The sequence below is a fragment of the Pseudoxanthomonas fibrivorans genome, from assembly GCF_041464125.1.
Taxonomy (GTDB): Bacteria; Pseudomonadota; Gammaproteobacteria; order Xanthomonadales; family Xanthomonadaceae; genus Pseudoxanthomonas.
The window spans coordinates 2,286,522-2,399,337 of record NZ_JBGNUG010000001.1; the positions used below are offsets into that span (position 1 = coordinate 2,286,522).

Here is a 112,816-nt window from a genome sequence, read left to right on the forward strand (position 1 = left end):
GCGAATCGCGCCGCGCACGCGTGGCCGCGCAGCCGATGCGCGGGCGGCCGCCCGCGGCGGCACGCGAGCGCCGGATCGCCTCGCTGCAGTGGCTGTCGCCGGGCGTGGCCTACCTGGACGTGCCCTCGTTCTCCAACCGCGTCTACCGCGAGGCGGGCACCACCTTCGCCGACGTGATGCGGGACCTGTTCGGGCAGGTCGAACAGGGCGGCGCGGACCGGCTGGTGCTGGACCTGCGCGAGAACGGCGGCGGCTCCGAGCCCAACGAGGCGATCCTGTTCTCGTACCTGGTGCCCGAGCCGCTGCGGCGCTACCGCTCGGTGGAAGCGCGCGCACGCACGCTGTCGGTGGCCTCGCCATCGGGCCAGGTGCTGGTGCACGAGGTCTACGACGCGGAGGAAATGCGCGGCCAGCAGGTGCTCGACGGCGGTCGCCTGTCGCGCCTGGACCGCCCGCCCGAAGGCCTGACCACCCACTGGACGCGCGCCGCGCCGGTGTACGGCGGCCGGCTGGTGGTGCTGGCCGGCGGGCGCACCTTCTCCGGTGGCGCCGAGCTGGCCGCGATGCTGCGCCACGTGCGCCGCGCGCGCTTCGTCGGCGAGGAGACCGGCGGCACCTACGAAGGCAACACCAGCGGCTACGCCTGGGACGTGGTGCTGCCGCACAGCGGGGTCAACCTCGGCATGCCGCTGCTGCGCTTCCGCTTCGACTGGGACGCGGACACCCCCGGCCGCGGCGTGCTGCCGGACTGCGACGTGCCGCCGCAGGTGTCGGAGATCGGCGTGCAACGCGACCGTGCCTGGCGGGTCGCGCGCGCACTGGTGGAGACCGACCCGGCCCAGCCGGCCGCCTGTCCGGACGCAGGCGTCCTCAGCGCCGCGGCGGATCCGGCAGAGCCCTGATCATCCGCGCACGCCGCATTGCCGCCGCGTTCCGCGCGCATCCAGGCGTGCCCGCCTGCCAGTGACACCCTGATCCCGCACGGCGGCACTGCGGCCGCGCGCCGGGACGGATCGCATCACTCCACCCGGGCCACATGGAAGCGGAAGCGGTAGTCCTCGCCGTTCCAGTGCGCGGAGACGTCGATGTCGTAGGGCGGCCGCTGCCGGGGCCGGGCGACCACGATGTAACCGCCCCAGGCCTGCTGCGGATCGATGGTCGTGGTCTGCAGGATGGTGTCGCCCAGGCGGGCGCGGGCCGCGTCCAGCTGCTGCCCGACCAGGTCCATGCCTTCCAGGGTGGCCGCGGTGGCCATCGCGGTGCCCATGGCCGCCAGCGCCGGATCGTAGGTGGTGCTGCTCACCGTGTAGGCGCCGTCGGGCGTGTACACGGTGGTGTCGGTGGTCTGCCAGGCCTGGTCGTTGGCGACGTAGACCGCCGCCGCACCGGACAGGGCGACAGCGAACGCGGCCCAGGCCGCGGCGCGCTCCGCCTCCTGCGCCAGCGCGTCGTAGGTGTAGACCTGCAGCCGCGCGCCGGCGGCATCGGCGGCGAAGTGCTCCGGGCCGAAGTCGGATGGCACGGCGAGCTTGTTGTAGCCGGCCACCGCGAAGGTCAGGCGGCCATTGCCGGCCACGCCCAGCGGCGTGACCTGGATGCCGCCGTTGGCCAGCTCGAGGTCGACCGTGGTCGCGCCTGCATCGTGGACCACCCGGCCGAGGCCGGTGTCCACCGGCGTGACCGAGTAGGTCGTCGCACACGCCGACAGCATGAGCGCCATCAGCGCGCCCGCCAGCCTGCTCCCGTACATGCGCACCCCGCGTTCCGCCCCCTGACGGATCGCGGTGACTCTAAACCAGCGGCCCTGCCGGAGGAATCGACCGGACCGGACCCGGGGCGCGTCCTTTCAGCTGGCATTCCGCCAGCAGGACGCGCGCCCTGGTCCGCGTGCCCGCGTCAGTCGAAATCCGCGTCCAGCACGATCCGGTAGCGGGCCTTGCCGGCGCGCAGGTGGTCCAGCGCCTCGTTGACCCGGCGCATCGGGAAGTGTTCGGTCTTCGGCGCCACGCCGTGGCGGGCGGCGAAGCCGAGCATGCTGTCCAGCGCGCCGCGCGAGCCGGTCGGCGAACCGGACACCGACTTCTGGCCCATGATCAGCGAGAACGCCGGCACCGGGATCGGCTCGAGCACCGCCCCGACCACGTGCAGCCGGCCCTTGGGCGCCAGCGCGCCGAGCAGGCCGTTCCAGTCCAGCGACACGTTGACCGTGTCGATGATCAGGTCGAAGGTGCCCGCCAGCTTCTGCAGCGCGCCGGCGTCGTTGGTGGCGACCACGTGGTGGGCGCCGAACGCGCGCGCTTCCTCTTCCTTGGACGCGCTGGTGGTGAAGGCGGTGACCTCGCAGCCCCAGGCCCGGCAGAACTTCAGCGCCATGTGGCCCAGGCCGCCGATGCCGACCACCGCGACCTTCGCCGTCGGCGAAATGCCCAGCTCGCGCAGCGGCGAGAACACGGTGATGCCGCCGCACAGCAGCGGGCCGCACTCGGCCGCGTCCAGGCCTTCGGGCAGCGGCACCACCCAGACCCAGTGCGCCCGCACCTTCTCGGCGAACGCGCCGTGGCGGCCGCCGAGCGTCGGCTGCACCTCCTTGCACAGGTGCTGGTCGCCGGCCAGGCAGGGATCGCAGTGCAGGCAGCTGCGCGCGTTCCAGCCCAGGCCGACGCGCTGGCCGATCGCCACGCCCTTCGCCTGCGCGCCCAGCGCAGTGACCCGCCCGACGGCCTCGTGCCCGGGCACGAACGGGTAGCGGGTGAAGCCCCATTCGTTGTCCAGCATCGACAGGTCCGAATGGCAGATGCCGCAGTGCTCGACCGTGATCTCGACTTCGTCCTCGCCCAGCGGGCCGGGGTCGTACTCGAAGGCTTCCAGGGCGGCACCGGCACTCGGGGCGGCCCATGCGCGGTAGCGGGTCATGGCGGGGTTCCTTGGCAGCGGGGGATGAGGCGGGACGATACGCCGGGCGCGCGGTGCATGCCCAGCGGTGCGCCGGCCACGGGGGCGCCGTGCCGTCCCCGCGACCGCCCGGGTAAGCGATAGACCATGCGCACGCGGGAGCGCGACGGAACGCCCGGCCCGGTCGCGGCGCGCGTCAGCGGGGCGCGCCCGGGTCATGCGCGCGCGGAGCGATCGCGCGGCGCCACGCGCCCGGGGTGCAGCCCACCACCCGCGCGAACACGCGGGACAGATGGCTCTGGTCGCTGAAGCCGCAGGCCGTGGCCACCCCGGCCAGCGGCGAGGCGGTGGATCGCAGCAGGTGCATGGCCTGCTCCACGCGCCGGCGTTGCAGCCAGGCCTGGGGCGCCATGCCGGTGGACACGCGGAACGCGCGGCTGAAGTGGTCCGGCGACAGCCCGAACGCGCGCGCCACGTCGGCGATCAGGACCGGCTGGTCCAGCCGCGCCGACAGACGCTCCTTGGCCTGCCGCTCCTGCCAGGGCGCCAGGCCGCCGCGGAACACGGCGCGGCGCTGGCGCAGCCCGCCATAGGCCTGCACCAGGTGGATGCCGAGCGTGCGCATCAGCTGGTCGTGCAGCAGGTCGTGGGCCGGCGCGGTCGATGCAAGCGTGTCCAGCAGCAACGGTTCCAGCCCCGAGACCACGGGATCGCGGGTATTCCAGGCCACGGGTGCGCGCAGCACGCCATCCCAGGTGGCGCCGGCTTCGCGGGCGAGGGCGTCGACCGCCGGGCGCGGCAGGTGGACCATCAAGGTGTCGGCCGGATGCTCCAGCCAGGCGCACGGATCGCCCGCCTGGTCGATGACGTGCAGGGATCCGTGCGTGGACGGCTGGCTGCGCACGACGCGTCCGTCGATCCGGATGTCATGCACCGGATGGCTGCAGAGCTGGTACAGCACCACGTAGGCATCGGCCGCTTCCATGCGCACCACGTGCGGCCCGGTTCGTGGGCGCCCGATCCGGAAGCGGGTGGCGCTGAACGCCGAATCCTGCAGCGGCGTCACGCGCACCGGCGCCGGGCCGGGCAACCGTGAGCAGTCCATTCGCGTATCGCGCTCGGCCATGGCGCACCGTCATTCGTGGAAGGGGCGCAGTCTCCGCAGGCACCGCGCGTGCGATCAAGCCGGAACAGCGTGAATACGCCATTTCGGCACGGATGCGTTCACTTTCACGCGGATGCGTGCAATCGCCGACCGGGCCGCGTGCGCACCATGGCCTCGTCCCCCGAACGAGGCATCCCATGGCTGCGAATCCCTCCCGCGCACCGCGTGCGCTGTTCCACCACGCCCACCAGACCCGCTGGCTGGACCCCTTCCCGGGCGAAAGCATGGGCGTGCGCATCACGACCCAGGACGCCGGCGGCGGCCTGGCGCTGATCGAAACGGTGGTCGCGCCCATGGGCGGGCCACCGCTGCATATCCACCACGACGCCGACGAGACGTTCTACGTGCTCACCGGCACCCTGCATTTCGCATGCGGCGACCGTCGCGAACAGGTGGTGGCCGGCAGCGTCGTGCACGTCCCGCGCGGCGTGCCCCACGCCTTCCGCAACTTCGGTGCCCACCCGGCGCGGATGCTGGCGCTGTTCACCCCGGGCGGATTCGACCGCCTGGTGCAGCTGATGGACCGGATCGACATCGCAGACCTGCCGCGCGTCGCCTCCCTGTTCGACGCCGAGATCGTCGGCGGACCCATCGACGACCCGGTGTCCGGGGAGGCCTGAACATGCGCCGGCCCACACGTTGGCGTTCGACCCGGTGGAGGTCGGCACCCTGCCGGTCGACGCGGCATGCGCGTGCGCGGATGGGCGCACGCCACGGCCTGCTCGTCGCGCTCATCGCGGCGTTGCTGCCTCCTGCGAACGCGGCGACGGCGGATGTCCGTGCCCACCAGGCGGTCGAGGTGGTCGATGGAGCAGGCCGCACCTGGCGGTGCGTCACCCGGCCCGACGGACGGGCCCACTGCAGGCATCCGCGCAGCGGCACGCCGGCAGGCACCGGCCCGGCACGCGGCACGCACGCGCCATGCCGGCCCGATGCCGGGTCACGTCGGCGTCCCGGCACGCATGGCGCAGGCGCCTGACGGTGGCCACGGAACCCGCGCCTAGCGGCCGCGATACGGCTCGCAGCCGATGCCGTCGTTGTCCCGGTCCAGGTGCGGGCCGTAGCCAGGTTCCCCGCGCCGCACCGGGGCGGCGCCCGCGGCCCGCGCCTCGTCGCAGTTGCGGTAGGCGCGGCCGCGAGGCTGCGCGTCGCTCCGGTCCTCGCGCGGCGCGAGCCCATGCTGCGGCACCGGCGTGGCCGCGGCGGGCGCGCGGTGGCAGTGGTAGCCGCCGTTCCTGCGATCGTGGTGGCAGCCTTCGCGGTCCAGGCCCCCCGGATGCGCCGCGCTCTCGCCGGCCGACGACAGCGCCGCGCCCAGCAGTAGCAGGACCAGTGCGACCCGCGCGATATCGATGGATCCCACCTGCACCCCCAGACACGAATGCCAAGGCGTCCTGTCGACCGCCCACCCGCGCACCTGACCCTGTTTCGAGCTCGGGGAAGGCACCCGGGCCCCGGTTCGGGATGGCGACCGTGTGCGACATGGTCGCAGAAACGAAAAGGCCCCGCGGTTGCGGGGCCCCCTCCGGCATCAGGCCGGACTCACGGCTCTTCCGGATAGCCCGGACCATTGATCGGGGGCTTCGGCCGCCAGGTGAAGCCGCAATTGGTGCCCGCGCCGGTGATGGTGGTGCACACGCGCCACAGGCAGGAATTCTCGGTGCAGTAGGACAGCTCCCAGTCCTGGGTGACGCTGCAGGGCCCGGGGCTCGGGCAGACCACGTCGCCATCCGGCTGGGGGAAGTTGTTTTCCTGCGCGTTCGACGTGGAGATGCCAGCGAAAGCCAAGACAGCGGCGAGGCCAATGACCTTGAAGTTCATGCGGACCGTCCTTTCGAGTGCCGGGAATTCCGGCCTCTCCACGCTGTCATGATCCGGGTCCGCGGTTCTGTGCGCCGGGACACACGCGGGTGTAGGACAATTCCTACGCCGCCAGCCCAAGGCCGGCATGCGCTTCCCATGCAACGCTTCACAGACGCAAGACGCGCGACCGCCTAGGTTCTCCACCACGTCGCCCGGACGGGCGACGCGACCTCATCGCTTTCATGTTCCCGCCCGGCGGGAACCCACAGGAAAACCTCATGATCAAGTGGGCCATCATTTTCGCGGTCATCGGCGTGGTTGCCGGCGTGCTGGGCTTCGGCGGCATCGCCGGCGGCGCGATGGGCATCGCCAAGTTCCTGTTCATCGCCGCGCTCGTCATCGCCGCGGTGCTGTTCCTGCTGGGCGTGACCGTCTTCAAGAAGGTGACGTAACGCGGATCGCAGGACGCGGTGGGGCCGTCGCCGCAGCGGCTGGCGCAGCGGAGGCTGCGGGCCTGGGGTACTGCGAACCGCTCCTGCGTGGCGGCGTGGCGACGTGGCGATGTGGCGGTCTGGCCCGTCGCGTTCCACGCCCTTCCGAATGGAAAAGGCGGCCGACCGGCCGCCTTTTTCCTGCCCGCCGTGAAGCGGGCCTGGGCGCTACTTCATCGGCGCCTGCCCATCGCTCCGCGTCCGCGCTCAGGACCCGCCCGGCTCGCGCACATGGCGCGACACGTTGCCGTCGGCCAGCAGCACTTCCAGCGCGACCACCTCGCCGGCCGGGGCACGCTCGAAGCGCACGCGCCGGGTCGGATGGTCTTCCATGAAGTACAGGTCGGCCTCAAGCGGACGCAGGCGCTGCGGCGGGCGGCGTCCCTGGCGCAGCTGCAGCCCATCGCCGGCCACGTCGATCGCGACCATCCCGTACGACCCGGCCTGCGCGGCGAGTGCTTCGGCCGGCACCGCCGGCGGCCTGGCGGTCAGCGCCTCCAGCGGCCAGCGCACGCTCGCGTCGCCGCCGCGCTCGACCAGCGTGGCCAGGGCGAGCTGCCGCGCGCGGGCGAGCGCCTCCGACGCCGGCACCTCCACATCCGGCTGCACGCCGCTGCCCTCCCAGTTGCGGCCGGTGACCGGGCTGACCGGCGAGCCGGTGGACACGAACACGCTGTAGCCGCCGTCCAGGCGGAACGGCTGCCCGGGGTTGGCCGCGCCGGCGGTGGCCTCGCCGACCACGGTCGCGCGCCGCGCGTTCTTCAGGGTGTAGGCGAAGGCCTCGGCCGCCGAACCGGTGCGGCCACTGCCCAGCACGTACAGCGGCAGCTGCGTGCGCGGCGTCGCGTACGGCGTCGCCGGCGCTTCGGTTTCGGTGCCCTGGCGCGAGTGGAAGGTGTTGTAGATGTCGGCGCCGGGTGCGACGAACGCGCTGGCCAGGTAGCCGACCATCGCCGGCGAGCCGCCGCCGTTGTCGCGCAGGTCGATGATCAGCGCATCGACGTGGCCGAGCAGCGCCAGCGCCGCGTCGATCGCCTGCCGCGCCGGCGCCTGCGGCTGCGCGAAATCGAAGTCGGCGAAGTAGCGCAGGTCCAGGTAGCCGACGTTGCCCGGCAGCACCTCGATGCCGCGGATGCCGAAGTTGCTGCGCGCCGGATCCTCGACCGGCCCCCGCGCCGGGCGCCCGGCCTGCGCGGCGTCGCTCCAGCGCACGTTGAAGTGCCGGTCCTCGTCCTTGAGCCGGCCGGTCAGCGCGGTGGCCAGGTCGAGCGGCTGGACATGGCGGTCGTAGCGGCCGGCGGCGGCATCGGCGCGCAGCGCCTCGGCGATGGCGCGGCCGCGCTGCGGGTCGAAGTATTCGCGCTCGATGGTGTCGGCGACCTGCGCCACCGTCGCGCGCGGGGTGGCGGCGGAGGCATGCAGGGAGGCCAGCAGCAGGCAGGCGGCGACGAGCAGGCGGAAGCGGGGCACGGGGAACTCCTGGGACGCCATGGGCGCGGACCCGTGCGACGATCGGCCCGGCCTCGGGGCCTGCACAAGTGACCATAGTCCCGGGGACTTCCGCCGGCGGTGGGCGCCTGGATCGCGAACCGCAGTGGAGCGTGCGCCCCGCGCCCCGGCTCACACCACCGTGTAGCCGCCGTCGATCAGGTAGTAGCCGCCGGTGATGAACGAGGCTTCGGCCGAGAGCAGGAACAGCACCAGCGCGGCGACCTCGTCGGCCGTGCCCAGCCGCCCCAGCGGGTGTTTGGCCACCAGCGCCGCCTTCTGTTCGGGCGGCAGGCCGTCGAGCAGCGGCGTGTCGATGTAGCCCGGGCCGACGCAGTTGATGCGCAGGCCCCGTGGCCCGTATTCGGCTGCCGCGTTGCGGGTCACCCCGACCACGCCGTGCTTCGCCGCGGTGTAGGCGCCATTGCCGATCGCCGCGACCATGCCGTGGATCGAGGCCATGTTGACGATCGCGCATTCGCCCGCGCCGGCCTCCAGCATCTTCGGGATCTGGTAGCGCATCCCGTACAGCACGCCGTTGAGGTTGATGTCGATCACCCGCTGCCACTCGGCGACATCCAGCTCGCCCGCCGGCGCCTGCGCGCCGCCGATGCCGGCGTTGTTGACCGCGTAGTGCAGCGCTCCGTACTCGGCCACCGCACGTTCGACCACCGCGGCGTTGTCCTCCGGCCGCGCCGTGTCCTGGCGGACCGCCATCGCGGTGCCGGACGCGGCGACGATCTCGCCGACGACCCGGTCCACCGCCTCCTGGTGGATGTCGGTCGCCACCACCTTCGCCCCGCGCGCTGCCAGTGCCTTGGCGATCGCCTCGCCCAGCCCGGACCCGGCGCCGGTGACCAGCGCGACCTTGCCTTCGAACCCTGCCATGCGTGTGCTCCGATGGGGGCGCCTGTGGCGCCGGTGCGGTGGGTGCGCGCCGCGCCTCGCCATGGGTCGCGCGCGTCCCGATGCGATGGAGCGTAGAGGCGGGACGATTACCGTTCCGTGTACGTGCCCATCCCGCGGGGGAGACCTCCGGCCGTTGCGGCCGTTGCGGCCGTTGCGGCCATTGCGGCCATTGCGGGCATTGCGGGCATTGCGGCGGTTGCGGCGGTTGCGGCGGTTGCGGGCATTGCAGCCGTTGCGCCCGCTGCACCCCGCGGCGCCGCGGATTTGCCGTGGCTCCTGTTTTCCGTCTGCGACCGGCGCGTCGGCGCCGGACCGGACCAGGCTCACGCCCCCGTTCGCAACGCCTCGTTGAAGCGCGTGCCGTCGCGATCGCGCTGGACGTCGGCATCGGCCAGGCACTGATCCCGGCTGCACCTGCAGGGCCATGGAACGCAACCGGAACTGCGCCGCGATGCAGGCGTGCCATGCGCAGGACGTGACTCCGACCCCGCGCCGGTGCGGCGTTGCTGCGTATCCTTCCGGATCGCCACTTCACCGGAGAGCCACCGCATGCCCATGCCGCACCGTGCCATCGTCCCGTTCGCCCTTGCCGCGCTGGCCACCACCTGGCCCGTGCTCGCCAGCGAGCCGGCGCCGAAGCGACCCTCGGTCCAGGCCCTCGAACGCATCATCGAAACGCGCACGCCCGAAACCCGGGTGGCCACGCCCGGCCACGAGCGCATCACCGCGCGCCGGATCGACATCGTCGACGAGCAGGGCGTGATCCGCATGACCCTGTCCGGGCGGACCCCGGCGCCGATCATCGACGGCATCCAGTACAAGCGCGCGTTCGACGTGGCCGGCATGGTGCTGTACGACGACACCGGCAGCGAGCGCGGCGGCTTCGGCACCGCCGATGTCGACGGCGGAATGGCGGTGCTGGCGCTGGACCACCCGGCGATGGACGCGGTGGGCTGGCGCGTTTCGCCGGACGGCTCGGTGGCGTTCTCGATCAACCAGGCGCCGCCGCTGCTGCGCGAACCGGCGCTGGACAACCGCCTGGTCCCGGGCGTGGCCACCGCCACCCGCATCCGCATGAACGTCGCCGCCGACGGCACGCCCAGCGTCGACCTGCGCGACAAGGCCGACCGCACCCGCCTGCGCCTGACAGTCACCGAGGCCGGCTATGGCGCGATCGAGTTCCTCGACGCCAACGGCCAGGTGGTGCACACCATCGCCCCGGAAGCCGGCGGCTGAGCGCACCGCGGAGCCGGGCCGAATACCGGGGTCGGCGTGCACGTTCCCACCCCGGGCAGCGGCCTCGGACGGCAGGTTCCATTAGTGCACTCTGACCCCTGTTCCGCCCCTGACCGTCACCGAGGCCGGCTACGGCGCGATCGAGTTCCTCGACGCCAACGGCCAGGTGGTGCACACCATCGCCCCGGAAGCCGGCGGCTGAGCGCACCGTGGAGCCGGGCCGAATACCGGGGTCGGCGCGCACGTTCCCACCCCGGGCAGCGGCCTCGGACGGCAGGTTCCATTAGTGCACTCTGACCCCTGTTCCGCCCCTGACCGTCACCGAGGCCGGCTACGGCGCGATCGAGTTCCTCGACGCCAACGGCCAGGTGGTGCACACCATCGCCCCGGAAGCCGGCGGCTGAGCGCACCGTGGAGCCGGGCCGAATACCGGGGTCGGCGCGCACGTTCCCACCCCGGGCAGCGGCCTCGGACGGCAGTTCCATTAGTGCACTCTGACCCCTGTTTCCTATTAGTGCACTCTGACCCCTGTTTCCTTCCGCTGAGCGCACCGCGGAGTCGGGTCAAGAAGCGGGGTCGGAATGTCCGTTCCCGATTCGGGGCCAGGAACCAAGGCCGGAGTGCACGTCCCCGATCCCGGGACAGGAACCGGAGCCGGGGTGCACGTTCCCGACCCCGCGCAGCGGCGTCGGACGGCAGGTCCGGCTGGTGCACGCTGACCCTGTGCCTGCGGACCTCGTCCTGCGCGCCGTCGCCGCCTCACGGCCGCGCCGCAAGCACCTCGCCCACGGCCGCGGCCACCGCGTGCGGCGCGTCCAGCTGGATGTCGTGGGAGGTATCGGCCACGTCGATGCGGCGGCCGTTGCGGGAGGTGGCGACCAGGCGCGCGCGGGTCTGCTCGTGCGCCTCGCGCATGGCCGTGGCCACGTCCTCCGGCACGCCATCGAGCCTGGCCGGCGCGGCCAGGACCACGACCGGCGTGTCGCCGTGCGATTCGTCGGCCGGCACCGGCGCGGCGAAGATCGCGGTGTTGGCATCGAGCTCGGAGCGCAGGGTGCGCCAGTACGCCGGGGTGAGCTTGTACGCGCGCGTGGCGGCGGCCACGGCGGCGCTCTGCCACGGCGGCGGCGCGCGCAGGCAGGACGACAGCGGGGCCGCGGCCTTGTCCAGGGTGCCGGCTTCGGCCGCCGCCAGGCAGGCGTCGAGGAACGCGTCGCGCCGCTTGCGGCCGGCTTCGTCCTGGTCCTTCCAGGCCTGCGGCAGCCGCGTGTCGGCGCCCTGTTCCGGCGGATCGACCAGCACCAGCGCGCGCACGTCCTCCGGGTGCTGCAGCGCGTAGGCGCGCACGATGTTGCTGCCCAGCGAGTGCCCGACCAGCACCAGCGGCGTCTGCAGCTTCGCGGCCGCGACCAGCGCGGCGAGGTCGGCGACGTCGGCTTCGAGGTCGCGCGGCATCGGGCCTTCGTCGCTGAAGCCGTAGCCGGCCCGGTCATAGGCGCACACGCGCGCCCGCGGGGCCAGCAGCGACTGCACCCGGAACCAGGTGCTGGCATCGGCGTTGCCGCCGGCTTCCAGCAGCACCGTCTGCGGGCCTTCGCCCACGCAGCGCAGGTTCAACGCGCGGCCGGGGGCGATGGCGACGCGCTCGCCGGCGACGGCGTAGCTGTCCGGGGTCTGCTGCGGTGCCTGCGGTGCCGCATGCGCCAGCGATGCATACAGCGAGGTGGCCGCGAACAACGCGAAGCGTGTGGTCGACTTCATCCTGCCCTCCGGGCGTCAGGGGATACGGACGCCGGTGCATGGGCGCCACGGCGAGCGGCGAGCGTAACGCAGGGCACACGTGGAACGACGGTGCGGCGGCGGTGCGGAAACGCCGCCAGTTCATCCGCCGTTCGGCGCACCGGCGCCCGCGTCCGCGCCCCCGACAGGTGGAGGGACCGGGACGGCGCGCCTGCCGGCTAGACTCGACCGCATGGACCTCATCCTGCGTTGCCTCGCCTGCCTCGTCCTGCTCGCCGCTGCACCGGCCTTCGCCGACGACCACGCCACGCCCGTCGCCAGCGTGCGCGTGGCCTTCGACCGCCACGGCGTCACCGGCGTGCGCGCCATGGGCCTGGCCGATCCGGCCAGCGGCCGCGCGGTCACCGCCGACGATCCGGTGCGGATCGCGTCGATCTCCAAGCTGGTGCTGTCGATCGGCGTGATGCGGCTGGTCGAACAGGGCGTGCTGGACCTGGATGCCGACGTGTCGGAAACGCTCGGCTACACGGTGCGCAACCCGGCCTTCCCGGACACGCCGGTCACCCTGCGCCTGCTGCTCTCGCACACCTCCGGCCTGACCGATGGCGCCGGCTACTGGCAGGTGCCGTTCGATGGCCACTTCAAGGACGTGCTCGCCGACCCGAAGGCGTGGGACCCCGCGCACGCGCCGGGCACGTACTGGCGCTACGCCAATGCCGGCTTCCCGCTCATCGCCGGGGTAATGGAGCGCGCCACCGGCGAGCGCCTCGACCTGCTGATGCAGCGCCTGGTGCTGGCGCCGCTGGGCCTGCATGCCTGCTACGGCTGGCCCAGCTGCGACGCGGCCACCGCCGCGCGCGCGGTGGTGTTGTACGTGGAGGGCAAGCCACGCGTCGACGACCACCAGGGCAAGGCGCCGGCCTGCGGCATCACCCCGGCCCGCGACGGCAGCTGCGACCTGTCGCAGTGGCGCGCCGGCACCAGCTCCAACGTGTTCGGCCCGCAGGGCGGCCTGCGCATCTCCGCGAACGACCTGGCGACCATCGGCCGCCTGCTGCTGGGCGATGGCGAAGTGGACGGCGTGCGCCTGCTCACGCCGGCATCGGTGGCGACGATGATCGGTCCGGAATGGAGTTTCGATGGCCGCAACGGCCTGACCCTGGAAGAGGACGACCCGATCCGCACCCGCGGCGGTTTCACCTGCCGCTACGGCCTGGCCGTGCACACGCTGGCCACCCGCCTGCCCGGCTGCGGCGACGACCCGTTCGGCGATGGCGTGCCGCGCATCGGCCACAGCGGCAATGCCTATGGGCTGCTGGCCGGGTTGTGGGTGGACCGCACGGCCGGCACCGGCGTGGTGTATTTCGCGACCGGCAACGACCGGCCGGCGCCGGGCGTGCGCTCGTCGTTCAGTGCGGTGGAGGAGCGGCTGGCGCGGGGCGAGTGAGCGGGTGCGCCGGTAGTGCCGCCTGTTGTTGCACCGGGAGGTGGATCATCAGGCTCGGCTGCGGCAACAGCGCTCGTCCCGAGGTTCCGGCCACGAGCCCGGCCGCCTAGCTCCGTGGAACCGGATCCGCAGCCCCGCACGGTTCCACAGGCGCCTGAACGGGCCGGGTTATCCCCAGATCCGAGCTTTTTTCTTCACGCGCCGAGCTAAAAGCTCGGGCGATGGAGTTCCGGACTCGGCGGGTCGAGTCCGGAACTCGGGTGACGGAGTCCAGAACTCGGCCGATGGAGTCCGGAACTCGGCGCGCCGAGTCCTGGACTCGGGGGATGGAGTCCGGAACTCGACACGCCGAGTTCGCAACTCGATCGATGGAGCCCGGAACTCGGTGTGTCGAGTCTGGAACCCTGACGACGGAGGCTGGAGCTCGACGCGCCGAGTCCGGAACCCGGGCGATGGAGCCCGGAGCTAGGCGCGCGCCGAGCTCAACGCCGGATTCAACATGGGTCTTGCCGCCCAAGCACCGGCATGGGGCGCTCCGGCTATCTGCGGGGATTGGCGAACCTGGCCACTTACCCGGAAAGCGCACCCTGACGCCGGTTGTCACCCCGGTTAGGCCACCTGCGAGATCCACGCCTGGATCAGGCCGGCCTGGAAGAACCGCACCGGCAGGGCGAAGCCGCCGGCACGCAGGATCGCTTCCACCCGCTCCGGCGGGAGCACGCCGACGTCGTGCGCGTAGGCGTGGCGCATGCGCTCCAGCGCCTCGGCCGGCACCTCGGCGCCGGACATCATCGCCATCCATCCCTGGAGCAGCACCGCGTATTCGGGCGAGGCCGTGTCGGCGGACAGGTCCGAGCTGGCCAGGCGCCCGCCCGGCCGCAGGCGCGAGGCGATGCCGCGGAAGAAGGCCGCGCGCGCGTCCACGTCGACGATGAACTGCGACACCAGGAAACAGGTGGCGGCATCGAACGCCGCTTCGGTCGGCAGGTCCTCGACATAGCCCTCGTGGAAGCGGCAGCGCGCGGCGAACCCCTCGGCGTGCGCACGCTGGCGGCTCACCTCCAGCATCGCCCCGGAGGGATCGAGCGCGGTGAAGCGCCAGCCGGGAAAGCGCCGCGCCAGGTGCGCCATCTCCACGCCGGTGCCCACGCCCACGCACAGCACGTGCGCCTGCTCCGGCAGGCCGGCCAGCAGCGGCTCCAGCAGCAGCTGCAGGCACTGCCGGATCGGCGCGGTCTTCTCCCACTGCCGGTCGTAGCCGGCGGCCTGCTGGTCGAACAGCGACTTCAGATCATCGCGGTGCATGGGCATCCATCAGGGCGAGTGCAGTGGCCACTGTAGCGGTCATCACACGCTACCGCGAAGGGAAGCGCCCGGCGAGAAAAAGTGCACTCCGTTCCCGGTTTTCGCCCACTCCGACCCTGCTGCCCCTGTTTCCGTTCGTGCTAGCCTCCACGGCGCGAGCTCACCGCACGGTGATCGCTAGGGAAGCGCCGTCACTGGCGCGCAGGCACTACTCCAGCTCAGGGAACCACTTGATGAATTTCCGCACCATGACCGCCGCCATGGCGGTCGCCATCGCTTCTGTCGCCTCGATCAACACCGCCGCTGCTTCGTGCGAGGAGAACTTCGTCGTCGAAGGCTCTTTCCTCAAGGGCAAGCAGTTCAAGACCTGGGTCGAGCACACTGGCAGCAACTACGACACGGCCTTCCGCAAGGTGGCCCAGGAAGTGGCCGCCGGCGGCTTCGGCGCGGTCAACAGCAGCAAGGACACCGGCATCATCAGCGCCGGCCAGGCCGTGACCATGGGTGAGGGTTCGGTGGCGCCGGTCACCGCGATCGTGAGCGAGAAGGCAGGCGGCGTGATCCGCGTGGATGCCAATTTCAGCATCGCCGGCATGCAGGCCACCTCCGCCGAGACGGTCAAGACGGGGCTGTGCAAGATCGCCAACGCGCCGGGCGCCTGAGTTCCAGGCGGCTGCAGCTCCGGCTGCGGCCGCTTTCCCCGGAAGCGAGCCACCCATGCGGGTAAAGCGGGAGTAAAACCGGGGTCAGAGTGCACTTTCCCGACCGCGAGCAGCGGCATTGCCCGACAGATGCAGAAGCCCGCCGGCGCGCATGCTTGATGCGCCGCCAGCCACCTGTCCTGCCATGCCGCGCCCGCCTCGCCTCGATCCTCCCGGTATCGCCCGCCACGTGGTCCAGCGTGGCAACGATCGCCAGCCGTGCTTCTTTGCCGACATCGACCGGCAACGCTACCTGCAGGACCTGCGCAAGCTGGCCCTGGCGCATGCCTGCCAGGTGCACGCCTACGTGCTGATGACCAATCACGTGCACCTGCTGGTGACACCCGCGCACGCCGGCGCCCTGGCCGTGCTGATGCAGGCGCTCGGCCGGCGCTACGTCCGCTACGTCAACGACCACTACCGGCGCACTGGCACCCTGTGGGAAGGCCGCTACAAGGCCTGCCTGGTCGATGGCGACGACCACCTGCTGCGCTGCTACCGCTACATCGAACTCAATCCGGTCCGCGCCGGCATGGTCGCCGATCCCGTGGACTAGGCCTGGTCGAGTCATCGCGCCAACGCCTTCGGCGTGCCCGATCCACTGGTCCGCCCGCACGAGCGCTACTGTGCCCTCGGCGACAACGAAGACGCGCGCCGCAATGCCTACCGTGCGCTGGTGGTTGCCGGCCTCGCCGACGCCGAGGTCGAACACATCCGCGCAACCCTGCAACGCCAGCACGCCCTGGGCAACGACCGCTTCCGCGACGCTATAGAGCGCCAACTGGGGCGGCGAGCTGGGCCGGCGAGGATCGGCCGGCCGCCCAAGCCGAGAGATTCAGAGGAAAGTGCACTCTGACCCCTGTTTTTCCGCTATGCGCCCACCACCACGCGCAACCGCGGCCGACGCAAGGTGGGCGGCACGCCCGAGGCCGACGCGCGCGCCCAGGCGCAGGCCTGGACCGGGACGCTGCAGTTTCTGAGGGCAAGCTTGGGCGGCGGCGGCGGATAGCGCAGGTGGTCGATCGCCGGCCGACGGCCTCAGGAGGAAAGTGCACTCTGACTCCTGTTTCCGCGAACAAAGTTCGCTATTTGCGAAATTTATTCGCTTATGCCAAGCTGCGCTCACGGTGCTGAAAAGGGGTCGCGTAGACACCCTCGCAAACAGTTGGATCGAAAGATCTGTGGAGGTTTCGGCCTCTATCCGTTCCCGGCCATTCGGCGATTCGGTCCCCCGTCTCGCCATCGATCGGGGGGCGATGAGCGACGCGCGACGTGACCGAGTTAGGTGACGACGAGCGAGGGGCTCGTCGTCACGTTGGAAGGAAGGTGAGGTGCGCTGTCTGACCCCGGCTCTCGGTTAGCGAGGGCGCCTTGGGAATCCCCCCAAGACGTAACTGAGGCAGACACGTAATGAAAGTTAGCACCCGACAGCGTATCTGGCGTTGCTTCATCCGCATGCTGAAAGAGGTTCTGCGCAGCGAGTACGTATATCGCTGGTCATGCTTCCTCCTCAACTTGCTCGTCGTGGTCGAGAAGTTTATCGACCGGATGAAGTGATGCACACCTTCTCTTTCTAATTTGATTTTGGAGAAAAAGTTATGATTGATCGAGCCTTGCGACTCACGCGGGAGTTCCACCGCATGAAGCAGGAGGATCTTGCAAAGAAGCTTGGAATATCAAATTCATATTTGAGCGAAATAGAGAACGGTAAAAAGGTCGCCTCTTTAGAATTGCTTGAAGAATATTCCAAGATCTTCAACGTACCTGCTTCAACGTTTCTTCTATTCAAGGAGCGGATGCATGGCGAGCAGAACAGTAGAGCACGTGATCACGCTCAGCGACTCCTCCAATTCTTCGATTGGGTGATAAGTGATGACGAAGATGGCAACGGAGGGCCTAGCAAGAAAAAGAAAGGGACGTCGACAGCGGCTGGAAAAGCCTAAGAAGCAATACGCGCTTCATGATTGCGCGCTCTATGGATTGAAGGGCGTCGGCCAACTAGCGGACCGACTTCTTCTGAAACCAGAGGGGCTTGACGCTCTTGTAAGGCTGGAGGGTGGTTACAAGGTATGGATCAAAGAGGATCGTCCTGTTCAAGAGGCCCTTCCGCCACTACGGAGAATCCATAGAAGGATCGCCACCCTCCTTAGACGGATCCAGCCCCCCGATTACCGGCACTCCGGCGTGAGGAGTAAGTCCTTCATCTCGAATGCTAACCAGCACCTTGCGCCGCATGCATCACTGAAGCTAGACATTTCGAAGTTCTATCCGTCGACGACCATACATCACGTCTGGAAATTTTTCGCCCGGCGAATGCGTTGCGCACCTGATGTTGCCGCGATTCTGGCGAATCTCTGCTGCTACCAGAAAAAACACCTCCCAACGGGCGGCGTTCATAGCGAAGTCCTCGCATTCTTCTGCCACAAGGGCATGCTAGATGCGCTGAATGAGCGCGTACAAGAGCGCGGAGGCACGATGACTGTCTATGTAGACGACATCGTCGTTACCATGCCAGGTGCATGCGAATCTGACTTGAAGTGGGCACAGCAAATTATCGAGCAGGCACGACTCACCATGAACGTCAGGAAGTCGCGAGTTATCCGCGCTAACGCGCAGAAGCTAATTACTGGCGTGCGCGTTCACAAGGGCAAGCTGTCTGCGCCTGCTGGTCAGCACCACCGGGTCAAGATGCTTCATCAGGCTATTGCTGAGAATCCAGATCCCTCCGACCTCACGCAGAAGCTTCGCAGCTTGCAGGGACACCTCGACCATATCGCGCAGATTGAGCCGAGATATTTGCCCCGCGCTCAGGGCCATCGATCTAAGAATAGGGCTGTACTTCTACCGCCAAGATAGTTCTCGCCAAGAAAGAGCGGGCAGAGTCGACCTCTCAAGCGTCGTCGCTACACTCCAGTAAAACGGGCAAGTGCACTCTGACCTCTGTTTCAAGCTCGGAACCCGGGTAACGGGGCCTGGAACTCGGCGGCCCACCTTCGAAGCTCTAAATGAACCCCGCTTTTGGAGCAATAGCCGAGGGACTTGCAGGCGCAGCTCCAGTGGCGAGCCGCTTAAGTGGGCTAGTTCCGAGCAAAGTGCGCTCTGACCGCTGTTTCTCTTGAGCGATGCGCCCAGAATGGAATACCTAATTTACTACGACCCCTTCCCGTCTCTACTTGGTAGGAGAGGCATCGACAATGATCTGAAACCAGGCCCTGTATGCGTCTGGGTCATAAAATGAAGCGGATTCAATCTCTCGAACTGGTATGACTTTTATCCAGTCATTGACCTCGGCGATATCGTAATCCCCAAACTTATCAATTACGGCCTGAGCTTCGTTGATTTCCCTTTGAAGACGCTCTCTTTCGAGTGTGATTGCATTAGCAGCCACGTCACCAAAAGACTCCACCATGTGATCGAATATCCGCAACACCCCTTGCCTGGAATACAAATATTGCTTTGCCTCCCACAAAGCAATGACTGGATATTCTGTTTTCTCACCCCCCATTCTCAGACTGTCCTTGTCCCGCCAAGTCGAGAAGGAGGGAAGAATCTCCACATATGCATCATCATCGTTAATGTTATTAGGGACTTCTAGAATTCTTCCGCAGTATATTTTTCGCGACTTTAGCGTCAGAAGAACCAATTTCTGCCGAGCCGCCGCTTTTCTAAACAACTGCGACATCGAATTGCCGAACCTGCCTACTACTTTGTCGTAGATCCGCTTTTCTGTACCCCGCCCCCCTCTTCCATAGAAAACCCAAAGAATAGCGTTGAGTGCATTAGCCGCCGCGATCGACGCGAAGATTGTGAGTATGAGGCGACACGCGTATGGAATAGGAACATATCTATCTATAGTGGCCGCAAATTCAATGACCTGAGGCAAAGCGTTAAGTAAGGGAGCCCTAAGAAGACCGCTAATAAAAAAAACGAAGGCGCCGAGAATGATCCCGGCGCCCGCTGCCATAAAAAATAATCTCTGCCCTTCAGCTCTGGAGCTGAAGTAGCGAAGAGGATAGAAAATTACATTAAATAAGTACCCACTTATAAGAAGGCTAAATAGTATGAGCGCCGAACTACCAGCCCCAGCCATTGCTTATTAGCCAGCCTTCGCAAAACGCTCAGGCTTTAAGCTTCGAAGAAGCTCAAGCGCACGTCGACCATCCTTTTGATCGACGTAAACGCGATCCAAATCGACCTTGAGCGTTCCGCCGAAAGTTTGGACAGATTGAGCCTCTTTAAGCAGCTTCTCAGCCTCAGCCTCGTATGCGCGCAAGATGTATTCCAACTTTTTCTTGTTGCTCATCTTTAGCACCTGACTTTTGGGCCACGCGACCAAGTTAGCTGCATCCTATCTCAAAGGCTGAGACAGGATGCAAGCCCCTCAAACCCCAACCGGGTTCGCCTTCTCCGGGTCGATCTTGTACTGCTTGATCGCCCTGGCCACGTCCTTGCCGGTCATCTTCCCGTCCTTCGCCAGCGCGGCGATGGCGGCGTGGGCGATGTAGTACCGGTCCACCTCGAAGAAGCGGCGCAGGTTGGCGCGGGTGTCGGAGCGGCCGAAGCCGTCGGTGCCCAGGACGGTGTAGGTCATCGGCACGAAGGCGCGGATCTGGTCGGCGAAGCCACGGACGTAGTCGGTCGCGGCGATGGCCGGGCCCTGGCGGCCTTCCAGCTGCTCGGTCACGTAGGCCTTGCGCGGGGCCTTGGCTTCCGGGTTCATGCGGTTCCAGCGCTCGGCGTCGAAACCATCACGACGCAGCTCGTTGAAGCTGGGGCAGGACCAGATGTCGGCGGTGACGCCGAAGTCCTTGTCCAGCAGTTCGGCCGCGGCGATCGCCTCGCGCAGGATGGTGCCGCTGCCCAGCAGCTGCACGCGCAGCTCGCCCTTCTTCGGCTTGCCGGCGTCCTTGAGCAGGTACATGCCCTTGATGATTCCCTGTTCCGCGCCCGCCGGCATTTCCGGGTGGGCGTAGTTCTCGTTCATCAGGGTCAGGTACCAGTACTCGTCGACCTGGTCCTCCATCATCGACTTCATGCCCTGCTGCAGCAGCACGGTCACTTCATAGCCGAAGGTCGGGTCGTAGCTGCGCACGTTGGGGATGAAGCCGGCCTGGATCTGGCTGTGGCCGTCCTCGTGCTGCAGGCCCTCACCATTGAGCGTGGTGCGGCCGGCGGTGCCGCCGAGCAGGAAGCCGCGGGTACGCATGTCGGCGGCCTGCCAGGCGATGTCGCCCACGCGCTGGAAGCCGAACATCGAGTAGTAGATGTAGAACGGCAGCATCGGCACGTTGGACACCGAGTAGCTGGTGCCGGCGGCCATCCAGCTGGCGATGGCGCCCGGCTCGCTGATGCCCTGCTGCAGCACTTGGCCGGCCTGGTCCTCGCGGTAGTACATCAGCTGGTCCGAGTCGACCGGCTTGTACTTCTGGCCGAACGGGGCGTAGATGCCGATCTGGCGGAACAGGCCTTCCATGCCGAAGGTGCGCGCCTCGTCGGCGACGATCGGGACCAGGTGCGGGCCCAGGTCCTTGTCGCGCAGGGCGATGTTGAGCGTCTGCACGAAGGCCATGGTGGTGGAGTAGGTGCGCTCGCCGCTGTCCTTGAGCAGGCGCTCGAACTTGTCCAGGCCCGGCACGGCGAACGACTTGCTGGCCTTGCGGCGGCGCTGCGGCAGGTAGCCGCCGAGCGCGGCGCGGCGCTCCTTGAGGTACTGCACTTCCGGCGAGTCCTCGCCGGGGTGGTAGAACGGCACCTGCTCGGCGTCTTCCAGCTGCTTGTCGGTCAGCGGGATGTTGAAGCGGTCGCGGAACGCGCGCACCGCGTCGTCGTCCAGCTTCTTGGTCTGGTGGGTCGGGTTGAGCGACTCGCCCGAGCTGCCCATGCCGTAGCCCTTGACCGTCTTGGCCAGGATCACGGTCGGCATGCCCTTGGTGTTCACGGCCTGGTGGTAGGCCGCGTAGACCTTGTGCGGGTCGTGGCCGCCGCGGTTCAGGCGCCAGATGTCGTCGTCGGACAGGCCCGAGACCATGGCGCGGGTCTCGTCGTACTTGCCGAAGAAGTTTTCGCGCGTGTAGGCGCCGCCGAAGGCCTTGCAGTTCTGGTACTCGCCGTCGACGGTTTCCATCATCAGCTTCTTGAGGACGCCGTTGGTGTCCTTGGCCAGCAGGGCGTCCCAGTAACCGCCCCACAGCAGCTTGATGACGTTCCAGCCGCCGCCGCGGAACACGCCTTCCAGTTCCTGGATGATCTTGCCGTTGCCGCGGACCGGGCCGTCCAGGCGCTGCAGGTTGCAGTTGACGACGAAGATCAGGTTGTCCAGGCCTTCGCGGCCGGCCAGCGCGATCGCGCCCAGGGTCTCCGGTTCGTCCGACTCGCCGTCGCCGATGAAGCACCAGACCTTGCGGTCGGACTTCTCGATCAGGCCGCGGTGCTCCAGGTACTTCATGAACTGCGCCTGGTAGATCGCGCCCAGCGGGCCCAGGCCCATCGACACGGTCGGGGTCTGCCAGTAGTCCGGCATCAGCCACGGGTGCGGGTAGGACGAGATGCCGCGGCCGTCCACTTCCATGCGGAAGTTGTCCAGCTGGCTCTCGCTGATCCGGCCTTCCAGGAACGAGCGGGCGTAGATGCCCGGCGCGCTGTGGCCCTGGATGTAGAGCAGGTCCCCGGGGTGGCTGTCGGACGGGGCGCGCCAGAAGTGGTTGAAGCCGACGTCGTAGAGGGTCGCCGCCGAGGCGAAGGAGGCGATGTGGCCGCCCAGGTCGCCCGGCTTGCGGTTGGCGCGCACGACCGTGGCCATGGCGTTCCAGCGGATGATCGAGCGGATCCGCCACTCCAGGTCCGCGTTGCCCGGGCTCTTGGCCTCCAGGTGCGGGGCGATGGTGTTGACGTACTCGGTGGTCGGGGAGAACGGCAGGAACGCGCCGGACCGGCGGGTCAGCTCGACCATGTCCTCCAGCAGCAGGTGCGCGCGCTCGGGGCCGTCACGGTCGATGACCGCCTTGAGCGACTCGATCCATTCCCGGGTCTCGACCGGATCCGGATCGTTCTGCAGCACCTCGTTCAGCCAGTTCATATCGCTCCCTATGCCGCGCGCGGGGGTCGCGGCCTTCATGTTCGTGTGGACCACCGAGTTTAACGCAGGGGCGGGGGTTCCGGCCTCGCTACGCCCCCGTATGCAGGCCGTGAACCGGTCAGGCAGGAACGCTTTCCGATGCAATCAATGCCATGTCCGGGACAGTCCCGGGACACGCGCGGACCGGTCGCGGCGGCGCAGGCGCGGTTCTGCTTATGATCGGTCCATTCCCCGACCGGACACCGCATGTCCGCGATCCCCACCGGCGGCAGCACCGCGCCCGCAGTGCCGGACCCGTCCCTGCCCGCGCCCGCGGCACGCGCGGTGCGCTGGCGCGACAGCCTGCGCACGCGGATGGTGCTGTGGTCGAGCGCGCTGAACGCCGGGTTGCTGCTGCTGGTGGCGCTGGCGTTCTACCTCGGCGCGCGGGCGATCGTGGTCGAGAACGCGCGCACCGAGGCCACCGGCCTGGCCCGGCAGACCGTGCGCAGCCTGGAGGCGACCCTGGAATCGGTGCAGGTCAGCGGCCGCACCCTGGCCGCCAGCGCCACCGGGGTCGGCGCGCAGCCGTCCAACCTGCGCTCGCTGCTGGTCGCCAGCCTGGCCGGTGACCCGGACATCGCCGGGGCGATGATCATCATCGAGCCGGGCACGCTTCCCGGGGACGCGGACGGCTTCACCTGGTACATCCGCCGCGAGGGCCGCGAGCTGGTGGAGCAGTCGGTGGCCGACCTGGGCTACGACTACCGGCGCATGCCCTGGTTCGAGCGGACCCTGCACGCCGACCGGCCGTGGTGGTCCGAGCCGTACGCCAACGAGGCCACCGGCGGCGCCCATTTCGCCACCTACAACCTGCCGCTGCGGCGGCCGGGCGACGCGGCCGGCGCGCCGGCGGTGGGCATGGTCAGCCTGGACATCCCGATGGCGCGGCTGGCGCCGCTGGTGTCCGGGCTGGGCGGCGCCGGGCTGGAGCCGATGCTGTTCTCGCCCGAGGGCCTGGCCGTGGTCCATCCGGACCCGCAGGTGCAGATGCGCCAGCACGCGGCCGAACTGGCCGCCCAACCCGGCCATGCCGGGCTGGCGCCGCTGGCCGAGGCGGTCGCCGCGCACCGGCCGGCGACCTTCGACCACCGCGACGCCGGCGGCGATCCGCTGGGCATGGTCGTGCTGCCGGTGGGCGACAGCGGCTGGACCTTCGCCCTGGGCGTGTCCGAGCGCTGGTTCCTGCACCGGCTCAACCGGATCGCGCTGTGGGTGGCGCTGGCCGCGGCGCTGGCGCTGCTGTTCGCGCTGTGGCTGGCACGGCGCTACAGCGGCGCGATCGCCGAGCCGATCGAACGTCTGACCGACAGCGCCCGCCACTTCAGCCAGGGCGACTTCGACTACCCGCTGGCCGACGTGCAGCGCGGCGACGAGGTCGGGGTGATGGCGCGCGCGTTCGACGCCGCGCGCGGCTCGATCAAGCGCCAGCTCGACGAGATCGGGCAGATGGCCAGCGCGCGGCAGAAGCTGGAGAGCGAGCTGTCGATCGCGCGCGACATCCAGCAGTCGATGCTGCCGGCCGGGCGCGGCTTCGACACCGCGCACATGCACGTGGAGGCGCACGCGCTGCTGGAGCCGGCCAGCGAGGTCGGCGGTGACTTCTACCAGTTCTCCGAGCTGGAGCCGGGCGTGCTGTGGTTCGCGATCGGCGACGTGTCGGACAAGGGCATCCCGGCGGCGCTGTTCATGGCGCGCACGCTGACCGTGCTGGAGCAGCAGGCGCGCCGGCATGGCTCCCCGGACAGGATCCTGGCGGCCGCCTCGGTGCGGCTGGCCGAGGGCAACGAGACCTGCATGTTCGCCACCGTGCTGTGCGGGCGGCTGGAGGTGGGCAGCGGCCGCTTCGCCCTGGCCAGCGCCGGCCACGAACCGCCGCTGCTGCTGCACCCGGACGGCCGTGCCGAACTGCTGTCGCTGGCCGGCGGCGGGCCGCTGGGCTTCGAGCCGTCCGCGGACTTCCCGCTGTACGAAGGCGTGCTCGGCGCGGGCAGCACCCTGGTCGGCTACACCGACGGGGTGACCGAGGCGTTCGACGCCGGCAACCGCGCCTACGGCGGCGAGCGCCTGCTGCGCGCGCTGGCCGCGGGCGACAGCGCGGCGGCGGCCTGCCACCGGCTGCTGGAGGACGTGCGCGCGTTCGCCGGCGAGGCGCCGCAGTCGGACGACATCACCATCCTGGCCATCAGCCGCCAGCGCGAAGACTGAGCCACGCGCCCCGTTCCGGCCGCCGGCGCCGGGCTTATGATGCGGCCGTCCGCCCCGGGGAACGGGCCATGCCCAACACGGAACTGCCGCCCGCCGCGATCGCCGGCCACGTGCGCTGGTACCACAGCCTGCGCACCCGGATCGCGCTGTGGTCGGGCCTGACCACGCTGCTGTTCCTGCTCGGCGTGACCGTGGCCACGATCTGGTACGTGCGCCACGAGATCCTCGACCGCGCCCGCCGCGACACCCGCGCCACCACCATCGCCGCGGCCGGGCGGCTGGACGACAACCTGCGCACCCTGACCCTGGCCGCCGGCAACCTGTCCCGGCTGGTCTCCAGCAGCACGCTGACGCCCGAGGCGCTGCAGCAGGCGCAGGCGGCGCTGGTGGAGAGCATCCCCAACGCCGCCGGGGTGTTGCTGGCGGTCGAACCGCGCCAGCCCGGCGACGCCGCGTACGCGCGCTACGTCGGCGAGCACGGCCGCAGCCGCGACTTCGTCCGCGACGGCTACGCGCTGGACCGCCAGTCCTGGTACGCGCGCACCGTGCAGGGCACGCGCGGCTGGTGGTCCGAGCCCTACCTCAACCACACCGCCGGCAAGGTGTGGATGGCGACCTACAACGTGCCGCTGTCGCCGCCGGCGCGCGGCATGGCCAGCGTCGACGTGCGCATCGACGACCTGGTGGCGCCGGTGGAAAGCCTGGCCCACCTGCCCGGCGTGCGGGTCACGCTGGTGGCGCCGGAAGGGACCCTGGCGATGAGCACCCTGCCCGGCGCGCTGCCGCACGAACGCCTGCCCGAGCTGGTCGGGCGCCTCGGCCGCGACGACCTGGCGCCGGCGGTGGAGGCGGTGCGCGAACAGCGGCCGGTCCACTTCTACCACCGCGACCGCAACATCGACCGGATGCGCTTCACCGTGGTCGAACCGGTGGGCGACAGCGGCTGGACGCTGTTGGTGGGCGAGTCCTACGACCTGATCATCGCCCGCTTCGACCGCGCCCTGCAGGTGCTGGTCGGGGTCAGCCTGGTGCTGGCGCTGCTCGGCGCCTGGCTGGTGCGCAAGGTCGGCAGCCAGGTCAGCCGGCCGGTGGAGGAACTGGCGCGCTCGGCGCTGGACTTCATCGCCGGCGAGAACGACGCGCCGCTGGCCCACCGCGACCGCCAGGACGAGGTCGGCGTGCTGGCGCGCACGCTGGACCACGCGCGCGCCTCGATCCGCCGGCAGATGGGCGAGATCGCCGAGATGAGCGCGGCGCGGCAGAAGCTGGAGAGCGAACTGTCGATCGCGCGCGACATCCAGCGGGCGATGCTCCCGCAGGGCCGCACCATCGACCGCGGCCACGAGCACCTGGAGGCGCAGGCGCTGCTGGAACCGGCCAAGGCGGTGGGCGGCGACTTCTACAACTTCATCGAGCGCGGCGCCGGCGAGCTGTGGTTCGTGATCGGCGACGTCTCCGACAAGGGCGTGCCGGCGGCGCTGTTCATGGCCCGCGCGGTGACCATGCTCGAGGTGGCGATCCAGACCGCGGCCACGCCGGCCGACGCCCTCGCCGAGGGTTCGCGGCGCCTGGTGCAGGGCAACGACACCTGCATGTTCGCCACCGTGCTGTGCGGGCGCATCGACGTGCACAGCGGCGCGCTGGAGCTGGCCAGCGCCGGCCACGAGCCGCCGCTGCTGCTGCACCACGACGGCCGGGTCGAGCCGGTGCTGCTGGCCAACGGCCCGCCGCTGGGGTTCGAGGTCAGCGACGCGTTCCCGCTGTGGCGCGGCACGCTGGTCCCGGGCGACTGCCTGCTGGCCTATACCGACGGGGTGACCGAAGCGTTCGACCTCGCCGGGGCCGCCTACGGCTTCGAGCGCATGTGCCGGGCGCTCGGCAGCGGCCTCGGCGCGGCCGAAGCCTGCGCGCGGCTGCTGGCCGACGTGCAGCGGTTCGTGGGCGCCGCGCCGCCCTCCGACGACACCACCATCCTGGCCATCAGCCGCAGCCACGACCTCGACAACCCCGGGGCCGAGGCGCATGCTGTCGGCGCGAAAGGGGAGACTTCGGTGCACATCAGCGTGGCGCACTCGTCGGCCGACGTGATGCGGATGACCGATGCGATCGACGCCCTGCTGGAACACCACGGCGCCAGCACCGAAGCCATGCACGACGCGCGGCTGATCGTGGAGGAGGTGGCGTGCAACGCGGTCGAGCACGCGGTCGCCCCCGACGCGCCGCTGGAGATGCATGCGCGTGTGGACGATGGCCGGTTGTGGCTGGAGTTCCGCGACCGCGGCGTGCCGTTCGACCCGACCGCGCAGGCGGCGCCGGACCTGGACGCGGATGTGGAAGAACGCGGCATCGGCGGACTGGGCGTGTTCCTGGTCCGCGAGCTGGCCGACGAGATCGACTACCAGCGCATCGAGGACGTCAACGTGCTGCGCATCACCCTGCGGCTGGACGCCGCGCACGACATGGAGAGCCCCGCATGAGCCTGTTGAGGATCGAGACGACCCCGCCCGCCAACGGCGTCCAGCGCGTGGCCGTCGGCGGCCGGCTGGACACGCACACCTACGCGCAGCTGGACGAGGCGCTGGCCCCGGTGCTGGCCAACGCCGCGGTGACCTCGCTGGTGCTGGACCTGGCCGGGCTGGACTACATCAGCAGCGCCGGCATCCGCTCGGTGTTCAAGGCGCGCAAGGCGCTGTCGGCGCGCGCGGGCAAGGTGCTGGTCGCCAACCCGCAGCCGCAGATCCAGAAGGTGTTCGACATGGTCAAGGCGGTGCCGCTCAACGAGATCTTCACCTCGGTGGCCGAAGCCGACGCCTACCTCGACGCGATGCAGCGCAAGGTCGTCGAAGGCGACGACGACGACGATTGACGCGTGCGGGCGCGCCGCGCCCGCCCGCGCCGCGCTCAGAACGCCAGCTGCACCCGCGCCTCGAGGATCTCCGGCTCCAGCGTGACGCCGGCGCGTTCGCTGCGCAGCCACACGTAGTTGGCCTGCAGCTTCAGGTGCCGGCCCCAGTACCAGTTCGCGCCCAGGGTCCAGTCGCGCTGGCGGCCGCCCTGCACGCTGCCGTCGTCCAGGTCCAGGTCGGCATAGCGCAGCTGCACGTCCACCGCGCCGGCGGCGTGCTTCGGCTTGAGGTTGCCGAACGCCGCGTTGGCGTAGGGACGCACCTCGCCGGTGAGCGACCAGGAGGCGAACGCATACCAGCCGCGGCCGTCGAAGTGGCCGCCGTCGGGCGCTTCGTTGCTGCCCTTCAGCCACTCGGCCTGCAGCAGCAGCGGGCCTTCGCGCCACGCGGCCTCGAGGCCGACGCGGTCGATGTGGTCGCTGGCCAGGCGGCCGCTGTCGACCAGGCGCACGTCGGTCAGCGCGGCGTTGGGACGGGCGCGGAAGCGGGCGATGCCGTCGTCGCGGCGCTCGCGCGAGGCGCTGGCGCCGAGGTGGACCACGCGGCGCTCGCCGGACACCGGGGTGTTGACCAGGCGGCCGGCGAAGGTGGTGCCGGCGTTGTCGCCGTTGAGGTCCTCGCCGTCGTAGCCGGCCAGGGCGAAGCGCCAGCCCGGCAGGCCGGTCCAGGTCCACTCCACGCCGGTGCGGCGGCCGGCATAGAACGCGTTCTCCGCGGCCGAGCGCTCGAGGAAGATGGTGGAGCTGGTGCCGTAGCCGTAGTCCTCCCAGCCGACCAGGGTCTTCTGGTGGCCGAGGCGGACGTCGCCGGCGACCTTGGAGGTCAGCTTGACGAAGGCGTCGCCCCAGCTGCGCGCGGTGAAGTCGTAACCGGCGGTGGCCTCGAACACGCCCTTGCGCCGCGCGAACAGATAGAACTCCTGCCGGCGCCAGGCGTCGTCGTCCTCGAACACCGCGCTGCCGTCGGCGCGTTCGTCGTCGGAGAAGCGGTTGCTGTCGTACTGGAACGTGCCCTTGGCGCCGTACTCGGTGCCCCCGGCGGTGAACGAGGTGGGCAGGTCGCGCCAGTCGGCGGCGAAGGCGGCGGGCGCGGACAGCAGCGCGGCCAGGGCGAGGGCGAGGCGGCCGGCGGCGTGGCCGGTGGCGTGGCTGGGCAGGGAGGGCATGACGGGCTCTGCGAAGACGGAAGGTGGCACGAGCAGGCACGCATCGCACCGGCTTCGCCCGGGATAGCGGCCGCCCGCGGCGGCCCTGAAGCGGCCCGGGGCGGCGGACGCGGCGCTAGACTGCCCGAACGCCCGAGGAGATCCGCATGTCCTGGTCCCTGCGTCCGTGCCTGCCTGCGCTGCTGACAAGCGTGCTGCTGGCCTGCAGCGTACCGCTGCCGGCCGGCGCGGCGGTGCCGTCCTGGGGCGCGAAGGCGTCCAGTCCGGTGGGCACGCCGCCGCAGGCACTGCGCCCGGGCGAATGGATCTGGGACGGCGACGCCTCCCCGTCCGGACCGATCGCCGCGGTGGTGAGCCTGACCGAGCAGCGGGTGTACGTGTACCGCAACGGCCTGCCGATCGGCATCAGCACGGTCAGCAGCGGCAAGCCGGGCCACGAGACCCCGACCGGCGTGTTCACGATCCTGCAGAAGGACAAGGACCACCGTTCCAGCACCTACAACAACGCGCCCATGCCCTACCAGCAGCGGTTGACCTGGGACGGGGTGGCGCTGCACGCCGGCGGCCTGCCCGGCTATCCCGAGTCGCATGGCTGCGTGCACCTGCCCAGCGAGTTCGCGCGGCAGCTGTTCGACGCCACCCACCTGGGCATGACCGTGGTGGTGGCGCAGGAGGGCACCTCGGCCGATGCCCTCGCCCACCCGCCCGGGTTCATGCCGATCGACGCGGCCAGCGGCGCGGAGGACGAGCGGCCACGGCTGGCCGAGGGCGAGTCCTACCGCTGGGATCCGCCGGCGGCGGGCGGCGGGCCGCTGTCGATCCTGGTCAGTGGCGGCGATCGCCGCGTGCTGGTGTTCCAGGATGGGGTGGAGATCGGCCGCGCGCGCTTCGAGCTGCAGGAGCCGCAGCGGCCGCTGGGCACCCACGTGTTCCAGCTGCGCGAGGGCCGTGCGCCCGGTGCCAACCCGCAGCAGCCGGACACGCCGGTGCCGCTGTGGGTCGGCCTGGACGTGCCCGGGGTCGAGTCCGAGGCCGGCCAGGTGCTGACCGCCGCGCGGATGGCGCGGGTGGTGCTGCCGGCCGGCTTCGCCGGACGCGTGTATCCGCTGCTGCGGCCCGGCACCACGCTGATGGTCACCGATGCGCCGGTGCTGGAACGGCAGACCGGCCCGGTGCAGCGCGTGTTCGACGCGCTGCCGCCGGACGCCTGAGCCGGCCCGCATGGCCGCCGCGCCCGACCTCGCCCACCATGCCGCGCTCGACGAGCGCATGGTCCGGGCCGCGCGCGGGATCCGGCTGCTGGCGCTGGCCAGCTGGCCGGCGAGCGTCCAGATGGAGTTCCTCGAACGCTGGCACCGGGGCCAGGCCGCGTTGCCGGCGGTCAGCTACCTGCGCCTGGACTTCGGCGATGCCCGGCGCGAGCTGGCCGCGGTCGCGGCGGCGGCCGACCCGGACCATCCGCTCGGGCTGTACCTGATCGAATCGGCCGAGAGCTGGAACCGCGCCGCGGCGCTGCTGGAATCGCTCGGCACCGCGCAGGCCTGCGCCGAATCGGTCGCGCTGTTCGGGCGGCCGGACCAGCCGCTGCCCGGCGATGGCCCGTCCACGCGCGAGGCCGCGCGCCACTTCATCCAGATCGCCAGCGACCTGGACCACGAGCTGATCGCACCGGAAGAACAGGTGCCGGTCTCGGCCACTGCGCTGGCGCTGCAACTGCAGTCGGACCTGGACGACTTCTTCGATGGCCGGGTGATCACGGTCGAACTGGACCCGCAGCTGATCGCCAAGGCCGCCGCCGGCGCGACCCGCATCCGCCTGCGCGCCGGCGCGGCGTTCAGCGACTACGACCGCCGCCAGCTGTTCCACCACGAAGCGCTGGTGCACTCGCTGACCGCGCTCAACGGCCGCGGGCAGCCGTTGCTGCGCAGCCTGGCGCTGGCCTCGCCACGGGTCACCGCCACCCAGGAAGGCCTGGCCACGTTCGCCGAGCAGATCACCGGCAGCATCGACATCGAGCGGATGAAGCGGATCAGCATGCGCATCGAGGCGGTGGCCATGGCCCTGGAAGGCGCCGACTTCCTGCAGGTGTTCCGCTACTTCCTCGACGGCGGCCAGAACGAGGCGGAGAGCTTCGTCTCCGCCCAGCGCGTGTTCCGCGGCGTGCCGCTCACCGGCGGCAGCGCCTTCACCAAGGACGCGGTCTACCTGCGCGGGCTGATCGGCGTGCACACCTTCTTCCGCTACGCGCTGCAGCAGGACCGGCTGCGCCTGTGCCGCTGGCTGTTCGCCGGCAAGATGACCCTGCGCGACGCGGTCCGCTTCGAGCCGCTGTTCCTCGACGGCACGCTGGTGCCGCCGCGCTGGCTGCCGCCGTGGGTGCAGCGCGCCAACGGCCTGGCCGGGATGCTGGCGTTCTCGCTGTTCGCCAACCGGATCCGCATGGACCGGATCGACTACCAGCCGATGCGCGCGCCGGCGAAGCCCGCCGCGCCGTAGGCACGGCCGGCGTGTGCGCGGCTGTCGGCCGGCGTCAGCGCTCCGGACGCCTGTAGGCCACGCAGTCGACCTCGACCTTGCAGTCCACCACCATCCGCGACTCCACGCAGGCGCGTGCCGGCGGATGTTCGCCGAAGTAATGCCGGAAGACCTCGTTGAACGCGTAGAAGTCGCGCGCGTCGTCCAGCCACACCCCGCAGCGCACGACATGCTCCGGGCCGTAGCCGGCCTCGGCCAGGATCGCCATCAGGTTGCCGATCACCACGTGCGCCTGCTCGGCGACGTTGCCGGTCACCAGCACGCCGTCGCGCATCGGCACCTGCCCGGACACGTACAGCCAGCCGTCGGCCTGGACCGCGCGCGCGAACGGCATGTGCTGCCGGCCCTGGCCGACCCCGCCTTCGACGCCGTACCGCTTGATGTCGCCCATGTGTGTCTCCGTTGCCAAAGGGTCAGCCCGGCGCGAGGAAGCGGCCGTGGCGCGCGCGCGCCACCTTCGCCCCGTCCCAGGCGCGCTGGCCGTTCACCCACACCGCGTGGATGCCGGCGGCCGGGCGCGCCGGGTCGTGGTAGTCGGCCACGTCGCGCACCGTGGCCGGGTCGAACAGCACCAGGTCGGCGGCGGCGCCGACCCGGATCGCGCCGCGGTCGTGCAGGCCGAAGCGCGCCGCCGGCAGGCCGGTCATCTTGTGCACGGCGGTGTGCAGCGGGAACAGCCGCGCCTCGCGCACGTAGTGGCCGAGCACCCGCGGGAACGTGCCCCACAGGCGCGGATGCGGGCGCGGGTCGCGCGGCAGGCCGTCGGACCCGATCATGGTCAGCGGGTGCGCGAGGATCCGGCGCACGTCCATCTCGTCCATGCAGTGGTAGACCGCGCCGGCCGGCTGCAGCCGCCGCGCCGCGCCCATCAGCGTGGTATGCCAGTCCGCGGCGATGTCGGCCAGCAGGCGCCCGCCCTGGTCCGGATGCGGCCCGGACCAGGTGACCAGGATGTCGTAGGCGTCGGTGACCTGCTTGAGGTCCAGGGTCGAACTGCTGGCCGCGTACGGGTAGCAGTCGCAGGCCACGTCGTGGCCGTGCGCGCCGCGCTCCAGCGTCGCCAGGACCTCGGTGCTGCGGCCCCAGTTGTCGATGCCGGCGCACTTGAGGTGGGACACGCGCACCGGCGCGCCGCTGTGGCGGCCGACCGCGATCGCCTCGTCCAGTGCCGGCACGATCCCGGCGAACTCGTCGCGCAGGTGGCTGGCGTAGGCGTGCCGGGCGCCGTCCAGTTCCACCGACAGCGCCAGCACCTCGCTGTCCGGCGCCTGGAACGCGGAGGCGTAGGCCAGGCCGCTGCTCAGGCCGAGCGCGCCGGCGTCCAGGCTCTCGCGCAGCTGCGCGCGCATCGCCGCGATCTCGTCCGCGCCCGCGGCGCGGTCGAGGCGGTCCATGTGGTTCTGGCGCAGCGCGGTGTGCCCGACCAGCGCGGCGACGTTGACCGCGGGGCGCGCCTTCTCGACCGCGGCGCGGTAGTCGGCGAAGCGCGGGTAGGCGAACTCCCCGTCGGCGCCGAGCAGGTTCATCGGATCGGGCACCGCGCCGCTGCCGTCGCCGTGCCCGGGCCGCACCGGGCTGGCGCTGATCCCGCAGTTGCCCACCACCACCGTCGTGACGCCCTGGCTCAGCTTGGCCGGCATCGCCGGGGCGCGGATCACCTCCAGGTCGTCGTGGGTGTGCACGTCGATGAAGCCCGGCGCCAGCGCCAGCCCGGTGCCGTCGACCACGCGCGCGGCCCCGCCACCGTCGAGCGCCCCGATCGCGACGATGCGTCCGTCGCGCACCGCCACGTCGCCGGGCACGCCGGGCGTGTCGCGGCCGTCGAGCACCAGCGCGCCGCGCACCAGCAGGTCGAACGTCGCGCCGGCGGCGGAAGGGCGCACGGGCACCTCAGTCCCCCAGCGGCAGGCGTTCTTCGTCGCCCCCGCGCCAGGCATCCAGCGCCAGCTTGATCCGGCGCAGGCGTTCGCGGTTGCCGGCCGGATCGAGCAGGGCCACGGTGGTGGACAGCACGTCGATCGCCAGCAGCACCGCGTAGCGCGAAGCCGAGGGCTTGAACACGAAGTCGGTCTCCTCCAGCGACAGGGGCAGCAGCCATTGCACCTGCGCGGCGATCGGCGTGCCCGCCCGGGTGATCGCGGCCAGCCGCGCGCCATAGCCGCGGGCGATGTCCAGCACCTGGCGCAGCTCGGGGTTGAGGCCGCTGATCGACAGCGCCAGCACCATGTCCTCCGGTTCCAGCGTGGCGGCGAGCATGCGCATGGCCACCGCGTCGCTGCACGCGGCCACCGGCAGGCCCAGCCGGGTCAGGCGCTGCTGCAGTTCCTGCGAGAACACCGCCGAACCGCCGCCCATGCCGAACACGTGCACGCGCCGGGCGGTGGACAGCGCGGTGGCGACCTCGCGCACCACCTGCTCGGAGAACCCGGCCAGGTTGCGGCGCAGGACGCCTTCGATGTCGTCGCCGATCTGCGCGTGCAGCGCCGGCAGCGGCGGCGCGTCGGCCTCGTCGAGGAAGCGCCGCCCGACCGCGCCGGCCTCGGCCAGCCACGCGCGCAGTTCGCGCACGTGCGCGCAGCCGAGCGCCTTGGCGAAGCGGGACACCGCCGCCACGCTCACCCCGGCGCGGTCGGCCAGCTCGCCGACCCCGGACTGCGCCGCGGCGGGGATGTCGGCCAGGATCGCGTCCGCGATCCGCCGCTCCACCGGGCTGAAGCGGTCGCGGCGCTGGCGCAGCTGGTAGACGATGTCGTGCATGGGAGCCTCGGGAATGCGGTTCAGAGCAGGGCCGCCAGCGCGGCGGTCAGCGCCAGCGCGACGAGCGAGATCAGCGTCTCCAGCACCGTCCAGGTGCGGAACGTCTGCGCCACCGACAGGTTGAAGTACTCCTTCACCAGCCAGAAGCCGCCGTCGTTGACGTGGGAAAGGATCAGCGAGCCGGCGCCGGTGGCCAGCACCAGCAGTTCCGGGTGCGGGTAACCGGCGGCCAGCGCGATCGGCGCCACGATGCCGGCGGCGGTGCTCATCGCCACCGTCGCCGAGCCGGTCGCGATCCGCATCAGCGCGGCCACGGTCCAGCCCATCAGCAGCGGCGACAGCTCGAAGCGCTGCGACATCGCGGTGATCTCGGCGGCCACGCCGGTCTTGACCAGGATCCCGTTGAGGCCGCCGCCGGCGCCGACCAGCAGGGTGATGGCCGCGGTCGGCGCCAGGCATTCCTGCGAGAAGCGCAGGATCTGCTCGCGGTTGAAGCCGCGCATCAAGCCCAGGGTGACGAAGCTCAGCAGCGTGGCCAGCAGCAGCGCCACCACCGAGTTGCCGATGAAGCGCAGGAACCCGTTGGCCTGGGTGCCCGGCGTGGCCAGCACGTCCGCCCAGCCGCCGAGCAGCATCAGCCCGACCGGAAGCAGCAGCGTGGCCACGGTGATCCCGAAGCCCGGCAGCTGCGCGTCCGGCACCTGGCCATGGCCCTCGTCCAGCAACGCCGCTTCCATCGGGTTGTGCGCCGGCAGCGGCACGCGCGGGGCGATGAACTTCGCGAACACCGGGCCGGCCAGCGCCGCGGTCGGCAGGCCGACCAGCAGCGCGTAGAACACGGTCCGGCCGACGTCGGCCTGGTATTCCTTCACCGCCAGCATCGCGGCCGGGTGCGGCGGCACCAGGCCGTGCACCACCGACAGGCCGGCGACCATCGGCAGCCCGACCAGCAGCAGCGGCACGCCGGTGCGGCGGGCGACGTTGAACACGATCGGCACCAGCAGCACGAAGCCGACCTCGAAGAAGATCGGCAGGCCGATGCCGAACGCGACCAGCATCATCGCCCAGTGCACGTTCTTCGAGCCGAAGCGGGCGATCAGCGTGCGCGCGATCCGTTCGGCGCCGCCGGACTCGGCCATCATCTTGCCCAGCATGGTGCCGAGCGCGACGATCAGCGCGATGTGGCCCAGGGTGCGGCCAACGCCCTGCTCGTAGGCGCCGACGATCTCGCCCGCGGGCATGCCGGCCACCAGCGCCAGGCCGAGCGACACCACCGTGAGGGTGATGAACGGGTTGAGCCGGTAGCGGGCGATCAGCACGACCAGCGCGCAGATGGCCGCCGCCGCGTAGAGCAGCAGCAGGGTGCCGGGACTCATGCGGTCGCGCCCGGCTGGCGCGTGTCGGAGATGGGCATCGGCTGCGGGCTCAGAAGAAGGTGCGCACGGCGCCGGTCACCCGCCAGGCGTCGTCCACCCGCAGCAGGTGGCGCCACTTGTCGAAGGTCAGGCACGGATGGGAGATGTCGAAGCACAGCAGGTCGCCGACCTGGACGTCGTCGCCGGCCTGCAGCTCGAGGAACGCGTGCTGGTCCATCATCGCGCCCAGCCGCCAGTGCGCCGGCACCGCGCGCGGCGCGTCCTCGCCCTGGCGGTAGCGCAGCACCGGCAGCGGCAGGCCGGCGTCGAAGGCCGCGTCGCGCTTGCCCAGGCCGACGATCGCCCGCCCCGGCTCGGGCCGCGACTGCACGCAGGCCCACAGCTGCAGCGCCGGGCGCAGGCCTTCGGCCATCGAGCGCGCGACCGGGTTGGCGGCGTGGATGCGCGCGTCGGCCTCGCGATAGGCGCCGACGTCATGGGTGAGGTAGCAGCCCGGCCGCAGCAGCACGCGCACGCCCGGGTCGCTGGCGGCTTCGGCGAACTCCTCGGCGACCACGTCGTACCAGGCCGAGCCGGCGCCGGACAGCAGCACGCGCTCCTCTGCGAAGGCAGCCTCGGCGCGCAGCCCGTGCAGCGTGTCCAGCGTGCGCCGCAGCAGCGCGCGGATCGCGGCCTCCTCCTTGAGCACGCCCTCGTAGGTTTCCACGCCGACCAGCGCCAGCGACTGCGGCCAGCGCGCGACCGCCGCGGCCACCTCGTGCACCTGCGCCTCGTCGCGCACGCCGGTGCGGCCGCCGGCCACGCCGACCTCCAGCAGCAGCCGCAGCCGCTGGCCGCGGCCTGCGAAGTAGGCGCCCAGGGCCTCGGCATTGGCCGCCGAATCGACCAGGCAGCAGAACTCGAAGCCGGGATCGGCCAGCAGCCCGGCGATGATCGCCATGTTGGCGCGGTCGACCAGCTGGTTGGCCATCAGCACCCGGCGCACGCCATGCCGGTGCGCGTCGCGCACCTGCGGGGCGGTCGCCAGGGTGATGCCCCAGGCGCCGGCCTGCAGCTGCATCGCGAACAGCTCCGGGCTCATGGTGGTCTTGCCGTGCGGGGCCAGCTCGACCCCGTAGGCGTCCATGAAGCCGCGCATCCATGCCAGGTTGTGGGCCAGCGCCGAGTCGCGCAGCACCGCCACCGGCAGGCTCACCTCGCCGGCGAGGATCCGCCAGCCCAGGCCGGCCACGGCCGCGGCTTCCAGCGACTCCGGGCCCGCGCCCAGGCCCTTGCCGGCCAGCGGCGCGGGCCCTGCCTGAAAGGAATTCACGGGACCGGGCGAGTTCATGGCCGCATCGACAGGCACGGGAGAGGTGCGTCATTGGTACCACATTGCCGCGCATTAAGAAAATAATTTTCAGCGCATGAGGCGCGGATCACGGCGACGGGGGGCAGCGCGCCCGGCGGGTAGCCGCGGGCCGCCGCGGACCCCGCCCCTGACCGCCCGCGTAGAATCCCGGGCCTGCCCATCGCCGTGACGGACATGTCCGAACAAGAAGACTTCAAGCAGGCCGCCCTCGACTACCACCGCCACCCGCGCCCCGGAAAGATCAAGGTCGCCCCGACCAAGGCGATGCTCACCCAGCGCGACCTGGCGCTGGCCTATTCGCCGGGCGTGGCCTACGCCTGCGAGGCGATCGTCGAGGACCCCAGGCAGGCCAGCGAGCTGACCGCGCGCGGCAACCTGGTGGCGGTGGTCAGCAACGGCACCGCGGTGCTGGGCCTGGGCAACATCGGCCCGCTTGCTGGTAAACCAGTAATGGAAGGCAAGGGCGTGCTGTTCAAGAAGTTCGCCGGCATCGACGTGTTCGACATCGAGATCGACGAGAACGACCCGGACAAGCTGGTCGACATCATCGCCTCGCTGGAGCCGACCTTCGGCGGCATCAACCTGGAGGACATCAAGGCGCCGGAGTGCTTCATCGTCGAGCGCAAGCTGCGCGAGCGGATGAACATCCCGGTGTTCCACGATGACCAGCACGGCACCGCCATCATCGTGGGCGCCGCCGTGGTCAACGCGCTGCACGTGGTCGGCAAGAAGATCGAGGACGTGAAGCTGGCCACCACCGGCATGGGCGCGGCCGGCGTCTCCTGCGTGGACATGCTGGTGTCGCTGGGCCTGAAGAAGGAGAACATCCTGGCCTTCGACCGCGGCGGCGTGATCCACAGCGGCCGCACCGACCTGGACCCGGACAAGCAGCGCTACGCGCGCGACACCGACGCCCGTTCGCTGGAGGAGATCGTCCGCGGCGCCGACATCTTCCTCGGCCTGTCGGCCGGCGGCGTGCTCAAGGCCGAGATGGTCGCGACCATGGCCGAGCGGCCGATCATCCTGGCCCTGGCCAACCCGTACCCGGAGATCCTGCCGGAGGACGCCAAGGCCGCGCGGCCGGACGCGATCATCGCCACCGGCCGTTCGGACTACCCGAACCAGGTCAACAACGCGCTCTGCTTCCCGTACCTGTTCCGCGGCGCGCTGGATGTCGGCGCCACCGGCATCAACGAGGCGATGAAGGTCGCCTGCGTGCACGCCATCGCCGCCCTCGCCCGCCGCGAGGCCTCCGACCTGGGCAGCGCCTACGGCGACGACATCCCCTGCTTCGGCGCCGAGTACCTGATCCCGCGGCCGTTCGACCCGCGCCTGCTGGTGGAGCTGTCCTCGGCGGTGGCGCAGGCGGCGATGGACTCGGGCATTGCCGAGCGCCCGATCGCCGACATGGCCGCCTACCGCGAGAAGCTGGGCCAGTTCGTCTACCGCACCAGCCTGATGATGAAGCCGGTGTACGACCGTGCGCGCAGCGACAAGAAGCGCGTGGCCTATGCCGAGGGCGAGGAGGAGGTGATCCTGCGCGCGGTGCAGACCGTGATCGACGAAGGCGTGGCCTTCCCGATCCTGATCGGCCGCCCGGACGTGATCGAGGCGCGCATCCAGCGCCTGGGCCTGCGGATGAAGGCCGGCGTCGACTTCGAGATCACCAACCAGGACGACGACCCGCGCTTCAACGACTACTGGCAGCACTACCACGCCATCACCGAGCGCCGCGGCGTGACCGTGGCCGCGGCCAAGAACCTGATGCGCTCCCGCCCGACCCTGATCGGCTCGGTGATGGTCGCCCGCGGCGAAGCCGACGCCCTGCTCACCGGCGTGGTCGGCCGCTTCCACAAGAAGCTCGGCTACGTGCGCAGCGTGATCGGGCTGGACCCGGGCGTGCAGTCCACCGCGGCCATGACCGGCGTGATCAACAACCAGGGCGTGTGGTTCTTCCTCGACACCCACGTCCAGGACGATCCGACCGCCGAGCAGATCGCCGAAGCCACCCTGCAGGCGGCCTACCGCCTGAAGCTGTTCGGCATCGAGCCGCGCATCGCCCTGCTCTCGCACTCCAACTTCGGCAGCCACGAGACCCCCGGCGCGCTGAAGATGCGCAAGGTCCGCGAACTGCTGCTCAAGCGCCAGCCACGCCTGAACGTGGACGGCGAGATGCAGGCCGACGCGGCGCTGGACGAGCTGCTGCGGCAGAAGAACATGCCCAACGGCACCCTCAAGGGCCGCGCCAACCTGTTCGTGATGCCCAACCTGGACGCGGCCAACATCGCCTACAACCTGGTCCGGGTGATGACCGAGGGCGTGGCCATCGGCCCGATCCTGATGGGCATCAGCAAGCCGGTCCACATCCTCACCTCCAGCGCCACCCCGCGCCGGGTGCTGAACATGACCGCGATCGCGGCGGTCGATGCGCAGATCCGGGCGCAGATGGAGGGGGAGCGGAAGGGTTAAGGGAGATCGGATTTTTCTGACTCCGCAGCCCGGAGCCAACCTATTCCTGGGGCAAGTGAGTCGTGCGATAGGTGGACGGCCGGACCATTCCGGCCGTGCGGGTCAGGGTGACCCGTCACGCCAACAACCAAAGGAGTGGATGTCATGCGTCCTCTGAGTCTGAGTGATATCGAAACAGTGTCGGGTGCAGAGCTGGTCTGCACTGCAACAGTGTCGAAGGATCCGTCGCTGTCGTGCACCGGGACCGCGTCTGACTGGGTGGCTGCTGGGAAGGCAGTTTGGGATTTCTTGGCCGCAAGTCCGATTACGGTGCCAGGCATCCTTGAGCGGATCTCCTGACCAATCCGGGGAGGAGCGTCCGCGCTCCTCCTCGCCGGCGCCCTCGCCGGCTCCCCTTGCCAGCGGAAGGGGCTGGTCAACTCGTCTCGTGCTTGTCGGCGTGATGGCCACGATTGCTGCCGGCGCCATCGCCAAGGCTGGGGAGCTTCTCGGACTGGCTGGCTCCAAGCCGATCGCTGAAGTAGCCATCGCCTTGGTCCTGTTCAAGTTCTATCCGGAGCGGAACTGCGCGCCATGGTCTTTCGGGCGCATCGTCACGCTGTTGTCGCTCGGAGTGGCGCTGTCCGTCTTCTGGGTCATCGCTTTCGCATGGGGGAGAACGATCTTCCCGGACCTCGCGGCGATTAGTCCGGCTGCAATCTTTATCGGCGTCCTGAGCTCGGTTGTCACCGCCCCGATCTTCGAAGAGAAGGTGGTCAGACACCTCCTTCTGGCTGGCGTGTCCGGTTTCTTGAACCGATGGGTCTCCGCAGCTCTAGTTTCCGTCATCTTTGCCTTAGCCCATCAGGGCTCGATGGCGTGGTCATTCCTGGTCTCCATAGTGCTGTGCTGGCTGGCCCTCGCGAAAGCGGCAAGCTCATTGCAACGAGCCATCACTCACAGCACCGTCAACGCAATGATATTGCTTTGGTATTTCTCTAACGGATTTGGACTGGCTGGTTGAACGGCGAAGTTTGAACTCAGCTCACTGGCGAGGGGCATGGCGGGCGGAAACGGTCCAATCGATACCGATTAAGGCGAGATTGATCGCCCGATAACGCGTGCTTCGTGCGCGGCAATTTGCCTGATGACCCTTTCTCAATCTGAAATGCGACGGCTACCGATGACGAGGCGATATGTCCAAATCAAAAATCCTTCTGTTGAGTACGGCCTTGATGTTTGGCGCCCTGCTCGTTTTGTGGAGCTACCGGACGGATCTTCTAGAAATGGGTATGTCAGCCGCGAATAAGGATCGAGCACTCGACCGGACTTGCGCGCCCTGACCTGAGCCAGTCCGCACGTCGTACTGGGTAAGCGGGACTGTGATGGAAGAGCCCTACCGCCTCGGGTACTTCTCATCCAACCGCTTGCGCAGCGCCTTGTTCTGCACGCGCGCATCGGACTTCTGCGCCAGGCGGGTGGCGAGCCGGTCGGCGGCGCCGGCGACCTCGTCGCGCAGCTTGAGGTAGTTGGCGACCCGCGCGCCGTCCAGTTCGCCCGCCTCGATCGCCGCACGGACCGCGCAACCAGGTTCGTTCTGGTGCGCGCAGTCGTTGAAGCGGCACTGCGTGGCCAGCGCCTCGATGTCGGCGAATCCCCCATCGGCCAGCTCTTCCTCGCCGGTGGGCTTGAGCTCGCGCATGCCCGGCGTGTCGACCAGGCACGCCCCGGAGGGCAGCGCGATCAGCGCGCGGTGGGTGGTGGTGTGGCGGCCACGCGAATCGTGGCCGCGGACCTCGGCGGTCTTCATCCGCTGCTCGCCGAGCAGGCTGTTGGTCAGGGTCGACTTGCCCGCGCCGGAAGAGCCGACCAGCACCGCGGTGCGGCCCGGGCCCAGCCACGGCATCAGCGCGGACACCGCGTCGGGATCCTTGGCGTTGAGCGCGAGCACGGCCACGCCCTGGGCGCGCAGGTCGGCCAGCGCGGCGAGCGCGGCCCCGGCATCGGCGCCGTCGCGGTCGGCCTTGGTCAGCACCACCACCGGCTCCACCCCGCCGCCGCCGACCAGCAGCAGGTATCGCTCGATCCGGCGCGGGTTGAAATCGGCGTCCAGGCCGCAGACCACGAAGGCAGTATCGACGTTGGCGGCGATCACCTGCTGCTGGTAGTGCTCGCCGGCGGCGGCGCGCTTGATCGCGCTGCGCCGCGGCAGCAGCGCCAGGATCCGGCGGCCGTCGTGCAACACCCAGTCGCCGACCGCGGCGCGTTCGTGCAGCGGCACGCCGTCGGCCTTGAACACCGGGCGGCGCTGCCACTCCGGCGGTGATTCGGCGCGGAAGCCGGTGTCCGGCGCGTCGGCCAGGACGTAGCCGGTGCGGTGCTGCTCGCTTACCCGGGCCGGGCGCGCACCGGGATGGGCGGCGGCGGCGGCCTGCCAGGCCGGATCCCCGGCCGGACCCGCCCACGGCCAGCCGATGCGGCGCAGGGGGGCGTAATCGGGGTCGACGTGTTCCATGCCGCGGATTGTAGGGCGAGGCTCCGCCTCCCGCCCCCTCCTCCCGGGACCGACCCGGGCGAACACCGTGGCGGCGCCGGCGCGTAGCCGCCCGCGCCGGCCCGGCTGCGCGAGCGTGCTGCCATCCAGCCGCCGATGGACGGCAGGGTTGCCGACGGCGCTAGATACACGCCGCGAGGCGTTCGCCGCCGATGGGTGGAGGTCGACGTGCCCGACGAGCGCGCGGCGTCGCCGGCCGGCGCCCCGGCGCCTGCACGTCCGATGCGCGCCGCCGGCCTCGACCGCCTTGCCTTCGACCGCCTTGCCCCGACCGCCCTTGCCGTGACCGTCTTCGCCGTGACTGCACACATGCATGCCAGCACCCGGACGCGGCGCCCCCATGCCGGGACCTGGTCATGGGGGGCCCGGACGACGATTTCGACTGAAATCGAAACCCCGGTCACGCCCCCGGCCAGCCTTTTGCGGACAGGCACTTGCGCGGTTTATTTCCGCTAACATGCCAGCCACCCCACCCGACCGCTTGCCGCCATGTCGTCCACCGAGAAACCGCTCAGCGTCCGCGAGCGCCTGTCAGAAGTCCGCTACGAGATCCGCGGAGAACTGAACCGGCGAGCCCACGCGCTCGAGGCGGAAGGGCGCACGCTGATCAAGCTCAACATCGGCAATCCCGGCGCGTTCGGCTTCCGCGCCCCGGCGCACCTGCAGCGCGCCATCATCGACGACATCGACCACACCGATCCGTACACCCACCAGCTCGGCCTGCCGGCCGCGCGCGAGGCGCTGGCCGCGGCCTACCGCGCCCGCAACGCGCCGCACGTATCGGCCGACCGGGTGTTCGTCGGCAACGGCGTGTCCGAGCTGATCGACATGACCCTGCGCGCCCTGCTCAACCCGGGCGACGAGGTGCTGGTGCCGTCGCCGGACTACCCGCTGTGGTCGGCGGCGACCATCCTCAACGACGGCCGCCCGGTGTACTACCGCTGCGCGCCGGAGAACGGCTTCATGCCCGATCCGGTCGAGGTCGAGGGCCTGGTCTCCTCGCGCACCCGCGCGATCGTGCTGATCAACCCGAACAACCCGACCGGCGCGGTCTATCCGAAGGATCTGCTCGAGCGCCTGGTCGCGATCGCCCAGCGCCACAACCTGCTGCTGCTGGTCGACGAGATCTACGACCAGGTGCTGTACGACGGCGCCGCGTTCGAACCGCTGGCGCCGATCGCCGGCGACCACCCCTGCATCACCTTCAGCGGCCTGAGCAAGGTCCACCGCGCCTGCGGCTGGCGCGTGGGCTGGGCGGTACTGACCGGCGCGCACGCGCGCACCGTCGACTACCGCAACGCCATCGACCTGCTGTCCGGCCTGCGCCTGTGCGCGAACGTGGCCGGCCAGTACGCGATCGCCGCGGCGGTCAACGGTCCGGACACGATCAGCGAGCTGTGCGCGCCGGGCGGCCGGCTGTACGAGACCCGCCGCGCGGTGATCGACGCCTGCGCCGCCAGCGAGCACCTGCAGCTGGTCGAGCCCAAGGGCGCGCTGTACGCCTTCCCCTCGGTGGTCGGCCCGGCCGCGCGCGGCTTCGACGACCACACCTTCGCGCTGGAACTGCTCGAGACCGAGGACGTGCTGATCGTCCCCGGCTCCAGTTTCAACGTGCCCTACCGCGACCACTTCCGCGTGACCCTGCTGCCGCAGGCCGAGGTGATGCGCGAGGTGTTCGCGCGCATCGACCGCGCCCTGGAACGCCGGGCCGAGGCCGCGACCAAGGTCGTGCCGCTGAAGGCCAAGGCGCGCAATGCCGCGGCCTGACGGCGGGCGGTGGCGATGACGGCGGCGGACGGGGCGCCCCCCCAGGCGCCCGCCTACCTCGCGCTCGGCGACTCTTACACCATCGGCGAAGGGGTCGAGCCGGCCGGGCGCTGGCCCGTGCAGCTGGCGGCCGCGCTGCGCGGGCACGGCATCGTGCTGGCCGATCCGCGGATCATCGCGACCACCGGCTGGACCACCGACGAGCTGGAGGCCGGCATCGCCGCGGCGCACGCACAGTCGCCGGTTGCCGGCGACCACGCGCTGGTCAGCCTGCTCGTCGGCGTGAACAACCAGTACCGCGGCCGCCCGCTGGACGAGTTCCGCGCCCAGTTCGCGGCGCTGCTGCAGCGCGCGATCGGCTACGCCGCCGGCCAGCCCGGTCGCGTGCTCGTGCTGGCGATCCCGGACTGGGGCGTGACCCCGTTCGCCGTCGCCCAGTCGCGCGATCCGGCCCTGGTGGCGGCGCAGATCGACGCGTTCAACGCGGTGTGCCGGGAGGAGGCCATGCGCGCGGGCGCGCACTGGATCGACATCGCGCCGGCCAGCCGCGAGCGCGGCGCCGAGGCGGCGATGCTGGTCGACGACGGCCTGCATCCGTCGGCTGCGATGTACGCGCTGTGGACTGCGCTGGCGCTGCCCGCGGCGCGCGCGGCGCTGGGCGGCGGCCGATGACCGGTACCGCGCTGCCGCCGCTGTCGGCCGAACGCGCGCGGCGCATCGCCCGCGCGTTCCTGCCCGACTGGCCGCTGGGCAACCGCTACCACTACTACTACGCGCGGGCCAAGCTGCGCAGCGATCCGCTCTACCCGGGCGTGTGCGCGGCCCTGCGTGGCACGCGCGCGCCGCTGCTGGACCTGGGCTGCGGGCTGGGCCTGCTCGCCCATGCGCTGCACGAGGAAGGCATCGCCGTGCGCTACTTCGGCGTGGACCACGACGCGCGCAAGATCGTCGACGCGCGCCGCGCCGCGGCACGCCGTGGCCTGGCCGACGCCGGGTTCGAAACCCAGGACCTGTCGCGCACGCTGCCACCGCACCGCGGCAGCGTGGCGATGCTGGACGTGCTGCAGTTCTTCACGCCCGAACGCCAGCAGGCGCTGGTCGACGGGATGGTCGCGATGCTCGAGCCGGGCGCGCGGCTGGTGATCCGCACCGGCCTGGACGACGGCAGCCGGCGCGCGCGGATCACCCGCGGCACCGACCGCCTGTCGCACCTGCTGGGCTGGATGAAATCCGCGCCGCGGCACTATCCGGACGCCGACCGTCTGCGCGCGTGCTTCGATGCGGCCGGCCTGCGCAGCACGTTCTCGCCGCTGCGCGGCGACACGCCCTTCAACAACTGGCTGATCGTCGCCGCGCGCGACTGAGGACGACCGGTGTTCGACCGTCGCGCGCGGGTGGAAGGCGCGCCGCCAGGCGCGACGTGATGCGCCCGCGTCCGAACGTGGCGGCGTGCTGGCATGGGACGACGCCCGCGCAGGCGCGACGCTTCCCTCCGGGGAGCGGCAGGCCATCGGTCGGGCGGCGGAGCAGCGCGTGGCGATCCAGACCGATGACACCGGGCCGTGGGCCGCGGGCGTCTGGTGGCGGCTGGAAGGCGCGGAGGCGGGCATCGCGTATCCGCAGGGCGCGGCCGGCGACCGGGATCTGCCGGACGAGCTGTCGCGCCGCTTCCCCCGGCTTCAGCCACGAGTCGGTCATGGGCGCCATGGCCTGCACCGGCAACGCGCGCTGCCTCTGCCGGGAGCTGCAGCCGGCTGCCTGACGGCAGGCCGACCCATCACCCGCTTCGCTCAGCCGGCCAGTGCAGCCGACTCGACCACGTGGTGGCCGGGCACCGCCCGGAGCGCCGCCTCCACCAGGGCCGACGCGATCAGCGCCGCCGGGTTGATCCGCCAGCCACGTGGCAGCACCGGGGCCAATGCACGCAGGACCACGGTGGCGGCGGCCTCGCCGCTGCGGTGCTCGTCGCGTTCGCCGCCGATCAGGCCGGGCCGCACGAAGGTGAGCGAAGGGAAGCCCAAGGTCCCCAGGTCATGTTCCAGTTCGCCCTTGACCCGGCTGTAGAACACGCGCGAGTGCGGATCGGCGCCCTTGGCCGAGTTCAGTGCGTAGGCCCGGGCGCCATGGCGCCGCGCCAGTGCCCCGACCTGGAGCGGGTAGTCATGGTCCACCCGCCGGAACGCTTCGCGGCTGCCGGCGGTGCGGATCGTCGTGCCGAGGGTGCAGATGACCGCGTCCACCTTCCACCACGGCGCGTCCTCCGGCAGCGCGTCGTAGTCCACCCGCACGTCCATCAGCCGGGGATGCGGGTCCAGCGGCCGGCGCGACGGCGCAACCACGCGCGCCACGCGCGGGTCGGCCAGCAGCAGGGCGAGCACCTGGCGTCCGACCAGGCCGGTGGCGCCGGCAAGCAGCACCGAGGCGCCGGAGGGGACTGCCGGATCGATGGCGTTCATGCGCGCACCTTAGCGGAGACGCGGCCGGCACGCCCTTACTGCGGCGGCTCCAGCGTGCCGAACCCGCGCTCCTCCAGCAGGCACAGCGCGGCCTCGACGATCTCCACGCTGCGGCCATGCGCGGCCCCCTCGTGCAGCAGGACGATGGCGCCGGGCCGCAGGTCGCGGCCGATCCGCTGCAGCACCCGCACCGGATCGCCGTCGACCGCGTCGTAGCCGCGGGCGCTCCACGCGACCCGGGCCAGGCCATGGGTGCGCAGCGGCGCGGCGACGAAGGGATTGGTGTGGCCGGCCACCGAGCGGAACCACCGCGGCGGCGGGATGGGCGGTGCGGACAGGATCGCCTGGGTGAGGCCGATCTCCGCGGCCATGGCGCGCGGCCCCAGCGCCCAGAAACGCGCCGAGGGATGGGTCCGGGTGTGGTTGCCGATGCCGTGGCCACGGCGGCGGATCTCGGCGACCACCTCCGGCCGCTGCCGGGCGCGCTCGCCGACGACGAAGAACGTCGCGGACGCGCCATGCCGGTCCAGCGCATCGAGGATCGCGGCCGTGTCCGCGGAGGGGCCGTCGTCGATGGTCAGCCACACCGCGCGTTCGGAGGTGCGCAGCCGGGTCAGCACGGGGGCATACAGGGTGGCCGACGGGACGAACACCGGCACGATGAACAGCGCGTGCGACAGCAGCAGTGCCGGCAGGCCCCAGCGCCAGCCCAGCCACCACCACAGCATCGCGACCGCCAGCTGCGACAGCACCAGCCAGCCCAGCCAGGCGTGCGGATGGCGCGGGATGCGATGGGTCGGCATTACCGGGGCGCTCATCGCCGCATGATGCCACGGGGGTAGAATGGCGGGCCCGGATTCCCCGGCTTGTCCCCCACTGTCGCGAGCTCCCACATGTCCCTCGATCCCGCCCTGCGTTCGCGCATCGAATCGCTGCTCCAGGCCAACCGCGTCGTGCTGTTCATGAAGGGCCAGCCCGGCATGCCGCAGTGCGGCTTCTCGGCCAAGGCCACCGGCGTGCTGGAGGACCTGGGCGTGGACTACGCGCACGTCAACGTGCTGGCCGACCAGGAGATCCGCGAGGGCATCAAGGCGTTCGGCAACTGGCCGACCATCCCGCAGCTGTACATCGACGGCGAGCTGGTCGGCGGCAGCGACATCATCGAGCAGCTGGCCGCCAGCGGCGAACTGTCGCAGCTGCTGGGCCTGCCGGCGCCGGACCGCACCCCGCCGCAGGTCACCGTGACCGCCGCGGCGGCCGAGAAGCTGGCGGGCGCCTTGGCCGATGCCGGCAACGCCGCGCTGTCGCTGTCGATCGACGCGCGCTTCCAGCCGCGCTTCCAGATCGCCCCGCGCAGCGACAACGCGATCGCGGTGGAAACCGCCGGCCTGCGCATCCAGTTCGACCCGGCCAGCGCGCGCCGCGCCAACGGCATCACCATCGACTGGGTCGACGACTTCCGCGGCCAGGGCCTGGCGATCGACAACCCGAACGCGCCCAAGCCGGTCCAGGCGATCACCCCGGCCGAGGCCGACCGCCAGGTGCGCGCCGGCGAACTGGTGCTGGTCGACGTGCGCCCGGCCGACGAGCGTGCGATCGCCGCCGTCGCCGTGGCCCACCGGACCTTCGACGGCGAAGGCCGCGTGGACCTGGAAGCGCTGCCGAAGGACACCCGGCTGGCGTTCCTGTGCCACCGCGGCGGCCGCAGCGGCCAGGCCGCCGAGGAATTCCGCGGCAAGGGCTTCACCCAGGTCTTCAACGTCGAGGGCGGCATCGACCGCTGGACCGACGAGGTGGACGGCAGCGTGCCGAAGTACTGAACCACGCCACGGCGGGGAACGCAGGAACGGAGCCGCCAGGCTCCGTTTCCGTTTGCGGCCTCAGAAGCCGCCGCCCGCGTCCAGCCACGCCTGCTCGTCGGGCGTGCTCGGCCGCCCCAGCGCGAGGTTGCGGTGCGGGAAGCGGCCGAAGCGGGCGATCACGTCGCGGTGCGCGACCGCGTAGCGGCTGTAGAGCTCGTGCCCGAGCGCGGCGAACAGGGCGACCGCGCGCTCCTGGTCGGCCAGGTCCTCCGAATGCTCGAACGGCAGGTAGAAGAAGCCGCGCAGCGCCGGCTCGAAGCCCGCATCCAGGCCGGCGGCCAGGGCACGGTCGGCGTAATGCCGGGCCAGCCCGTCGGTGGCGAAGGCGTGGCCGCTGCCACGGAAGACGTTCCTGGGGATCTGGTCGAGCAGCACCAGCAGCGCCAGCGCGCCGTCCGCGGTGTCCAGCCAGTCCTCCAGTCCGCGGCGCGCCGCGAGCAGGTGCGCGTCCAGGAAGCGCGCCTCGCACTGGCGGTCGAACGCCTCGCCGCCGTTGAACCAGGCCTGCATGCCGGCTTCGCGCCAGAACCGCACCACGTCGTCCGCCGTCGTCGCCATGCCGTGCCTCCTCCAGGATCGGCGTACAGCATCGCGCATCATGGGTGGCGGTTGCGCATCGGCCGATCCGTGACCGCGTTCCTGCCCGCTCAACCATCGGCACATTGCGTGGCACCGGCCGCCCGTTTAGGGTCGGGGGTCAGGGTTCATTCCGGGGACAACCATGCGCCACCTCCTGCTCGCCGCCGCGGGCGTCGTCGCCTGCGGCCTCGCGCCGGCCGCGACCGCGGCCTCGCGCTTCACCGACGATCCGTATCCCAGCACCTACGCGCCGCTGCCGTCCGAACCGGTGCTGCTGCGCAACGCCACCGTGCTCACCGGCACCGGCCAGCGCCTGGACGGCGCCGACGTGCTCATGCGCGACGGCAGGATCGTCCAGGTCGGCACCGGCCTGCAGGCCGACGGCGCGCGCGTGGTCGACGCCACCGGCAAGTGGGTCACCCCGGGCATCATCGACGTGCATTCGCACCTGGGCGTATACCCGAGCCCGGGGGTCAAGGCGCACAGCGACGGCAACGAGATGACCGCGCCGGTCACCGCCAACGTCTGGGCCGAGCATTCGGTGTGGCCGCAGGATCCGGGCTTCGCCACCGCGCTGGCCGGCGGCATCACCACCCTGCAGGTGCTGCCCGGCTCGGCCAACCTGGTCGGTGGCCGCGGCGTGACCCTGCGCAACGTGCCGGCCACCACCTACCAGGCGATGAAGTTCCCCGGTGCGCCGTGGGGCCTGAAGATGGCCTGCGGCGAGAACCCCAAGCGCGTCTACGGCGGCAAGGGCACCGCGCCGTCGACCCGGATGGGCAACGTCGCCGGATACCGCGCCGCCTTCATCGACGCCAGCGAATACCTGCGCAAGAACGGCGGCGGCAAGGCGCAGGAGAAGCCCAAGCGCCGCTGGTGGCAGTCCTCCGAGGGCGGCAACGACAGCTCGGGCGACGCCGGCGGCAAGCGCGACCTCAAGCTGGACACGCTGGCCGGCGCGATCAACGGCGACATCCTGGTGCACATCCACTGCTACCGCGCCGACGAGATGACCACGATGATCGACCTGGCCAAGGAGTTCGGCTTCAGGATCGCCGCGTTCCACCATGGTGTGGAGGCGTACAAGATCGCCGACCGGCTCGCCCAGGAGAACATCTGCGGCGCGCTGTGGGCCGACTGGTGGGGCTTCAAGATGGAAGCCTTCGACGGCATCCAGGAGAACATCGCGCTGGTCGACCGGCCCAGGAACAGCTGCGCGATCGTGCACTCGGATTCGGAGGAAGGCATCCAGCGGCTCAACCAGGAGGCGGCCAAGGTCATGGCCAACGCGCGCCGGGCCGGGATGGACATCCCGCCGGAACGGGCGATCGGCTGGGTGACCTCCAACGCCGCGCGCGCCCTCGGCGTGGCCGACCGCACCGGCAGCCTGGAGGCCGGCAAGCTGGCCGACGTGGTGGTGTGGAACCGCGATCCCTTCAGTTCCTACGCGCAGGCCGAGCAGGTCTACATCGACGGTGCGCGCGTGTACGACCGCCACGACCCGTCGCGGCAGCCGCGTTCGGACTTCATGCTCGGGCAGCCGGGCGCCGCCCCGGGAGGTGCGCTGTGATCCGTCGCCATCGCATGCATCCGCTGGCCCGCGTGGCCGGCGTCGCGCTGCTCGCCGTCGCCGCCCTGCCCGCCGTCGCACAGGACGTCCTGATCCGCAACGCCACCGTCCACACCGCCGGCACGCAGGGCACGCTGCAGAACACCGACGTCCTGGTCCAGGGCGGCACCATCCGCGCGATCGGCAGCGGCCTGGCCGCGCCGGCCGGCGCGACCACCGTCGACGCGGCCGGCAAGCCGCTGACGCCGGCGTTCTTCGCCGGCATCACCGACATCGGCCTGGAGGAGGTTTCCGGCGAGGAACCCACCGTCGACGGCGAGCTGTCGCTGGAAGACCAGCCGGTGCGCCCGGAGTTCGACGTGACCCTGGCCTACAACCCGGCATCGGTGCTGATCCCGGTGGCGCGCGTGGAGGGCATCGGCTTCACCCTGCTCGCCGCCGGCAGCGGCAAGTCGTTCGTCGCCGGCCAGGGCGGGGTCATGCGCCTGGACGGCAGCCCCGATCCGATCGGCCCGCGCGCGTTGTTCATCCGCCTCGGGTCGGGCGCCGCCGACCTGAGCGGCAAGTCGCGCGCCGCGCAGTGGATGCTGCTGGACCAGATGGTCGCCGAAGCCCGCGGCCGGGTGCCGGCCGATTCGCCGCACGCACTGCTCACCCCTGCCGGGCGCGCGGTGCTGGCGCGGTTCCTCAACGGGCAGGGCCGGATCGTGGTCAAGGTCGACCGCGCCGCGGACATCCGCCAGCTGCTGCGCTGGGCGGCGCGCGAACGCGTCCGCATCGCCATCGCCGGCGGCGCCGAGGCCTGGCAGCTGGCGCCGCAGATCGCCCAGGCGCAGGTGCCGGTGTTCGTCGACGCACTGGCGGACCTGCCGGGCAATTTCGACCAGATCGGCGCGACCCTGCGCAACGCCGCGCTGCTGCAGCAGGCCGGGGTGGAGGTGAGCTTCAGCCAGGCCGGCGACGCATCGCACAACGCGCGCAAGGTGCGGCAGCTGGCCGGCAATGCCGTCGCCAACGGCCTGCCGTGGGAGGCCGGCCTGGCCGGACTGACCCGCGTGCCCGCGCAGACGCTGGGGGTGGGCGACCGCCTCGGCACCATCGCCGTGGGCAGGAGCGCCGACCTGGTGCTGTGGACCGGCGACCCGCTCGACGTGATCAACACCGCCCAGCAGGTGTGGCTGGGCGGGCGGGCGATGCCGATGCGCTCGCGCCAGACCGAGCTGCGCGACCGCTACCTGCGCGGCACCGGCGAGGGCGGGCTGCCGCCGGCGTATTCGCACGGGCCCTGACCCCCGGCGCGCCCACCTGCCGGAGCCTTCCGGCAGGCCGGTGCGCCGGCGTAAGCTGCCCGGATCGAACCGTCGGGAGGGGCGGCCATGCTGGACGTGAACATCTGGGCGGTGCTCGTCGCCGCCGCCTCTGCATTCCTGCTCGGCGGGGTCTGGTACGGCCCGCTGTTCAAGGCCACCTGGTGTCGCGAGGCCGGAGTGGATCCGGACAAGCCCAACGGCCATCCGGCCGCGGTGTTCGGCGGTGCCTTCGTCCTCAGCCTGGTTGCCGCGGCGGTGTTCGCGGTGTTCCTCGGCCCGGCGCCGCCGCTGGCCTCGTCGGTCGGCGCCGGCGTGGCGGTGGGCCTGGGCTGGGTCGCCACCAGCTTCGGCATCAACTACCTGTTCGCCGGCCGCTCGCTGAAGCTGTGGCTGATCGACGGCGGCTACCACACCCTCCAGTTCGCGCTGTACGGGCTGGTGCTGGGCCTGTGGCACTGACGGCGACGGCGCCATGACCGCCCGCTGGTACTTCGACTTCGTCTCGCCGTTCTCCTACCTGCACTGGCAGAAGATGCGCCCGCTGGTGGACGCCGGACGGGTCGAGGCCGTGCCGATCGTGTTCGGCGCGGTCCTGCACGCGCTCGGCCAGCGCGGCCCGGCGGAGATTCCGAAGAAGCGCGGCTTCATCTACCGCCAGGCGCTGTGGCAGGCCGGCCGCGAAGGCGTGCGCCTGCGCTTCCCGCCGGCGCATCCGTTCAATCCTCTGCCGGCGCTGCGGCTGTGCGTGGCCGCCGGGGCCACCACAACGGCCATCGACGCGATCTTCGACGGCATCTGGGGCGAGGGCCAGGCCCTGGACACGGCGGAGTCGCTGGCCGGCATCGCCGCGAGCCTGGGGATCGCCGATCCCGCCGCCGCGCTGGCCGATCCGGCGGTGAAGGACCGGCTGCGCGCCGGCACCGATGCCGCGCTGGCCGCGGGGGTGTTCGGCGTGCCGACCCTGGACCTCGACGGCGAACTGCTGTGGGGCAACGACAGCCACGACCTGATGCTGGCCGCGCTCGAGGATCCGGCGCTGCTGCGCGAAGGGGCGCTGGCCGGCGTGGACGCCCTTCCGGTGGGGATCGAGCGCCGGCGCTGACCCTTCCGGCAGTCGCCATGCGCGCCGGTTTTGCGATAGGGTTCACGCACAAAACGTGCATGCCAACACGGGAGGGGCCCATGCGCATCGGAATCGTGGTCGATTCGACCTGCGACCTGCCAGGCGAATACATCCAGCGCAACAACGTGGTCCTGCTGCCGATCACGGTGCGCATCGGCGACGCGGTGCTGGCCGACCACCGCGACGAGGAAGCCACGCTGAGCTTCCTGCATGCGCACGTGGCCGAGCGCGGGCACGAAGCCGAGACGGTTCCCTATTCGGTCGAGCAGATCCGCGACCTGTTCCTGGGCAAGCTCGTAGTCGACTACGACCATGTGTTCTGCCTGACCGTGACCAAGAGCCGCAGCCCGATCCACGAACACGCGGTCCAGGCCAGCTTCGCGATCCTCAACGACTACAAGCCGGTGCGCCAGGCCGCCGGGTACAACTCGCCGTTCGCGCTGCGCGTCATCGACAGCCAGAACCTGTTCGCGGCGCAGGGCATCGGCGTGGTCGAGGCGGTGCGGATGCGGCAGGCCGGCGAGAGCGTGCAGAAGATCCGCGAGCGGCTCGAGGAGCTCGCGCTCAACACCCACGGCTACATGGTGCCGCCGGACCTGTACTACCTGCGCAACCGCGCCCGCACCAAGGGCGACCGCAGCGTCAGCCTGTTCAGCGCCGCGCTGGGCACGGCGCTGGACATCAAGCCGATCCTGCACTGCTACCGCGGCGAAACCGCGCCGGCGGGCAAGATCAAGGGCTTCGAGCCGGCCGTGCAGAAGCTGTTCGACTTCACCATCGAACGGATCAAGGCCGGGCTGATGACGCCGACCCTGTGCGTGAGCTACGGCGGCGAACTGGCGGGATTGCGCGCGTTGCCCGGCTACGCGCGCCTTCGCGACGCCTGCACCGCGAACAACATCGAACTGTTCGAGAGCGTGATGAGCCTGACCGGCATGGTCAACGTCGGCAAGGGCGCGGTGGTGGTCGGGTTCGCCGCCGCCCCGCACAGGTTCGGCTGAGTCCGGCGACGCGGCGACCACGCCGGCTTCGCGGCCGGCCGTGCCAGACTGCGCGTCATCGTCACCCCGGAGCCTCCCATGTCCGTCCGCTACCACATCCGCCTGCCGGATCCGGCGCTCGCGCGCGGCAGCGATGCCGCCTTGTCCTTCCACGCACACGGCGCCGACGCTTTCGCGGCGGAGCTGGAGGACGCGCTGCGCACCCCCGCGCTGTTCGAGCGCTGGCGCGCGATGCAACCGGAACCCGACGAGGTCGACCCGGCCCTGGGCGTGACCGATCCGCAGGCGCGGGTCAGCGGCGCACAGCACACGCTGTCGATCGACCTGGTCGCGGTGACCGCGATCCCCGGCGACATCCTCAAGCAGCGCCTGCGCCTGCTGGCGGGCAGCCACTGGGAACTGCGCAACGTCAGCCGCGGCTGATGGCAACGCCGGTACTGCTGGCCTGGAGTGGCGGCAAGGACGCGGCGTGGGCGCTGCACGAACTGCGGCGTGGCGACGACGTGGTCGTCGTGGGGCTGCTGACCACGGTGACGCGCGAATACGGACGCGCGTCGATGCAGGGCATCCGGGTCGAGGTCCTGCGGGCGCAGGCGGCCGCCGCCGGCCTGCCGCTGCTCGAGGCGCCGATCCCGGCGCAGTGCGACAACGCGACCTACGACGAAGCGATGGCGAGCGCCCTGGCGGAGGCCGGGGCCCGTTGGCCGGGTGTGCGGACCGCCGCCTTCGGCGACCTGTTCCTGGGCGACATCCGCGCCTATCGTGCCCAGCGCCTGGCGGCCGCCGGGTGGGACCTGCTGACGCCGCTGTTCGGCTCGGATACCGCCGCGCTCGCCCGGCGGATGCAGGCCGGCGGCCTGCGCGCGGCGCTGTGCTGCGTCGACACCCGGCAGCTCGATGCGCAATTCGCCGGACGGGCCTTCGACGGCGCGCTGCTCGAGGCGCTGCCCGCCGGCGTGGACCCCTGCGGCGAGAACGGCGAATTCCACACCTGCGTCTGGGCCGGCCCGATGTTCGCCGCGCCGCTGCAGCTGCGACGCGGCGACACCGTATTGCGCGACGGACGCTTCGCCTATACCGACTTCGACATCACCCCGGGCTAGTGCCGGGTGGTCCGCGACCTGCGCCGGCCGCCTCAGTGGCCGCCGCAGCAACCGCCGTCGTGGCCGTGCGGGACGCCTGCATGCACCCTGGCATCCCCCTGCATCGCGGCGGCATGGTGGGCGATGTGTTCGCCGATGAAGCTGGCGATGAAGTAGTAGCTGTGGTCGTAGCCCGGGCGCATCCGTAGCTGCAGCGGATGCCCGGCGGCCACGGCCGCGGCCTGGAGCAGCTGCGGCCGCAGCTGCCCGTCCAGGAACTCGTCGTCGCCTCCCTGGTCCACCAGCAGCGGCAGTTTCTCTTCCGCGGTCCGGACCAGTTCGCAGGCGTCGTATTGCTTCCACGCTTCGCGGTCGGCGCCAAGGTAGGCCGAGAACGCCTTCTCGCCCCACGGCACCTTCGACGGGGCCACGATCGGCGAGAACGCCGACACGCTGCGATAGCGGCCGGGATTGCGCAGCGCGACCACCAGCGCACCGTGCCCGCCCATCGAGTGCCCGCTGATCGCGCGCACGTCGCCGACCGGGAAGTGCGCCTCGACCAGCGCAGGCAGCTCCTGGGCCACGTAGTCGTACATGCGGTAGTGCCTCGACCAGGGGGCTTCGGTCGCGTTGACGTAGAAGCCCGCGCCCTTGCCCAGGTCGTAGCCGTCGGCATCGGCGACGCCGTCGCCGCGCGGGCTGGTATCGGGCGCGACGACGACCACGCCGTGCTCGGCCGCGTAGCGCTGCGCGCCGGCCTTGGTGATGAAGTTCTGCTCGGTGCAGGTCAGGCCGGACAGCCAGTACAGCACCGGCAGCTTCGCGTCCCGCGTCGCCTGCGGCGGCAGGTACACGGCAACATCCATGGTGCAGCCCAGGACCCCGGATTCGTGCCGGTAGACGTCCTGCCAGCCGCCGAAACAGGCACGGTGTTCGATGCGCTCCATGTCCGGCGCCTCAGTAGTGCACGACGCTGCGGATCGACCTGCCTTCGTGCATCAGGTCGAAGGCGTCGTTGATCTGCTCCAGCGGCATGGTGTGGGTGACGAACGGCGCCAGTTCGATGTCGCCCTTCATCGCATCCTCGACCATGCCGGGGAGCTGGCTGCGGCCCTTGACCCCACCGAACGCGGTGCCCTTCCACGTGCGCCCGGTGACCAGCTGGAACGGGCGGGTGGAGATTTCCTGCCCGGCGCCGGCGACACCGATGACGACCGACTGGCCCCAGCCGCGGTGCGCGCATTCCAGCGCCGCGCGCATCACGTTGACGTTGCCGATGCACTCGAACGAATGGTCCACGCCCCAGCCGGTCATCTCGACCACCACCTGCTGGATCGGCGTGTCGTGGTCCTTCGGGTTGACGCAGTCGGTGGCGCCGAACTGCCGCGCCAGCTCGAACTTGGACGGATTGGTGTCGATGGCGATGATCCGGCCGGCCTTGGCCTGGCGCGCGCCCTGGATCACCGCCAGGCCGATCCCGCCCAGTCCGAACACGGCGACCGAATCGCCTTCCTGCACCTTGGCCGTGTTGTGCACGGCGCCGATGCCGGTGGTGACGCCGCAGCCGAGCAGGCAGACATGTTCCGGGTTGGCCTCGGAGTTGACCTTGGCCAGCGAGACCTCGGCCACGACCGTGTACTCGCTGAAGGTCGAACAGCCCATGTAGTGGTAGACCGGCTCGCCGTTGTAGGAGAAGCGGCTGGTGCCATCGGGCATCACGCCCTTGCCCTGGGTCGCGCGCACCGCCAGGCACAGGTTGGTCTTGCCGCTGGTGCAGAACAGGCACTGCCCGCACTCGGCGGTGTACAGCGGGATCACGTGGTCGCCCGGCTGCACCGAGGTCACGCCCTCGCCCACCTCCACCACGATGCCGGCACCCTCGTGCCCGAGCACGACCGGGAACAGGCCTTCCGGATCGTCGCCGGAGAGGGTGAACGCATCGGTGTGGCAGACGCCGGTGTGGGTGATCCTCACCAGCACTTCGCCGGCTTTCGGCGGGGCGACGTCGATCTCGACGACCTGCAGCGGCTGGCCGGGACCGAAGGCGACGGCGGCACGGGACTTCATGGCATGGACTCCTGCGATGTTGCGGATGCGGAAGGACGGCGGCTCGCGCCGCGGGGAGCTACTTGAGGTAGGAACGCACCAGACCGGTCATCTCCTCGACCCGGGCCTGGCGCTGCGCATCGGAGGTGGCCGGCTGGCCGAACTCCTCGCGGATGTGCGCTTCCATCACTTCGGACATCAGCCCGTTGACCGCGCCGCGGATGGCGGCGATCTGCTGCAGCACCGGGCCGCAGTCGGCGCCCGCCTCCAGCGCGCGCTCGAGCGCTTCGGCCTGGCCCATGATCCGCCGGACCCGGGCAAGCACGCGCTTCTTCTCGTGGGCACTATGCGGCATGCGTCGCTCCGGGCTGATCCAGTACTGGGGTATAGTATCACGCGTCCGCCGTGGCGCGTCCTCAAGCTGCGCCGCGTGCCGGCCGATAAGGGTCCATAGGCCTGTCCCGCCCCTGGCCGGGCGGGCGGCGCAAGGCTGGCGGACCCCCATGTTCAAAACCATCCACGTCGACCAGCTGCGCCCGGGCATGCATGTCCAGCGCCTCAATGGCCCGTGGCTCAAGCATCCGTTCTGGCGCGGCACGTTCATCGCCACCGAGCGCGACATCGAACGCCTCCAGGCCAGTGCCGTGGAGTCCGTGGACATCGACGTGCGTCGCGGGGTGGACGTCGACGAGGCGTCAGGCACGGCCGCGACGGACGATGCCGGCACGTCGGCGCCCGACGCCATGCCTCTCCCGGCGGTACCGCCGGCGGCGGCCGTGGCAGCGCCCGCAGCGACCCTGGAATCGGAACTGAGCCGCGCGCGCCGCATCTGCCAGGACGGCCGCGACGCGGTGGAGGCGATGTTCCGCGAAGTCCGCATGGGGCGCATGGTCGATCCGGCCGCGGTACTGCCATTGGCCGAGGAGATAACCGCATCGGTCGACCGCCACCCGGCGGCGCTGATCAGCATCGCCCGGCTCAAGACCGCCGACGACTACACCTACATGCATTCGGTGGCGGTCAGTGCGTTGATGGTGGCGCTGGGCCGCCAGCTCGGGCTGGACGAGGACGACTGCCGCGAAGCGGCCATGGGCGGCCTGCTGCACGACCTGGGCAAGGCGTGCATGCCGGTCGACATCCTCAACAAGCCCGGCCGCCTGACCGACGAAGAGTTCGAGGTGATGCGTTCGCATCCTGCCGAAGGCGAGCGACTGCTGCGCGCGAGCGGACTGGAGAACGCGAGCGTGCTGCACATGGTCCGCCACCACCACGAGAAGTTCGACGGCGGCGGCTACCCGTCGCGGCTGGCGGCGGACGCGACGCCCCTGCTCACCCGGATGAGCGCGGTCTGCGACGTGTACGACGCGATCACCTCCAATCGCCCCTACAAGGAAGGCTGGGATCCGGGCGAATCGCTGCGGCGCATGGCCTCGTGGAAGGGCCACTTCGACCCGGCCGTGCTCAAGGCCTTCGTCGCCAGCGTCGGCATCTACCCGATCGGCACCCTGGTCCGCCTGTCCAGCGACCGGCTGGCGGTGGTGGTCGAACAGCGTCCCGGCGCGCTCTCCACGCCGCGCGTGCGGGTGTTCTTCTCGGCACGTTCGCGCAGCCAGATCCTGCAGCATGACCTGGACCTGGCCGATGCCGGCTGCGGCGAACGCATCACCGGCGTGGAATCACCGCGGCAGTGGGGTTTCCGCGAGCTGGAGAAGCTCTGGGCTCCGTGAGCCTTCACGGCGGGGCATGCGCGCCACGCCTTCCAACCAGGACCGCGGCGGCGGTCACGTGTCGAGCCGCATCGGCCAGACCTGCGACGACAGGCTGACGGCCCGACCTGTTGCCGACCCTCCGTCGCGGCCCCGCTGCCACGACGCCGGAGCCGGTGCGATCGGGCAAGCCGGAACGTGAGGTCCGACAGACACCATCACCTCCCCCGCACTGCGAAGGCCCGCACGTGCACGCGCTGCCGCGGTCGCGGCGCCACGGACGGACCCTGCGCCCCGCGAACGACGCGGCGTGTCCTCGCGGCACCGCTTATGGCGTGTCCAGTCTCGAATCCATCCGTTCCGGCCTGCCATGAACGCCCGTCGCCTCCGCCTCGCCCTTCCACTCGCCCTCGCCTCCACCGCGCTTCCCGCCGGCAGCGCGCCCTCCGGCGGCCCGGAGACCCAGGTCTGGATCGACGTGGCCACCCACCACCAGGCCGGCATGCCCGACATGGGTTCGATGATGGGCGGCATGGGCGGGATCGCGGCGAAGATGATGGGCGGCGGCCAGGGCGCGATCGGCTATCCCGATGCCAGGCATCCGGTATTCACCGGCAAGTTCTTCGACGTGGCCATGCTCAACACCCTGGACCCGGGCAAGCCGGCCGAGCAGCAGGTGCCCGCCGCGCTCGGCCTCGGCGCCGCACTGCCGCTGCTGCCGCCGACCGCCAGCCGCGGCGACGAGGTGGGCGGGCCCACCGAGATGCCCGACGGCGAAATCCACATCAAGTACTACTGGGGGTGCGGGACCGCGGTACGCGCCGGCCAGCCGCGCGAGACTCACATGCGCGCCAAGGGCGGCAGGTTCGAGCTGAGCGGTGATCCGATGCAGGGCCGCTATGCGCCCGAACGTGGCATCCGTCCCAATCCCTCCTACGTGCTCTGGCCCAATCCCCGCACCGCCAACCGCGCGCCGGCCAGCGCCTCGCTGGTCGGCCAGCATCGCATCACCGGACCCGGCGTGCCCGAATCCCTCAAGTTCGAACTGCAGCAGGCCGCCGACTTCATGCCGAAGATCGCGCTCACCCAGAGCGGGGAGCTGGCCAGCGGCTTGACCCTGGGCTGGCAGCCGGTGGAGCGGGCCAAGGCGTATTTCCTGCATGGCATCAGCCTGCAGGACAAGACCATCGTGATCTGGAGCAGCGCCGAGGTGCCCGATGCGGGCCAGGGCGTGGTCGATTTCCTGACCGGGGCGCAGGTGGATCGCTGGCTCAAGGAGAAGGTGCTGCTGGCGCCGTCGACCACCTCGTGCGCGATCCCCGCCGGCATCTTCGCCGACGCCGCCAGTGGCCAGGCCAGCCCCGGGATCCTGAGCATGATCGCCTATGGGCCCGAGACCCATATCGCCTGGCCGCCGAAGCCGGCCGACCCGAAGCAGCCGTGGGATCCGGAGTGGAACGTGCGCATCCGCACCAAGTCCACGGCCGGCGCGCTGCTGGGCATGGACCTGTCCGGCATGGACGGCATGGATGCGGGCGACGCCGCCGCGCCGCAAGGCCAGCCGCAGAAGCCCGAGGAAGGCGCGACCAAGAAGCTGCTGCGTGGGCTGCTGCGCAACCTCTGAGCCGTCCTGGCCCCGTTCTCCGGCCCGCCGCGTGGCGACCGCGACGTCCAGGACGGGTGCCGACCGGTCCATGCCGCGAACGGACGTGTCCCACGCCATGCGCGCCCCGCACCGCCTTGCACTCGTGGCCTGCGCCATGGCGCTGTGTGCGTGTTCGTGCACCCCCGACGCCGATCGCACGGCCGAACCGGCGCCGGCGGCGAGCACCGGTCTTGCCCCGACGCGCGCGGACGTCGACAGGTTCCTCGCCGCCGGCCCTGACCCTTCGTTGCAGCAGCTGCGCCCGCTGGACTACTGGCTGCACTACAAGGTGATGCAGGCCACCGGCGTCGAACAGGCGCTGGGCGGCGAAGCGCAGGCGCTGGCCGCGTTGAAGGCGCTGGCGGAGGACTACGAGCGCCAGGCACGCGGCGCGCAGGCGGACGTGCCGAGGATGATTCCGGCCGCGTTCACCGGCGAGGGCATGAACAGCGGCCTGCTCGGCCTGGGTATCGCCAGCTTCGGAGGCCTGGTCTCCGGTGGCATGGTGTCCGGGATGGTCAGCGACATGTCCGACGACCGGCTGGCCGAACTGACCCGCGCCGGGCCGGTGCAGCTCGGCGGCAAGGACGGCGGCTACGCGATCGCGGTCGCCCCGGACGGCAGCCTTTCCCAGGACATCAGCTTCGAGGGAAAAGTGGCCGAAGGCCTGACCGGCAAGGTCAAGGTGAAGACGAAGATGGACGCCTGCCCCGATGCGTCGGGCAAGGTGACGGTCGAGTCCGACGTCGACTCGACGATGCAGGTCGCCGGCAAGCCCGGCACCGGCGGCTACGTCCGTTCGCACTTCGTCTATGAGCGCTACCTGGACGACGACGCCCACCTGGTCGACGGCCCGGACGGCTCGTCGTCGAACCTGCGCATCTCCCTGGGCGGGACGGAAAACGGCCGGGACCAGAGCCTGGACCTGACCACCGGCTGGACGCGCGGCGGCACCGAGCTGTTCACCGAGCACGGCCACAGCGGCTTCAGCATCTTCCGCATGGACGAAGCGCAGCGGGCGATGAAGATGGTGGAGAGCGCGCAGCTGCTGCAGACGTTGATGGCCGAGGTGATGCTGCGCGGCATGAAGCAGGCGCCGTGGGAAAGCGGCCGCTGCATCCGCCTGGATGCCCGCAGCACGCCGTCGAAACGCAGCGGCGCGAAGCCTTCCACGTCCTTCGACGTCGTCGCCGCGCCGCGGGTGAAGGCCGATGGCAGCATGCCCGGCGGCAGCGTGCGCGCCACGCTCGACGGCGGCCAAAGCCTGGCCCGCGACGGCGAGAAGCTGGCACCGGATGCCCGGTACGCCTACGTGGCGCCGTCGAAGAAGGACCAGTCGGCGAGCATCGCCTTCGAAGCGCGCAGCAAGCGGGGCGTCGGCCGGGCGACGCTGGCGTTCGACACCAAGGAGCAGCAGGCGTACCGGATCGCCGGCGGCCAGAACGATTTCGTCGCCAACACCGTGGCCTGTTCGCTGGGCCGGCCGTTCGACATCCCCAGCAGCGCAGGCATGGTGATGCACATGTCCGGCGGCGAGGGCGGCGGTTCCTGGACCCTCTCCGGCCACGCGGCCGGCGTGGCCTGGTCGGGCGGCGGCCGCTACACGGTGGCGCTCGACGGCGGGGACGGAAGCGGCACGCTCCAGGCCACCGGCACCTCGACGATCACCTCGCCGATGGGCCGCTTCTCCGACTCGGTGGCGCCGGTGTTCTCGCTGACGCCGGTCGAGCAGGACTGCACGGCCGATGGAGCACCGGCGCCGGCGCCTCAGTAGGCGAAGCCGGCGAACACCCGGTCGATGTCGCCGTTCCATGCCCCGTTGAACAAGGCCAGCTTGCGATCGGCCGCGGTCTGGCCGCTCTCGGCGATCTCGATCAACGGCTCGAGGAAGCGCGACTCGTCGATGCCGTCGGCGTTGAGCGCGGCGCGCCTGCGCAGGCCGGCGACCGAGATCTTCAGCGCCTCGACCGCCAGCTCGCGCACGTGCGCGCCCCGGAACGGCAGGCCAAGTGCATGCTTCGGCACGCCGTCGCGCAGCGCATGGCGTTCGGCGGTGCTGAAGTCCCTGACCAGGTCCCACGCCGCGTCAAGCGCGGCGTCGTCGTACAGCAGCCCGACCCAGAACGCCGGCAGCGCGCACAGCCGCGACCACGGGCCGCTGTCGGCGCCGCGCATCTCCAGGAACTTCTTCAGCCGCACTTCGGGGAAGGCGGTGGTCATGTGGTCGGACCAGTCGCGCAGGGTCGGCAGCGCGCCGGGCAGCACGTCCAGCTCGCCCTTGAGGAACTTGCGGAACGATTTGCCCGACGCGTCGACGTAGACGCCATCGCGGTAGGAGAAGTACATCGGCACGTCGAGCAGGTAATCGATGTAGCGCTCGTAGCCGAAGCCGTCCTCGAACACGAAGTCGAGCATCCCGGTGCGATCCGGATCGGTGTCGGTCCAGATGTGCGAGCGGTAGCTGAGGTAGCCGTTGGGCTTGCCTTCGGTGAACGGCGAATCGGCGAACAGCGCGGTGGCCACCGGCTGCAATGCCAGCGACACGCGGAACTTCTTCACCATGTCCGCTTCGGAGGCGTAGTCCAGGTTGACCTGCACCGTGCAGGTGCGGGTCATCATGTCCAGGCCGAGCTGGCCGACCCTGGGCATGTACGATTTCATGATCCGGTAGCGGCCCTTGGGCATCCACGGCATCTCGTCGCGGCGCCACTTCGGCTGGAAACCCATGCCGAGGAAACCCAGCTGCAGCTCGTCCGACACCTGGCGCACCTCGTTGAGGTGGGTGCCGAGTTCGACGCAGGTTTCGTGGATGGTTTCCAGCGCGGCACCGGAGAGCTCGAGCTGGCCCGCCGGTTCGAGGGTCACCGAGGCGCCGTCGCGGGTGAGCGCGATGACGCGCCCGCCCTCCTCCACCGGGGTCCAGCCGAAGCGGACCAGGCCCTTGAGCAGCGCCTCGATGCCACGCTCGCCGTCGAACGCCGGCGGTCGCAGGTCGTCGAGGCGGAAGCCGAACTTCTCGTGCTCGGTGCCGATCCGCCAGGCGGCCCTGGGCTTCTCGCCGGACGCGACGTAGTCCACCAGCTGGCTGCGGTGGGTGACCGGCGTATCGGCAACGTGGCTGGGGCTCGACAAAGGACGGCTCGCGACGGGGCGGACGGGGGGCGACGGCCGGCCCGTGGAGCCGCATCGCAAGGGGCGCACTATAGCCTGCGCCCGCGTCGTCCCGGTGTGCCCATGCGGGAGTCGCAGTGTTCCGCCGGAGCCCGCGAACGCGTCGCAGTCCTCCATCGCCGCGGCGCGCCCGCTACGCTGGCCGCATGTCGCCGCACGGACCGCACAGCCGCCATCCCGAACGCCATCGCACCCAGCGCGTGGGCTGGCTGCGCGCGGCGGTGCTCGGCGCAAACGACGGCATCGTCTCGGTGGCGGGCGTGGTGGTCGGCGTCGCCGCCGGTGGCGCCGGCGCCGGCGTGGTCCTGGCCACCGGCGTGGCCGCGGTGGTGGCCGGGGCGATGTCGATGGCGGCAGGCGAGTACGTATCGGTGCAGTCGCAGGCCGACACCGAGGCGGCCGACCTGGAAGTCGAGCGCCAGGAACTGCGGGACGAGCCCCAGCACGAACTCGACGAGCTGGCCCGGATCTACGTGCGCCGCGGCCTGGACCCGGGATTGGCCCGGGAGGTCGCCGAGCAGCTCACCGCCCACGATGCGCTCGCGGCGCACGCCCGCGACGAACTGGGCATCACCGAGATACTGCGAGCGCGACCGCTGCAGGCGGCGCTGGCATCGGCAGGGGCGTTCAGTGCCGGCGCGATGCTGCCGCTGGCCAGCGCGCTGCTGGCGCCTGCCGGCCGGGTCGCCGCGGTGACCATCACGTCGACGGTGCTCGGTCTGCTGCTGTCGGGAGCGGTGGCGGCCCGGCTCGGCGGAGCGCCGGTGCTGCGCGGCGCGCTGCGGGTCGGCTTCTGGGGCGCGCTGGCGATGGCCGCCTCGCACGGGATCGGCAGCCTGTTCGACGTCCAGGTCTAGCCCAGCGGCAGGCGTCGGGGGTTACAGCTCCAGCCAGCCGGTGACCACCGCGCGGGCCTCGTCCACGCCCTGCTTGTTCTCGCTGGAGAACGTCTGCACGCCGACATTGCCCTCGCCGAAGGCCGATGCCAGTTCGCGCCGCACCGCGGCCTGGACCTGGGCCTGCTGGCCGCGGCCGAGCTTGTCGGCCTTGGTCAGCAGCGCATGCGCCGGCAATCCGCGGGCGACCGCGTACTCGAGCATCTGCCGGTCGTAGTCCTTGAGCGGGTGGCGGATGTCCATGACCACGACCAGGCCGCGCAGCGCCTCGCGCTGGCGGAAGTAGCGATCGAGGAAACCCTGCCAGTGCGCCTTCATCTCCATCGGCACCTTGGCGTAGCCGTAGCCCGGCAGGTCCACCAGGTAGCGCTGCGGCGCCACCTCGAAGTAGACCAGCTGCTGGGTACGGCCGGGGGTCTTGGAGACCCGCGCCAGCGCGTTCTGCCGGGTCAGGGCATTGAGCGCACTGGACTTGCCGGCGTTGGAGCGGCCGGCGAAGGCGACCTCGTGGCCGCCATCGGGCGGCAACTGCGCAGGCGTGTGCGCCGAGCCCAGGTAGCGGGCCTTCTCGAGCGGATTGGACATGCCCATAGGATCGCACGGCGCGGGCCGCGGGTCGCCCGGACCGCGGCGATGGCCGGTTTCGTTGACCGTTCCGCCCCGCCACAGGGATAATCCCGACGTTTCGCGGCCGTTAATCGGCCGCCCCGAATCGGGTCCCCGGAGCTCTAGCACATGCGCCACGCTCGCGTTATCGCCCTTGCCGGACTGGCCATCACGGTCACCGCCGTCGCCGCCTTCGCCGCCCAGACCACGGTGGTGCCGGTCCCCGACAACGCGCCCGTGCAGACCGCCCCGCTCGAGGTGGACCTGAGCAAGACCCACTGGGGCGACGCCGAGGCCGGCGCCGGCAAGGCCGCGGCCTGCGCCGCCTGCCACGGTGCCGACGGCAATCCGTCGATCCCGACCTACCCGCGCCTGGCCGGCCAGAGCGAGCGCTACATCGCCAAGCAGCTGGCCCTGTTCGCCAGCGGCGAGCGCCACACGGGCATGGCCGCGGTGATGGTGCCGTTCGCCCAGGCACTGAGCCCGCAGGACATGCGCGACGTCGGCGCGTTCTTCGCCGGCCAGAAGGCCGCGGCCGGCGTGGCCGACGATACCGTCGTGGCCGATGGCGCCTACGCCGGCCTGAAGTACTACGAGATCGGCGAGCGCCTGTTCCGCGCCGGCGACGCCGAGCGCGGCATCCCGGCCTGCGCGTCGTGCCATGGCCCCACCGGCGCCGGCAACCCGGGTCCGCCGTACCCGCACATCGGCGGGCAGATGGCCGAGTACAGCGCGCGCCGCCTGACCGAATACAAGGCCGGGACCACCAGCGAGCGCGACCCGGCCTCGTTCCACATCATGGCCAAGGTCGCCGGCAAGCTCACCGAACAGGAAATCGGCGCGCTGGCCAGCTACCTGCAGGGCCTGCACGACCATGCCGACGACGTCGAGGTGGCCGCGGCCGAACCGCGCCCGTGAAACTTCGCGGCGCCGGCGCGGTCTGACCACCGCGGTCCCTCTCTCACCCTTGCGCCGGCCCCTGGCCGGCGTCGTTTTTTCCGCCGCCCGCCTGCGCGGGCGCCCCAACCGGAGATCCCCGATGAAGGCGCTGCTGACCGGTCTGCTGCTCGCCGCCCTGGCCTGGCTGCCCGCGCCGCCTGCCGGGGCCGCCGCGCCGGTCCCCGAGGCCGGGCGCGACTACGTCGAGATCCCCGGCGGCCAGCCGTGGGCCGCCAGGCCCGGGCGGGTCGAAGTGGCGGAAGTCTTCGGCTACTCCTGCCCGCACTGCGCCCGGCTGGAGCCGGCCCTGAAGGCGTGGAAGGCGAAGCTGCCGCGCGATGTCGATTTCGTCGCGGTCCCGGCCGCGTTCGGCGGGCCGTGGGATGCCTGGGCACGCGCCTATTTCGCCGCCGCCGACCTCGGCCTGCTCGGCCGCACGCACGACGCGGTGTTCGCGGCGATCCACGAGAAGGGCACCCTGCCGCGCAATCCGACGGCACAGGAACTGGCGAGCTTCTACGCGGACTATGGGGTCGACCAGGACCGCTTCCGCGCGGCGATGGCCGACCCCGGCGTCGACGCGCAGCTGGCCCGCGCCGCCGGGCTCACCCGCGCCTGGGAGCTGGAGGGAACGCCCGCCCTGGTGGTGGCCGGCCGCTACCGCGTCCTCGGCCGCAGCTTCGACGACATGCTGCGGATCGCCGACTGGCTGGTCGCCCGCGAGCGCAAGAACCCCCGCCCCCGCCCCTGATCCGGAGCCGCCGCGCCGACCCGGCGTTGACGGCCCCTGCCCCACCCTCTTCTGCCAGGAGACCGACCCATGACCCCGCGCCATCTCGTCAGCCTGACCCTTCCGCTGCTGCTGCTCGCCCTGACCGCCTGCTCCGGCCCCGACGCCCCCGCACCGGCGGCGGCGCCGGCCAGCCCGGCGCCGGCCCAGACGCCCGCAGCCCCGGCCACCGCCTCCCCGGCCACGGACGCCGGTGCCCCGGCGGCGGCCCCGTCCGCCGCGGCGCCCGCCGCACCTGCCGGCCCGGCGCCGGTCGCGGGCGTGGACTACGTGGAAATCGCCAACGGCCAGCCGTTCCAGCCGGCCTCCGGCCGGATCGAAGTCGCCGAGGTGTTCGGTTACACCTGCCCGCACTGCGCCCACTTCGAACCGGAATTCCAGGCGTGGAAGCAGCGCCAGCCGGGCGACGTGGCGGTGGTGCAGGTGCCGGCGGCCTTCGGCGGCTACTGGGTGCCGTATGCGCGTGCGTTCTACACCGCCGAGGCGCTGGGCGTGCTGCCGCAGTCGCACGATGCCATGTTCAACGCGATCCACGTGCAGCGCAGCCTGCCGGTGAACAACAACGTCACCGCCGAGCAGATCGCGCCCTTCTACGCGCAGTACGGCGTGGACGCCAAGCGCTTCACCGACACCTTCAACAGCTTCGGCGTCGACGCCAAGATCAACCGTGCCAAGCAGTTCGCGATGAAGGCCAAGATCGAAGGCACGCCCTCGCTGGTGGTCAACGGCAAGTACACCGTGCCGGTGGACCAGCGCGGCTTCGGCCAGATGCTCAATACCGTCGACTGGCTGGTCGCCAGGGAGCGTGGCGGCGCGAACTGACGCGCCGCACCCCCGTATGGGCTCCCCCACGCCCGCCACCGCAGCCCCGCCGGCCGTCGCCACGTCGACGGCCGGCACGCGCACCCTGCGCGTGCTCAGCGCCAACATCCAGGCCGGATCGAGCACCCGCCGCTACAGCGACTACGTGACCCGCAGCTGGTCGCACGCGCTGCCGGCCGGGCGCAAGCGCACCAGCCTGGACGCGATCGCGCAGCTGGCCAGCGGCCACGACATCGTCGGGTTGCAGGAAAGCGACCCGGGCAGCCTGCGGTCGGGCTTCACCAACCAGACCCACTACCTGGCCCAGCGCGCCGGCTTCCATTACTGGACCCACCAGCCCAACCGCAGCATGGGTGGCGTGGCGTCGAGCGCCAACGGCCTGCTCAGCAAGCTCGAGCCGGTGCGCACCACCGACCACTCGCTGCCCGGCCGGATCAAGGGCCGCGGGGTGCTGCTGGCCCATTTCAGCGACGACCGCGACGGCCTCACCGTGGCGGTGGCGCACCTGTCGCTGGGCGCGAAGTCGCGGCTGGCGCAGCTGTCGTTCATCGCCGAGGTGTTGAAGGACCACCCCAACGCGGTGCTGATGGGCGACTTCAACTGCCTGCCCGACCAGCCCGAGATGGACGTGCTCTACCGCAACACCACGCTGCGCCCGCCCGAGTGCGTGGTGCCGACGTTCCCCAGCTGGAAGCCGCAGCGCGCGATCGACCACATCCTGGTCAGCGGCGAACTGAGGTGCCTGGGCACGCAGGCGTTCCCGGCGGCGTTTTCCGACCACCTGGCGCTGGCGATGCAGATCGAGGTCCCGGAGCGCGCCCTGCGCACCTGACGGAGCGGCGCGTCGTGCCGTCGCCGGCCTGCACGAGCGGCGCGCTCAGAACCCGTAGCGCAGGAATCCGCCGTCCACCGCGATGCACTCGCCGGTGACATAGCTGGCCGCCGGCAGGCAGAGGAACGCGACCGCCGAGGCGACCTCCTCCGGTTCGCCTATCCGTCCCATCGGCGTGCGCGCGACCACCTCGTCGTAGTAGTCCGGGTCCGACAGCGGTCCCGACGTACGACGGGTACGGATGTACCACGGCGCCACCGCGTTCACCCGGATGCCATCCTCGGCCCACTCCACCGCGAGGTTGCGGGTCATCTGGTGCAGCGCGGCCTTGCTCATGCCGTAGACCACGCCGCTGCGCACGTGGGTCAGCCCGGACACGCTGCCGACATTGACGATGCTCGAGGCCGCGTGCCGTGCCAGCAGCGGGTGCGCGTAGCGGGACAGTTCGAAGGCCGAGAACAGGTTGGTCTCGAAGATCCCGCGCCATTCGTCCTCGGTGTAGTCGACCGCGGCCTTGGTGACGTTGCCGCCGGCGTTGTTGACCAGGACGTGCAGGCCCTCGCCCTGGTCCTCGACCCAGTCCAGGATCGCCTGCCTGTCCTCGTCGTCGGCCACGTCCGCGGCCATGGCCAGGATGTCCTGGGCCGGATGGCGCTCGGCGAGCTCGTCGCGCGCCTCCTGCAGCGGATCCTCCTCGCGCGCGACCAGCAGCAGGTGCGCGCCGAGCGCCGCCAGTTCGCGGGCGATCGCCAGGCCGATGCCGGCGCTGGCGCCGGTCACCAGCGCCAGTTGCCCGTCCAGCCGCCACCGGTTCGTCGTCATGGGCGTAGGATAACGCCGGCTTCCACCGGAGCGCGCCGATGTCCCGCATCGTCCAACCGTCCACCCGGAATGCGCCGGCATGCGCGACGCTGCTGCTCGGCTGCACCTTCGCACTGGCTGGCTGCCGGCCCGAGCCGCCGCCGACCGAGCGCCCGCCCGAGCCGCAGGCCCAAGCGGCGGTGCTGCAGGACGCCATCCAGGCGCCGCAGGACAAGGCCCGGGCGACGCAGGCCGCCGCCGCCGATGCCGCGGAGCGCCAGGCGTCCGCGATCGAGGACGCCAGCGGAGGATGAGCGCGGCCGGGGCCGGCCCGGCAATCCGGCAAAAAAAACCGCCCCGCCCGGCAACCGGACGGGGCGGCGGGTAGCCGCGGACTACAGTCCGCAGAAGCAGTAGGCGAGCGACTTCACCGGCGCGCCGCTACGGTCCTTCAACGCGTTCTCGACGAAGCGCAGCTGCGCTTCGGTCTCCGGCATGGTCCGCGCCAGCGCGCTGCGCGCCAGTCCCGAATCCTGCAGCAGCACCGCGCCGACCCGGCTGCCGGCGAAACCGGCCATGAACTGCGCGAACGGCGTGGCCGGCTTCTCGATGTACGCCACGCGGAACTTGTCCCTGGCACCGAGCTTGGCCCGCGCGGCGGCATCGGCGACCGCGTCGCCCAGGTCGCCCAGCTCGTCGACCAGGCCGCGCTCCTTGGCCTGCGCGCCGCTCCACACGCGGCCGCGCGCGACCGCGTCCACCTCTTCGACCGGCTTGCCGCGTGCGGCGGCGACCTTGCCGGTGAAGTCGGCGTAGCCCTTGTCGATCACCGCCTGGATCACGCGGCCCACTTCCGGATCCATCGGCCGGGTCACGTCGAACGCACCGGCGAAGCGGGTGGTGCTCACGCCGTCGGTGTGCACGCCGATCTTGTCCAGGGTGCGGGTGAAGTTGGGGATCAGCCCGAAGATGCCGATCGAGCCGGTGATCGTCGACGGGTCGGCGTAGATCCGGTCGGCGTTCATGCTGATCCAGTAGCCGCCGGAGGCGGCCAGGTCGCCCATCGACACCACCACCGGCTTGCCGTCGGCCTTGAGCAGCTCGACCTCGCGGCGGATCTGCTCGGAGGCGAAGACCTCGCCGCCGGGCGAATCCACGCGCAGCACGACCGCCTTGACCTCCTCGTCGGCGCGCGCCTGGCGCAGCAGCGCGGCGGTGGACTCGCCACCGATCCGGCCCGCCGGCTGGTCGCCGCCGGTGATCTCGCCTTCGGCCACCACCACCGCCACCTGCGGGCGGCGGTCGACGGGCAGGCGCTTGCTGTCGAGCTGGACGAGGTAGCCGTCCAGCGTTACGTGGCGGAAGCCGAGCTCGTCGTCCTCGTCGGCCACGCCACGCTCGGTCATGAGGTCGGCGACCTGCTCCCGCGTCTTCAGCCCGTCGACCAGCTTCATCGCCTGCGCATGCTGGGCGATGTCGCCGCCGGCGGCCTCGATGCCGTCCGGCAGCGCGTCGATCTGCGCGGCCAGCTGCGCCGGGTCGAGCTTGCGCGCCGCGCCCACGTCGGCGAGGTAGCGCTGCCAGACGTCGTTCATCCAGTACAGGTCCGCTTCCTTCGCCTCCGGCGAGGCGGCGTCGAGGATGTACGGCTCGGCCGCGGACTTGAACTCGCCGACGCGGAACAGGTGCACGTCCACGCCCAGCTTGTCCTGCAGGCCGGTGCGGAAATACTGGCGGTAGCGGCCCAGTCCCTCGAGCAGCAGGCTGCCCATCGGGTCCAGGTAGACCTCGTCGGCCTGCGCGGCCAGCAGGTACTGGCTCTGGCCGATGTTCTCGCCGAACGCCACCACCTGCTTGCCCGATGCGCGCAGCTCGGCCAGCGCCGCGGCGACCTCGCGCATCGACGCCATGCCCGAGGGCTCGAGCTTGTCGAGCTGCAGCAGCACGCGCTCGATGTGCTTGTCGTCCTTGGCCGCCTCGATCGCGCGCAGCAGGTCGCGCAGCTGGATCTCCTCGGCCGAGCGGTCGCCGAAGGCGCGCGCCAGCGCGCGGGTGACCGGGTCGGCGGTGAACTGCTCGACCAGCCGCCCTTCCGGCGCGATCACCAGCGTGGTGCGCTCCTGCAGCGGCTGCACGCCCCCCTTGCCCACGGCGGCGATGAACCCGACCAGGACCAGGAACAGCAGGCCGAAGAACAGCAGGTTGAGGATCAGCCGGCGGGTGAAGTTCATCACGTCCCACAGGCCGGTGAAGAAGCGGCCGACGGGATTGGGGCGCGGCAGGGGGGGCGGGTTCATCGGACAGCGGCTCCGGCGGGCGGGATGCGGGTTACGGCATGCAGGATAGCCCCTGCGCCATGCCCTTTCATAAGCCTTAAGTCAGGGTGCCCACGGGGCTGGCGGGCACGGCCGGGGGCAGGTGGCGCAGGCGCCAGCGCAGGCGCGCGCCCATCAGCAGCGCGGCCGCGGTCAGGCCGACGATCAGGCCGGCCCACATGCCCTGCGGCCCCCCGCCCAGGCCCAGGCCGAGCCCGGCCCCGAGCGGCATGCCCAGGCCCCAGTACGAGACCATCGCCAGGAACATCGGCACGCGGGTGTCGCGCAGGCCGCGCAGCGATCCGGCCGACATCACCTGGATCCCGTCCGGGAACTGGAAGGCGGCCGCGTACAGCAGCAGGGTCGAGGCCAGCGCCGCGACCGCCACGTCCGAGGTGTAGACCGAGACGATGGCATCGTGGCCCGAGAGCAGCAGCAGCGCCGAAAGCGACTGGGTGGCGAGCACGATCGCGTAGCCGGCCCGCGCGGCACGCCGCACGCCGTCCGGTTCGCCGGCCCCGAGGGCGTGGCCGACGCGCACGGTGGTCGCCTCGGCCAGCCCCATCGGCACCATGAAGCACAGCGCGGAGACGTTGATCGCGATCTGGTGCGCGGCCGCCGGCACCTCGCCCAGCCTGGCGATCAGCAGCGCGGTGGCGATGAACAGCCCGCCCTCCATCAGCACCGTCACACCGATCGGCAGGCCGGTGGCGAGCAGCGCACCGATTGCGCGCAGGCGCGGCGGCTCCAGGTGCGTGAACAGGCCCAGCGGCGCGAACCGGCGCGAGCGCCACAGGTACAGGGCGAAGCCCAGCGCCTGCAGCCACATCACCGTGGCCGAGGCCGCCCCGAGGCCGCCGGCGCCCATCTCCGGCAACGGGCCCACGCCGAAGGTCAGCGCGTAGCCCAGCGGCGCCAGCACCAGCAGCCCGCCGAAGCCCAGCAGCATCGTCGGCAGCGTCCAGTGCAGGCCCTCGCTGAGGTAGCGCATGCAGAAGAACAGGGTCAGTGCCGGCACCCCCCAGCGCACCGCGTGGGCGAACGCGGTCGCGCCGGGAATGATGTCCGCGGCGATGCCGAACGCACCCAGCGCCAGCGGCACCGCGCTGAGGAAGGCGAACATGAGCAGGCCCAGGCCGAGGCCCAGCCACAGCGCCTGGCGGAACAGCGGCGCGATCTCGTGGCGGCGCCCGGCACCGTCGAGCTGCGAGACCGACGCGGTCAAGGCGATCAGCGTGCCGATCGGCACCATCATCGGCAGCCACAGCAGCGCGGTGCCGACCGTCACCGAGGCCAGCGTGCGGGTGCCGTGGTGGCCGGCGATGACGTTGTCGACGAAGCTGATCAGGCCGGTCGAGACGTGTCCCAGCACCAGCGGCAGGGCGAGCGTGGCGGTGGCGCGCAGTTCGCGGCCGAAGCCCGGCGTGGGGGAAGACGACATGGGATGCACTTGATGCGGGCTGCGGTCGTGCGGCGGGCACTGGCACCGGGCTCCGGCAGGTCGCTATCTTAGCCGCGACCGGGGACCAGCACATGACGCCATGAGCGACAGCCATCCTGCCGCCTGCGAGAACTGCGCCGCGCCGCTGCGGGGCCGGTTCTGCCACGCCTGCGGCCAGGCCGCGCACAGTCCCGTGCGCAGCTTCGCGCACGCGGTCGAGGAAGTGTTCGAATCCTTCTGGCACCTCGACGGCCGGATCTTCCGCACCCTGCGCCGGCTGCTGTCGCCGGGGGCACTGGCCATCGACTACCTCGGGGGCCGCCGCGCGCCGTACGTGGCGCCGATGCGGCTGTTCGTGGTCCTGTGCGTGCTGACCTTCTTCGTCGGCAAGCTGGTGGACTGGTCCGACGATGCGACCGTGGCGCCGTCCGTGCAGGTGAACGGCGCCGCCCGGATGTTCGCCGGGGCCGGCACGGTGGCGGAGGTCGAGCGGCTGCGGGACGCCAACGTGGCCGAAATGGAAGAGGGGCGCGAGGGCCTGCCGGCCATCGCCGCGCCCGCGCGCCGCGGGTTCGACCAGGGCATCGCCGAGATCCGGCGGCAGGCCGACCTGCGCATCGTCGAGCTCGGCGGCACTCCCGCGCCCGCCCCGCCGGCGGCTGCGGGCGTCGAGACACGGGGAACGGATGCGCTGGTCGTCTCCACCGACGGGGAGGACGGCTGGCTGGCGCGCCAGGCGCGACGGATCGAACAGAACTGGCCGCGGATCGAGCGGGACCCGTCGCTGTTCAAGGCCGCGTTCATGGGCAGCGTGCCGTCGGCGCTGTTCGTGCTGGTGCCGCTGTTCGCGCTGCTGCTGAAGCTCTTCTACCTCGATTCGGGGCGCCTGTACCTGGAACACCTCGTGGTCGCCCTCTACAGCCACGCCTTCCTGCTGCTGGCGTTGCTGGGGCAGTTCGTGCTGCTGGCGCTCGAGCACACGATCGCGCCATACGTGGTCACGTTCGGAATGTTCACCGGCCTGCTGGCGGGCCTGTTGTGGCTGTGCATGCCGGTGTACCTGCTGCTGATGCAGAAGCGCGTCTACGGGCAGGGCTGGCTGCTGACCGGCACGAAGTTCGCCGTGCTGGGCGGCATCTACGCCTTCGTACTGGTCAATGCTGCCGTGGCGCTGGCGCTGCTGAGCCTGGCCCGCGCCTGACGGCGCCGCTCACTCGCGCGCGCGCTGCTCCAGCCACGCGCCGCGCCCGGCGGGGGGCGTGGCCAGCAGTTCGGCTCGCAGCCGCTGGCGCTCGGCGGGCGGGGTACGCGCGGATAATTCGCCCAGGCGCGCGCGCTGCTCCGGCGTCAGCGCGCGCAGCACGGCCAGCATCGGCGCGCGCTCGCCTTCGCCGACGAAGCCGACCAGCGGCTGCAGGCGCGCGTAGTCGGCACCAAGCCCCGGGCCGAGCAGCCAGCCGGCGCGCTCCATCGCATCGAGCGCGGCGAAGCGGGCGCGCAGCTGCGCGCGGGTGGCCGGATCCTGCGTTTCGAGGGCGGCGGCCGCGGCCCGCACCTGCGCCTGCCCGATCGCGTCCAGGTGCTGCCACGCCTCCAGCGCGGCGGGAGCGACGTCCGCTCCGCCCCCGAACGCAGCGTCCGCCGCCTGCGGATCCGCGTCGCGCTCGATCCGCGATGGCGGCATGCCGGCCGCATACCAGGACAGCAGCGCCAGGTCGGCGATGACCGGATCCTGCACCGGTTCGGGCAGGGCCGCCGGCCAGTCGGGCGCCCGGGCCGGGGGCTCGGCCGGAGGCAACGGCTCGATGACCACCGGCGCGTTGTCGTGGACGCGCAGGTCATCGGTGCCGCGCGGCGGATCCTCGATGGCCGCCGCCTGCAGGCCCGGCAGGCGCCCCGCGGTGTGCAACCACCAGGCGGCCAGCACGAGGCCGGCGACCACCAGCGCGGCCATCAGCCAGGTGCGCCCGCGTGCCGGCACCCCCCGACGGGCGGGCCGCTGCGCGTGCTCCGGCTCGGAGGGCTGGCCGGTGGGCTGGCCGGTGGGCGGGGCGGTGGCAGGCGGGCGCGCGGCCAGCGCGGACTCGCGCAGTTGCGCGAGCCGTTGCAGCTGGCGCACGTCCAGGTCGCGACCAGCCTGCTGGATGGCTTCGGCCTGCCGCCTCCAGCCGGTCGCGTCCGGCGCTCCGCTGGCGTCGCGCGGACACGCCTCGGCAAGCGCCTGCTGGTAGCCGGGCAGGTCCGTGGCGAGCACGCCCGCGGCCGTTTCCTCGTCGAGGCCAGCCACTTGGCGCAGCAGCAGTGCCCGCCGGGCGGGGACCGGAAGCGCGGCCAGGAACGCCAGCTCGGGGGGCCACGCGCCACGCGCCGGCTCCGGCGGCAGGGCCAGCAGCAACTTCCAGAAGCGGGTCGGCCATTCGGCCATCGGCATGCGTTCGGCCGGACCGGGAAAGGCCCGGATCGCCGCGGCCAGCGCCCGCTCGGCCGCGGCGGCGTCGCCGCCCTGCAGCCACAGGAAGGTGAAGGCGCGCCGCTCGGCCCCCCGCAGGAACGCGGCCAGCGCCGCCGGCAGTTCCGTGCCCCGGCTCAAGGGATTTCGATGCGTGGGGTCGGTGCCATGCGGGGAGGATACGCCGCCGGCCTACCCGGATCGCTCTTGACAGGTCTGGCGCGGCTGTTCCAGCACGCAATGACGGGGCCTGCCGGCCAGCGGGTTGTGCACAGCGCAATTACTTTCGGCCCAAAACCGCATGTTTTCGCATCCAGCGGTTTGCTACACCGGTGTTTCACGACCAACCCGTTGATTTGAATTGATTTTCCGATGTGGCGCTTTTTTGACCATCCTGACTGACACGCTTGAAGTGCCGTGTTTGCCGCGTGAAGCATTGCGCTCATGCACAAGGTTATCCACATGCGGTGTGGATAAAGGCAAATCTTCAACTGTGACGGCCGTTTACCTCCGGTTCGTCAGTTCGCGCCGCAGCTATGCCCTGCAAGCACGCATCCAGGGTCCGCGAGGGGCGGTGGCTTAGACTGGCGCGATGCCCGACCCCGGCCCCCCCACCCCGACCAGCCTCCAGGTCGCCCTGCCCCTGCCATTGCCGCGGTTGTTCGATTACCTCCCGCCGGCTGGCACCCCCGCCGGCGAGGCCCAGGTCGGCCACCGCATCCGGGTGCCGTTCGGCAACCGCGAGCTGGTCGGCGTCGTGGCGGGCCTGGGGCCCGCATCGGGCGAGATGGACCTGCGGCCGGCCGTCGGGCTACCGGACCCCGAGCCCCTGTTCTCCGGCGAGCTGCTCGAGTCGCTGCGCTGGCTGGCCCGCTACACCCACGCCCCGCTCGGGGAAGTCTTCGCGACGGCCCTGCCGGCCGCGCTGCGCGCGGGCGAGCCGCTGCCTGACACGCATGCCTGGGCCTGGACGCTCACCGAAGCCGGGACCACCGCGCTGCCCGGCCTGCGGCGCAACAGCCGGCCACGGCGGCTTGCGGACCTGCTGGCCGAGGCCGCGCGCGACGAAGATGCGCTGGAGCGGCTGATGGACGGATGGCGCGACGCGGCCCGGGCCCTGTCGCGGCGCGGCCTGGCCGAACGCATCGCCGTTCCGGCCCGTGCGCTCGCCGACGCCCCGCGGCCCGGGCCGGTGCCCAACGCCGAGCAGCAGGCGGCGATCGACGCGGTGGCCGGCGCCGACGCGTTCCGCCCGTTCCTGCTGGAAGGCGTGACCGGCAGCGGCAAGACCGAGGTCTACCTGCACGCGATCGCCGACTGCCTGGCACGGGGGCGGCAGGCGCTGGTGCTGGTGCCGGAGATCGGCCTGACGCCGCAGACGCTCGAGCGCTTCCGCGCCCGTCTCGGCGTGCCGGTGCACGCGTTGCACTCGGGCCTGGGCGATGCCGAGCGCGCCCGTGCGTGGAGCGCGGCCTGGCGCGGCGAGGCGCGGGTGGTCGTCGGTACCCGGTCGGCCGTGTTCACGCCCTTGCCCGAAGCGGGGCTGATCGTGGTCGACGAGGAACACGACGCCAGCTACAAGCAGCAGGACGGGATCCGCTACCACGCGCGCGACTTCGCCCTGGTGCGGGGCAAGGCGCTGGGCGTCCCGGTCCTGCTCGGCAGCGCGACGCCCTCGCTGGAAACACTGCACAACGCCGCCGCGGGACGCTACGCGCACCTGCGCCTGCGCCGCCGCGCCGGCGAGGCACGGCCGCCCGCGGTGCGGATCCTCGACGTGCGCAAGCGCCCGCTGCAGGCCGGACTGGCGCCGGAAGTGCTGGACATGATCGGCACGGCGCTGCGCGAGGGCGGCCAGGTGCTGGTGTTCAAGAACCGCCGCGGCTACGCCCCGGTGCTGCTCTGCCACGACTGCGGGTGGAGCGCGCATTGCCCGCGCTGCAGCACCCCGACCCAGGGCACGCCGCTCACCGTGCATGCCGGTGGCGGCCGCCTGGTCTGCCATCACTGCGGCCACCGCCAGGCCAGGCCGCTGGCCTGCCCGGACTGCGCCAGCCTGGCCCTGCAGCCCCAGGGCATCGGCACCGAACGGCTGGAGGAACTGCTGGCGGAACGCTTCGCCGGTTGGCCGGTGCTGCGCATCGACCGCGGCACCACCGCACGCCGCGACGGCCTGGCGAAGCTGCTGGCCGAACTGGGTGACCGTCCCGGCATCCTGGTCGGCACCCAGATCCTGGCCAAGGGCCACGACCTGCCCAACCTGAGCCGGGTGGTCGTGGTCGGCGTCGACGAGGGCCTGTTCTCCTCCGATTTCCGCGCCGGCGAGAAGCTGGCCCAGTTGCTGATCCAGGTCGCGGGCCGGGCCGGTCGCGCACACCGCCCCGGCGAGGTGTGGTGGCAGACCCACCACCCCGAGCACCGCCTGCTGCACGACCTGATCAACGGCGGCTACGAGGCCTTCGCCCGCGACGAACTGGCCCAGCGCGAGGCGGCCGGCTTCCCGCCCTCCGCCCACCTGGCGCTGCTGCGCGGCGAAGCGCAGGAGGCCGAGGTGGCCGGCGCGTTCCTGCGCGGCGCGCGTGGCGTCCTCGCCGGCCTGGTCGCGCCGCACGCACCCGTGGACCTGCACGGCCCGGTCACCGCGCCGATGGCGCGGCGCGCGGGGCTGTACCGGATGCAGCTGCTGCTGTCGTCGTCCACGCGGCCGGCCCTGCACGCGCTGCTGGATGCCGCGTTGCCGGCCATCCACGCGCTGCCGGAGGCGCGGCGCACGCGATGGTCCCTGGACGTCGATCCCGTGGACCTGTACTGAGGCGCGAACGGGCGCCCGGGCAGCCTCAGGGGCCGCACTTCCAACGGCGCATGCTGGCCGCGATGGCCCCAGTGCTTTCGGGCTGCCGTTGCATCGCTGCCCTCAACGAACCACACGCGCGCCGCCGGGCCTCCGCTTGCAGCCAGCCGCCGACGGACCGGTCCTGCACCTGCACGCCGGGAAGATGGCTGTCCCGTCCGAACGCGTCGCCGTCCATGCGGGCGAAGACGTCCCGCTCGAACGAAACGTCCGCTGCGACGCGTGCGGCACCACCTGCCGGCAGCGTCCAGGCATCGTCCTCGTGCGTGACCGCAGTGGGGGGTGGGGACGGACTCGCGGGCTGGTCGGGTGACGACGTCGCTGCCGGACGAACCGATGCGTCCGGCAGCGACGCCGCGGCGGCCGCTGCCGTCGGCCTCGAAACCTTGGGCGTCGAGAACACGACCCGCATGCGCGCATCGGGGTCGGACCGTGCCCTGGCTGGGGCGGCCGGCCCGGTGTCCACCCCGAGCAGTCCATACAGGGCCACGTGCAGGCCGACGACCAGCACCACCGCGATCCAGCGCGCGGTCGCGTCATCCGCGCGGCACCGCCGTGCCACGCCGCCTCCGATCCCACGCATGCCGGCCCCATCCGTGACAGCCCCGCGTGGCAGACCCCGGTGAAGGCGCGCGAGTTCCCGGCCGATGCCCGGCGCGCCGCCCGGTCAGGGCGACGGCGCCGCTTTCCGCACCGACGAGCGGCGGCCGGGCTTGTCGCGCACGAGGACGACCTTGCCTTCCTGCTTGACCTCGAACAGGCCACTGGCCTTGACCAGGTCGCTGAGCTTGCCGTAGCCGTAATTGCGCGAATCGAACGAGGCCTGGTTGCTGATCTGGCTGCCGACCACGCCCAGGTTGGCCCAGCCGTCGTCGCCGCTGGCCGCTTCCACGGCGCTGCGCAGCATCTGCACCAGGCGCGCGTCGCCGCGCAGCTCCTGCGCACCCTTCTTCGCCGTGGTGGCGGCCTTGCCGTCGTCGACCTGCGCGCCCAGCGCCTCGATGTAGGTGAACTTCGAGCACGCATTGACGAACGGCTTGGGCGTCTTCTGCTCGCCGAACCCGTAGACCTTGACCCCGTCGGTGAGCAGGCGCATCACCAGCGGGGTGAAGTCGGCATCGCTGGAGACGATGGCGAAGCCGTCGAGGTTGCGCGCGTAGAGCAGGTCCATCGCGTCGACCACCATCGCCATGTCCGAGGCGTTCTTGCCGGACGAGTAGGCGAACTGCTGGATCGGCCGGATCGCGTACTCGTGCAGGACCGCTTCCCAGCCCTTGAGGCTGGAACTCTTCCAGTTGCCGTAGGCACGGCGCACGTTGGCCACGCCATGGCGCGCCACTTCGGCCAGGATCACGTCGATCTTGCCCGCCGGCGCGTTGTCCGCGTCGACCAGCAGGGCGATGCGCTTTTCCAGCTCGGCCATGGCTCCGCTCCTCCCGCGCCGGGATGGCGCCGGACCAGTCTTGCACAGGCGCACGCGCGTCGCGCGCCGCGGCCATGCCAGAATCGCCGCATGGAGCCCGCCCGCGACCTCACACCGGCCCGCCGCCTGCGCAGCATCTTCAGCGGCTCGGTCGGCAACCTGGTGGAGTGGTACGACTGGTACGTGTACGCGGCGTTCTCGCTGTACTTCGCCGAGGTGTTCTTCCCGGGCGGCGACCGCACCAGCCAGCTGCTGAAGACCGCGACGATCTTCGCCGTCGGCTTCCTGATGCGGCCGCTCGGCGGCTGGCTCCTGGGCCGCTACGCCGACCGCCACGGCCGTCGCGCTGCGCTGCTGCTGTCGGTGTGGATGATGTGCGCCGGCTCGCTGGTCATCGCCTTCACCCCCGGCTACGCCAGCATCGGCATCGCCGCGCCGGTGCTGCTGGTGCTGGCGCGCCTGCTGCAGGGGCTGTCGGTCGGCGGCGAGTACGGCACCTCGGCCACCTACCTGAGCGAGATGGCCGGCCGCGAGCACCGCGGCTTCTGGTCCAGCTTCCAGTACGTGACCCTGGTGATGGGCCACCTGGTCGCGCTGGGGGTGCTGTTGGCGCTGCAGCTGCTGCTCACGCCCGAGCAGCTGCGCGACTGGGGCTGGCGGATCCCGTTCGCGATCGGCGCGCTGGCCGCGCTGGCCGCGCTGTGGCTGCGGCGGAACATGGCCGAGACCGAGTCGTTCGCGCGCAGCGAGGCGCACGCATCGGCGGCGCAGCAGCACCGGCAGGGCACGCTGCGCGCGCTGCTGCAGCATCCGCGCGCGCTGCTCACCGTGGTCGGGCTGACCATGGGCGGCACGCTCGCCTTCTATACGTACACCACCTACGTCCACAAGTTCCTGGTCAACAGCGCCGGGCTGTCGAGCGAAACCGCCGCGCGGGTGAACGCCTCCACGCTGTTCGTGTTCATGCTCCTGCAGCCACTGGTCGGCGCGCTGTCGGACCGGATCGGGCGGCGGCCGGTGCTGATCGCGTTCGGCGTGCTGGGCACGCTGCTGACCGTGCCGATCCTGTCGAGGCTGCAGTCGGTACAGGGCGCGATGGACGCGTTCTGGCTGGTGATGCTCGCGCTGGTCGTGCTCAGCGGCTACACCGCGATCAACGCGGTGGTGAAGGCCGAGCTGTTCCCGGTGGAGATCCGTGCCCTGGGCGTGGGCCTGCCCTATGCGCTGACCGTCGCCGTGTTCGGCGGCACCGCCGAGTCGGTCGCGCTGTGGTTCAAGCGGACCGGACTCGAAAGCGGGTTCTACTGGTACGTCACCGCCTGCATCGCCGCCTCGCTGCTGGTCTACGTCTGGATGCCCGACACCCGCCGGCATTCGCGGATCGACCAGGACCCGGTCGGCCACCCCGGAGGAAGCACCCCGTGATCAGCGAAGCGACCCGCCCGCACCTGCTCGTGGTCGGCGGCGGATTCGCCGGCCTGTGGGCCACCCGCGCCCTGGCCCGTGCGCCGCTGCGGATCACCCTGCTCGACCGCAGCAACCACCACCTGTTCCAGCCGCTGCTGTACCAGGTCGCCACCGCCGGCCTGTCGGCGCCGGACATCGCCGCGCCGCTGCGCCACATCCTGCGCCGCCAGCGCAACGTCGAGGTGCGCCTCGGCGAAGCGGGCTCGATCGACGCCGCACGCCGCCGGGTCACGCTGGCCGATGGCGGCGTCCTCGATTTCGACTACCTGCTGCTGGCCACCGGCGCCACCCACGCCTATTTCGGCAACGACCAGTGGGCCGCGCACGCGCCCGGGCTCAAGTCGCTCGACGACGCGCTGGACCTGCGCCGGAAGCTGCTGCTGGCGTTTGAACGCGCCGAGGCCTGCACCGACCCGGCCGAACGCGCCGCCTGGCTGAACTTCGCCATCGTCGGCGGCGGGCCGACCGGGGTGGAGCTGGCGGGCACGCTGGCGGAGATCGCGCGGCACACGCTGCGCGGCGAGTTCAGGAACATCGACCCGGCCAGCGCGCGCGTGCGCCTGCTGGAAGCCGGGCCGCGGGTGCTCGCCTCGTTCCCCGAAGCGCTCTCCGTCCGCGCCCGGCGGCAGCTCGAAAGACTGGGCGTGGACGTCTCCACCGGCGTGCCGGTGACGGCGATCGACGGCGGTGGCTACCGTCTGGGCGAGGATTACGTGCCGGCGCGGACCGTGGTCTGGGCCGCGGGCGTGGCCGCCTCGCCGCTGGCACGCTCGCTGGGCGTGCCGCTGGATCGCGCCGGACGCGTGCCGGTCGAGGCCGACCTCGGCGTGCCGGGACATCCGCACGTGTTCGTCGCCGGCGACCTGGCCGCGGTCAAGCGCAGCGACGGCGGCCAGGTGCCCGGGGTCGCGCCCGCGGCCAAGCAGATGGGCCGGCATGTCGCCGCCTCGATCCGCGCGCGGATGCAGGGCACGCCGTCGACGGCGTTCCGCTACCGCGACTTCGGCAACCTCGCCACCATCGGGCGCCTAGCCGCGGTGGTGGACCTGCACGGCTTCAAGCTGTCCGGCCTGCTCGCCTGGTGGTTCTGGCTGGCGGCCCACGTGTTCTTCCTGATCGGCTTCCGCAACCGGCTGGTCGTCCTGCTCAACTGGGCCTGGGCCTACTGGAGCTACCAGCGCGCCGCCCGGATCATCCTCGGCAGCGGTGACGAGGGCCGGGCACCGGCCGCCGGATCCGACCGTCCCGCCGACACCGGCCCGCCCTAGCAACCGCGGGTCCTCGCATGGCGCCCGGTGCCGCGGCCTGGATCCGGCCGCGGTGGCCGCCCGCCGCCCACCATGGCGGGCGGCATGACAAGCCCGCGCGGCGCTGCGATCCTTGCGCCATGCCCGCTGCCCGCACGCCGTCGTGTCCACCCTCCTGCTGCTGTTCGACCTGATCGGCACCTTCGTGTTCGCGCTGAGCGGCGGCACGCTCGCCGTGCGCCACCGGCTGGACCTGTTCGGCGTGCTCGTGCTGTCCTGCGCCGCGGCGGTTTCCGGTGGCCTGGTGCGCGACGTGCTGATCGGCGCGCAGCCGCCGGCCGCGCTGGCCGACTGGCGCTACCTCACCGTGGCGATGATCGCCGGCCTGGTGACCTTCGTCCGCCACGAGGCAATCGAACGGATGCGCAACCCGGTGCAGCTGTTCGACGCGGCCGGACTGGCGCTGTTCGCGGTGCTGGGCACGGGCAAGGCGCTGGCGTTCGGGCTTTCGCCGTTCGCGGCGACGCTGCTCGGCATGATCAGCGGCATCGGCGGCGGCATCGCCCGCGACCTGCTGGTCGTGCGCACGCCGGTGGTGCTGCAGGCCGAGCTCTACGCGGTGGCGGCGCTGGCCGGCGGCGGCGTGGTCGCGCTCGCGCACCTGGCGGGGCTGCCGCAGTCGCCGGCGATGGCGGTGGGCGCCCTGGTCTGCTTCGGCCTGCGCTTCATGGCGATCCGCTATGGCTGGCACCTGCCGGTGGCCCGGCCGCCCGACCCGCACTAGGCGATGGACGCGCGGCGGCGCGTCCCGCGCGGGCACTCCTCACCATGGCGATGCACGGCGCCCCACAAAAGCGAACGGCCCGGGAAACCGGGCCGTTCGAGGTGCATGCGTGGGGGCGGCTCAGGCAGCCAGCAGCGCCCTCATCTTCTTCATCGCGTTCGCCTCGATCTGGCGGATGCGCTCGGCCGAGACCCCGTATTCGTCGGCCAGTTCCTGCAGGGTCACCTTGCTGTCGGCATCGAGCCAGCGACGGGCGATGATGTCGCGCGAACGCGCGTCCAGGCCGGCCAGGCCTTCGCGCAGCAGTTCGAGCTGGTGGTCCTCGCTGTCGGCCCGCTCGTAGGCCTGCGACGGATCTTCGTCCTGCGCCATCAGGTACGCGGCCGGCGACGGCGGTGCATGCTCGTCGTCCTCGTCGGACGGCGCGTCGAAACCGATGTCGCGGCCGGACAGGCGGGCCTCCATCTCCAGCACCTCGCGCTCGGAGACGTTGAGGTCCCGGGCCACCGCGGTGACTTCGGCCGCGTTCATCCAGCCCAGGCGGGTCTTGGCCTTGCGCAGGTTGAAGAACAGCTTGCGCTGGGCCTTGGTCGTGGCGACCTTGACGATGCGCCAGTTCTTGAGGATGAACTCGTGCATCTCGGCACGGATCCAGTGCACGGCGAAACTGACCAGGCGCACGCCCAGCTCGGGGTCGAAGCGCTTGACCGCCTTCATCAGGCCGATGTTGCCTTCCTGGATCAGGTCGCCCAGCTGCAGGCCGTAGCCGCTGTAGCCGCGCGCGACATGCACCACGAAGCGCAGGTGCGAATGCACGAGCTCGCGGGCCGCGTCGAGGTCCTCGGCGTCGCGGAAGCGCCGGGCGAGGTCCTGCTCTTCCTCGACGGTCAGCACCGGGATCTGGTGCACCGCGCCGATATAGGCCTCCAGCGACCCCAGCGGGCTGGGAATCGGCAGGTTGTTGGCGACGAGACTGGTGGAGCGGAGGGTCTGGGTCATGGGGGCCATGTTAGCAATCGGGGGGTTGGACTGCTAACGCCAGGGATGGTTCCCAGCATTGCATCCGTGCAACGGCGCGACACTCTGCAACTCATTACCAATCAATGACTTGGAGAGCGCCGCTGAACACCTGCCTACCGCGGGAACCCATCCTGCCATCGCGCCCCGCCTGGAGGGGGTGAGGCCGCGATGGCCGCTTCTCAAGGGGGTCGCGACGCCAGGTCGCGACCCTCTTGCCGGATCAGTGGCGGGCCAGCTCGGGCAGGTCGAACACCAGCACCTCGGCGTCCTGGCCGGCCTCGATCCGCACCTCCGGCTCGTCCCGGTACATCAGGGCATCGCCGGCGGACAGGACCCTGCCATTGACGGTAGCCTGGCCCCGCACAAGGTGGACGTAGGCCAGGCGGCCCGGGCCGATCGCCGCGGTCGCGGCCTCGGCGCCATCGAACAGGCCGGCGTACATCCGGGCGTCCTGGTGGATGCGGACCGAACCTTCGGCCCCGTCCGGGCTCACCACCAGCCGCAGCCGGCCGCGCTTCTCGCTGTCGTCGAACCGCTTCTGCTCGTAGCCGGGGGTGATGCCGGTGCGCTCGGGCAGGATCCAGATCTGCAGGAAATGGGTGGTGCCGGCGCTGTCGTAGTTGAACTCGGAGTGGGTCACGCCGGTGCCGGCGCTCATCCGCTGCACCTCGCCCGGAGTGATGCTCTCGACGTTTCCCATCGAGTCCTTGTGGCCCAGCGCGCCTTGCAGCACGTAGCTGATGATCTCCATGTCGCGGTGGCCGTGGGTACCGAACCCCTGCCCGGCGGCGACCCGGTCTTCGTTGATCACCCGAAGCGGGCCCCAGTGGACGTGGTCGGGGTCGAAATACTCGGCGAAGGAGAAGCTGTGCCAGGAATCGAGCCAGCCGTGGTTGGCATGGCCGCGCTCGGCGGCGGGACGCAGGGTGATCACAGGGCACCTCCGGTGCTGAGGGTGGGGGTGGAAAGCCGGCGGTCGCGGCGCCAGGCATCGATGCTGAAGGCACCTGCGCCATGGGCGGCCAGCATCAGGAAACCGCCGCCGAGGGCGACATTCTTCATCAGGTGGATGAACTGGTTCTGGTCGGCGAGGTCGGCGTGGAACAGCACGCCGGCCGCCAGCGAGAACACCGCCAGCGTCAGCGCGGCACTGCGGGTGAAGGCCCCGGCCAGCACGGCCAGGCCGCCGCCGATTTCCAGCGCGATCACCAGCGGCAGCAACGCGGCGGGCACGCCCATCGCGTCCATGTACTGCTGGGTGCCGGCGTAGGCGTCCAGCTTGCTCCAACCGGAGGTGATGAAGATCAGGGACAGGCCGATGCGGCCCAGCAGCGCATACAGGTGGTTCATGGTGGCCTCGATGACGCGGGGCGGATACGCGGAATGCGGATCGGGTGGGCCCTGCGATTGGCCGGCAGATTGAACCTCAACATAAATGGAATAAAGTGGCTATCGAACCACTTATTGTTCCATTTATAAAATTATCCGCGTCAGGGCTCTTCGCCCGCGAGCAGCGCCGCCACCTCGGCCCGGGGCGGCAGGGACCAGTCGACGGGTGCCTGCCCGCGCCGACCCAGGTATTCGTTGGCCGCGGCGAAATGGCCGCACCCCAGGAACCCGCGGTGCGCGGACAGCGGCGAGGGATGCGGCGCCTTCAGCACCCGGTGGCGGCGGGGGTCGATCACTTTGCCCTTGGCCTGCGCGTAACTGCCCCACAGCATGAACACCAGGCCTTCGCGCTCGCTGGCCAGGGCTTCGATCGCACGGTCGGTGAAGCCCTCCCAGCCCTTGCCCTGGTGCGCCCCGGCCCGGCCCTCCTCCACCGTCAGCACCGCATTGAGCAGCAGCACCCCGCGGCGGGCCCAGGGCAGCAGGCAGCCATGATCGGGCCGCGGCAGGCCCAACCCGGCCTCGAGTTCCTTGTAGATGTTGAGCAGCGACGGCGGCACCGGCACGCCGGGGAGCACCGAGAAGCACAGGCCATGCGCCTGGCCGGGCCCGTGGTAGGGATCCTGGCCCAGCACCACCACCTTGACCTGGTCGAACGGGGTGGCCTCGAACGCGGAGAAGATCTGCGGCCCCGGCGGATAGATCCGCGCGCCGGCCGCCTTGCGCTGGCGCAGGAACTCCGACAGCGCCTGCATGTCGGGCCGCAGCAGCCAGTCGCCGATGCGCGCCTTCCAGGACGGCTCCAGCCGGATCCGGTCTTCCGCGGCCACGGGATCAGGTCGAGCGGGCGCCGGTGTCCAGCCGTGCCACGCGCAGCTGGAACAGCACCTTGGTCACCAGCAGGCGTTCCTCGATCGGCTTCTGCACCAGGTCGTTGGCGCCGGCCTTGAGCAGCTCGGACTGGTTGTGGCGGTTGCCGTCGCCGGTCATCACCAGCACCGGCAGGCGGCGCTTGCCGTAGGCGAAGTCGATCCGGATCCGCTCGACCACGTCGCGCCCGCTCAGCTCGCCCTTCAGGGTCACGTCGGTCAGCACCAGGTCGATGCGCTCGGGGATGCGGCCGAGCGATTCGGCGGTCAGCAGTCCGAACGCCTCCTCGGCGGTGATCACGTGGATCACCTTCAGCTGCTGGCGCTCGAGCATGCGCTTGGTAGCCTCGGCGACGACCCGGCTGTCCTCGATGTACAGCACCGTCGCCCCGGCGATCGGCTGCGGCTGAACGTAGCCGCGGATGAACTCGGCGAGCGCGTCGTGGCCTTGGGCCTTGTCGAAGTAGTCGGTGACGTACTCGGTGAAGCGGCGTTCGACCAGGTGCTGCTGCGCATCGCCCGACACCACGATCACCGGCACGTAGGCCTGGCCGGCGGCTTCGCGCACGCTGCGCGCCAGCTCCAGGCCATCGCCATCGGGCAGCGACAGCGCGGTGGTGACCAGGTCGACCGCGCCGGCGGCCAGTGCCTCGCGCGCCTCGGCAATGCTCGCGCAGCCGACGACCTGGACGCCGGGCAGCTCGCGCGCGAGCACGTCGGCGATCAGCTTGCGCACCAGCTTGGAGCCGTCGGTGACCATCACCCGCGGCGCGTCGCTGATCAGGTGCTTGAGCTCTTGCACAGCCATCAGGTCTCCGTCGGCCGGGTCTGGCGCAGGAAATGTCCGGTCACCGCACGGGCCCCCAGCCAGCCGAGCAGGACAGTCCCCAGCAATACCATTGCCGAGTGCAGTGCATCCAGACCCTTGAGCGAGAACTGGCTCCCATAGCTGGCACTGAGCGTGGCCAGCGGCTCGCGCAGCGCCCACCCGGCCGCCGCGATCAGGCCCAGCGCCAGCAGCCCGGCGCCCAGCCCGTACCAGACCCCGAGGTAGAGGAACGGCCGGCGGATGAAGCCGTCGCTGGCGCCGAGCAGCTGCAGTACGCCGATCTCCTCGCGCCGCGACTGGATGTCCAGGCGCACGGTATTGCCGACCACCAGCAGCGCGCCGAGTCCCAGCAGCGCGGACAGCACCTGGACCACGCGCTGGCCGAAGCCCAGCCAGCTGTCCAGGCGCTGGCGCCACACCGCATCGTGCTGGACCAGGTCCGCCTCCGGCAGCGCCTCCAGCGCCGCGGCAAGGCGCGCGTCGGCGGCGCTGTCGCCGTCGGCGGGCGTGACCACGAGCAGGGTCGGCAGCGGGTTCTCGCCGAGGGCATCGAGCGCCTCGCCCAGGCCGCTGGTTTCGCGGAAGCCCGCGATCGCCTGTTCCGGCGTGCGCAGTTCCACCGCGGCCACGTCGGCGCGGCTGCGCAGGGTCTCGGCCAGCTTCGCCGCGGCCGCCGCGTCGACGTCCATCTCGAGGAACAGGTTGATCTCGCGCGACTGCTGCACGCTGCCGGCGAAATGGCGCAGGTTGTCCATCACGATCGACAGGCCCAGCGGAAGCGCCAGGGCCACGCCCATCACCGCCACCGTCAGCAGCGTGGCCCACGGTTTGCGCAACGCGCGGCCGAGGCTAAAGGCCAGCCCGTGCAGGTGCTGGTCGAACCAGACCCGCAGGCGCGAGGGCCCGGCCGCGGGCCGGGCGCCGCTGGCGCCTGCGCTGCTCGCATTGGTGCTCATTCGGCCAGGTCCTGCGGCGAGATGTCGTCAACCAGCCGGCCGTGGTCGAGGACCAGCACGCGCTTGCGCATGCGCCGCAACAGCGGCAGGTCGTGGCTGACCACCAGCACGCTGGTGCCGCGGTCGGGCAGGCCGGCGAACAGCTCCATGATCTCGGCCGACAGGGTCGGGTCGAGGTTGCCGGTGGGCTCGTCGGCCACCAGCAGCCGCGGCTCGGCGATGATCGCGCGGGCGATGCCGACGCGTTGCTGCTCGCCGGCCGACAGCTGCGTCGGCAACGCCTTCTCGCGGTGCCCCAGGCCCATCCGCTCCAGCACCGAGCGGACCCGCTTGCCGATGTCGGCGCGGCGGGTGCCGCGCAGGATCAGCGGCAGGGCCACGTTCTCGCCGATGGTGCGGTCGGTGAGCAGGCGGTGGTCCTGGTAGACCACGCCGACCTCGCGGCGATGCAGCGGCACCTTGCCGCCGCGCACGCGCTGCAGGTTGCGCTCGCCGAACAGCACCGCGCCGCGGCTCGGGCGTTCGGACAGGTGGATCAGCTTGAGCAGGGTGCTCTTGCCCGCACCGGAATGCCCGGTGACGAACAGCATCTCGCCCTCGGCGACGTCGAAGCTCACGTCGACCAGCGCCTGGTGGCCGCCGGGATACTGCTTGCTGACGTTCTCGAATCGAAGGACGCTCATGCGGCCGATTATGCCGGGGCTTGAGCGTGCTGCGACAGGGCTCGGTCGTCGCGACCGCCGCGATCCGGAACCGACGCGGCCCGGTCCGCCCCGTCGCTGGGCACGGGCAGCGGCGATCGCACCGCGTGCCGCCGTGATCCCGATGGCGCGGGGCGCCGCGCGGTCACGCGACGCCCCCGGGCGTCAGCCGCCGACCAGCGAGCGCAGCTTGCGGCCGATGCGGCCGAAGAACGAGTCCTTCTCCTTGCCGGCGGCCGGGGGAGCCTGGTGCGTCGCCGGAACCTGCGAGGGCGCCACCGGCTTGCGGTCGGCGGGCGTGGCCGCTACGGCGCCGTCCACCGGCTTTCCGTTGCGGCGGCGGCGACGCTTGCGCGGGGCGCGTTCGCCATCGGCGCGCGGCTCGCCCTGGCCCTGGCCCTGGCCCTGGCCATCGGCACGCGGCGGGCGCGGGGCGCGGGCGGGCTGGGCTTCGCCGCCACCCGACGTCCCGGCACCGGCGGCGGGTGTCGCGCCGTCGGCCGCGGCATCGCCCGCGCCTGCCGGCTTGCGCCGCGGCCGGCGCTCGCCTTCGCGGCGCTCGCCACCGCTGCTGCGGCCGCCGCTGCGGCCACCGCCGCTGCGGCCGCCCGAACGGCCTCCGCCCCGGCGCTCCTCGTCGGCGGCACGCTGTTCGCGCGCTTCGCGGAAGATCTGGCCGATGCTCTCGTTGTCCTCGCCCTCGTCCGCCGCTTCGCCTTCCACCTTCGGGCGCTCCGGGCGCGGCAGCGCGGTCAGCAGTTCGGCGGTCACCGTCTCGGACGGGATCTTCTGCTCGATGTAGGCCTCGATGTCCGGCAGGCCCATCGCATAGCGCTCGCAGGCGAAGCTGATGGCATCGCCCTCCGCTCCAAGACGGGCCGTCCGGCCGATGCGGTGAACGTAATCCTCCGCGTCGAACGGCAGGTCGTAGTTGTAGACGTGCGAGACGCCGTCAATGTGCAGGCCGCGCGCGGCCACGTCGGTGGCCACCAGGATCTCCAGCTGGCCCTTCTGGAAGCGGTTGAGCAGGCTCTCGCGCTTCTTCTGCGGCACGTCGCCGGACAGCACGCCGACCCGGTAGCCGGCACGCTCCAGCGAGCGCGCCACGCGCTCGACGAAGGCCTTGGTGTTGACGAACACCATCGTCCGCGCGCCTTCGCTGCGCGAGAGCAGGCCGATCAGCAGCGGGATCTTCTCGTCGTCGGCCGGGTAGTACAGCTTCTGGCGCACGCGCGCGGCGGTGATCGACTCGGTCTCCACGACGAGCTTCTCGGGCTCGTTCATGTGCTCGTAGGCCAGCTCCAGCACGCGGTGGCTGAGGGTGGCCGAGAACAGCAGGGTCTGGCGCTCGGTGCGGATCGGCATGCGCCGCAGCAGGAAGCGGATGTCCTTGATGAAGCCGAGGTCGAACATGCGGTCGGCCTCGTCCAGCACGCAGATCTCGCAGGCGTGCAGCGAGACGACCTTGTGCTGCTTGACGTAGTCGATCAGCCGGCCCGGGGTGGCGATGATCACGTCCACGCCCTTCTGCAGCAGCTCGCGCTGCTTGTCGTAATCCACGCCGCCGTAGACCAGGGCGAAGCGCAGGCCCAGCTCGTTGCCGAACTTGACCGCGTCCTTGTGGATCTGGATCGCCAGCTCGCGGGTCGGCGCCAGGATCAGTGCGCGCGGATCTTCCGGCTTGCGTTCGGCCAGCGCCGGGCGCGTCAGCAGGCGGTTCATCACCGCGACCAGGAAGGCCAGGGTCTTGCCGGTGCCGGTCTGCGCCTGGCCGGCGACGTCACGGCCGGGAAGCGCGACCGGCAGGGTCAGCGCCTGGATCGGCGTGCAGCGGGTGAAGCCGGCGGCTTCGAGGCCGGCGAGCAGCGCCGGGTGCAGGTCGAACGAGGAAAAAGCTACATCGGTCAGCGGTTTGTCGCTCATCATCCAGTCTTCATGAAGTGCCCCCGCGCGGCGTCTGCGGCGCGCGGGTTGCATCGGTTTCCGGGGCGCCGCACACTGCGGGCCGTCGTCGGATCGCGCGGCCGTCGGGGGGACGGTGGCCCCCTTGACTTCTCCGCGAAACGCCCCAGTTTAACCCAAAGGCACCCCCGGTCCGCCGGAAGGGTGCCGGCAATCCACGGAGATACCAAGTGAACGACAAGGTGATGCATGTCGGCGACGCCGATTTCGACAGCGCCGTGCTGCAATCCCAGGAACCGGTCCTGGTCGACTTCTGGGCCGAGTGGTGCGGGCCCTGCAAGATGATCTCGCCGATCGTCGACGAACTGGCCGACGCCTACGACGGCCGCATGAAGGTGGCCAAGGTCAACATCGACCAGAACCGGGCCACGGCGATCAAGTACCACGTGCGCTCGATCCCGATGCTGCTGCTGTTCAAGGACGGCCAGATCCAGGCCACCCAGGTCGGCGCCGTCGGCAAGGGCCAGCTGACCCAGATGATCGACAAGACCCTCTGAGTTGCGCCCCCGGGACGGCCCCGACGGCCGTCCTGCCTGCGCCTGAACCACGGCCGCGGCGCCCTTGCCCGGCCCCCGGGCGCGGTGTTAGTGTCATCCCGACCGGCCGCAGATCCGCGGCCGCGTCCTGTCCGGCCAGATCCGGACCACCCATCCCACCAGGATCCCAACGCCCGCACCGGGCGCTCGCACCTACCAGCGAGGAATCGCACTCTTGTCCGAGAACACCCTGCCTGAAGCGCCCGGGAGCGACGACGCACCCGCCGAGAAGCGTGCGCGCAAGCGCGTCGCCAAGCCCGCCGACAGCGGCGCCGGCGAGGCCCCCGCCGCTCCGCCGCCTTCCGCCCCCGCCGCCCCCCCGCCCCAGGCGCCCGCCCCTGTCCAGTCCGGCGGTGACGCCGCGCCGGCCGCCGACAACGCCGGTGGCCACGGCCAGCCCCAGGGCGGCGATGGCGACAACCGCGAGCCGCGCGAAGGCGGCCGCAACAACCGCCGCGACCGATTCCGCAACCGCCGCGACCGCGAACGCAACCGCGGCTTCCGCGACGACGGCGGCATGCAGGACGACAACGGCAACAACCAGATGCAGCACCCGCCGCGCCCCCACCCGAGCGTGCCGGAAGGCTTCCCGCAGTACTCGCTGGGCGACCTCAAGCGGATGCCGGCGCACAAGCTGCTGGAAATCGCCGAGCAGCTGCAGATCCACGAGGGCGTGGCCCGCGCCCGCAAGCAGGACGTGATCTTCGCCCTGCTCAAGGTGCTGACCCGCCATGGCGAAGGCGTCGCCGCCGACGGCGTGCTGGAAATCCTGCCGGACGGCTTCGGCTTCCTGCGCGCGGCCGAGGCCAGCTACCTGGCCGGCCCGGACGACACCTACATCTCGCCCAGCCAGATCCGCCGCTTCAACCTGCGCACCGGCGACCACCTGAGCGGCCGCATCCGCTGGCCCAAGGACGGCGAGCGCTACTTCGCCCTGTCGGTGGTCGACACGATCAACGGCGAGCCGCTGGAAGCGTCCAAGAACAAGACCCTGTTCGAGAACCTCACCCCGCTGTTCCCGCGCCGGCGCTTCCGCCTGGAGCGCGGCGACGGTTCGACCGAGGACATCACCGGCCGCATCCTCGACCTGATGGCCCCGCAGGGCAAGGGCCAGCGCGCGCTGATCGTCTCCCAGCCCAAGGCCGGCAAGACGATGATGATGCAGCAGGTCGCCACCGCGATCACGACCAACCATCCGGACGTGCACCTGATCGTGCTGCTGATCGACGAACGCCCCGAGGAAGTGACCGAGATGCAGCGCACCGTGCGCGGCGAGGTCATTTCCTCGACCTTCGACGAGCCGGCCGCGCGCCACGTGCAGGTCGCCGAGATGGTGATCGAACGCGCCAAGCGCCTGGTCGAGCACAAGAAGGACGTGGTGATCCTGCTCGACTCGATCACCCGCCTGGCCCGCGCCTACAACAACGTCGTGCCCAGCTCGGGCAAGGTGCTGACCGGCGGCGTGGACGCCAACGCCCTGCACCGCCCGAAGCGGTTCTTCGGCGCGGCGCGCAACGTCGAGGAAGGCGGCTCGCTGTCGATCATTGCCACCGCCCTGATCGACACCGGCAGCAAGATGGACGAGGTGATCTACGAGGAGTTCAAGGGCACCGGCAACTCCGAAGTGCACCTGTCCCGCCGCATCGCCGAAAAGCGCGTGTTCCCGGCCATCGACATCAACCGCTCGGGCACCCGCCGCGAGGACCTGCTGATCGAGCCGGAGCTGCTGCAGAAAATCTGGATCCTGCGCAAGCTGCTGCACCCGATGGACGAGATCGGCGCGATGGAGTTCATGCTCGACAAGATGAAGAACACCAAGTCCAACGACGAGTTCTTCGGTTCGATGAAGCGCTGAAGTCCGGCCGGATGCCCGGCAAACGAAGAAGCCCCGCGAGAGCGGGGCTTCTTTTTGTGCGTCTGCACGCCTGTCGCGCGTCAGCTGCCGCGCTGCTGGGGCAGCAGCCGCAGGCCGCCCGATTTCCCGATCGGGTACAGCGCGCCGTCGGCAAGGGCATCGGGCACCACGTCGTCGTCCGTGGCCCAAGGGGCCCGCTGCAGCGGGCCTGGCATGTATCCCTGCCAGCGCCCGTAGTTGTCCTGCCCACGGTCGAACGAATAGGCCACCGGCACCCGCACGCTCCAGGTGCCATCGTCAGCCTGGTCGCCCTGGTGGGGAGGACGGAAGCGCCACTGCCGCGCCTTGGCGGCTGCGTTGTGCGCCAGCATCGAACGCCACCGGTTCATTTCGGACGCACTGCCGTAGTTGCGCAGGTTGACCTGTTCGCTGACCACGTCTTCGACCTTGCCGTCGGCCCCGATCTTCAGCGCCAGATAGACGGTGCCACTGACGCCGAGCTGCGCGGCGAGCATCGGATAGGAAGGCGGATCCATGTCCACCGGTTCCAGTTCATAGCCCGCCGGCTTGATCGGGAAGAAACTGGTGCTACGCAGTTCCATCCGGATATTCTCCTCGTCGATCGGCTGCGCGACCAGGAGCAGGCTCATGCGGTTGCGGGCTGCCGCGGCGCGGCCGTCGACCGTGCCGGGCTCGAACTGCCAGGCGGCGATGCCTTCGTCCAGGAACTTCTGCACGCCTGCCGGGATTTTCTCGCGCTTGTCGATCTCGTACCGGCTCACGTTCCCCTGGGCGTCGACGAGGATCTCGCCGGTGACCAGCATGCTGGCCTCCATCGCCTTGCGCGCCGCCATCGGCGGGCCGGCATGGGCCGCCCCTGCCACGGCCAGCAGCAATGCCATCCATCCCGTCCGGTTCATCACTTTCCCCAGAAGTGTCGATGCGCCGAGCATATCGCATGGTCCGGGCGCGACCGCTCACCGGCACCGGAAATCGTCCGCGCCCACCGGGCCGCAGCCGTCGCCCCAGCGGCCGGTCTGCCGCCAGTAGGCGACGACGCCGGTCTCCACCAGCAGCTTCCTGAAATCCGGGTGCGCGCGCACGTCCGAGTAGGGCGCGTTCCAGAGCGCGACATAGGGCGGTGGCGCCATCGCGCCCTGCTCGAATCCGTCCCATCCGGCCAGGTCCCGGCGCATCGCGGCCACCGCCAGGTCGGCATCGCCCAGCGCGTCGGCCACGCTGGTCCACACGTAGGCCGCGCCGGCGCCGCCACCGTACGCATCGTCGGCGAGCGCCTGGCGTACCAGCGCAAGCATCGCGGCGCGGTCGTCCAGGACCGTGCCGAGGTCGCGGAAGAACGGCGTGTCGAATTCGCGGTCCCGGCCCAGCAGCCGGGCATGCAGGGTGCGCAGGTCCTCGAGCGCGCCGGGGCGCTTGCCCGCCAGCTGGCGGAAGAAGGCCAGGTAGTCCGGCGACAGCTGGCTGCCTTCCAGCGTGCGTGCGCGCCGGTATTCGGCCTCGGCCTCCTCGTAGCGCCGCGCCGCGGTGTAGTCGTACTGGAGGTCGCGCGACAGGTACAGCGCCAGGGGTTCGACCGCGCGCACGCGCTCGACCAGGACGATGGCCTCTTCCAGGTGGCCCACCGCGTAGATCATGTAGGCGTAATCCCAGACGCGCTCCTTGGTCGGCGGACCCGAATCCGCCACCTGCCGGGCCAGGGCGATGGCCTCGGCGCGGCGCCCCGCGCGCCACAGCATGTCGGCGCGGACCAGCCTGCCGACCCAGCTGTCCGGCGCCGTGCGCGCGATCTCCGCGCGCACCGCCCGCGCCTCGTCGCGCAACGAGCCGCCGCGCGCCTCGCCCAGTTCCAGCGCCAGCGAGTCGAGCGAACGGGCCAGCAGGTCCCGGCACAGCACGCATTTCGGGTCCAGCGCCACCATCTCGCGCGCCAGTTGCAGCCGTTCGCGGTCGTGCACGAAATCCAGTTCCCCGCGCAGCAGGCTGCCGCGCCAGCGCAGCAGCCGGTCGTAGGCCTCCACGTGGGTGGTGCCGCCCTGTTCGCGGTTGAACCGGGCCACGTCCAGGGTCACGCTCAGCGCCTGCGCCACGTCGCGCGACAGTTCCTCCTGCACGGCGAACACGTCCTCGATCCGGCGCGAATAGGCCTTCGACCACAGGTGCGTCCCGTCGGCGGCGCGGACCAGCTGAGCGGTGACCCTCAGCCGGTCGCCGTCGCGGCGGACGCTGCCTTCCAGCAGGTGGTCCACGCCGAGCGTGCGGCCGATGGCCCGCAGGTCGCCGGCCTTGCCCTTGAACGTGAAGCTGGAGGTGCGGCCGACCACGCGCAGCGACGGCGAACGCGCCAGCTGGTTGAGGATGTCCTCGGCCAGGCCGTCGGCGAAGTACTCCTGGTCGCGCGCCCGCGACAGGTCGGCGAACGGCAGGACCGCGAGCGAAGGCACGTTGGCTACCGTCGCGGCCGGCGTGGCGGGGGCGGGTCGACCGTCGCCGCTCGTCCTGCCCCACCAGACAGCGGCCATGGCCACCAGCAGCACGGCGGTCACGATGGGCCATGTCGCACGCGGCTTCCGACTTGCGCGACGCCGCGCGTCGACGCCGGCGTCCACCGGATCCGCCGCCGGGGCCCCCGCCACGCCGGGTGACGGCGCAGCGGGGAGGTCGAAGCGGTAGCCGACCCCGTAGACCGTATGCAGCAGGCGCGGGTGTTGCGCGTCCTCGCCCAGCGCCTGCCGGAGCAGGCTCATGATCCGGTTCAGCACGCTCTGGGTGACGTGCCGGTGGCCCCAGATCGCATCGAGGATCTCGTCGCGGGTGAACACCGTCCCGGGCGAAGCCGCCAGCAGCGCCAGCACCGCGAAGGCCTTGGGCTCGAGCGGCTGGTCGCGTCCGCCGCGCGACAGGCGCCTGCCGGCGAAATCGATGACCACGTCGTCGAATGCGAGGGCGTCAGGAGCAGGCGGCATGCGGTCCCCGGTGGCCAGGCCCACCGCGGGAGTATAGGCCGCCAGGCCCCTTCCCCACGTGCTCCGCACCGATCCTGCGGGTGGCCTGCGCCTGGCCTAAGGACTGCGAAGCCTTTGCGGGTGGACGCTTCGGCCATGCGGAACCAGGAGCACGCGATGAATGGACATGCGGGCACGCGGGCACGATCGCTTGCGGGCGTGGACCGGCTGCCGGGCTGGATCGCACGCTTCTGCCAGGGCGTCGCCCTGGCCGGCCTGGCCCTGTTCGGCCTGTACATCATCCTGCGGGCGACCGGCGCCACGGCGGAAAACTTCCCGCAGTGGCGGACCCTGGCAGCCACGCCGCCACCCTCGACCGCGTCCGACTGGATCGCCGGCCTCGGCATCGGCCTGCACTTCATCGCGGGAACGGTGCTGGTGCTGGCCTGGCCGATCCTGTTCTCGTCGACGATCCGCGCCCGCCATCGCGCCGTGCACCGCTGGACCGGGCGGGTGTACGTGGGCGCCGGACTGCTGGCCGGGGTGGGCGGCCTGTCGTTCATTGCGACCCACGGCGCCTATGCGCGACCGGCGTCGATCGCGTTCGCGCTCTGGGGCGGGGTATTGGTGCTCTGCGCGGGCATGGCCTACCTGCACGCCCGCGCCCGGCGCTTCGACCTGCATCGCGCCTGGGCCATCCGCCTGTTCGCCATGGTGCTGGGATCCTGGGTGTTCGACCTCGAGATCCGGGCCTGGAACGACTTCACCGGCGGGCTCGGCGTCGGCAAGGGCAACGCGTTCGGCGTGTTCGACCACGCGATCCTGTACCTGTTCTTCGTGCCCAACCTGCTCGTCGCCGAATTCTTCATCCGCAACGGGCACCGGCGACTGGCCCGCCTGCGCTGGCCGGCCGTCACCGCGCTCGCGGTGGCCGCGGCGGTCTTCGCCTACGCGGTCGTCGCGGTCACCCTGACGCCGGGCGGCAAGTACGGCCGGCACCTGCTGCCGCTGCTCGCCGGTTGAGCGTGCCATGCGGCCTGGCCGCGGCGGTCAGGCCTGCAGGCGTTCGCGCATGGGCGCCAGCCAGCGTGCGTACGGCGCCCATTTGGGCTGTTCGCGCCGCTGGATGCGGTCGCGGACCTGGACCGCGCTGGCGGTGACCACCGCGCGTCCGCTGGCCGGTTGCAGCATCGCCGGGTCGAATTCGAGTCCGCAGAACGCGGCGACCCGGCGCATCTCGCCCTCCGGATCCGCCGTCAGCCGCGCGTAGTCCACCTCCAGGATGCGGTCGGGATAATGCGCGCGCCAGTGCCGCATCAGCCGGTCGTGGAGCCGGTGGTAGTCGGCCAGCTCGATCGGGTCGTAGCTGTATGGATTGGCCTCGGAAAACAGTTCGCGCAGGTTGGAGAAGCAGGTTTCCATCGGGTCGCGGACCATGTGCAGGATCCGCGCCTGCGGCAGTGCCCGGGCGATGAAGCCGGCGTGCAGGAAGTTGGACGGCAGCTTGTCGCTGAAGCAGCGCGCGTCCCCCAGCCGCCATGCGACGCCATCGAGGTACTCGCGGCCGGCGGCCGCCAGGTCGGCGTGGCGCGCGCGCTCGACCAGCGTCAGGTCGGCTACCCCGCGGCAGTGGTGGTCGGTGGCCTGGCGCATGGCGGCGGTGAAGTCGTACAGCTCGCCCAGCCCGCGCACCCGCGGGTGCGCATCGAGCAGCTGCTCGAGCAGCGTGGTCCCGGAACGGTGCATGCCCACGATGAACACCGGGGTGGGCGCCGCCTCCGTCGTGCGCAACGGCGCGGGAGGCGCCGGCGAGGCGGCAAGCGCGTCGAACAGCGCTTCGCTGCGGGCGGTGTCGTAGTCCAGCCGCGAACGCTTGGCGCGGCATCCCAGCAGCAACGCCTCCCATGCGGCCTCGTGCTCACCCAGGTCGTCCAGCTCCTTGTGCAGGGCGAAGCCGAGCAGGGCCACGTCCTCCGGCTTGCGCCCCGGGCGCGCCAGCTCGCGCCGGATCGCATCGACATGGTGCCGCTGCCGGGTCTGCCGCCCCACCCAGGCCTGCAGCCAGTATCCCTGCGCGATCTCCGGCGCCCGCCTCAGCGCCCGGTCCAGGTCCTGCGCCGCTTCCTCCAGCCTGCCCAGGTAGATCAGCACCTGCGCGCGCGACAGCAGCGTGGGCGGGAAGTCGGGGTCGGCGCGCCTGGCTTCGTCCAGGAAGGCGATCGCCCGCTGCGGCAGGTTGACGTAGCTCAGCTGCGCCGCCACCGCGATCAGCAGCGGGATCGGCATGCGCGACATCGGCAGCAGCCGGCCGATGCAGTCCAGCATCGTCGCCACCTCGTTGAACGTGCGCAGGCGCGGCAGCAGTTCCGCCAGCAGCGCGGGCGTGGCGACGCCGGTGCGGGCCGCCGCGCGCGCGTACTGGCGCGCAAGCCGGTAGCGCCCTGCGAGCGAGTGCACGTAGGACAGCTGGACCAGCGTGTACGGATCGTCGGGGACCAGCGCCAGTGCGCGCTGGTAGGCCGCGATCGCCCCTTCCCAGTCCTGCTCGGATGCACGCGCTTCGGCCGCATCCAGCGAAGGCCACAACGGCGCCGGCGCAGGGTGGCGGCCGCTCACGCGGCGGCCTCCAGCAGGCGTTGCAGCGGTGCCAGCGCTTCGGCGTAGCGCCGCCATGCGCCGACCGAACGGTCGTGGATGCCCTCGCGCACCTGGCTGCTGCTGGCCGTCGCCACGGGTTGCCGGTTGCGGGTGATGTCGTCGAGCGCCTGCTGCGGCTCCAGGCCCAGGAACGCGGCGACCGCCGCGGCCTCGGTCGCGGGCGTCCGCACCAGCCGCTCGTAGTCGACCACCCGCACCGACCGCGGCGCCGCGGCCTGCCAGTGGCCGAGCCAGCGCCGCACGAGCAGGCAATGCGCGGCGAGCTCCTCCTGCGTGTAGCTGTAGGCATAGGCATCGCCGTGGAACAGTTCCTTGAGGCTGGAAAAGCAGGCGTCCATCGGCTCGCGGCGCAGGCAGAGGATCCGCGCGCCGGGCAGCGCGCGCAGGATGAGCGGGATCGAGAACAGGTTCAGCGGATTCTTGTCGACCATGTAGCCGGCGTTACCCGCCAGCGGCGCCAGCCGCGCCAGGTAGCGCCGGCCGACCGCGGCGACGTCCATCCCGGCATCGTGCAGCAGCGCATCGGCGGGCCGGCCGGCGAGGAAGCGGCCGGTCACCTCGCTGGTCGCCGCGGCCAGGTCGTTGCGTTCGCCCAGGCAACGCACGTGCGGATGATTGCCGAGGATGCGCTCCAGCACGGTGGTGCCGGTGCGCGGCATGCCGACGATGAACACCGGGCAGGGCCCGGCGGGCACCTGGCCATCACGGCCCGGTGTGCAGTCCAGCTGCATCAACGCTTCGGCCCGCGCGCGTTCCTGCCGCGGGTCGTGATGGCGGCGGCTGCGTGCCAGCGTGGCGCCCCGGGCCAGCGCCTGCCACGCCGCATCGGTGTCGCCGGCTGCGTCGTGTTCCCGGAACAGCGCGTACAGCAGCTGTTCGCGGTCGCCATCGCCGGTGGCCGCCTCCAGCGCCGCCTGCAGCCGCGGGATGCGCGCGTGCGCTGGCTGCGCGCGGCGATGGCTGGACAGCGCCAGGTGCGCGTCCGCCAGCGACGGGGCGTTGGCCAGGCAGGCTTCGTAGTGCCGCTCGGCTTCGTCCATCCGGCCCAGGTAGCGCAGCACGTTGGCGCGGGTGAATTCGAGCAGCGGATGCTTCGGCGCATGGCGTTCCACACCGGCAAGGAAGCGCAACGCCGCCTCGTGCTCGCCGCACAGCCACAGCTGCTGGGACAGCACCGGCGACTGCCGGACGACTTCCGGGTCGTCCGGATCCAGCGCCGTGACCAGGCGCGCCAGGCGCGGCTCCTCGGCGAACTCGAGCAGGCGCGCACCCGCGTACCCGGCAAGATTCGCGTAGGCACCGGAGGCGATCGCATCGGCGGCGGCGACCGCGTGGCCGTGCGCGGCCCGGTAACGGTCGGCCAACTGTTCCAGGCGCGACATGCGCAGGTGGGCGGGGACATGGCCCGGCACCGCGGCCAGGATCGCCTCGTAGCAGGCCCGCGCGCCGGCGCGGTCCCCGACGGCCTCGGCCCGCTGCGCGTGCTGCCACCACTCACCCGCCGCTCGCATGCGTCACCCTCGTGTCCCCCACGGCCAGCATAGCGGAGCGCCGGGCGCCCGAAGCGAACGGAACCGCGTCGCACGACCCGGCAAAAAAGGGGCCGCCCTGCGGCGGCCCATGGAGAGAGATGACGTTCTTGTTATGCGTGGTCAGAAGTCGTACTGGACCATGATGCGGACGCTGCGCGGGGTCTGGAAGCCACGCGGCACCAGGTAGGTGTTCAGCGGCACGCCGGTGGCGGCGTCTTCGGCCACCTCGGTCACCCCCGTCGGCTTCTGGTTGTCGAACAGGTTGAACACGTCGACCTTGAACATCAGGCCCTCGGCCCACTTCGGGAAGTACGACACGTTGATGTCGATCGAATTGGTCCACGGCAGGCGGCCCGCGGTGCCGCGCGGCACCGGTTCGGACGGTCCGTTGACGCCACCGGCCTCGGTGGTGCCGCAGCGGAAGAACGACGCGCCATACGGGTGGATGCCGCCGTGGTACGGGTAAAGCACGCCCAGGCAGTTGACCGGGCGGCCCGACTGCACCAGCAGGTTGCCGCCCGCCGACCACTCGTCGTTGATCTGGTAGTTGCCGAACAGCTTCAGGCTGTGGCGCCGGTCGTTCGGCAGGTAGCCGTACGAATCGACCGCCAGTTCCTTGTAGTCGAAGTCCTGGGTGACGCTGGTATCGGACTGGCCGATGTCCGACTTCACGCCGCCCTCGGTGTTGCCCTTGCTCCAGGCCAGGGTGTACGAAGCGCTGGCGAACCACTTCTCCCACGCGCCGTCCCAGGAGAATTCCAGGGCCTTGTAGCTGCGCTTGGCGGCCGGCGACAGCAATTCGCCCGGCACGGTGTACTCGGTGAGCGTGCCGTTGTTCTCGATGTCGGTCACGAACACAGAATCGGCGCCCGGGTTGAACATGCGGCAGTACGGGAAGCCGCTGCTGGGCAGGACCGGGTCCAGGCCGTCGGCCACGGCCATGTCGTAGATCGGCGTGTAGTCGCAGTTGTCGTCGATCGCCGCCTTCAGCTTGCGGTAGATGCCCTTCACGCCCACGTTCTGGTGTTCGGTCACCGCGTACTGCGTGCCCAGGATCAGCTCGTCCTGGTACATCGGGTCGAGGTTCTTCGAGGCGATGGTGGCGGGGTTCTTCGGCTCGCCGAACTCGCCGTTGATGTAACTCAGGGCCCCGCGCGGGGTGAGCCCCAGCGGGGCGCCGGTCACCGGGTCGACGCCGGTGAAGTTGAAGTTCTGGCGGGTGAACAGCGAGATGCTGGCGCCGCGCACGGCCACGCTGGAAGTCAGCGGCAGCGCGTAGCGGCCCCCGGTGCCGTAGACCTTCCAGGTGGAGTCACCGTTGACGTCCCACGAGAAGCCCAGGCGCGGCGCGAACTGGTTTTCGATCTTGACGTAGGCCTGGCCCTCGCCGTTGAAGTTCTCGAACGTGTCCCAGCGCAGGCCGATGTAGGCCAGGAAATCGTCGGACACCTGCCAGTTGTCCTCGATGTAGTACGCGTGCTGCTCGACCTTGACCGTAGAGCCCTGGTTGACGATCTGCTCGCGGACGATGTCGAACTCGTCGCCGGTGTTGGCCTGACCGTCCGGACCGTTGTTGGTCGAGTAGCGCCAGATGCGGCCACCTTCGATCGACTGGCCGGCGACCGACTCGAAGTCGTCTGTGTCGTAGCCGAAGCCGATGCGGTGGTCGCCGATCTCCCAGTCGAAGTCCAGGCGGAACTGCTGGCGCTCGTCGCCGGAGTCGACGCGGTCGATCGAACCGCCGGTGATGTTGCAGGCGCTGGCGTAGCCGCCGGTGATCGCCTGGCGGTAGCCCGGGCGCACGTCGGTGATGACCGGGCAGCCACTGGCCGGCTGGTTGAGGTCGCCGCCGTACTCGACGCGCGTCCCGTCGGCCGTGACCAGCCGCCGCGAGCGCGAGTATTCGCTGGTGCCGTACAGCGCCGACACGGAGAAGGTCTCGGTCAGGTAGCCGTTGTAGCGGAGGATGTACGTTTCACCGCCCGATTCCGCATACGACGTGCCGACCTTCTCGCCGCGATCCAGTTCACCGACCGTGTTGAGGTAGGTAGTGATGGTGTTGGTGGTCTTGTCGGACATCCCGGTGAATTCGAGGTGGTGGTCCTCGTTGATGTTCCAGTCCAGCTTCACCAGCCAGATCGGATCGCCCTTCTCGGACTCGTTGTTGTTGGTCCGCGAAAGCACCGTGCCCCAGTAGTCCTGGTCGGTCTTCTTGTAGGTCAGGGCGCCGTAGGCGAACAGCTTGTCCTTGACGATCGCGCCGCCTGCCCATACCGAGGCCGCCCACCCGCCCAGCGTGTCCTCGGAGTTGTCCTGCCGCAATTCGCCCAGGTCGCCCGGCACCAGCGGGTTGGAATAGTAGGTGCTCTCGACTTCGGAGCGCAGCGAATCGGGGGACCAGAACACGTTGGCGCCGGCGCGGAAATCGTTGGTGCCGCGCTTGGACACCATGTTGACCACGCCGCCCAGCGAGCGGCCGAACTCGGCGCCGTAGCCGCCGGTCATGGTCTGCTGTTCGGCGATCGATTCGTACGGCACCTGTGCGAAGTTCAGGTTGCGGAACGAGTTGGTGATGTTGAAGCCGTTGAGGTAGTACTGGTTTTCCGCGACCGAAGAACCGCCGAACGAAGCCAGGTTGCCGAACGCGGTGTCGCCACGGACGGTGCCGGGCGCCAGCAGCGCCACCGAGGTGGCATCGCGCTGCACCGGGATCTTGGAGATCTGCTCGGCGGTGAGGATGCTGGTCGACGCGACCGAAGACACGTCGATCGGATTCACCGAGCGGGTGCCGACCACGGTCACGCTGCCCAGCTCCGTGGTGCCGCCGGCGGTGGCGGCCGCGGCGAAGTTGACCGGCGTGCCGGTGCCGACGTTGACCTTGACATCGTCACGGACGGTCGTGGTGCCGTCGGCGCGCTTCAGCGTCACCCGGTAGTTGCCCGGCTGGATGCCCGGGACGCGATAGCCCCCGTCGGCGCCGACCACGACTTCGCGGCGGAAACCGGTCGCCGGATTCTCGATCACGATGGTTTCGCCGGAGACCGCCTGGCCGAAGAGCGCACCGCTGGCCTGCTGCGCATGGACTCCGGAGGTGAAGCAAAGGCCCAGTGCCACCGTCAGGGCGCTACGCCGCAGATTTCGGTTCAGCGTGGAACGTTTCATGTATCCCCCAGAATAAGAAAAGGCCGGTGAGGCCGTTCCGGACCGTGACTTATGGCAGGGGAGGGGGTCAATAGTCAGGTGCTGTTCACGTTACATTTTTGTTTAAAGCGTGACCTAAGTCACATTTAATGCGGTTTTATTAACTATTTTTTTATGTTTAAGCGCTACAGAAGCGTGACTCGCCGCACAGGCTTTGTTTCGGCCCTTATGAATTCTCGGCATTAGTGAATTTTTGCACTTGCGGCAGCCGCCCCTCGACGGCCTCCATCGCGCGTCCCCACCATCAGCGCGTGGGCAACGCCCAGATGCTGTGCGGGTCACCGTTCCGGCCGCGCCGCAGGGTCGCGCGCGCCATGCGCCAGAACCCCCATGCCATCGCCAGGGCGGTGAGGTCGACCAGCAACGAGGTCGCGTCGCCCTGCCAGAGGCCGGCCAGGGGCGGTGATCCGGCCGCCACGGCCGCCGCGACCGGGACCAGTGCCGTGAGCGCCGCGCAGAGCAGCAGCAGCTCGTGGCCGGCGCGCGCCGGTGGTCGCAGGAACGCCCAGGCGATGCAGGCGAAGAACACGATGAAGTACGCAGGCCGGACCCACGCGGCCGGCATCAGCCTGTCGGCCACGAACAGCATCGAGATGCCGGCCACGCAGCCCAGGCACACGCCCAGGGTCAGCGCAGCCACGAAGCGGGTGCGGCGTGGCTGCGCCACCTGCCGGCGCTTGCGCCGCGCCTCGATCCACAACAGGTTGCCGCTGTAGAACAGGAAGGCGCCGGCCAGGCCGAGCAGGAAATACAGCCACTTCACCGCAGCCTCGCCGAAGTGGCCGTAGTGCAGCACCTGCAGCCCGCGCAGGAAGGCCATGCCCGGCGGATAGTCCTTCGGGCCGAGCGCATTGATCACCGCGCCGCTGGCCGCGTTCATCGCCACCCCGCCCATGCCGTTGAGCCGTCGCTGCGGCAGGTCGCCGTAGGCGGTGACGGTGCCATTGAGGTCGCCGACGTCGTGGAAGACCAGCATCTCCACGTCCATGCCCGGCAAGGCCAGGCCGGACCGGCGCAACAGTTCCTCCAGCGGCAGCATTGGCGCGGGCGTGCCGGCCGGCTCCACGTGCGGCGCGATGTCGAAATCCGACTCCAGCAGTTCCAGCAGCCTGCCCTCGTACACCAGGAACTGGAACGGCGCCAGCATCAGGAAGCCGATGGTCAGCACCGCGCCGCTCCAGGCGAAGACCACGTGGAACGGCAGCGACAGCATGCCGACCACGTTGTGCGCGTCCTGCCACATGCGCTTGAGGTTGGCGCCGACGCGCAGCGCGAACAGGTCCTTGAGGAACGCCGGCGCGTACAGGACCACGCCGCTGACCAGGGCCAGCCCGTAGAGCACGCAGAAGATGCCGAACAGGTAGTTGCCCCAGGGGCTTGGAATGCCGGCGGTGAAGTGCAGGTCGTAGATCAGGTCGACGAAGCCGGAGCGTGCCGGTTGCTGCTGCAGCTGCCCGCCGGCGTCGAGGGTGAAGCGGTGCTGCCGCCCCGCGTTCTCGTCGTACCAGTAGAGCGCGGGCCGCGGCCCGTGTTCGCCTGGCAGGACGAGGCTGGCGCCGTGGGCGGCCTGCGGATGCCGGGCCAGGACCGCATCGACCAGCGCCTGTGCCTCGCCCGGGGTAGCGACGGCCTCGACCTGGCCGCCCTTGCCGGCGCGCTCCCAGTCCTGGAGTTCGTGCACGAACACGGTCAGCGCGCCGGCATAGAAGGCGATGAACAGCGCCAGCCCGGCGACCAGGCCCACCCAGGTGTGGACCGCAAGATAGGTACGCAGCGTGGAAGCCTTCATGCCGGCAGCTCCGCCCAGCCGAGGAACTTCACCAGCTGGACCAGGCCGAAACACAGCAGCGTGGCCCCGCCCATCCACGTCCACGCCCGCCATCCACTGCGGGCGAGGAACGCCAGCGACATCACCGCCACCCACAACGGGAACGAGACCAGCAGCCAGGGCAGCGTCGTCCGGGTCGGGTCGCCCGGCCAGAGCAGGGCGACCAGGCCGATGATCGCGACCGTCAGTGGAAGGCCGAGCAGCGCGGCGGCAAGCGACTTAGCCCACATGGCGCGTGCTTCGGGCGCTGCCCTGCGCGCGCAGCTGGCGCCAGGCATCCAGGTACGGCAGCGCGACCAGCGCCAGCATCAGCGCGGTGAGCACGGCGAACACGCCGGCCCACACGCCCATGCCGGCGATGGCCGCGGCGAGTGCCAGCGCGACCAGTCCGCCCGCCGCCACCCGCAGCGGCCGCTTGCGTGGCCGCAGGGCCGGCCGCAGGCGCTGATGCGCGCACGCCAGGTAGATGGCCAGGCCGGCCAGCAGCGAAAGCAGCAGGTAGAGGGCGGTGGTCACGAAACGCTCCGGTGTGCGGATGGGGTTACCAGCGGTACTCGAAGCCGATCCCGACCACGCGCGGCGCGCCGAGGATCACGTTCGGGCTGTCGTCGTCCCACGAGTACTGGATGTAGCCCTCGTCGAACAGGTTGTTGGCGAACAGGTAGGCGGTCCAGTCCAGCGTCTCGTAGCCGACACGTCCGTTCACCAGCGTGCGCGCCGGCAGTCGGCGCGCGTCGGCTCCGATGTCCGGGCTGACGCTGCTGCGGTGGTTGGCGTTGAGGTTGGCGAGCCAGCGGTCGGCCCAGCGGACGTTGGCGCCGACGGCGAACGTCCAGCGCGGCGCGTAGGCGAACTCCGAGCCGGCCCAGTCGTCGATCTGCGCACCGACGATCGTCTCGAACTCGTCGTAGCGCGTGCGCGAGTAGCCCAGCGACGCGTACCAGTCGAAGGCCGTGCCGACCCGGTGGCTGGCCTCGAGCTCGAAGCCGTACAGGTGCGCCTTGCCGGCGTTGACCGTGTGGTAGTCGTATTCGTTGAGGCCGAACAGCGCCGTGACCTGCTTGTCCTGCCAGTCGATGTAGTAGAGGTTGGCGTTGAGCGCGAGCGTGTCGTCCAGCCATTGCGAGCGCAGCGACAGCTCCGCGTTCCAGGTGTACTCCGGGTCGTAGGCGTAGTTCTCGCCGCGGGCGATGTTGTAGCTCGAACCGCCGGAACGGTAGCCGCGCTGGACGACGAACGCCGTGGCCAGGTCGTCGGTGAAGGCGTATCGCAGGCCCAGTTTGGGCAGGAACGCATCGAACTGGCGGGTGCCGGGTGGCGTTGTGCTGCTGGCGTCGGCGACCAGGCCGAGCACGGCCTGGTTGATGCCGGCGATGGCGGGGGCCAGCGTCGGCCCGAACGCCGCCGGATCCGGCAGGGTGCCGGCGAACGCCGCATCGGCCATGGCCTGGAAGCGGTATTCCTCGCGGTCCTGGCGGAAGCCTCCGAGCAGTTCGAGCCTGTCGCCGAGCCGGTACTCGAAGTCGGCGAACAGGGCCAGGTTGCGCGAGCGCGACTGGCCGTCGCTGAAGTAGTCCACCGGGATCACCGGCAACGCCTGCGCGTACAGGCCCGCGACATGACCGGCCGTGGCCGCGTCCAGCCCGGCGCCCTGCAGCACCGCGGCAATCGTCGACACCGGCGTGGTGACGTTGGTGCGGTTGATCGACACGTTGGCGGTTTCGCGCTGCGAACCGTACAGGCCGACCAGGCCGCGCAGCCGCTCGCCGCCGTAGTGCAGGCGCAGTTCCTGCGACAGGGTGTCGTAGCGCTCCCGCGTGTCGCCATAGGCTTCCGGCCGTTCGGTCAGGTCGGTATCGAAGCTGCGGTCCATGTCCGTGTCGGTCCACGACGTGGCCGACGTGAACGTCCACGCGTCGGAAGCGAGGTAGTCGACCTCCAGCGTGGCGATCTGCGCCAGCGTGTCGGTGGAGGACGGATAGTCCGAGGTGTTGATCCGCGTGTCGTAGTAGTCCGGCACGTCACGGCGCGAGTACGCGTACATGTACGGCCCGTCGCGATCGTCGCGGGTGTAGCTCAGCCGCGCGGCCAGGCCGTCCACGCCGCCCGGCGTCCACAGCAGCTTGGCGCGGGCCATGGTCGACTCGCGCGCGTCGCCGGCAGTGCCGCGGGTCGGGTTCCAGGTGTAGCCGTCGAAATCGCGGTCCTCGACGGCGACGCGGAAGGCGAGCTGGTCGGCGACCAGCGGGCCGCCGCCGGCGAAGGCGATGCGCCGGTCGGACGGATCGGACGCCATCACCCGGGCGCGGCCGGACCAGTCCATGGCCGGGTCCTCGGTGCGCAGCACGATCGCGCCGGCCAGCGCGTTTTCGCCCTGGATGGTCGATTGCGGGCCGCGCAGCACCTCGACCTGGGCGATGTCCCACAGGTCGGTGGGGCCGGCGTCGCTGGCCTGGCTCGGGAGCGCGGCGCCATCCAGGTAGATGGTCGCCAGCGGATTGGGCGCGCCGGCTTCGTTGCCGATGCCGCGGATGGTGAAGCCGCGGTCGCCGTACATCTGCGACACGTTGGCGGTGCGGTTGAGGATGTCGAACAGGCTGGTGAGGTTTTCCTGCTCGATCCGGACCGAGGTGGTCACCGCCACGCTGGTGGTGGTCTCCTGCAGCGTGCGGGCGGTCTTCTCGCCGGTGACCAGGATCGCGTCGAGGGTGGTGGCGTCGGCGGCCTCGGCGGCCGCGGCGGTGGCGGGGCCGGACAGGAGCAGGGACGACAGGATGGCCAGCGCCAGCCGGGAACGGGAAACGCGCATGCGGGAGCTCCGGGAAAGGGAGATCGGCATGGCGACGGCTGTGCCGGGCCGCGGGTGCGGCCGATGAATACGGGCGCCATTATCCCCGAATGAGAAGAGTTCGCAATATCGCGGCATGCTGCGACACCCGTGCCGCGCATAATCCGGCCGATGGAAACGACCCTGACCACCAGCCTCAGCCTCGAACTCGCCCTGGTCCTGCTGGTGGCGGCGATCATCGCCGTGCCGCTGTTCCGCAAGCTCGGCCTGGTCGCGGTGCTGGCCTACCTGGCGACCGGCGTGCTGCTCGGGCCCGACGGGCTGGGCGTGGTCAGCGATCCCGAGCGCATCCTCGGCGCGTCCGAGATCGGGGTGGTGATGCTGCTGTTCGTGATCGGCTTGGAGCTCTCGCCGGTGCGGCTGGCACTGATGCGGCGGCCGGTGTTCGGCGCCGGCGGCACCCAGGTGCTGGTGTCGGCGCTGCTGCTGGCCGCGGTGCTGCTGGCCTACAAGGTGCAGTGGAAGGGCGCGCTGGTCGCCGGCATCGGCCTGGCGCTTTCCTCGACCGCGGTGGGCCTGCAGCTGCTGGCCGAACGCAAGCAGCTCAACAGCGATTTCGGGCGCCTGGCCTTCGCGATCCTGCTGTTCCAGGACCTGATCGCGATCCCGCTGCTGGCGGTGATTCCGCTGCTGGGCGGGGTCAAGAACGAGACGTTCACCTGGTCGATGCTCGGCCACGCGCTCGGTGCGCTGGCGCTGGTCTGGTTCGGCGGCCGCCTGCTGATGCATCGGGCGCTGCGCGTGGTCGCCGGCACCCAGGCGCCGGAGGTGTTCACCGCCACCGCGCTGCTGGCGGTGCTCGGCAGCGCCTGGATCATGCAGCAGGCCGGCCTCAGCCCGGGCCTGGGGGCGTTCATCGCCGGCGTGCTGCTGGCCGACTCCGAATACCGGCACGAACTGGAATCGCAGATCGAGCCGTTCAAGGGCCTGCTGCTCGGCCTGTTCTTCATCGCCGTGGGCATGGGCATCGACCTGGACCGGATCGCGGCCGAGCCGGCGCTGGTGGCGGGCGGCGTGGCGGTGCTGCTGGCGGTGAAGTTCGCGGTGCTGTTCGGCATCGGCCGCGCGGCCGGGCTGGCCGGCAGCCACGCGCTGATGCTCGGCGGCACGTTGTGGCTCGGCGGCGAATTCGCCTTCGTCGTGTTCCAGGAAGCGCTGCGCGTACGCCTGGTGTCGGCCGAGAACCACGACCGGCTGGTGGCGATCGTCGGCGTGTCGATGGCGCTGATGCCGCTGCTGCTGCTGGCGCTGGACGGGCGCCTGCGCCGCCACGACGCGCGCCATCCGCCGGCCGAGCCGGCGCGCTACGACGTGCCCGACGCCGCCTCGCAACCGCCGCAGGTCGTGATCGCCGGGGTCGGGCGCTTCGGCCAGATCGTGGCCCGGCTGCTGGCTGCGCAGCGGATCCCGTACGTGGCCCTGGAGAGCAGCGCCGAGCAGGTCGAGGACGTGCGCCGCAGCGGTGGGCGCATCTTCTATGGCGACCCTACCCGTCCCGACCTGCTGCGCGCGGCCGGCGCCCGGCACGCGCGCCTGTTCGTGGTCTGCACCGACGACCCGGACAGCAACCTGCGCGCGGTGCGGCTGATCCGCCGGCTGTTCCCGCAGGCGAAGATCCTCGCCCGCGCGCGCAACCGCCAGCATGCGTGGCGGCTGATGGACCTGGGCGCCGAACCGTTCCGCGAGCTGCTCGGCACCAGCCTGGAGGTCGGCGAACGGGTACTGCTGGAGCTGGGCGTGCCGCCGGAGGTGGCCGCCGACCACGTCCGGCGTTTCCGCGACCACGACGAAGCGCTGCTGCGCGAGCAGTACCTGGTCTACGACGACGACGCGGCGGTGGTGAAGAGCGCACGCGAGGCGCGCGCGGACCTGCAGCACCTGTTCGAGGCCGATGCGGGGCCGCCCCCCTCCGCTGCCGGCGCCGGCACCACGGCCGGAGCCGATCCGGTGCGGCCGGCGTCCGGCTGATCGCCGGAGCGCGCGTCAGCCGCGGGGTTCGCGCAGGAACCGCGCCATCGACATGCCGCTCTGCGCCGGGGCGAACTCGGCTGCGACGTCGACGAAGCCGCGCATCACCGCGATCTCGCGCGGGCTGCGGTTGAGGGTGTCGCGCAGGTCGGGATCGGCGCCGGCGCGCAGCAGGCGCTGGACCACGCCGTGCAGGCCGTGCAGCGCCGCCAGGTGCAGCGGGCCGAAACCGCGCGGATCCTGCGCCTCGAGCGACACGCCTTCCTCGAGCAGCCGCTCCAGGCCGGCGAGCACCACGTTCTCGTCGCAGGCGCCGCCGGGTTCGGCGCGTGCGCCGAGCAGCAGCAGCAGCGGGGTCACGCCGCCGGCGGCCGGCATGTCGGCCTCGGCGCCGGCCAGCAGCAGGGTGTCGAACAGGGCGAGCAGGCGGGTACGGTCGCGGCCGGTGAAGCCGTACAGCGCGGCGCAGTGCAGCGGCGCCAGGCCCTGGCTGTCGCCGGCATCGATGTCGGCGCCCGCGGTGAGCAGCCGCGCGGCGATGTCGGCCAGGCCCAGCGCAGAGGCCAGCATCAGCACGGTGACGCCGCCGGGGAGGCGGTGTTCGAGGTCCGCGCCCGCATCGAGCAGCGCGGTCACGATCGCGGTCTGGCGCATGCTCACCGCGGCCGAGAGCGGGGTCGCGCCGCTGTGCGCGGCGTGCTGCGGGTTGGCGCCGCGGGCCAGCAGCAGGTCGACCGCGGCGGCATGTCCGCCGCCTGCCGCGCGCAGCAGCCCGGTGCAGCCCTGGCCATCGACCGCATCGACCGGGAAGCCCAGCTCGAGCAGGCGGCGCACCGCGTCGGCATCGCCGGCCATCGCCGCGGAGACGACATCGGCTTCGCGCAGCGGGCGCCGGGGCAGCGGCCAGACGCGCCAGTCGAGCCAGTCGGCCAGGTCGCGCCGGCCACTGGCCAGGGCCACGCCGAGCGGCGTCTGGCCATCGGCCGCGCGCGCGTCGGGCGAGGCGCCCTGCGCGACCAGGCGCTTGAGCGCCGATTCGCGGCCCAGCGCGGCGGCCAGGTGCAGCGCGGTCATGCCGTGGCCGTCGCGGACTTCGCGGTCCACCCCGGCATCGAGCAGCGCGTCGAGCAGGCGCAGCCAGCCCAGCCGCACCGCCAGCGACAGCGGCGGATCGCCGGCGGCGGAGGGGGCGAACGGGTCGGCGCCCTGCAGGAACAGGTCCAGCGCGAGCTGCTCGTGGCCGCGCCCGACGTGGTCGCGCTGCACGCATGCGGCGAGGAAACGCGCGAGCCCGCCGGCGCCGGCCGGCGATGCGCCGTGCCCGAGCAGGACGCCGATCGCGGCGGCACCGTCGCCGCCCTGGCCCAGCAGCGCGGTCAGCGCGGTCTCGCCGGCCACGCAGGTTTCCGCGTCGGCGGCATGCGCCAGCAGCCACTCCACGGTGGACGGTCTCGCCTGCAGCGCAGGATCGTGCAGCAGCCCGCCCAGTTCGGCCGGCGCGCACAGGCGCGCCAGCGCGGCCAGTCCCTCCATGCGCCCGGCCTGCAGGCCGTCATGCAGCAGCGCCAGCGGCGGGCGTTCGTCGACCGGGTTCTCCGCCGCGGCCTCGGCCACCGCGGCCGGCAGCGGGTAGGCCGGATCGAGCGCGGCCACAATGGACCAGCGCCCGGATTCGGCGGCGACGTCGACCGCGCGGCGGCCGGCGTTGTCGGCCTGCGCGGGGTCCACCCCGAGCTCGAGCAGGCGTCGCACCAGGGCCAGCGAGGCCTGTTCGGCACCCGCCGCCAGGACCAGCGCATTGCGGCCCTCCGCGTCGGTCGCGGCGACGTCGATGCGCTGCGCCGCCAGCTGCTCGATCACCCCGGCCCGCAGCGCGCGCGCGGCCTCGAGCCAGGGCGTGCGACCGGCGGCGTCGCGCGCCTGCGGATCGGCCCCGGCGGCCAGCAGCGCGGCGGCGATGTCGGCATGGCCGGCCAGCGCGGCCTCGTGCAGCGCGGTGCGCGCATCGCGCCCGGGCGTGCCGACCTTCGCCTTGAACTTGAGCAGCAGCTGCACGCCGGCCGGGTCGTCCTCCTCGCTGGCCGCGGCCGCGAGCAGCGCCGGCTGGCCGCCCGCCGGCTCCGGACGCGCACCGCGCTCGAGCAGGAACTTGGCCAGCCGCCAGTTGCCGCTCGCACAGGCCAGGCCCAGCGGCGAGAAACCGTCGTGGTTGAGCGCGTCGATCTCGGCCGCGGCGTCGCGCAGCAGCGCGGCCACGCCGGGATCGGTGCTGCGCGCGGCATGGTGCAGCGGGGTGTTGCCTTCGGCATCGGCCACCCGCGGGTCGGCGCCATTGGCCAGCAGGGTCATCACCGCCTCGGGGCGGCCGTGCCAGCTGTCGCGGGTGGCGGCGAGCAGCGGGGTCATGCCGGCGTCGCCAGCATTGAGGTCCACGCCGCGCACGATCAGCGCGCGCAGCAGGCGCAGGTCCGGCAGCACGGCTGCCAGCGCGGCCAGGCTGCGCTGGTCGCGCTCGCCGGGCGGCGGCGGCGCATGCGCGTCGGCGCCGGCGTCGAGCAGCTGCAGGGCGCGGTCGACGCGGCCGCTGCGCGCGGCGGCGTGGAGTTCGGCGACCAGGCCCGCCGGATCGCCGGCCAGGCCTTCGGAGAGCGGTTCGACCTGCGGTTCGGCCGCGGCCAGGAAGTCCAGCGGCGCTGCGTGGACCCGGGGCGCGGGCGCGCGCTGGACGGCCAGGTGCAGGGCCGGCTGCAGCAGCGCGAACACGCCGGCCACGGCCCAGCGCGCAGGCGCGTCGATCATCCCGGGCCAGGCCAGCAGCAGCAGGCCCCCGAGCAGGGTGGCCACGGCCACGGCCACGCCGAGGCCGCTCCAGGTTCCGGTTTCCTGCTGGGCGAGCCGGCGCCAGGCCACGGGCAGCGGTGCGCCGTCGCGCTCTACCGCCTGCCATGCCGGCCACGTGCGCCACAGGACCAGGACCACGACCGCGCCCATCGCGCTGGCGCCCAGCGCCGAGCCGAGCCCCCCGCTCTGGCGCAGCGCCTGCAGCGGCCAGGCCAGCAGCAGCGAGGACACGAGCAGCCCGGCGCCCCACAGCAGCAACAGGCCGGCCAGCGCCGGCTTCAGTGCGCG

Annotated in this window: 97 protein-coding genes (2 of these 97 only partly in view); 46 read left to right on the forward strand and 51 right to left on the reverse strand. The window is 71.2% G+C overall.

The window, feature by feature from the left end:
• A protein-coding gene (locus tag ACA089_RS10625; RefSeq protein ID WP_372016604.1) for a S41 family peptidase crosses the window boundary here: on the forward strand, positions 1 to 902 show its 3' portion. 637 nt of this gene lie to the left of the window's left edge; the window shows 902 of its 1,539 coding nt (coding positions 638-1,539); the start codon falls outside the window, past its left edge; it ends in the stop codon at positions 900 to 902.
• Between the two features lie 116 nt (positions 903 to 1,018).
• On the opposite strand, the gene ACA089_RS10630 is transcribed toward ACA089_RS10625, so the two are convergent.
• The 3 genes from ACA089_RS10630 to ACA089_RS10640 form a co-directional block, all read right to left on the reverse strand.
• A complete protein-coding gene (locus tag ACA089_RS10630; RefSeq protein ID WP_372016606.1) occupies positions 1,019 to 1,750 on the reverse strand; it encodes a hypothetical protein in 732 nt (243 codons plus the stop codon).
• Between the two features lie 146 nt (positions 1,751 to 1,896).
• Positions 1,897 to 2,913: an NADPH-dependent aldehyde reductase Ahr gene (ahr, locus tag ACA089_RS10635; protein ID WP_372016608.1), complete on the reverse strand. Its 1,017-nt coding sequence runs from the start codon at positions 2,911 to 2,913 to the stop codon at positions 1,897 to 1,899.
• A 175-nt stretch (positions 2,914 to 3,088) separates the two neighbouring features.
• The gene (locus tag ACA089_RS10640; protein WP_372016610.1) at positions 3,089 to 3,997 is read right to left on the reverse strand and encodes a helix-turn-helix domain-containing protein; all 909 of its coding nucleotides are present in this window, start codon (positions 3,995 to 3,997) and stop codon (positions 3,089 to 3,091) included.
• A 197-nt stretch (positions 3,998 to 4,194) separates the two neighbouring features.
• On the opposite strand from ACA089_RS10640, the gene ACA089_RS10645 reads away from it, so the two are divergent.
• Positions 4,195 to 4,677, forward strand: coding sequence for a cupin domain-containing protein (locus ACA089_RS10645; RefSeq protein WP_372016611.1), 483 nt, complete (start codon positions 4,195 to 4,197; stop codon positions 4,675 to 4,677).
• Positions 4,678 to 5,057: 380 nt separating this feature from the next.
• Here ACA089_RS10645 and ACA089_RS10650 read toward each other — a convergent pair whose 3' ends face one another.
• Positions 5,058 to 5,420: an excalibur calcium-binding domain-containing protein gene (locus tag ACA089_RS10650; RefSeq protein ID WP_372016613.1), complete on the reverse strand. Its 363-nt coding sequence runs from the start codon at positions 5,418 to 5,420 to the stop codon at positions 5,058 to 5,060.
• A 179-nt stretch (positions 5,421 to 5,599) separates the two neighbouring features.
• Positions 5,600 to 5,878, reverse strand: coding sequence for a hypothetical protein (locus tag ACA089_RS10655; RefSeq protein WP_372016615.1), 279 nt, complete (start codon positions 5,876 to 5,878; stop codon positions 5,600 to 5,602).
• A 260-nt stretch (positions 5,879 to 6,138) separates the two neighbouring features.
• Here ACA089_RS10655 and ACA089_RS10660 point away from each other — a divergent pair, with 260 nt between their 5' ends.
• Complete coding sequence (locus ACA089_RS10660) at positions 6,139 to 6,312, forward strand: DUF1328 family protein (protein WP_372016617.1); 174 nt, start codon at positions 6,139 to 6,141, stop codon at positions 6,310 to 6,312.
• 246 nt (positions 6,313 to 6,558) lie between these two features.
• Here the strand turns inward: ACA089_RS10660 and ACA089_RS10665 are convergent, their stop codons facing one another.
• Both ACA089_RS10665 and ACA089_RS10670 read right to left on the reverse strand, forming a co-directional pair.
• The gene (locus ACA089_RS10665) at positions 6,559 to 7,821 is read right to left on the reverse strand and encodes a S41 family peptidase (RefSeq protein WP_372016619.1); all 1,263 of its coding nucleotides are present in this window, start codon (positions 7,819 to 7,821) and stop codon (positions 6,559 to 6,561) included.
• Between the two features lie 150 nt (positions 7,822 to 7,971).
• Complete coding sequence (locus ACA089_RS10670) at positions 7,972 to 8,727, reverse strand: SDR family NAD(P)-dependent oxidoreductase (RefSeq protein WP_372016621.1); 756 nt, start codon at positions 8,725 to 8,727, stop codon at positions 7,972 to 7,974.
• A gap of 570 nt (positions 8,728 to 9,297) precedes the next feature.
• Between ACA089_RS10670 and ACA089_RS10675 the strand changes: the two genes are divergently transcribed.
• A complete protein-coding gene (locus tag ACA089_RS10675) occupies positions 9,298 to 9,984 on the forward strand; it encodes a hypothetical protein (RefSeq protein ID WP_372016623.1) in 687 nt (228 codons plus the stop codon).
• A gap of 759 nt (positions 9,985 to 10,743) precedes the next feature.
• Here ACA089_RS10675 and ACA089_RS10680 read toward each other — a convergent pair.
• Positions 10,744 to 11,745 carry an alpha/beta fold hydrolase gene (locus tag ACA089_RS10680; RefSeq protein WP_372016624.1) on the reverse strand — a complete coding sequence of 334 codons (1,002 nt, stop codon included), beginning with the start codon at positions 11,743 to 11,745 and terminating at the stop codon, positions 10,744 to 10,746.
• Between the two features lie 211 nt (positions 11,746 to 11,956).
• Here ACA089_RS10680 and ACA089_RS10685 point away from each other — a divergent pair, with 211 nt between their 5' ends.
• Positions 11,957 to 13,171 (forward strand): serine hydrolase domain-containing protein, encoded by a 1,215-nt coding sequence (locus ACA089_RS10685; protein WP_372016626.1) that lies wholly within the window; start codon positions 11,957 to 11,959, stop codon positions 13,169 to 13,171.
• A gap of 609 nt (positions 13,172 to 13,780) precedes the next feature.
• On the opposite strand, the gene ACA089_RS10690 is transcribed toward ACA089_RS10685, so the two are convergent.
• The gene (locus tag ACA089_RS10690) at positions 13,781 to 14,476 is read right to left on the reverse strand and encodes a class I SAM-dependent methyltransferase (protein WP_372016627.1); all 696 of its coding nucleotides are present in this window, start codon (positions 14,474 to 14,476) and stop codon (positions 13,781 to 13,783) included.
• A gap of 233 nt (positions 14,477 to 14,709) precedes the next feature.
• On the opposite strand from ACA089_RS10690, the gene ACA089_RS10695 reads away from it, so the two are divergent.
• The 5 genes from ACA089_RS10695 to ACA089_RS10715 all read left to right on the forward strand — a co-directional run bounded on the left by ACA089_RS10695 (position 14,710) and on the right by ACA089_RS10715 (position 18,033).
• Complete coding sequence (locus ACA089_RS10695; RefSeq protein WP_372016629.1) at positions 14,710 to 15,138, forward strand: hypothetical protein; 429 nt, start codon at positions 14,710 to 14,712, stop codon at positions 15,136 to 15,138.
• 184 nt (positions 15,139 to 15,322) lie between these two features.
• Complete coding sequence (locus tag ACA089_RS10700; protein WP_372016631.1) at positions 15,323 to 15,733, forward strand: transposase; 411 nt, start codon at positions 15,323 to 15,325, stop codon at positions 15,731 to 15,733.
• Between the two features lie 33 nt (positions 15,734 to 15,766).
• Positions 15,767 to 16,033, forward strand: coding sequence for a hypothetical protein (locus tag ACA089_RS10705; protein WP_372016633.1), 267 nt, complete (start codon positions 15,767 to 15,769; stop codon positions 16,031 to 16,033).
• Between the two features lie 742 nt (positions 16,034 to 16,775).
• Complete coding sequence (locus ACA089_RS10710; RefSeq protein WP_372016635.1) at positions 16,776 to 17,120, forward strand: helix-turn-helix transcriptional regulator; 345 nt, start codon at positions 16,776 to 16,778, stop codon at positions 17,118 to 17,120.
• Entirely contained in the window at positions 17,059 to 18,033 is a 975-nt protein-coding gene (locus ACA089_RS10715) for a reverse transcriptase family protein (RefSeq protein ID WP_372017753.1), read from the forward strand. The genes ACA089_RS10710 and ACA089_RS10715 overlap by 62 nt, the downstream gene beginning before the upstream one ends.
• Before the next feature lie 313 nt (positions 18,034 to 18,346).
• Here ACA089_RS10715 and ACA089_RS10720 read toward each other — a convergent pair whose 3' ends face one another.
• The 3 genes from ACA089_RS10720 to aceE all read right to left on the reverse strand — a co-directional run bounded on the left by ACA089_RS10720 (position 18,347) and on the right by aceE (position 22,252).
• Positions 18,347 to 19,141, reverse strand: coding sequence for a hypothetical protein (locus ACA089_RS10720; protein WP_372016637.1), 795 nt, complete (start codon positions 19,139 to 19,141; stop codon positions 18,347 to 18,349).
• Between the two features lie 132 nt (positions 19,142 to 19,273).
• Entirely contained in the window at positions 19,274 to 19,480 is a 207-nt protein-coding gene (locus tag ACA089_RS10725) for a hypothetical protein (RefSeq protein ID WP_372016639.1), read from the reverse strand.
• 78 nt (positions 19,481 to 19,558) lie between these two features.
• On the reverse strand, positions 19,559 to 22,252 hold the full coding sequence (gene aceE / locus ACA089_RS10730; RefSeq protein ID WP_372016641.1) for a pyruvate dehydrogenase (acetyl-transferring), homodimeric type: 2,694 nt from the start codon (positions 22,250 to 22,252) through the stop codon (positions 19,559 to 19,561).
• Between the two features lie 246 nt (positions 22,253 to 22,498).
• Here aceE and ACA089_RS10735 point away from each other — a divergent pair, with 246 nt between their 5' ends.
• The 3 genes from ACA089_RS10735 (at position 22,499) to ACA089_RS10745 (ending at position 27,365) form a co-directional block, all read left to right on the forward strand.
• A complete protein-coding gene (locus ACA089_RS10735; protein ID WP_372016643.1) occupies positions 22,499 to 24,499 on the forward strand; it encodes a SpoIIE family protein phosphatase in 2,001 nt (666 codons plus the stop codon).
• 68 nt (positions 24,500 to 24,567) lie between these two features.
• Entirely contained in the window at positions 24,568 to 26,976 is a 2,409-nt protein-coding gene (locus ACA089_RS10740) for a SpoIIE family protein phosphatase (RefSeq protein ID WP_372016645.1), read from the forward strand.
• Complete coding sequence (locus ACA089_RS10745) at positions 26,973 to 27,365, forward strand: STAS domain-containing protein (RefSeq protein WP_372016647.1); 393 nt, start codon at positions 26,973 to 26,975, stop codon at positions 27,363 to 27,365. The genes ACA089_RS10740 and ACA089_RS10745 overlap by 4 nt, the downstream gene beginning before the upstream one ends.
• 35 nt (positions 27,366 to 27,400) lie before the next feature.
• Here ACA089_RS10745 and ACA089_RS10750 read toward each other — a convergent pair whose 3' ends face one another.
• A complete protein-coding gene (locus ACA089_RS10750) occupies positions 27,401 to 28,570 on the reverse strand; it encodes an OprO/OprP family phosphate-selective porin (RefSeq protein ID WP_372016649.1) in 1,170 nt (389 codons plus the stop codon).
• 146 nt (positions 28,571 to 28,716) lie between these two features.
• On the opposite strand from ACA089_RS10750, the gene ACA089_RS10755 reads away from it, so the two are divergent.
• Positions 28,717 to 29,781 carry a L,D-transpeptidase gene (locus tag ACA089_RS10755; protein ID WP_372016651.1) on the forward strand — a complete coding sequence of 355 codons (1,065 nt, stop codon included), beginning with the start codon at positions 28,717 to 28,719 and terminating at the stop codon, positions 29,779 to 29,781.
• A gap of 10 nt (positions 29,782 to 29,791) precedes the next feature.
• The gene (locus tag ACA089_RS10760; RefSeq protein ID WP_372016653.1) at positions 29,792 to 31,066 is read left to right on the forward strand and encodes a flavohemoglobin expression-modulating QEGLA motif protein; all 1,275 of its coding nucleotides are present in this window, start codon (positions 29,792 to 29,794) and stop codon (positions 31,064 to 31,066) included.
• 34 nt (positions 31,067 to 31,100) lie between these two features.
• Here ACA089_RS10760 and ACA089_RS10765 read toward each other — a convergent pair whose 3' ends face one another.
• The 5 genes from ACA089_RS10765 to ACA089_RS10785 are packed head-to-tail and all read right to left on the reverse strand — an operon-like array spanning position 31,101 to position 36,550.
• Positions 31,101 to 31,496, reverse strand: coding sequence for a RidA family protein (locus ACA089_RS10765; protein WP_372016655.1), 396 nt, complete (start codon positions 31,494 to 31,496; stop codon positions 31,101 to 31,103).
• 22 nt (positions 31,497 to 31,518) lie between these two features.
• Positions 31,519 to 32,988: an N-acyl-D-amino-acid deacylase family protein gene (locus ACA089_RS10770; RefSeq protein WP_372016657.1), complete on the reverse strand. Its 1,470-nt coding sequence runs from the start codon at positions 32,986 to 32,988 to the stop codon at positions 31,519 to 31,521.
• 7 nt (positions 32,989 to 32,995) lie between these two features.
• A complete protein-coding gene (locus tag ACA089_RS10775) occupies positions 32,996 to 33,862 on the reverse strand; it encodes a MurR/RpiR family transcriptional regulator (protein WP_372016659.1) in 867 nt (288 codons plus the stop codon).
• A gap of 20 nt (positions 33,863 to 33,882) precedes the next feature.
• Positions 33,883 to 35,238: a GntT/GntP/DsdX family permease gene (locus ACA089_RS10780; protein WP_372016661.1), complete on the reverse strand. Its 1,356-nt coding sequence runs from the start codon at positions 35,236 to 35,238 to the stop codon at positions 33,883 to 33,885.
• Between the two features lie 49 nt (positions 35,239 to 35,287).
• Positions 35,288 to 36,550, reverse strand: a complete 1,263-nt coding sequence (locus tag ACA089_RS10785; protein ID WP_372016663.1) for an amino acid deaminase — start codon at positions 36,548 to 36,550, stop codon at positions 35,288 to 35,290.
• A gap of 213 nt (positions 36,551 to 36,763) precedes the next feature.
• On the opposite strand from ACA089_RS10785, the gene ACA089_RS10790 reads away from it, so the two are divergent.
• The gene (locus ACA089_RS10790) at positions 36,764 to 39,058 is read left to right on the forward strand and encodes an NADP-dependent malic enzyme (RefSeq protein ID WP_372016665.1); all 2,295 of its coding nucleotides are present in this window, start codon (positions 36,764 to 36,766) and stop codon (positions 39,056 to 39,058) included.
• 442 nt (positions 39,059 to 39,500) lie between these two features.
• Complete coding sequence (locus tag ACA089_RS10795) at positions 39,501 to 40,061, forward strand: CPBP family glutamic-type intramembrane protease (protein WP_372016667.1); 561 nt, start codon at positions 39,501 to 39,503, stop codon at positions 40,059 to 40,061.
• Between the two features lie 372 nt (positions 40,062 to 40,433).
• On the opposite strand, the gene rsgA is transcribed toward ACA089_RS10795, so the two are convergent.
• Positions 40,434 to 41,552: a ribosome small subunit-dependent GTPase A gene (rsgA, locus tag ACA089_RS10800; protein ID WP_372016669.1), complete on the reverse strand. Its 1,119-nt coding sequence runs from the start codon at positions 41,550 to 41,552 to the stop codon at positions 40,434 to 40,436.
• Between the two features lie 528 nt (positions 41,553 to 42,080).
• Here rsgA and ACA089_RS10805 point away from each other — a divergent pair.
• Genes ACA089_RS10805 through ACA089_RS10815 form a run of 3 tightly spaced genes read left to right on the forward strand, consistent with a single transcriptional unit; the run spans position 42,081 to position 44,722 of the window.
• Entirely contained in the window at positions 42,081 to 43,358 is a 1,278-nt protein-coding gene (locus ACA089_RS10805) for an aminotransferase class I/II-fold pyridoxal phosphate-dependent enzyme (protein ID WP_372016671.1), read from the forward strand.
• 15 nt (positions 43,359 to 43,373) lie between these two features.
• Complete coding sequence (locus ACA089_RS10810) at positions 43,374 to 44,030, forward strand: SGNH/GDSL hydrolase family protein (RefSeq protein ID WP_372016672.1); 657 nt, start codon at positions 43,374 to 43,376, stop codon at positions 44,028 to 44,030.
• 20 nt (positions 44,031 to 44,050) lie between these two features.
• Positions 44,051 to 44,722, forward strand: a complete 672-nt coding sequence (locus ACA089_RS10815) for a methyltransferase domain-containing protein (RefSeq protein WP_372017755.1) — start codon at positions 44,051 to 44,053, stop codon at positions 44,720 to 44,722.
• A 426-nt stretch (positions 44,723 to 45,148) separates the two neighbouring features.
• Here the strand turns inward: ACA089_RS10815 and ACA089_RS10820 are convergent, their stop codons facing one another.
• Positions 45,149 to 45,814, reverse strand: a complete 666-nt coding sequence (locus ACA089_RS10820; RefSeq protein WP_372016674.1) for a Rossmann-fold NAD(P)-binding domain-containing protein — start codon at positions 45,812 to 45,814, stop codon at positions 45,149 to 45,151.
• 35 nt (positions 45,815 to 45,849) lie between these two features.
• Positions 45,850 to 46,632 carry a polysaccharide deacetylase family protein gene (locus ACA089_RS10825; RefSeq protein ID WP_372016676.1) on the reverse strand — a complete coding sequence of 261 codons (783 nt, stop codon included), beginning with the start codon at positions 46,630 to 46,632 and terminating at the stop codon, positions 45,850 to 45,852.
• Positions 46,633 to 46,707: 75 nt separating this feature from the next.
• On the opposite strand from ACA089_RS10825, the gene grxD reads away from it, so the two are divergent.
• Complete coding sequence (gene grxD, locus ACA089_RS10830; RefSeq protein WP_372016678.1) at positions 46,708 to 47,634, forward strand: Grx4 family monothiol glutaredoxin; 927 nt, start codon at positions 46,708 to 46,710, stop codon at positions 47,632 to 47,634.
• Positions 47,635 to 47,694: 60 nt separating this feature from the next.
• Here the strand turns inward: grxD and ACA089_RS10835 are convergent, their stop codons facing one another.
• The gene (locus ACA089_RS10835) at positions 47,695 to 48,234 is read right to left on the reverse strand and encodes a DUF924 family protein (RefSeq protein ID WP_372016680.1); all 540 of its coding nucleotides are present in this window, start codon (positions 48,232 to 48,234) and stop codon (positions 47,695 to 47,697) included.
• Positions 48,235 to 48,397: 163 nt separating this feature from the next.
• On the opposite strand from ACA089_RS10835, the gene ACA089_RS10840 reads away from it, so the two are divergent.
• The 7 genes from ACA089_RS10840 (at position 48,398) to ACA089_RS10870 (ending at position 54,362) form a co-directional block, all read left to right on the forward strand.
• Positions 48,398 to 49,825, forward strand: coding sequence for an amidohydrolase (locus ACA089_RS10840; RefSeq protein ID WP_372016682.1), 1,428 nt, complete (start codon positions 48,398 to 48,400; stop codon positions 49,823 to 49,825).
• Between the two features lie 14 nt (positions 49,826 to 49,839).
• Positions 49,840 to 51,114: an amidohydrolase family protein gene (locus ACA089_RS10845; RefSeq protein WP_372017757.1), complete on the forward strand. Its 1,275-nt coding sequence runs from the start codon at positions 49,840 to 49,842 to the stop codon at positions 51,112 to 51,114.
• A gap of 87 nt (positions 51,115 to 51,201) precedes the next feature.
• Positions 51,202 to 51,594, forward strand: a complete 393-nt coding sequence (locus ACA089_RS10850; protein ID WP_372016684.1) for a DUF1761 domain-containing protein — start codon at positions 51,202 to 51,204, stop codon at positions 51,592 to 51,594.
• Positions 51,595 to 51,607: 13 nt separating this feature from the next.
• Entirely contained in the window at positions 51,608 to 52,237 is a 630-nt protein-coding gene (locus tag ACA089_RS10855) for a 2-hydroxychromene-2-carboxylate isomerase (protein WP_372016686.1), read from the forward strand.
• Between the two features lie 80 nt (positions 52,238 to 52,317).
• The gene (locus ACA089_RS10860) at positions 52,318 to 53,259 is read left to right on the forward strand and encodes a DegV family protein (protein WP_372016687.1); all 942 of its coding nucleotides are present in this window, start codon (positions 52,318 to 52,320) and stop codon (positions 53,257 to 53,259) included.
• A 78-nt stretch (positions 53,260 to 53,337) separates the two neighbouring features.
• Positions 53,338 to 53,682, forward strand: a complete 345-nt coding sequence (locus tag ACA089_RS10865; protein ID WP_372016689.1) for a hypothetical protein — start codon at positions 53,338 to 53,340, stop codon at positions 53,680 to 53,682.
• Positions 53,682 to 54,362, forward strand: coding sequence for a Dph6-related ATP pyrophosphatase (locus ACA089_RS10870; protein WP_372016691.1), 681 nt, complete (start codon positions 53,682 to 53,684; stop codon positions 54,360 to 54,362). Before ACA089_RS10865 ends, ACA089_RS10870 begins: the two co-directional genes overlap by 1 nt.
• Positions 54,363 to 54,394: 32 nt before the next feature.
• On the opposite strand, the gene fghA is transcribed toward ACA089_RS10870, so the two are convergent.
• Genes fghA through ACA089_RS10885 form a run of 3 tightly spaced genes read right to left on the reverse strand, consistent with a single transcriptional unit; the run spans position 54,395 to position 56,742 of the window.
• Complete coding sequence (gene fghA / locus ACA089_RS10875) at positions 54,395 to 55,288, reverse strand: S-formylglutathione hydrolase (protein ID WP_372016693.1); 894 nt, start codon at positions 55,286 to 55,288, stop codon at positions 54,395 to 54,397.
• A 10-nt stretch (positions 55,289 to 55,298) separates the two neighbouring features.
• Positions 55,299 to 56,408 carry an S-(hydroxymethyl)glutathione dehydrogenase/class III alcohol dehydrogenase gene (locus ACA089_RS10880; protein ID WP_372016695.1) on the reverse strand — a complete coding sequence of 370 codons (1,110 nt, stop codon included), beginning with the start codon at positions 56,406 to 56,408 and terminating at the stop codon, positions 55,299 to 55,301.
• A 58-nt stretch (positions 56,409 to 56,466) separates the two neighbouring features.
• The gene (locus tag ACA089_RS10885) at positions 56,467 to 56,742 is read right to left on the reverse strand and encodes a metal/formaldehyde-sensitive transcriptional repressor (protein ID WP_372016697.1); all 276 of its coding nucleotides are present in this window, start codon (positions 56,740 to 56,742) and stop codon (positions 56,467 to 56,469) included.
• 148 nt (positions 56,743 to 56,890) lie between these two features.
• Here ACA089_RS10885 and ACA089_RS10890 point away from each other — a divergent pair, with 148 nt between their 5' ends.
• From ACA089_RS10890 to ACA089_RS10900, 3 genes are all read left to right on the forward strand, one after another.
• Positions 56,891 to 58,114, forward strand: a complete 1,224-nt coding sequence (locus ACA089_RS10890; protein WP_372016699.1) for an HD-GYP domain-containing protein — start codon at positions 56,891 to 56,893, stop codon at positions 58,112 to 58,114.
• A gap of 349 nt (positions 58,115 to 58,463) precedes the next feature.
• Complete coding sequence (locus tag ACA089_RS10895; RefSeq protein ID WP_372016700.1) at positions 58,464 to 59,717, forward strand: hypothetical protein; 1,254 nt, start codon at positions 58,464 to 58,466, stop codon at positions 59,715 to 59,717.
• Between the two features lie 268 nt (positions 59,718 to 59,985).
• The gene (locus tag ACA089_RS10900; protein WP_372016702.1) at positions 59,986 to 61,512 is read left to right on the forward strand and encodes a hypothetical protein; all 1,527 of its coding nucleotides are present in this window, start codon (positions 59,986 to 59,988) and stop codon (positions 61,510 to 61,512) included.
• Here the strand turns inward: ACA089_RS10900 and ACA089_RS10905 are convergent.
• Complete coding sequence (locus tag ACA089_RS10905) at positions 61,506 to 62,870, reverse strand: glutamate--cysteine ligase (RefSeq protein WP_372016704.1); 1,365 nt, start codon at positions 62,868 to 62,870, stop codon at positions 61,506 to 61,508. The two genes, ACA089_RS10900 and ACA089_RS10905, sit on opposite strands and share 7 nt — an antisense overlap.
• A gap of 185 nt (positions 62,871 to 63,055) precedes the next feature.
• On the opposite strand from ACA089_RS10905, the gene ACA089_RS10910 reads away from it, so the two are divergent.
• Complete coding sequence (locus tag ACA089_RS10910) at positions 63,056 to 63,766, forward strand: VIT1/CCC1 transporter family protein (protein WP_372016706.1); 711 nt, start codon at positions 63,056 to 63,058, stop codon at positions 63,764 to 63,766.
• Positions 63,767 to 63,787: 21 nt separating this feature from the next.
• Here the strand turns inward: ACA089_RS10910 and yihA are convergent, their stop codons facing one another.
• Positions 63,788 to 64,390, reverse strand: a complete 603-nt coding sequence (gene yihA, locus ACA089_RS10915) for a ribosome biogenesis GTP-binding protein YihA/YsxC (protein WP_372016708.1) — start codon at positions 64,388 to 64,390, stop codon at positions 63,788 to 63,790.
• Positions 64,391 to 64,540: 150 nt separating this feature from the next.
• Here yihA and ACA089_RS10920 point away from each other — a divergent pair, with 150 nt between their 5' ends.
• The 4 genes from ACA089_RS10920 to ACA089_RS10935 all read left to right on the forward strand — a co-directional run bounded on the left by ACA089_RS10920 (position 64,541) and on the right by ACA089_RS10935 (position 67,794).
• On the forward strand, positions 64,541 to 65,329 hold the full coding sequence (locus ACA089_RS10920; RefSeq protein WP_372016710.1) for a c-type cytochrome: 789 nt from the start codon (positions 64,541 to 64,543) through the stop codon (positions 65,327 to 65,329).
• A gap of 121 nt (positions 65,330 to 65,450) precedes the next feature.
• Positions 65,451 to 66,101: a thiol:disulfide interchange protein DsbA/DsbL gene (locus tag ACA089_RS10925; RefSeq protein WP_372016711.1), complete on the forward strand. Its 651-nt coding sequence runs from the start codon at positions 65,451 to 65,453 to the stop codon at positions 66,099 to 66,101.
• Between the two features lie 69 nt (positions 66,102 to 66,170).
• A complete protein-coding gene (locus tag ACA089_RS10930) occupies positions 66,171 to 66,962 on the forward strand; it encodes a thiol:disulfide interchange protein DsbA/DsbL (protein ID WP_372016713.1) in 792 nt (263 codons plus the stop codon).
• A gap of 91 nt (positions 66,963 to 67,053) precedes the next feature.
• Positions 67,054 to 67,794 carry an endonuclease/exonuclease/phosphatase family protein gene (locus ACA089_RS10935; protein WP_372017759.1) on the forward strand — a complete coding sequence of 247 codons (741 nt, stop codon included), beginning with the start codon at positions 67,054 to 67,056 and terminating at the stop codon, positions 67,792 to 67,794.
• Positions 67,795 to 67,839: 45 nt separating this feature from the next.
• Here ACA089_RS10935 and ACA089_RS10940 read toward each other — a convergent pair whose 3' ends face one another.
• On the reverse strand, positions 67,840 to 68,616 hold the full coding sequence (locus ACA089_RS10940; protein WP_372016715.1) for an SDR family oxidoreductase: 777 nt from the start codon (positions 68,614 to 68,616) through the stop codon (positions 67,840 to 67,842).
• A 38-nt stretch (positions 68,617 to 68,654) separates the two neighbouring features.
• Between ACA089_RS10940 and ACA089_RS10945 the strand changes: the two genes are divergently transcribed.
• Positions 68,655 to 68,909 carry a hypothetical protein gene (locus ACA089_RS10945; RefSeq protein WP_372016717.1) on the forward strand — a complete coding sequence of 85 codons (255 nt, stop codon included), beginning with the start codon at positions 68,655 to 68,657 and terminating at the stop codon, positions 68,907 to 68,909.
• 81 nt (positions 68,910 to 68,990) lie between these two features.
• Here ACA089_RS10945 and sppA read toward each other — a convergent pair whose 3' ends face one another.
• Both sppA and ACA089_RS10955 read right to left on the reverse strand, forming a co-directional pair.
• A complete protein-coding gene (sppA, locus tag ACA089_RS10950; RefSeq protein ID WP_372016718.1) occupies positions 68,991 to 70,892 on the reverse strand; it encodes a signal peptide peptidase SppA in 1,902 nt (633 codons plus the stop codon).
• 76 nt (positions 70,893 to 70,968) lie between these two features.
• Entirely contained in the window at positions 70,969 to 72,351 is a 1,383-nt protein-coding gene (locus tag ACA089_RS10955; RefSeq protein ID WP_372016720.1) for an MATE family efflux transporter, read from the reverse strand.
• A 100-nt stretch (positions 72,352 to 72,451) separates the two neighbouring features.
• Between ACA089_RS10955 and ACA089_RS10960 the strand changes: the two genes are divergently transcribed.
• On the forward strand, positions 72,452 to 73,552 hold the full coding sequence (locus ACA089_RS10960) for a DUF3667 domain-containing protein (protein ID WP_372016722.1): 1,101 nt from the start codon (positions 72,452 to 72,454) through the stop codon (positions 73,550 to 73,552).
• A gap of 9 nt (positions 73,553 to 73,561) precedes the next feature.
• Here the strand turns inward: ACA089_RS10960 and ACA089_RS10965 are convergent, their stop codons facing one another.
• Positions 73,562 to 74,941 (reverse strand): hypothetical protein, encoded by a 1,380-nt coding sequence (locus tag ACA089_RS10965; protein ID WP_372016723.1) that lies wholly within the window; start codon positions 74,939 to 74,941, stop codon positions 73,562 to 73,564.
• A gap of 451 nt (positions 74,942 to 75,392) precedes the next feature.
• On the opposite strand from ACA089_RS10965, the gene ACA089_RS10970 reads away from it, so the two are divergent.
• Positions 75,393 to 77,612 (forward strand): primosomal protein N', encoded by a 2,220-nt coding sequence (locus ACA089_RS10970; RefSeq protein WP_372016725.1) that lies wholly within the window; start codon positions 75,393 to 75,395, stop codon positions 77,610 to 77,612.
• 25 nt (positions 77,613 to 77,637) lie between these two features.
• On the opposite strand, the gene ACA089_RS10975 is transcribed toward ACA089_RS10970, so the two are convergent.
• Both ACA089_RS10975 and ACA089_RS10980 read right to left on the reverse strand, forming a co-directional pair.
• Positions 77,638 to 78,234, reverse strand: a complete 597-nt coding sequence (locus ACA089_RS10975; RefSeq protein ID WP_372016727.1) for a hypothetical protein — start codon at positions 78,232 to 78,234, stop codon at positions 77,638 to 77,640.
• Between the two features lie 84 nt (positions 78,235 to 78,318).
• A complete protein-coding gene (locus ACA089_RS10980; RefSeq protein ID WP_372016728.1) occupies positions 78,319 to 79,074 on the reverse strand; it encodes an NYN domain-containing protein in 756 nt (251 codons plus the stop codon).
• 90 nt (positions 79,075 to 79,164) lie between these two features.
• On the opposite strand from ACA089_RS10980, the gene ACA089_RS10985 reads away from it, so the two are divergent.
• The 3 genes from ACA089_RS10985 to ACA089_RS10995 all read left to right on the forward strand — a co-directional run bounded on the left by ACA089_RS10985 (position 79,165) and on the right by ACA089_RS10995 (position 82,572).
• The gene (locus tag ACA089_RS10985; protein ID WP_372016730.1) at positions 79,165 to 80,499 is read left to right on the forward strand and encodes an MFS transporter; all 1,335 of its coding nucleotides are present in this window, start codon (positions 79,165 to 79,167) and stop codon (positions 80,497 to 80,499) included.
• Positions 80,499 to 81,809: an NAD(P)/FAD-dependent oxidoreductase gene (locus tag ACA089_RS10990; protein ID WP_372017761.1), complete on the forward strand. Its 1,311-nt coding sequence runs from the start codon at positions 80,499 to 80,501 to the stop codon at positions 81,807 to 81,809. The genes ACA089_RS10985 and ACA089_RS10990 overlap by 1 nt, the downstream gene beginning before the upstream one ends.
• Positions 81,810 to 81,951: 142 nt before the next feature.
• Positions 81,952 to 82,572 (forward strand): trimeric intracellular cation channel family protein, encoded by a 621-nt coding sequence (locus tag ACA089_RS10995; RefSeq protein WP_372016732.1) that lies wholly within the window; start codon positions 81,952 to 81,954, stop codon positions 82,570 to 82,572.
• A 120-nt stretch (positions 82,573 to 82,692) separates the two neighbouring features.
• Here ACA089_RS10995 and rpoH read toward each other — a convergent pair whose 3' ends face one another.
• From rpoH to rhlB, 8 genes are all read right to left on the reverse strand, one after another.
• Positions 82,693 to 83,571 (reverse strand): RNA polymerase sigma factor RpoH, encoded by an 879-nt coding sequence (gene rpoH / locus ACA089_RS11000; protein ID WP_372016733.1) that lies wholly within the window; start codon positions 83,569 to 83,571, stop codon positions 82,693 to 82,695.
• A 241-nt stretch (positions 83,572 to 83,812) separates the two neighbouring features.
• A complete protein-coding gene (locus ACA089_RS11005) occupies positions 83,813 to 84,526 on the reverse strand; it encodes a pirin family protein (protein ID WP_372016735.1) in 714 nt (237 codons plus the stop codon).
• Positions 84,523 to 84,942, reverse strand: a complete 420-nt coding sequence (locus ACA089_RS11010; RefSeq protein ID WP_372016737.1) for a DoxX family protein — start codon at positions 84,940 to 84,942, stop codon at positions 84,523 to 84,525. Before ACA089_RS11010 ends, ACA089_RS11005 begins: the two co-directional genes overlap by 4 nt.
• A gap of 140 nt (positions 84,943 to 85,082) precedes the next feature.
• Complete coding sequence (gene ung / locus ACA089_RS11015) at positions 85,083 to 85,811, reverse strand: uracil-DNA glycosylase (protein WP_372016739.1); 729 nt, start codon at positions 85,809 to 85,811, stop codon at positions 85,083 to 85,085.
• A gap of 4 nt (positions 85,812 to 85,815) precedes the next feature.
• Positions 85,816 to 86,658, reverse strand: coding sequence for a response regulator (locus ACA089_RS11020; RefSeq protein ID WP_372016741.1), 843 nt, complete (start codon positions 86,656 to 86,658; stop codon positions 85,816 to 85,818).
• On the reverse strand, positions 86,658 to 87,635 hold the full coding sequence (gene ftsX / locus ACA089_RS11025; RefSeq protein ID WP_372016743.1) for a permease-like cell division protein FtsX: 978 nt from the start codon (positions 87,633 to 87,635) through the stop codon (positions 86,658 to 86,660). Before ftsX ends, ACA089_RS11020 begins: the two co-directional genes overlap by 1 nt.
• Complete coding sequence (ftsE, locus tag ACA089_RS11030) at positions 87,632 to 88,318, reverse strand: cell division ATP-binding protein FtsE (protein WP_372016744.1); 687 nt, start codon at positions 88,316 to 88,318, stop codon at positions 87,632 to 87,634. The genes ftsX and ftsE overlap by 4 nt, the downstream gene beginning before the upstream one ends.
• A gap of 183 nt (positions 88,319 to 88,501) precedes the next feature.
• Entirely contained in the window at positions 88,502 to 90,259 is a 1,758-nt protein-coding gene (gene rhlB, locus ACA089_RS11035) for an ATP-dependent RNA helicase RhlB (protein WP_372016746.1), read from the reverse strand.
• 209 nt (positions 90,260 to 90,468) lie between these two features.
• Between rhlB and trxA the strand changes: the two genes are divergently transcribed.
• Both trxA and rho read left to right on the forward strand, forming a co-directional pair.
• Positions 90,469 to 90,795: a thioredoxin TrxA gene (gene trxA, locus ACA089_RS11040; protein ID WP_372016747.1), complete on the forward strand. Its 327-nt coding sequence runs from the start codon at positions 90,469 to 90,471 to the stop codon at positions 90,793 to 90,795.
• 214 nt (positions 90,796 to 91,009) lie between these two features.
• Positions 91,010 to 92,689 (forward strand): transcription termination factor Rho, encoded by a 1,680-nt coding sequence (rho, locus tag ACA089_RS11045; protein ID WP_372016749.1) that lies wholly within the window; start codon positions 91,010 to 91,012, stop codon positions 92,687 to 92,689.
• 80 nt (positions 92,690 to 92,769) lie between these two features.
• Here the strand turns inward: rho and ACA089_RS11050 are convergent, their stop codons facing one another.
• Both ACA089_RS11050 and ACA089_RS11055 read right to left on the reverse strand, forming a co-directional pair.
• Positions 92,770 to 93,642: an energy transducer TonB gene (locus tag ACA089_RS11050; protein ID WP_372016751.1), complete on the reverse strand. Its 873-nt coding sequence runs from the start codon at positions 93,640 to 93,642 to the stop codon at positions 92,770 to 92,772.
• A 24-nt stretch (positions 93,643 to 93,666) separates the two neighbouring features.
• A complete protein-coding gene (locus ACA089_RS11055; protein WP_372016753.1) occupies positions 93,667 to 95,673 on the reverse strand; it encodes a winged helix-turn-helix domain-containing protein in 2,007 nt (668 codons plus the stop codon).
• Positions 95,674 to 95,871: 198 nt separating this feature from the next.
• Here ACA089_RS11055 and ACA089_RS11060 point away from each other — a divergent pair, with 198 nt between their 5' ends.
• A complete protein-coding gene (locus ACA089_RS11060) occupies positions 95,872 to 96,675 on the forward strand; it encodes a DUF2306 domain-containing protein (RefSeq protein WP_372016754.1) in 804 nt (267 codons plus the stop codon).
• Between the two features lie 27 nt (positions 96,676 to 96,702).
• Here ACA089_RS11060 and ACA089_RS11065 read toward each other — a convergent pair whose 3' ends face one another.
• From ACA089_RS11065 to ACA089_RS11095, 7 genes are all read right to left on the reverse strand, one after another.
• Positions 96,703 to 98,268 (reverse strand): tetratricopeptide repeat-containing sulfotransferase family protein, encoded by a 1,566-nt coding sequence (locus ACA089_RS11065; RefSeq protein ID WP_372016756.1) that lies wholly within the window; start codon positions 98,266 to 98,268, stop codon positions 96,703 to 96,705.
• A complete protein-coding gene (locus ACA089_RS11070; protein WP_372016758.1) occupies positions 98,265 to 99,821 on the reverse strand; it encodes a tetratricopeptide repeat-containing sulfotransferase family protein in 1,557 nt (518 codons plus the stop codon). The genes ACA089_RS11065 and ACA089_RS11070 overlap by 4 nt, the downstream gene beginning before the upstream one ends.
• 141 nt (positions 99,822 to 99,962) lie before the next feature.
• Entirely contained in the window at positions 99,963 to 102,956 is a 2,994-nt protein-coding gene (locus ACA089_RS11075) for a TonB-dependent receptor (protein ID WP_372016759.1), read from the reverse strand.
• A gap of 331 nt (positions 102,957 to 103,287) precedes the next feature.
• A complete protein-coding gene (locus ACA089_RS11080; RefSeq protein WP_372016761.1) occupies positions 103,288 to 104,832 on the reverse strand; it encodes a PepSY-associated TM helix domain-containing protein in 1,545 nt (514 codons plus the stop codon).
• Positions 104,829 to 105,101 carry a hypothetical protein gene (locus ACA089_RS11085; RefSeq protein ID WP_372016762.1) on the reverse strand — a complete coding sequence of 91 codons (273 nt, stop codon included), beginning with the start codon at positions 105,099 to 105,101 and terminating at the stop codon, positions 104,829 to 104,831. Before ACA089_RS11085 ends, ACA089_RS11080 begins: the two co-directional genes overlap by 4 nt.
• On the reverse strand, positions 105,091 to 105,387 hold the full coding sequence (locus ACA089_RS11090; protein WP_372016763.1) for a hypothetical protein: 297 nt from the start codon (positions 105,385 to 105,387) through the stop codon (positions 105,091 to 105,093). Before ACA089_RS11090 ends, ACA089_RS11085 begins: the two co-directional genes overlap by 11 nt.
• A 25-nt stretch (positions 105,388 to 105,412) precedes the next feature.
• Positions 105,413 to 107,680 (reverse strand): TonB-dependent receptor, encoded by a 2,268-nt coding sequence (locus ACA089_RS11095; RefSeq protein WP_372016764.1) that lies wholly within the window; start codon positions 107,678 to 107,680, stop codon positions 105,413 to 105,415.
• Positions 107,681 to 107,830: 150 nt separating this feature from the next.
• Between ACA089_RS11095 and ACA089_RS11100 the strand changes: the two genes are divergently transcribed.
• Entirely contained in the window at positions 107,831 to 109,687 is a 1,857-nt protein-coding gene (locus ACA089_RS11100) for a monovalent cation:proton antiporter-2 (CPA2) family protein (protein ID WP_372016766.1), read from the forward strand.
• A gap of 15 nt (positions 109,688 to 109,702) precedes the next feature.
• Here the strand turns inward: ACA089_RS11100 and ACA089_RS11105 are convergent, their stop codons facing one another.
• Positions 109,703 to 112,816 carry the 3' portion of an ankyrin repeat domain-containing protein gene (locus tag ACA089_RS11105; protein ID WP_372016767.1) on the reverse strand. Its footprint extends 183 nt past the window's final position, so the window shows 3,114 of its 3,297 coding nt (coding positions 184-3,297); its start codon lies off the right edge, out of view; the stop codon is at positions 109,703 to 109,705.

What these genes read in the sequence shown, in the direction of transcription:
- ACA089_RS10755 (WP_372016651.1), top strand. Translation starts at nt 28,717, where the DNA reads ATGTCCTGGTCCCTGCGTCCGTGCCTGCCTGCGCTGCTGACAAGCGTG.
- ACA089_RS10790 (WP_372016665.1), top strand. Translation starts at nt 36,764, where the DNA reads ATGTCCGAACAAGAAGACTTCAAGCAGGCCGCCCTCGACTACCACCGC.
- ACA089_RS10680 (WP_372016624.1), bottom strand. Translation starts at nt 11,745, where the DNA reads ATGAAGTCGACCACACGCTTCGCGTTGTTCGCGGCCACCTCGCTGTAT.
- ACA089_RS10630 (WP_372016606.1), bottom strand. Translation starts at nt 1,750, where the DNA reads ATGTACGGGAGCAGGCTGGCGGGCGCGCTGATGGCGCTCATGCTGTCG.
- ACA089_RS10765 (WP_372016655.1), bottom strand. Translation starts at nt 31,496, where the DNA reads ATGGGCGACATCAAGCGGTACGGCGTCGAAGGCGGGGTCGGCCAGGGC.
- ACA089_RS10700 (WP_372016631.1), top strand. Translation starts at nt 15,323, where the DNA reads ATGCCGCGCCCGCCTCGCCTCGATCCTCCCGGTATCGCCCGCCACGTG.
- ACA089_RS10645 (WP_372016611.1), top strand. Translation starts at nt 4,195, where the DNA reads ATGGCTGCGAATCCCTCCCGCGCACCGCGTGCGCTGTTCCACCACGCC.
- ftsX (WP_372016743.1), bottom strand. Translation starts at nt 87,635, where the DNA reads ATGAGCACCAATGCGAGCAGCGCAGGCGCCAGCGGCGCCCGGCCCGCG.
- ACA089_RS10690 (WP_372016627.1), bottom strand. Translation starts at nt 14,476, where the DNA reads ATGCACCGCGATGATCTGAAGTCGCTGTTCGACCAGCAGGCCGCCGGC.
- ACA089_RS10855 (WP_372016686.1), top strand. Translation starts at nt 51,608, where the DNA reads ATGACCGCCCGCTGGTACTTCGACTTCGTCTCGCCGTTCTCCTACCTG.
- ACA089_RS10685 (WP_372016626.1), top strand. Translation starts at nt 11,957, where the DNA reads ATGGACCTCATCCTGCGTTGCCTCGCCTGCCTCGTCCTGCTCGCCGCT.
- ACA089_RS11085 (WP_372016762.1), bottom strand. Translation starts at nt 105,101, where the DNA reads ATGTGGGCTAAGTCGCTTGCCGCCGCGCTGCTCGGCCTTCCACTGACG.
- ACA089_RS10805 (WP_372016671.1), top strand. Translation starts at nt 42,081, where the DNA reads ATGTCGTCCACCGAGAAACCGCTCAGCGTCCGCGAGCGCCTGTCAGAA.
- ACA089_RS10710 (WP_372016635.1), top strand. Translation starts at nt 16,776, where the DNA reads ATGATTGATCGAGCCTTGCGACTCACGCGGGAGTTCCACCGCATGAAG.
- ACA089_RS11100 (WP_372016766.1), top strand. Translation starts at nt 107,831, where the DNA reads ATGGAAACGACCCTGACCACCAGCCTCAGCCTCGAACTCGCCCTGGTC.
- rsgA (WP_372016669.1), bottom strand. Translation starts at nt 41,552, where the DNA reads ATGGAACACGTCGACCCCGATTACGCCCCCCTGCGCCGCATCGGCTGG.
- ACA089_RS10735 (WP_372016643.1), top strand. Translation starts at nt 22,499, where the DNA reads ATGTCCGCGATCCCCACCGGCGGCAGCACCGCGCCCGCAGTGCCGGAC.
- ACA089_RS10780 (WP_372016661.1), bottom strand. Translation starts at nt 35,238, where the DNA reads ATGAGTCCCGGCACCCTGCTGCTGCTCTACGCGGCGGCGGCCATCTGC.
- ACA089_RS10985 (WP_372016730.1), top strand. Translation starts at nt 79,165, where the DNA reads ATGGAGCCCGCCCGCGACCTCACACCGGCCCGCCGCCTGCGCAGCATC.
- ACA089_RS10945 (WP_372016717.1), top strand. Translation starts at nt 68,655, where the DNA reads ATGTCCCGCATCGTCCAACCGTCCACCCGGAATGCGCCGGCATGCGCG.
- ACA089_RS10850 (WP_372016684.1), top strand. Translation starts at nt 51,202, where the DNA reads ATGCTGGACGTGAACATCTGGGCGGTGCTCGTCGCCGCCGCCTCTGCA.
- ACA089_RS10825 (WP_372016676.1), bottom strand. Translation starts at nt 46,632, where the DNA reads ATGAGCGCCCCGGTAATGCCGACCCATCGCATCCCGCGCCATCCGCAC.
- ACA089_RS10840 (WP_372016682.1), top strand. Translation starts at nt 48,398, where the DNA reads ATGCGCCACCTCCTGCTCGCCGCCGCGGGCGTCGTCGCCTGCGGCCTC.
- ACA089_RS11010 (WP_372016737.1), bottom strand. Translation starts at nt 84,942, where the DNA reads ATGAACCACCTGTATGCGCTGCTGGGCCGCATCGGCCTGTCCCTGATC.
- ACA089_RS10715 (WP_372017753.1), top strand. Translation starts at nt 17,059, where the DNA reads ATGGCAACGGAGGGCCTAGCAAGAAAAAGAAAGGGACGTCGACAGCGG.
- ACA089_RS11080 (WP_372016761.1), bottom strand. Translation starts at nt 104,832, where the DNA reads ATGAAGGCTTCCACGCTGCGTACCTATCTTGCGGTCCACACCTGGGTG.
- ACA089_RS10870 (WP_372016691.1), top strand. Translation starts at nt 53,682, where the DNA reads ATGGCAACGCCGGTACTGCTGGCCTGGAGTGGCGGCAAGGACGCGGCG.
- rhlB (WP_372016746.1), bottom strand. Translation starts at nt 90,259, where the DNA reads ATGAGCGACAAACCGCTGACCGATGTAGCTTTTTCCTCGTTCGACCTG.
- ACA089_RS10750 (WP_372016649.1), bottom strand. Translation starts at nt 28,570, where the DNA reads ATGCCCTCCCTGCCCAGCCACGCCACCGGCCACGCCGCCGGCCGCCTC.
- ACA089_RS10920 (WP_372016710.1), top strand. Translation starts at nt 64,541, where the DNA reads ATGCGCCACGCTCGCGTTATCGCCCTTGCCGGACTGGCCATCACGGTC.
- aceE (WP_372016641.1), bottom strand. Translation starts at nt 22,252, where the DNA reads ATGAACTGGCTGAACGAGGTGCTGCAGAACGATCCGGATCCGGTCGAG.
- grxD (WP_372016678.1), top strand. Translation starts at nt 46,708, where the DNA reads ATGTCCCTCGATCCCGCCCTGCGTTCGCGCATCGAATCGCTGCTCCAG.
- rpoH (WP_372016733.1), bottom strand. Translation starts at nt 83,571, where the DNA reads ATGACCCAGACCCTCCGCTCCACCAGTCTCGTCGCCAACAACCTGCCG.
- ACA089_RS10925 (WP_372016711.1), top strand. Translation starts at nt 65,451, where the DNA reads ATGAAGGCGCTGCTGACCGGTCTGCTGCTCGCCGCCCTGGCCTGGCTG.
- ACA089_RS10885 (WP_372016697.1), bottom strand. Translation starts at nt 56,742, where the DNA reads ATGCCGCATAGTGCCCACGAGAAGAAGCGCGTGCTTGCCCGGGTCCGG.
- ACA089_RS11020 (WP_372016741.1), bottom strand. Translation starts at nt 86,658, where the DNA reads ATGGCTGTGCAAGAGCTCAAGCACCTGATCAGCGACGCGCCGCGGGTG.
- ahr (WP_372016608.1), bottom strand. Translation starts at nt 2,913, where the DNA reads ATGACCCGCTACCGCGCATGGGCCGCCCCGAGTGCCGGTGCCGCCCTG.
- ACA089_RS10795 (WP_372016667.1), top strand. Translation starts at nt 39,501, where the DNA reads ATGGCCACGATTGCTGCCGGCGCCATCGCCAAGGCTGGGGAGCTTCTC.
- ACA089_RS11070 (WP_372016758.1), bottom strand. Translation starts at nt 99,821, where the DNA reads ATGCGAGCGGCGGGTGAGTGGTGGCAGCACGCGCAGCGGGCCGAGGCC.
- ACA089_RS10660 (WP_372016617.1), top strand. Translation starts at nt 6,139, where the DNA reads ATGATCAAGTGGGCCATCATTTTCGCGGTCATCGGCGTGGTTGCCGGC.
- ACA089_RS10675 (WP_372016623.1), top strand. Translation starts at nt 9,298, where the DNA reads ATGCCCATGCCGCACCGTGCCATCGTCCCGTTCGCCCTTGCCGCGCTG.
- ACA089_RS11095 (WP_372016764.1), bottom strand. Translation starts at nt 107,680, where the DNA reads ATGCGCGTTTCCCGTTCCCGGCTGGCGCTGGCCATCCTGTCGTCCCTG.
- ACA089_RS10910 (WP_372016706.1), top strand. Translation starts at nt 63,056, where the DNA reads ATGTCGCCGCACGGACCGCACAGCCGCCATCCCGAACGCCATCGCACC.
- ACA089_RS10775 (WP_372016659.1), bottom strand. Translation starts at nt 33,862, where the DNA reads ATGCACGACATCGTCTACCAGCTGCGCCAGCGCCGCGACCGCTTCAGC.
- ACA089_RS10760 (WP_372016653.1), top strand. Translation starts at nt 29,792, where the DNA reads ATGGCCGCCGCGCCCGACCTCGCCCACCATGCCGCGCTCGACGAGCGC.
- ACA089_RS10845 (WP_372017757.1), top strand. Translation starts at nt 49,840, where the DNA reads ATGCATCCGCTGGCCCGCGTGGCCGGCGTCGCGCTGCTCGCCGTCGCC.
- ACA089_RS11050 (WP_372016751.1), bottom strand. Translation starts at nt 93,642, where the DNA reads ATGCTCGGCGCATCGACACTTCTGGGGAAAGTGATGAACCGGACGGGA.
- fghA (WP_372016693.1), bottom strand. Translation starts at nt 55,288, where the DNA reads ATGGAGCGCATCGAACACCGTGCCTGTTTCGGCGGCTGGCAGGACGTC.
- ACA089_RS10955 (WP_372016720.1), bottom strand. Translation starts at nt 72,351, where the DNA reads ATGTCGTCTTCCCCCACGCCGGGCTTCGGCCGCGAACTGCGCGCCACC.
- ACA089_RS10880 (WP_372016695.1), bottom strand. Translation starts at nt 56,408, where the DNA reads ATGAAGTCCCGTGCCGCCGTCGCCTTCGGTCCCGGCCAGCCGCTGCAG.
- ACA089_RS10720 (WP_372016637.1), bottom strand. Translation starts at nt 19,141, where the DNA reads ATGGCAGCGGGCGCCGGGATCATTCTCGGCGCCTTCGTTTTTTTTATT.
- ACA089_RS10890 (WP_372016699.1), top strand. Translation starts at nt 56,891, where the DNA reads ATGTTCAAAACCATCCACGTCGACCAGCTGCGCCCGGGCATGCATGTC.
- ACA089_RS10745 (WP_372016647.1), top strand. Translation starts at nt 26,973, where the DNA reads ATGAGCCTGTTGAGGATCGAGACGACCCCGCCCGCCAACGGCGTCCAG.
- ACA089_RS10655 (WP_372016615.1), bottom strand. Translation starts at nt 5,878, where the DNA reads ATGAACTTCAAGGTCATTGGCCTCGCCGCTGTCTTGGCTTTCGCTGGC.
- ACA089_RS10960 (WP_372016722.1), top strand. Translation starts at nt 72,452, where the DNA reads ATGAGCGACAGCCATCCTGCCGCCTGCGAGAACTGCGCCGCGCCGCTG.
- ACA089_RS10810 (WP_372016672.1), top strand. Translation starts at nt 43,374, where the DNA reads ATGACGGCGGCGGACGGGGCGCCCCCCCAGGCGCCCGCCTACCTCGCG.
- ACA089_RS10930 (WP_372016713.1), top strand. Translation starts at nt 66,171, where the DNA reads ATGACCCCGCGCCATCTCGTCAGCCTGACCCTTCCGCTGCTGCTGCTC.
- ACA089_RS10975 (WP_372016727.1), bottom strand. Translation starts at nt 78,234, where the DNA reads ATGCGTGGGATCGGAGGCGGCGTGGCACGGCGGTGCCGCGCGGATGAC.
- ACA089_RS10940 (WP_372016715.1), bottom strand. Translation starts at nt 68,616, where the DNA reads ATGACGACGAACCGGTGGCGGCTGGACGGGCAACTGGCGCTGGTGACC.
- yihA (WP_372016708.1), bottom strand. Translation starts at nt 64,390, where the DNA reads ATGTCCAATCCGCTCGAGAAGGCCCGCTACCTGGGCTCGGCGCACACG.
- ACA089_RS10895 (WP_372016700.1), top strand. Translation starts at nt 58,464, where the DNA reads ATGAACGCCCGTCGCCTCCGCCTCGCCCTTCCACTCGCCCTCGCCTCC.
- ACA089_RS10640 (WP_372016610.1), bottom strand. Translation starts at nt 3,997, where the DNA reads ATGGACTGCTCACGGTTGCCCGGCCCGGCGCCGGTGCGCGTGACGCCG.
- ACA089_RS10740 (WP_372016645.1), top strand. Translation starts at nt 24,568, where the DNA reads ATGCCCAACACGGAACTGCCGCCCGCCGCGATCGCCGGCCACGTGCGC.
- ftsE (WP_372016744.1), bottom strand. Translation starts at nt 88,318, where the DNA reads ATGAGCGTCCTTCGATTCGAGAACGTCAGCAAGCAGTATCCCGGCGGC.
- ACA089_RS10820 (WP_372016674.1), bottom strand. Translation starts at nt 45,814, where the DNA reads ATGAACGCCATCGATCCGGCAGTCCCCTCCGGCGCCTCGGTGCTGCTT.
- sppA (WP_372016718.1), bottom strand. Translation starts at nt 70,892, where the DNA reads ATGAACCCGCCCCCCCTGCCGCGCCCCAATCCCGTCGGCCGCTTCTTC.
- ACA089_RS10980 (WP_372016728.1), bottom strand. Translation starts at nt 79,074, where the DNA reads ATGGCCGAGCTGGAAAAGCGCATCGCCCTGCTGGTCGACGCGGACAAC.
- ACA089_RS10695 (WP_372016629.1), top strand. Translation starts at nt 14,710, where the DNA reads ATGAATTTCCGCACCATGACCGCCGCCATGGCGGTCGCCATCGCTTCT.
- ACA089_RS11055 (WP_372016753.1), bottom strand. Translation starts at nt 95,673, where the DNA reads ATGCCGCCTGCTCCTGACGCCCTCGCATTCGACGACGTGGTCATCGAT.
- ACA089_RS10725 (WP_372016639.1), bottom strand. Translation starts at nt 19,480, where the DNA reads ATGAGCAACAAGAAAAAGTTGGAATACATCTTGCGCGCATACGAGGCT.
- ACA089_RS10835 (WP_372016680.1), bottom strand. Translation starts at nt 48,234, where the DNA reads ATGGCGACGACGGCGGACGACGTGGTGCGGTTCTGGCGCGAAGCCGGC.
- ACA089_RS10970 (WP_372016725.1), top strand. Translation starts at nt 75,393, where the DNA reads ATGCCCGACCCCGGCCCCCCCACCCCGACCAGCCTCCAGGTCGCCCTG.
- ACA089_RS10860 (WP_372016687.1), top strand. Translation starts at nt 52,318, where the DNA reads ATGCGCATCGGAATCGTGGTCGATTCGACCTGCGACCTGCCAGGCGAA.
- ACA089_RS10865 (WP_372016689.1), top strand. Translation starts at nt 53,338, where the DNA reads ATGTCCGTCCGCTACCACATCCGCCTGCCGGATCCGGCGCTCGCGCGC.
- ACA089_RS10670 (WP_372016621.1), bottom strand. Translation starts at nt 8,727, where the DNA reads ATGGCAGGGTTCGAAGGCAAGGTCGCGCTGGTCACCGGCGCCGGGTCC.